At 70.0% G+C, this 108,566-nt stretch carries 94 protein-coding genes, 1 tRNA gene and 2 pseudogenes; 44 read left to right on the forward strand and 53 right to left on the reverse strand.

Annotated features, from left to right (window positions below; translation table 11 throughout):
- The 4 genes from LWF15_RS27255 to galK all read right to left on the reverse strand — a co-directional run.
- Window positions 1-8,059, reverse strand: an 8,059-nt coding sequence (locus LWF15_RS27255) for an IPT/TIG domain-containing protein (protein WP_232813803.1), incomplete at its 3' end; no start/stop codon positions are given.
- Between the two features lie 145 nt (window positions 8,060-8,204).
- Entirely contained in the window at window positions 8,205-9,992 is a 1,788-nt protein-coding gene (locus LWF15_RS27260; RefSeq protein WP_232813804.1) for a flavin-containing monooxygenase, read from the reverse strand.
- A 73-nt stretch (window positions 9,993-10,065) separates the two neighbouring features.
- Window positions 10,066-12,423 carry an AbfB domain-containing protein gene (locus LWF15_RS27265; protein ID WP_232813805.1) on the reverse strand — a complete coding sequence of 786 codons (2,358 nt, stop codon included), beginning with the start codon at window positions 12,421-12,423 and terminating at the stop codon, window positions 10,066-10,068.
- 102 nt (window positions 12,424-12,525) lie between these two features.
- The gene (galK, locus tag LWF15_RS27270) at window positions 12,526-13,692 is read right to left on the reverse strand and encodes a galactokinase (protein ID WP_232813806.1); all 1,167 of its coding nucleotides are present in this window, start codon (window positions 13,690-13,692) and stop codon (window positions 12,526-12,528) included.
- A gap of 175 nt (window positions 13,693-13,867) precedes the next feature.
- On the opposite strand from galK, the pseudogene LWF15_RS27275 reads away from it, so the two are divergent.
- Together LWF15_RS27275 and galT are read left to right on the forward strand one after the other, a co-directional pair.
- Window positions 13,868-14,626: pseudogene (locus tag LWF15_RS27275) on the forward strand (DeoR/GlpR family DNA-binding transcription regulator); the annotation flags it as partial.
- Window positions 14,627-14,842: 216 nt separating this feature from the next.
- The gene (gene galT / locus LWF15_RS27280; protein ID WP_232813808.1) at window positions 14,843-15,844 is read left to right on the forward strand and encodes a galactose-1-phosphate uridylyltransferase; all 1,002 of its coding nucleotides are present in this window, start codon (window positions 14,843-14,845) and stop codon (window positions 15,842-15,844) included.
- 12 nt (window positions 15,845-15,856) lie between these two features.
- Here galT and LWF15_RS27285 read toward each other — a convergent pair whose 3' ends face one another.
- Window positions 15,857-16,018, reverse strand: a complete 162-nt coding sequence (locus LWF15_RS27285; protein ID WP_232813809.1) for a hypothetical protein — start codon at window positions 16,016-16,018, stop codon at window positions 15,857-15,859.
- Between the two features lie 216 nt (window positions 16,019-16,234).
- Between LWF15_RS27285 and LWF15_RS27290 the strand changes: the two genes are divergently transcribed.
- A complete protein-coding gene (locus tag LWF15_RS27290) occupies window positions 16,235-16,876 on the forward strand; it encodes a helix-turn-helix domain-containing protein (protein WP_232813810.1) in 642 nt (213 codons plus the stop codon).
- Window positions 16,877-16,885: 9 nt separating this feature from the next.
- On the opposite strand, the gene map is transcribed toward LWF15_RS27290, so the two are convergent.
- Window positions 16,886-17,656 carry a type I methionyl aminopeptidase gene (gene map / locus LWF15_RS27295; protein ID WP_232813811.1) on the reverse strand — a complete coding sequence of 257 codons (771 nt, stop codon included), beginning with the start codon at window positions 17,654-17,656 and terminating at the stop codon, window positions 16,886-16,888.
- Between the two features lie 67 nt (window positions 17,657-17,723).
- On the opposite strand from map, the gene LWF15_RS27300 reads away from it, so the two are divergent.
- Window positions 17,724-17,990, forward strand: a complete 267-nt coding sequence (locus tag LWF15_RS27300) for a helix-turn-helix domain-containing protein (protein WP_232813812.1) — start codon at window positions 17,724-17,726, stop codon at window positions 17,988-17,990.
- Between the two features lie 6 nt (window positions 17,991-17,996).
- On the opposite strand, the gene LWF15_RS27305 is transcribed toward LWF15_RS27300, so the two are convergent.
- From LWF15_RS27305 to LWF15_RS27335, 7 genes are all read right to left on the reverse strand, one after another.
- Window positions 17,997-20,333 carry a hypothetical protein gene (locus LWF15_RS27305; RefSeq protein WP_232813813.1) on the reverse strand — a complete coding sequence of 779 codons (2,337 nt, stop codon included), beginning with the start codon at window positions 20,331-20,333 and terminating at the stop codon, window positions 17,997-17,999.
- Between the two features lie 166 nt (window positions 20,334-20,499).
- The gene (locus LWF15_RS27310; protein ID WP_232813814.1) at window positions 20,500-21,159 is read right to left on the reverse strand and encodes a GNAT family N-acetyltransferase; all 660 of its coding nucleotides are present in this window, start codon (window positions 21,157-21,159) and stop codon (window positions 20,500-20,502) included.
- Window positions 21,156-21,641, reverse strand: a complete 486-nt coding sequence (locus LWF15_RS27315) for a MogA/MoaB family molybdenum cofactor biosynthesis protein (RefSeq protein WP_232813815.1) — start codon at window positions 21,639-21,641, stop codon at window positions 21,156-21,158. Before LWF15_RS27315 ends, LWF15_RS27310 begins: the two co-directional genes overlap by 4 nt.
- A complete protein-coding gene (gene moaC, locus LWF15_RS27320; protein WP_232813892.1) occupies window positions 21,638-22,072 on the reverse strand; it encodes a cyclic pyranopterin monophosphate synthase MoaC in 435 nt (144 codons plus the stop codon). Before moaC ends, LWF15_RS27315 begins: the two co-directional genes overlap by 4 nt.
- A 67-nt stretch (window positions 22,073-22,139) precedes the next feature.
- Window positions 22,140-23,348, reverse strand: coding sequence for a molybdotransferase-like divisome protein Glp (gene glp / locus LWF15_RS27325; protein ID WP_269810918.1), 1,209 nt, complete (start codon window positions 23,346-23,348; stop codon window positions 22,140-22,142).
- On the reverse strand, window positions 23,348-24,301 hold the full coding sequence (galU, locus tag LWF15_RS27330; protein ID WP_232813817.1) for a UTP--glucose-1-phosphate uridylyltransferase GalU: 954 nt from the start codon (window positions 24,299-24,301) through the stop codon (window positions 23,348-23,350). Before galU ends, glp begins: the two co-directional genes overlap by 1 nt.
- A gap of 9 nt (window positions 24,302-24,310) precedes the next feature.
- Window positions 24,311-26,431, reverse strand: coding sequence for a GGDEF domain-containing protein (locus tag LWF15_RS27335; protein ID WP_232813818.1), 2,121 nt, complete (start codon window positions 26,429-26,431; stop codon window positions 24,311-24,313).
- 162 nt (window positions 26,432-26,593) lie between these two features.
- Here LWF15_RS27335 and LWF15_RS27340 point away from each other — a divergent pair, with 162 nt between their 5' ends.
- Entirely contained in the window at window positions 26,594-27,199 is a 606-nt protein-coding gene (locus LWF15_RS27340; protein WP_232813819.1) for a 5-formyltetrahydrofolate cyclo-ligase, read from the forward strand.
- On the opposite strand, the gene LWF15_RS27345 is transcribed toward LWF15_RS27340, so the two are convergent.
- Window positions 27,183-29,936 carry a penicillin acylase family protein gene (locus LWF15_RS27345; protein WP_232813820.1) on the reverse strand — a complete coding sequence of 918 codons (2,754 nt, stop codon included), beginning with the start codon at window positions 29,934-29,936 and terminating at the stop codon, window positions 27,183-27,185. The two genes, LWF15_RS27340 and LWF15_RS27345, sit on opposite strands and share 17 nt — an antisense overlap.
- A 133-nt stretch (window positions 29,937-30,069) precedes the next feature.
- Between LWF15_RS27345 and LWF15_RS27350 the strand changes: the two genes are divergently transcribed.
- Window positions 30,070-31,728, forward strand: a complete 1,659-nt coding sequence (locus LWF15_RS27350) for a potassium/proton antiporter (protein ID WP_232813821.1) — start codon at window positions 30,070-30,072, stop codon at window positions 31,726-31,728.
- Here the strand turns inward: LWF15_RS27350 and ribD are convergent.
- A complete protein-coding gene (ribD, locus tag LWF15_RS27355; RefSeq protein WP_232813822.1) occupies window positions 31,640-32,746 on the reverse strand; it encodes a bifunctional diaminohydroxyphosphoribosylaminopyrimidine deaminase/5-amino-6-(5-phosphoribosylamino)uracil reductase RibD in 1,107 nt (368 codons plus the stop codon). The two genes, LWF15_RS27350 and ribD, sit on opposite strands and share 89 nt — an antisense overlap.
- Before the next feature lie 219 nt (window positions 32,747-32,965).
- Here ribD and LWF15_RS38260 point away from each other — a divergent pair, with 219 nt between their 5' ends.
- From LWF15_RS38260 to LWF15_RS27385, 6 genes and pseudogenes are all read left to right on the forward strand, one after another.
- Window positions 32,966-33,313, forward strand: a complete 348-nt coding sequence (locus LWF15_RS38260; protein WP_408624118.1) for an FmdB family zinc ribbon protein — start codon at window positions 32,966-32,968, stop codon at window positions 33,311-33,313.
- A 529-nt stretch (window positions 33,314-33,842) separates the two neighbouring features.
- Window positions 33,843-34,043: pseudogene (locus tag LWF15_RS38265) on the forward strand (SAF domain-containing protein); the annotation flags it as partial.
- 35 nt (window positions 34,044-34,078) lie between these two features.
- Window positions 34,079-34,399 carry a hypothetical protein gene (locus tag LWF15_RS27370; RefSeq protein WP_232813823.1) on the forward strand — a complete coding sequence of 107 codons (321 nt, stop codon included), beginning with the start codon at window positions 34,079-34,081 and terminating at the stop codon, window positions 34,397-34,399.
- Between the two features lie 103 nt (window positions 34,400-34,502).
- Window positions 34,503-34,919, forward strand: a complete 417-nt coding sequence (locus LWF15_RS27375) for an RcpC/CpaB family pilus assembly protein (protein WP_232813824.1) — start codon at window positions 34,503-34,505, stop codon at window positions 34,917-34,919.
- A gap of 152 nt (window positions 34,920-35,071) precedes the next feature.
- Window positions 35,072-35,491 (forward strand): large conductance mechanosensitive channel protein MscL, encoded by a 420-nt coding sequence (gene mscL, locus LWF15_RS27380; protein ID WP_269810919.1) that lies wholly within the window; start codon window positions 35,072-35,074, stop codon window positions 35,489-35,491.
- Between the two features lie 410 nt (window positions 35,492-35,901).
- A complete protein-coding gene (locus LWF15_RS27385; RefSeq protein WP_232813826.1) occupies window positions 35,902-36,300 on the forward strand; it encodes an SRPBCC family protein in 399 nt (132 codons plus the stop codon).
- A 1-nt stretch (window position 36,301) separates the two neighbouring features.
- Here LWF15_RS27385 and LWF15_RS27390 read toward each other — a convergent pair whose 3' ends face one another.
- The 6 genes from LWF15_RS27390 to LWF15_RS27415 form a co-directional block, all read right to left on the reverse strand.
- Window positions 36,302-36,886, reverse strand: a complete 585-nt coding sequence (locus LWF15_RS27390) for a hypothetical protein (protein WP_232813827.1) — start codon at window positions 36,884-36,886, stop codon at window positions 36,302-36,304.
- A 175-nt stretch (window positions 36,887-37,061) separates the two neighbouring features.
- On the reverse strand, window positions 37,062-41,267 hold the full coding sequence (locus LWF15_RS37860) for a hypothetical protein (RefSeq protein WP_332879935.1): 4,206 nt from the start codon (window positions 41,265-41,267) through the stop codon (window positions 37,062-37,064).
- A 193-nt stretch (window positions 41,268-41,460) separates the two neighbouring features.
- Entirely contained in the window at window positions 41,461-42,000 is a 540-nt protein-coding gene (locus LWF15_RS27400; protein WP_232813828.1) for a peptidase, read from the reverse strand.
- Between the two features lie 146 nt (window positions 42,001-42,146).
- Complete coding sequence (locus LWF15_RS27405; RefSeq protein WP_232813829.1) at window positions 42,147-42,626, reverse strand: NUDIX hydrolase; 480 nt, start codon at window positions 42,624-42,626, stop codon at window positions 42,147-42,149.
- A gap of 13 nt (window positions 42,627-42,639) precedes the next feature.
- Window positions 42,640-43,347 carry a DUF305 domain-containing protein gene (locus tag LWF15_RS27410; protein ID WP_232813830.1) on the reverse strand — a complete coding sequence of 236 codons (708 nt, stop codon included), beginning with the start codon at window positions 43,345-43,347 and terminating at the stop codon, window positions 42,640-42,642.
- 41 nt (window positions 43,348-43,388) lie between these two features.
- Window positions 43,389-44,024, reverse strand: coding sequence for a DUF3105 domain-containing protein (locus LWF15_RS27415; protein ID WP_232813831.1), 636 nt, complete (start codon window positions 44,022-44,024; stop codon window positions 43,389-43,391).
- Between the two features lie 276 nt (window positions 44,025-44,300).
- Here LWF15_RS27415 and LWF15_RS27420 point away from each other — a divergent pair, with 276 nt between their 5' ends.
- The 4 genes from LWF15_RS27420 to LWF15_RS27435 all read left to right on the forward strand — a co-directional run bounded on the left by LWF15_RS27420 (window position 44,301) and on the right by LWF15_RS27435 (window position 47,872).
- Window positions 44,301-44,603: an urease subunit gamma gene (locus tag LWF15_RS27420; protein WP_232813832.1), complete on the forward strand. Its 303-nt coding sequence runs from the start codon at window positions 44,301-44,303 to the stop codon at window positions 44,601-44,603.
- 9 nt (window positions 44,604-44,612) lie between these two features.
- On the forward strand, window positions 44,613-44,930 hold the full coding sequence (locus LWF15_RS27425; RefSeq protein ID WP_232813833.1) for an urease subunit beta: 318 nt from the start codon (window positions 44,613-44,615) through the stop codon (window positions 44,928-44,930).
- Window positions 44,931-45,026: 96 nt separating this feature from the next.
- A complete protein-coding gene (locus LWF15_RS27430; protein WP_232813834.1) occupies window positions 45,027-46,745 on the forward strand; it encodes an urease subunit alpha in 1,719 nt (572 codons plus the stop codon).
- 56 nt (window positions 46,746-46,801) lie between these two features.
- Complete coding sequence (locus tag LWF15_RS27435; protein ID WP_232813835.1) at window positions 46,802-47,872, forward strand: ABC transporter substrate-binding protein; 1,071 nt, start codon at window positions 46,802-46,804, stop codon at window positions 47,870-47,872.
- 7 nt (window positions 47,873-47,879) lie between these two features.
- On the opposite strand, the gene LWF15_RS27440 is transcribed toward LWF15_RS27435, so the two are convergent.
- Window positions 47,880-48,572: a hypothetical protein gene (locus tag LWF15_RS27440; RefSeq protein WP_232813836.1), complete on the reverse strand. Its 693-nt coding sequence runs from the start codon at window positions 48,570-48,572 to the stop codon at window positions 47,880-47,882.
- Window positions 48,573-48,657: 85 nt separating this feature from the next.
- The gene (locus tag LWF15_RS27445) at window positions 48,658-49,755 is read right to left on the reverse strand and encodes an AbrB family transcriptional regulator (RefSeq protein ID WP_232813837.1); all 1,098 of its coding nucleotides are present in this window, start codon (window positions 49,753-49,755) and stop codon (window positions 48,658-48,660) included.
- Window positions 49,756-49,850: 95 nt separating this feature from the next.
- On the opposite strand from LWF15_RS27445, the gene LWF15_RS27450 reads away from it, so the two are divergent.
- The 3 genes from LWF15_RS27450 (at window position 49,851) to LWF15_RS27460 (ending at window position 52,080) form a co-directional block, all read left to right on the forward strand.
- Complete coding sequence (locus LWF15_RS27450) at window positions 49,851-50,621, forward strand: urease accessory protein UreF (protein WP_232813838.1); 771 nt, start codon at window positions 49,851-49,853, stop codon at window positions 50,619-50,621.
- A 61-nt stretch (window positions 50,622-50,682) separates the two neighbouring features.
- Window positions 50,683-51,366, forward strand: coding sequence for an urease accessory protein UreG (gene ureG / locus LWF15_RS27455; protein ID WP_408624142.1), 684 nt, complete (start codon window positions 50,683-50,685; stop codon window positions 51,364-51,366).
- The gene (locus LWF15_RS27460; protein WP_232813839.1) at window positions 51,367-52,080 is read left to right on the forward strand and encodes an urease accessory protein UreD; all 714 of its coding nucleotides are present in this window, start codon (window positions 51,367-51,369) and stop codon (window positions 52,078-52,080) included.
- Here the strand turns inward: LWF15_RS27460 and LWF15_RS27465 are convergent.
- Window positions 52,074-53,216: a glycoside hydrolase family 16 protein gene (locus tag LWF15_RS27465; RefSeq protein WP_232813840.1), complete on the reverse strand. Its 1,143-nt coding sequence runs from the start codon at window positions 53,214-53,216 to the stop codon at window positions 52,074-52,076. The two genes, LWF15_RS27460 and LWF15_RS27465, sit on opposite strands and share 7 nt — an antisense overlap.
- A 190-nt stretch (window positions 53,217-53,406) precedes the next feature.
- Between LWF15_RS27465 and LWF15_RS27470 the strand changes: the two genes are divergently transcribed.
- Together LWF15_RS27470 and LWF15_RS27475 are read left to right on the forward strand one after the other, a co-directional pair.
- Window positions 53,407-54,243 carry a hypothetical protein gene (locus LWF15_RS27470; protein WP_232813841.1) on the forward strand — a complete coding sequence of 279 codons (837 nt, stop codon included), beginning with the start codon at window positions 53,407-53,409 and terminating at the stop codon, window positions 54,241-54,243.
- 116 nt (window positions 54,244-54,359) lie between these two features.
- Window positions 54,360-54,824: a lamin tail domain-containing protein gene (locus tag LWF15_RS27475; protein ID WP_232813842.1), complete on the forward strand. Its 465-nt coding sequence runs from the start codon at window positions 54,360-54,362 to the stop codon at window positions 54,822-54,824.
- 23 nt (window positions 54,825-54,847) lie between these two features.
- On the opposite strand, the gene LWF15_RS27480 is transcribed toward LWF15_RS27475, so the two are convergent.
- The 4 genes from LWF15_RS27480 to LWF15_RS27495 all read right to left on the reverse strand — a co-directional run bounded on the left by LWF15_RS27480 (window position 54,848) and on the right by LWF15_RS27495 (window position 58,183).
- Window positions 54,848-56,167 carry a hypothetical protein gene (locus LWF15_RS27480; RefSeq protein WP_232813843.1) on the reverse strand — a complete coding sequence of 440 codons (1,320 nt, stop codon included), beginning with the start codon at window positions 56,165-56,167 and terminating at the stop codon, window positions 54,848-54,850.
- Window positions 56,168-56,545: 378 nt separating this feature from the next.
- Window positions 56,546-57,178, reverse strand: a complete 633-nt coding sequence (locus LWF15_RS27485) for a hypothetical protein (RefSeq protein WP_232813844.1) — start codon at window positions 57,176-57,178, stop codon at window positions 56,546-56,548.
- Between the two features lie 235 nt (window positions 57,179-57,413).
- Window positions 57,414-57,794: a hypothetical protein gene (locus tag LWF15_RS27490; RefSeq protein WP_232813845.1), complete on the reverse strand. Its 381-nt coding sequence runs from the start codon at window positions 57,792-57,794 to the stop codon at window positions 57,414-57,416.
- Between the two features lie 35 nt (window positions 57,795-57,829).
- On the reverse strand, window positions 57,830-58,183 hold the full coding sequence (locus tag LWF15_RS27495) for a hypothetical protein (RefSeq protein ID WP_232813846.1): 354 nt from the start codon (window positions 58,181-58,183) through the stop codon (window positions 57,830-57,832).
- 974 nt (window positions 58,184-59,157) lie between these two features.
- Here LWF15_RS27495 and LWF15_RS27500 point away from each other — a divergent pair.
- Window positions 59,158-60,234, forward strand: coding sequence for a helix-turn-helix domain-containing protein (locus LWF15_RS27500; protein ID WP_232813847.1), 1,077 nt, complete (start codon window positions 59,158-59,160; stop codon window positions 60,232-60,234).
- Window positions 60,231-61,517 (forward strand): hypothetical protein, encoded by a 1,287-nt coding sequence (locus tag LWF15_RS27505; protein WP_232813848.1) that lies wholly within the window; start codon window positions 60,231-60,233, stop codon window positions 61,515-61,517. The genes LWF15_RS27500 and LWF15_RS27505 overlap by 4 nt, the downstream gene beginning before the upstream one ends.
- Here the strand turns inward: LWF15_RS27505 and LWF15_RS27510 are convergent.
- Entirely contained in the window at window positions 61,400-62,002 is a 603-nt protein-coding gene (locus LWF15_RS27510) for a GNAT family N-acetyltransferase (protein WP_232813849.1), read from the reverse strand. The genes LWF15_RS27505 and LWF15_RS27510 overlap by 118 nt on opposite strands.
- Before the next feature lie 204 nt (window positions 62,003-62,206).
- Here LWF15_RS27510 and LWF15_RS27515 point away from each other — a divergent pair, with 204 nt between their 5' ends.
- Entirely contained in the window at window positions 62,207-63,256 is a 1,050-nt protein-coding gene (locus LWF15_RS27515; RefSeq protein ID WP_232813850.1) for a helix-turn-helix domain-containing protein, read from the forward strand.
- Window positions 63,257-63,280: 24 nt separating this feature from the next.
- Here LWF15_RS27515 and LWF15_RS27520 read toward each other — a convergent pair whose 3' ends face one another.
- A complete protein-coding gene (locus LWF15_RS27520) occupies window positions 63,281-63,856 on the reverse strand; it encodes a GNAT family N-acetyltransferase (RefSeq protein WP_232813851.1) in 576 nt (191 codons plus the stop codon).
- Between the two features lie 243 nt (window positions 63,857-64,099).
- Entirely contained in the window at window positions 64,100-64,660 is a 561-nt protein-coding gene (locus LWF15_RS27525; RefSeq protein ID WP_232813852.1) for a uridine kinase family protein, read from the reverse strand.
- 109 nt (window positions 64,661-64,769) lie between these two features.
- Here LWF15_RS27525 and LWF15_RS27530 point away from each other — a divergent pair, with 109 nt between their 5' ends.
- Complete coding sequence (locus LWF15_RS27530) at window positions 64,770-65,744, forward strand: asparaginase (RefSeq protein WP_232813853.1); 975 nt, start codon at window positions 64,770-64,772, stop codon at window positions 65,742-65,744.
- Between the two features lie 9 nt (window positions 65,745-65,753).
- Here LWF15_RS27530 and LWF15_RS27535 read toward each other — a convergent pair whose 3' ends face one another.
- The 5 genes from LWF15_RS27535 to LWF15_RS27555 all read right to left on the reverse strand — a co-directional run bounded on the left by LWF15_RS27535 (window position 65,754) and on the right by LWF15_RS27555 (window position 72,548).
- The gene (locus LWF15_RS27535) at window positions 65,754-66,758 is read right to left on the reverse strand and encodes an oligopeptide/dipeptide ABC transporter ATP-binding protein (protein WP_232813854.1); all 1,005 of its coding nucleotides are present in this window, start codon (window positions 66,756-66,758) and stop codon (window positions 65,754-65,756) included.
- Complete coding sequence (locus tag LWF15_RS27540; RefSeq protein ID WP_232813855.1) at window positions 66,755-68,683, reverse strand: dipeptide/oligopeptide/nickel ABC transporter permease/ATP-binding protein; 1,929 nt, start codon at window positions 68,681-68,683, stop codon at window positions 66,755-66,757. Before LWF15_RS27540 ends, LWF15_RS27535 begins: the two co-directional genes overlap by 4 nt.
- Complete coding sequence (locus LWF15_RS27545) at window positions 68,680-69,621, reverse strand: ABC transporter permease (protein ID WP_232813856.1); 942 nt, start codon at window positions 69,619-69,621, stop codon at window positions 68,680-68,682. Before LWF15_RS27545 ends, LWF15_RS27540 begins: the two co-directional genes overlap by 4 nt.
- A gap of 14 nt (window positions 69,622-69,635) precedes the next feature.
- Window positions 69,636-71,231: an ABC transporter substrate-binding protein gene (locus LWF15_RS27550; RefSeq protein ID WP_232813857.1), complete on the reverse strand. Its 1,596-nt coding sequence runs from the start codon at window positions 71,229-71,231 to the stop codon at window positions 69,636-69,638.
- Window positions 71,232-71,354: 123 nt separating this feature from the next.
- Entirely contained in the window at window positions 71,355-72,548 is a 1,194-nt protein-coding gene (locus tag LWF15_RS27555; RefSeq protein ID WP_232813858.1) for a M20 metallopeptidase family protein, read from the reverse strand.
- Window positions 72,549-72,756: 208 nt separating this feature from the next.
- On the opposite strand from LWF15_RS27555, the gene LWF15_RS27560 reads away from it, so the two are divergent.
- Window positions 72,757-73,545 carry an alpha/beta fold hydrolase gene (locus tag LWF15_RS27560; RefSeq protein ID WP_232813859.1) on the forward strand — a complete coding sequence of 263 codons (789 nt, stop codon included), beginning with the start codon at window positions 72,757-72,759 and terminating at the stop codon, window positions 73,543-73,545.
- Here LWF15_RS27560 and LWF15_RS27565 read toward each other — a convergent pair whose 3' ends face one another.
- Complete coding sequence (locus LWF15_RS27565) at window positions 73,546-73,722, reverse strand: hypothetical protein (protein ID WP_232813860.1); 177 nt, start codon at window positions 73,720-73,722, stop codon at window positions 73,546-73,548. It lies immediately after the preceding gene.
- Between the two features lie 106 nt (window positions 73,723-73,828).
- On the opposite strand from LWF15_RS27565, the gene LWF15_RS27570 reads away from it, so the two are divergent.
- Window positions 73,829-73,904, forward strand: a tRNA-Arg gene (locus LWF15_RS27570).
- A gap of 349 nt (window positions 73,905-74,253) precedes the next feature.
- Here LWF15_RS27570 and LWF15_RS27575 read toward each other — a convergent pair.
- The 6 genes from LWF15_RS27575 to LWF15_RS27600 form a co-directional block, all read right to left on the reverse strand.
- Complete coding sequence (locus LWF15_RS27575; RefSeq protein ID WP_232813861.1) at window positions 74,254-74,481, reverse strand: hypothetical protein; 228 nt, start codon at window positions 74,479-74,481, stop codon at window positions 74,254-74,256.
- A 110-nt stretch (window positions 74,482-74,591) separates the two neighbouring features.
- Window positions 74,592-75,209 carry a response regulator gene (locus LWF15_RS37865; protein WP_232813862.1) on the reverse strand — a complete coding sequence of 206 codons (618 nt, stop codon included), beginning with the start codon at window positions 75,207-75,209 and terminating at the stop codon, window positions 74,592-74,594.
- A complete protein-coding gene (locus tag LWF15_RS37870) occupies window positions 75,206-76,363 on the reverse strand; it encodes a sensor histidine kinase (protein WP_232813863.1) in 1,158 nt (385 codons plus the stop codon). The genes LWF15_RS37865 and LWF15_RS37870 overlap by 4 nt, the downstream gene beginning before the upstream one ends.
- Window positions 76,364-76,527: 164 nt before the next feature.
- Window positions 76,528-77,031, reverse strand: coding sequence for a hypothetical protein (locus LWF15_RS27590; protein ID WP_232813864.1), 504 nt, complete (start codon window positions 77,029-77,031; stop codon window positions 76,528-76,530).
- Window positions 77,028-77,612 carry an ATP-binding cassette domain-containing protein gene (locus tag LWF15_RS27595; RefSeq protein ID WP_232813865.1) on the reverse strand — a complete coding sequence of 195 codons (585 nt, stop codon included), beginning with the start codon at window positions 77,610-77,612 and terminating at the stop codon, window positions 77,028-77,030. The genes LWF15_RS27590 and LWF15_RS27595 overlap by 4 nt, the downstream gene beginning before the upstream one ends.
- Before the next feature lie 335 nt (window positions 77,613-77,947).
- Window positions 77,948-80,506, reverse strand: a complete 2,559-nt coding sequence (locus LWF15_RS27600) for a class III lanthionine synthetase LanKC N-terminal domain-containing protein (protein ID WP_232813866.1) — start codon at window positions 80,504-80,506, stop codon at window positions 77,948-77,950.
- Window positions 80,507-80,886: 380 nt separating this feature from the next.
- On the opposite strand from LWF15_RS27600, the gene mpaB reads away from it, so the two are divergent.
- The 12 genes from mpaB (at window position 80,887) to lanKC (ending at window position 91,886) form a co-directional block, all read left to right on the forward strand.
- Window positions 80,887-81,873 carry a daptide biosynthesis RiPP recognition protein gene (gene mpaB / locus LWF15_RS27605; protein ID WP_232813867.1) on the forward strand — a complete coding sequence of 329 codons (987 nt, stop codon included), beginning with the start codon at window positions 80,887-80,889 and terminating at the stop codon, window positions 81,871-81,873.
- The gene (gene mpaM / locus LWF15_RS27610) at window positions 81,870-82,673 is read left to right on the forward strand and encodes a daptide-type RiPP biosynthesis methyltransferase (RefSeq protein ID WP_232813868.1); all 804 of its coding nucleotides are present in this window, start codon (window positions 81,870-81,872) and stop codon (window positions 82,671-82,673) included. Before mpaB ends, mpaM begins: the two co-directional genes overlap by 4 nt.
- Window positions 82,670-83,983, forward strand: coding sequence for a daptide-type RiPP biosynthesis aminotransferase (mpaD, locus tag LWF15_RS27615; RefSeq protein ID WP_232813869.1), 1,314 nt, complete (start codon window positions 82,670-82,672; stop codon window positions 83,981-83,983). The genes mpaM and mpaD overlap by 4 nt, the downstream gene beginning before the upstream one ends.
- Window positions 83,980-85,191 (forward strand): iron-containing alcohol dehydrogenase, encoded by a 1,212-nt coding sequence (locus LWF15_RS27620; protein ID WP_232813870.1) that lies wholly within the window; start codon window positions 83,980-83,982, stop codon window positions 85,189-85,191. Before mpaD ends, LWF15_RS27620 begins: the two co-directional genes overlap by 4 nt.
- 11 nt (window positions 85,192-85,202) lie before the next feature.
- Window positions 85,203-85,382: a hypothetical protein gene (locus LWF15_RS27625; protein ID WP_232813871.1), complete on the forward strand. Its 180-nt coding sequence runs from the start codon at window positions 85,203-85,205 to the stop codon at window positions 85,380-85,382.
- A 75-nt stretch (window positions 85,383-85,457) separates the two neighbouring features.
- The gene (locus tag LWF15_RS27630; RefSeq protein ID WP_232813872.1) at window positions 85,458-85,604 is read left to right on the forward strand and encodes a daptide-type RiPP; all 147 of its coding nucleotides are present in this window, start codon (window positions 85,458-85,460) and stop codon (window positions 85,602-85,604) included.
- A gap of 54 nt (window positions 85,605-85,658) precedes the next feature.
- Window positions 85,659-85,784 (forward strand): daptide-type RiPP, encoded by a 126-nt coding sequence (locus tag LWF15_RS36900; RefSeq protein ID WP_269810923.1) that lies wholly within the window; start codon window positions 85,659-85,661, stop codon window positions 85,782-85,784.
- A gap of 198 nt (window positions 85,785-85,982) precedes the next feature.
- On the forward strand, window positions 85,983-86,186 hold the full coding sequence (locus LWF15_RS27635) for a hypothetical protein (protein ID WP_232813873.1): 204 nt from the start codon (window positions 85,983-85,985) through the stop codon (window positions 86,184-86,186).
- On the forward strand, window positions 86,183-86,908 hold the full coding sequence (locus LWF15_RS27640; RefSeq protein ID WP_232813874.1) for an ABC transporter ATP-binding protein: 726 nt from the start codon (window positions 86,183-86,185) through the stop codon (window positions 86,906-86,908). The genes LWF15_RS27635 and LWF15_RS27640 overlap by 4 nt, the downstream gene beginning before the upstream one ends.
- A complete protein-coding gene (locus tag LWF15_RS27645) occupies window positions 86,901-87,707 on the forward strand; it encodes a hypothetical protein (RefSeq protein ID WP_232813875.1) in 807 nt (268 codons plus the stop codon). The genes LWF15_RS27640 and LWF15_RS27645 overlap by 8 nt, the downstream gene beginning before the upstream one ends.
- Window positions 87,704-89,380: a daptide biosynthesis intramembrane metalloprotease gene (gene mpaP, locus LWF15_RS27650; RefSeq protein ID WP_232813876.1), complete on the forward strand. Its 1,677-nt coding sequence runs from the start codon at window positions 87,704-87,706 to the stop codon at window positions 89,378-89,380. Before LWF15_RS27645 ends, mpaP begins: the two co-directional genes overlap by 4 nt.
- Window positions 89,381-89,399: 19 nt before the next feature.
- Window positions 89,400-91,886: a class III lanthionine synthetase LanKC gene (lanKC, locus tag LWF15_RS27655; RefSeq protein WP_232813877.1), complete on the forward strand. Its 2,487-nt coding sequence runs from the start codon at window positions 89,400-89,402 to the stop codon at window positions 91,884-91,886.
- A gap of 23 nt (window positions 91,887-91,909) precedes the next feature.
- Here the strand turns inward: lanKC and LWF15_RS27660 are convergent, their stop codons facing one another.
- Complete coding sequence (locus LWF15_RS27660) at window positions 91,910-92,884, reverse strand: LLM class flavin-dependent oxidoreductase (RefSeq protein ID WP_232813878.1); 975 nt, start codon at window positions 92,882-92,884, stop codon at window positions 91,910-91,912.
- A 254-nt stretch (window positions 92,885-93,138) separates the two neighbouring features.
- Here LWF15_RS27660 and LWF15_RS27665 point away from each other — a divergent pair, with 254 nt between their 5' ends.
- Window positions 93,139-93,324 (forward strand): hypothetical protein, encoded by a 186-nt coding sequence (locus LWF15_RS27665; RefSeq protein ID WP_232813879.1) that lies wholly within the window; start codon window positions 93,139-93,141, stop codon window positions 93,322-93,324.
- Window positions 93,325-93,328: 4 nt separating this feature from the next.
- Window positions 93,329-94,012 carry a GOLPH3/VPS74 family protein gene (locus LWF15_RS27670; RefSeq protein WP_232813880.1) on the forward strand — a complete coding sequence of 228 codons (684 nt, stop codon included), beginning with the start codon at window positions 93,329-93,331 and terminating at the stop codon, window positions 94,010-94,012.
- 125 nt (window positions 94,013-94,137) lie between these two features.
- On the opposite strand, the gene LWF15_RS27675 is transcribed toward LWF15_RS27670, so the two are convergent.
- Window positions 94,138-94,905 (reverse strand): DeoR/GlpR family DNA-binding transcription regulator, encoded by a 768-nt coding sequence (locus LWF15_RS27675; RefSeq protein ID WP_269810925.1) that lies wholly within the window; start codon window positions 94,903-94,905, stop codon window positions 94,138-94,140.
- A gap of 55 nt (window positions 94,906-94,960) precedes the next feature.
- Between LWF15_RS27675 and LWF15_RS27680 the strand changes: the two genes are divergently transcribed.
- Window positions 94,961-95,335 (forward strand): DUF4406 domain-containing protein, encoded by a 375-nt coding sequence (locus LWF15_RS27680; RefSeq protein WP_232813882.1) that lies wholly within the window; start codon window positions 94,961-94,963, stop codon window positions 95,333-95,335.
- On the opposite strand, the gene LWF15_RS27685 is transcribed toward LWF15_RS27680, so the two are convergent.
- Together LWF15_RS27685 and LWF15_RS27690 are read right to left on the reverse strand one after the other, a co-directional pair.
- Window positions 95,332-96,876, reverse strand: coding sequence for a right-handed parallel beta-helix repeat-containing protein (locus LWF15_RS27685; RefSeq protein ID WP_232813883.1), 1,545 nt, complete (start codon window positions 96,874-96,876; stop codon window positions 95,332-95,334). The two genes, LWF15_RS27680 and LWF15_RS27685, sit on opposite strands and share 4 nt — an antisense overlap.
- A gap of 150 nt (window positions 96,877-97,026) precedes the next feature.
- On the reverse strand, window positions 97,027-99,006 hold the full coding sequence (locus tag LWF15_RS27690) for a methyl-accepting chemotaxis protein (protein ID WP_232813884.1): 1,980 nt from the start codon (window positions 99,004-99,006) through the stop codon (window positions 97,027-97,029).
- Between LWF15_RS27690 and LWF15_RS27695 the strand changes: the two genes are divergently transcribed.
- The gene (locus LWF15_RS27695; protein WP_232813885.1) at window positions 99,005-99,310 is read left to right on the forward strand and encodes a hypothetical protein; all 306 of its coding nucleotides are present in this window, start codon (window positions 99,005-99,007) and stop codon (window positions 99,308-99,310) included. The two genes, LWF15_RS27690 and LWF15_RS27695, sit on opposite strands and share 2 nt — an antisense overlap.
- A gap of 112 nt (window positions 99,311-99,422) precedes the next feature.
- The gene (locus LWF15_RS27700; RefSeq protein WP_232813886.1) at window positions 99,423-100,259 is read left to right on the forward strand and encodes a hypothetical protein; all 837 of its coding nucleotides are present in this window, start codon (window positions 99,423-99,425) and stop codon (window positions 100,257-100,259) included.
- A 65-nt stretch (window positions 100,260-100,324) separates the two neighbouring features.
- Here the strand turns inward: LWF15_RS27700 and LWF15_RS27705 are convergent, their stop codons facing one another.
- The 6 genes from LWF15_RS27705 to LWF15_RS27730 form a co-directional block, all read right to left on the reverse strand.
- Window positions 100,325-102,583, reverse strand: a complete 2,259-nt coding sequence (locus LWF15_RS27705; protein WP_408624144.1) for an esterase-like activity of phytase family protein — start codon at window positions 102,581-102,583, stop codon at window positions 100,325-100,327.
- 175 nt (window positions 102,584-102,758) lie between these two features.
- The gene (locus LWF15_RS27710) at window positions 102,759-104,129 is read right to left on the reverse strand and encodes an alkaline phosphatase family protein (protein WP_232813888.1); all 1,371 of its coding nucleotides are present in this window, start codon (window positions 104,127-104,129) and stop codon (window positions 102,759-102,761) included.
- Window positions 104,126-105,256, reverse strand: a complete 1,131-nt coding sequence (gene eboE, locus LWF15_RS27715) for a metabolite traffic protein EboE (protein WP_232813889.1) — start codon at window positions 105,254-105,256, stop codon at window positions 104,126-104,128. Before eboE ends, LWF15_RS27710 begins: the two co-directional genes overlap by 4 nt.
- The gene (locus tag LWF15_RS27720; protein WP_232813890.1) at window positions 105,256-106,110 is read right to left on the reverse strand and encodes a TatD family hydrolase; all 855 of its coding nucleotides are present in this window, start codon (window positions 106,108-106,110) and stop codon (window positions 105,256-105,258) included. The genes eboE and LWF15_RS27720 overlap by 1 nt, the downstream gene beginning before the upstream one ends.
- Window positions 106,111-106,139: 29 nt before the next feature.
- On the reverse strand, window positions 106,140-106,772 hold the full coding sequence (locus LWF15_RS27725; protein WP_232813891.1) for an EboA domain-containing protein: 633 nt from the start codon (window positions 106,770-106,772) through the stop codon (window positions 106,140-106,142).
- 6 nt (window positions 106,773-106,778) lie between these two features.
- A complete protein-coding gene (locus LWF15_RS27730) occupies window positions 106,779-107,618 on the reverse strand; it encodes a sugar phosphate isomerase/epimerase family protein (RefSeq protein ID WP_232813894.1) in 840 nt (279 codons plus the stop codon).
- Window positions 107,619-108,566 lie beyond the last annotated feature (948 nt).

A 108,566-nucleotide genomic window follows, 5' to 3' on the forward strand; every position in this document is an offset into this window, starting at 1 on the left:
CAGGCGAAACCGCACTGATGCTGGGGAAGGCCGCGTAGCGGAAGCTTCCCGTGTCCGAACCGCCCACCGTCGTTACCCGCACGACGGCAGTGCCCGCTGAACCGGGCGGCGTGACAGCCGTGATGGTCGAGTCGTTGTTCACGGTGAACGACGCGGCTGGTGTGCCGTCGAACGTCACGGCTGAGGCACCGGTCAGGCCCGAGCCGGAGATGGTGACCGAGGTGCCGCCCGCGACGGGTCCCGCACTGGGTGCGACGGCGCTGATCGTGGGGGCGTTCGTGTAGGTGAAGCTCATTGGCGACGATGCGCCGTAGGCGGTGGTGACCACGATGTTCACAGCACCGGCCGTGCCTCGGGAAGGCGACTCGGCCTCCAGGCGGGTGGGGCTCACATAGGTCACCGAGGTTGCCGAGGCTCCGCCGAAGGTCACCGTTGAGGCCGGGGTGAAGTCAGTGCCGGTGATGGTGACGATGGTTCCGCCGCCCAATGGCCCGGCGTCGGGCGTGGCGGTGGTGACCGTGGGCGCGTCGGCGTAGCGGAACTGGACGGGCGCCGAAGTGCCGCCCGGGGTGGTCACCTCGATGGCTGCGTCGCCTTGCGCACCGGCGGGCGTGGTCAGCGTGATCGTGGAGTCGTTGTCGATGGTGAAGGGCACCGAGTTCCCGCGCATGGTGACCGTGCTTGCTCCAGTGAAGCCGGAACCCGATACGGTAAGCGAGGTTCCGCCGATGGTGGGGCCGAAGGTCGGAGACAGCGAACTCACCGCCGGCACGGGCGCGTACCGGTATCGGTCAGCAGGCGAGGTGGCGGAGGTGCCGCCGGGTCCAGTCACGCGCACGTCGACCGTGCCGGTGCCAACGGGAACCGTTGCCGTGATGCGCGTGCTGCTGTCCACGGTGAAGGTGGCCGCCGTTGCTCCGAAACGCACTACGGTGGCGCCGTTGAAGTCGGAGCCGGTGATCGTGACCGTGTTTCCCCCGGCCTCTGGCCCGGAATCGGGTTGAACCTGGCTCACCGTGGGCGCGTCGCGGTAGGTGAAGATCGCCGAGTCGCTTCCGCCTGGCGTGGTCACCCGCACCAGCACCGAACCCGACGATCCGGCCGCGGCGGGGCTGGTGGCCTTCAGTTCGGTGGGGCTGACGTAGTTCACGGCGGTGGCCGGGTCACCGCCGAAGGTCACCGACGAACCGGGGGTGAAGCCGGTGCCGGTGATGGTCACGACGGTTCCGCCGCCCACGGGGCCGGAGTTGGGCTGGACCTGGCCGACGGTGGGGGCGGGCAGGTAGGAGAACTGGTCGGCGCCGGAAGTGGCCGAGGTGCCGCCCGGGGTGGTGACCGTGATGTCGACTGTGCCGGCGGCGCGGGCGGGGGCGGTCGCAGTGATCGAGGTGTCGCTGTTGACGGTGAAGGTGGTGGCTGGGGTCGGGCCGAAGGAAACGGCCGAGGCGTCGGTGAAGCCGGTGCCGGTCAGGGTGACGACGGTGCCGCCGGCCAGCGGACCAGCGGTGGGCTGGACGGCCGTAACGGTCGGAGCGGCTACGTAACGGAAGGCCCCGGAGGCGGAGCCGTAGGGGGTGGTGATGGTGGTGGTCACCAGGCCCGGCGTCACTCGGGCGGGCGTCACCGCGATCAGCCTGGTCGAGTTCACGAACTGCACGGAGGCGGCAGCTGTGCCGCCGAAGGTTACGGTCGATCCGGAGGTGAAGCCGGTGCCGTCGATGGTCACCGAGGTCCCGCCGCCCAGTGGCCCGCGGTCGGGGGTAAGCCCACTCACCGAGGGTGCGTTGGCGTAGGTGAACTGCCGGGGTGCGGTGGTCCCGCCCGGAGTGGTGACGACGATGGGCACGTCACCGGATCCCCCCGGGGTGGTCAGGGTGATGGCCGAATCGTTGACCACCGAGAACGCGACTGGCGCGCCGGCCAGGGTGACCGAAGTAGCACCGGTGAAACCCGATCCCGAGAGCGTGACTACCGTGCCGCCGGCAGTTGGCCCGAATGCCGGGGAAACGCTGGCCAGCACGGGCACGGGGGCGTAGGTGAACTCACCGGCCGGCACGACCGGTGAAGTGCCGCCGGGACCGGTCACCGTCACATCAACCGTGCCGGTACCGGCCGGTGAGGTGGCCGTGATCAGGCCGTCGGTGCTCACTGTGAAGAGCGTGGCCGGCACCGATCCGAACCGGACGGCCGTGGCCCCGTCGAACCCGCTGCCCGTGATGGTCACCGTGGTCGCGCCGCTCTCCGGCCCAACTGCAGGACTCACCGAGGTGAGGGAAGGGGCTGCACGGTAACGGTATCCGTTGTTCAGCGTGTCCTGGCCGTACTGCGTGGCCACCTCCACGTCGACCGGCCCGGCCGCACCGGCCGGCACCACGGCGGTGAGCTGCGTGGCCGACCCGAACTGCACCGAGGACGCAGGCACCGCCCCGAAGGACACGGCCGAGTTCACGGTGAAGCCGGTGCCGCTGATCGTCACCGTGTTTCCCCCAGCCAGTGGCCCGGCGGCAGGCGAGACGCTGGCGACCGTGGGAGCTGCGGCATATGTGAAACGGCTGGCCGCCGAGGTGGCCGACGTGGCGAACTGACCGGTCACGGTCACGTCCACCGTACCGACAGCTCCGGCCGGGCTCACCGCCGTGATCTGGGAGCCGCCGTTTACCGTGAAGGAAGCCGCCGGGGTGGCGCCGAACTTCACGGCCGTGGCCGCGCTGAAGCCGGAACCGCTGATCACGACCACCGTGCCGCCAGGCACCGGCCCCGACGTCGGAGCCAGCCCGGTCACCACCGGATCGGCCACGTAAGTGAAGGTCTGGCCCGGGGCGGAGGTGCCCCCCAAGGCGGTTGTCACTCGTACGTCCACCCCGCCCGCGGCATGGGCAGGGGCCACAGCGGTGATCTCGGTGGGGCTGACAACCGTGAAACCAGCCGCCGTGCCGCCAAAGGTGACCCCGTTGACTCCATAGAACTGCGTACCGGTAATGGTCACCGACGTGCCCCCGGCCACGGGTCCAGTGGCTGGGCTGAGCGAGGTGACCGTCGGCGTGCCCACGTACCGGAAAAGGTCCGTCGCCGTACCCCCGACAGTGGTCACCGTGACGTTCACCAGGCCGCTACCGGCCGGGGCGGTGGCCGTGATCCGAGTGTCCGAGTCGACCACGAACGAGGCCGCGCTGCCGTCGAACCGAACGGAACTGGCCGTGGTCAGACCGGTTCCGTTGATGATTACGCTCGTTCCGCCCGCTTCAGGTCCGGAGGTCGGCGTGATCGAGGTGACTGTGGGCGCAGGGATGAAGGTGAAGATGCTCGACGGGGTGACCGCCGACGTCCCACCGTCTGCCGTGGTCACTGTTACTCCGGCCGTCCCGGCTGCCTTGGCCGGGGTGACGGCGGTGATCTGGGTGTCGCTGTTCACCGTGTACGAGGCCGCGTTGGTCCCGCCGAACTGCACCGCGGCCGCACCGGACGCGGTGGCGAAGCCGGTACCGGTCAGCACCACCGAGGTTCCGCCGACGGTGGGCCCGTTCGCCGGTGACAGACCGGAAATCGTTGGGGTGCCGACATATCGATAGCTGATCGGCGTCGATACCCCACCCGGGGCCGTGACCACCACGTCCACCACACCGGCAGCATGAGCCGGCGCGGCCGCGATGATCTGATTGTCACTGTTGACCGCGATGACGCCGATGGCCGGCGTTCCGTCGAACGTCACCGAGGTGGCACCGCTGAAATTGGCGCCGGTGATGGTGACCAGCGTTCCCCCGGCGATCGGGCCGTGCGTCGGCGTGAGAGCGGTGACCGAGGGAACGGCCTGATAGGTGTACCGGTCCCCCACCACTACCGCCGACGTCCCCCCGACCGTCGTCACCCGGACATCCACCGTGCCCGCCGCCCCTGACGGAGCGACAGCGGTGATCTGAGTAGGCGAATCGACGGTGAACGACGTCGCCGTACTACCCCCGAAGGCAACCGCTGAGGCTCCGGTGAAGCCGGTACCAGTGATGACCACCGTGTTCCCGCCGGCCAGCGGGCCTGCTTGGGGAGCGACGCCCTGGACGACTGGCACCGCGACATAGGTGAACCGGTCACCCGGAACCACCGCCGACGTCCCACCGACGGTCGTTACCCGAACATCCACTGTGCCTGCGGTCCCGGCGGGGGCCAAGGCGGTGATTTGCGTTCCGGAATTGACCGTGAAGGAACTGGCCGCACTCCCCCCGAAAGAAACCGCAGTGGCCGCGCTGAACCCGGTACCGGTGATCGTCACCGACGTGCCCCCGCCGACCGGTCCGGAAGTCGGCGAAACCGAGGTCACTGCGGGCGCCGCCACGTAGGTGAAGGCGTTGTTCAGACTGCCGGTGCCGCCGACCGAGGTGACGGAGACGTTCACCGCTCCGGCAGCATGTGCCGGCGTGAAAGCCGTTATCTGGGTGTCCGAACTGACGGTCAGGCTGGTTGCCGCAACGCCGTCGAAGGCAACACTGGTCGCACCACTGAAGCCGGTGCCGGTGATGGTCACCGCAGTACCGCCGGCTAACGGCCCGGAGGCTGGTGCGACGGAGGAGACGACGGGCGCCGCGACATACGTGTATGGCGGCGGATTCGGGCCGCCGGTGGTCCCGTACGAAGTTGTCACCGACACGGTCACTGCCCCGGCTGAGCCCGCCGGCGCGGTAGCTGTGATCTGCGTGTCGGAATTCACCGTGAAAGTCGCCGTTGCGGAGCCAAATTTCACGTCTGAGGCAGTGCTCAAGCCGGTACCGGTCAGGATCACCGCATTACCCCCGCCCAGCGGACCGCTGCTGGGTGAGACCGCCGTAAGCGTGGGCAGTCCCTGGTAGGTATAGACATCGGCTGGGGTCTGGGCGCTGGTGCCGTAAGGCGTGGTCACCTGGACGTGCACCGGGCCGGTGGCGTGCGGCGGCACTCCGCGTACCTGGATCTGAGTCGACGTCACGCTGAGGATCTGCAGGGTGGGGTAGTTGTCGAAGGTGACCTGGGTAGCGCCGGTGAAGTCGGTACCGGTGATGGTGACGGTCTGGTTCACTCCGCCGGAGATCGGCCCGCTGCTCGGCGTGATTCCGGTGACCGCAGGCGGCGACACGTAGGTGAAGCGGTCCGCCGCTGTTACAGCCGAAACCCCGCCTGGAGCGGTTACCCTCACATCCACGGTTCCCGCGGACTGCATGGGGGCCAACGCGGTGATCTGCGTGTCCGAGCTGACCGTGATCACGCCCGAAGCAGCCACCCCGCCGAACGAGACGGCGGTTGCGCCGGTGAAGCCGGTGCCGGTGATGGTGACCGCGGTTCCACCGGCGATCGGGCCGGCGGTCGGCGAGATCGCGGTGACGGTGGGAGCACCGACGTAGGCGTACTGGTCGGCGCTGCTGACGGCTGACGTGCCGCCGGTGGTGGTGACGGTGACATCGATCGTGCCGAGGCTTCCGGCCGGCGCCACCGCAGTGATCTGGGTAGCGCTGTTCACTGTGAACGACGAGGCGTTCGTTGCGCCGAACTTCACCGCCGACGCGCCGGTCAGGCCGGTCCCGGTGATCACCACCGAGTTCCCGCCGCCCAGGGGCCCACGGGCCGGTGAGACCGCCGAGACCGTGGGCGGTCCGACGTAAGTGAACTGATCAACTGAGGACGTCGGTGAGGTACCTCCCGGTGTGGTCACGGTGACGTCGACAACGCCCACGCTGCCGGAGGGGGCAGTCGCCGTGATCTGGGTGGAGGAGTTCACGGTGAAACTGACTGCCGTGTTCGCCCCGAACTTCACGCCGGTGGCCCCGGCCAGCGCCGTGCCGGTAATGACCACAACCGTGCCCGCCGTCGTGGGGCCGGAGGATGGCGAGACGGCGCTCACTGCAGGCGTGGCGTAGTAGGTGAACCGGTCGGCGCTGGAGGTGGCCGACGTGCCTCCCGGAGCCGTGACCACCACGTCCACCGTGCCTGCACCCTGGGCCGGAGCGGTGACCACCAATTGAGTGTCACTGCTGACGGTTACGGCAGAGGCCGGCACTCCCCCGAAGGTGACGACCGAAGCGTCCGTGAAGTTCGTGCCTGTCACGGTCACACTCGTGCCCCCGGCGATCGGGCCGCCCGACGGGGACACGTTGGAGACGGTTGGCGCGGCGACGTAGGTGAAGCGGTCGGCGCTGGTGGTCGCCGAGGTTCCGCCCGGCGTGGTGACCGTGATGTCGACTGTGCCGGCAGATCCGGCCGGGGCCACGGCCGTGATCTGGGTAGCGCTGTTCACCGTGAACGACGTTGCGTTCGTTGCGTCGAACTTCACCGCCGTCGCGGTCGAGAACCCGGTCCCGGTGATGACCACCGAGGTTCCCCCGGCCAGCGGGCCGCGCTTAGGGGCCACGTTAGTTACGGCGGGAGTCGCCACGTACGTGTACCGATCCGCGGCAGACGTTGCCGAAGTACCGCCGGGTGAGGTCACGGTGACGTCGACCGTGCCGGCCGCACCAGCGGGAGCTACCGCAGTGATCTGGGTGGCGGAGTTGCGGACGAAACTCACGGCCGGATCAGCCCCGAACTTCACCTCGGTCGCGCTGCCGAAATTGGTGCCCGTGATGACCACCGAGGTGCCAGCAGCGGTCGGCCCGGCGCTGGGCGCAACCGCCGTGACGGTCGGAGCCGGCGTGTAGGTGTACTGATCCGCAGCCGTAATCGCCGACGTGCCGCCGACCGCCACCACCGTGATGTCGACCGTGCCCGCCGTACCGGCCGGGGCGACTGCAGTGATCTGGGTGTCGCTGTTCACCGTGTAGCTGACCGCATTGGCGGCGCCGAACTTCACCGCGCTCACCCCACTGGGCCCGATGAAGTTGGTCCCGGTGATGGTCACGGAATTTCCGGACGTCAGGGGCCCGGCACTGGGCGCGACCGCAGTCACCGTGGGTGGGGCGAAGTAGGTGTACTCGTCCGCGGTCACCGCGTTCGACGTGCCGCCCACCGTGGTCACGGTGATGTCGACCGTGACGTTGGTGTTGAGCGGCGTGCGGGCCGGGGCTACCGCAGTGACCGAGGTGTTGCTGTTCACCGTGAGGCTGGTTGCGGCATTCGCCCCGAACTTCACTGCTGTCGCAGTGGCCAGGTTCGTTCCGGTGATGACGACAGACGTCCCCCCGGAAGTCGGCCCTCGCGTTGGCGTTACGGACGTTATGACCGGTTTGGGGATGTAGTTGAAGTCGTCGGCGGCGTTGTCGGCATTGGTGCCGGCCACGTTGGTGATCCGGAGGTCGGCCTTGCCGGTGCCGGCCGGCGCCACTGCCGTCAGGGAGGTCAGGCTGGTCACGGTGAAACTCGTGGCGTTCACCGATCCGAACTTCACACCGGTGACGGCCAGGAAGTTGGTGCCGGTGACGGTGACCGAGGTGGCGCCGGTCTCAGGACCCTGGTTGGGGCTGACCGCACTGACCGTGGGGGTGATCGGGGCGGTGGACCCGCACTCGACGTGGGCCAGTTCGACATTGCCGTTGATCACCCCGGCCGTGGTCTTGCTGACGATGTGGGCAGCCGTGACCGAGATGTAGTACTGGCCCCCGCTGTTGGTGATCGTCTGCTCGTTGTAGGTGATGTAGCCGACGTTCTGACCGAACAGGTTGGTCAGCTGAACCGTGGTGTTGGGCGGGATGTCCCCGGTGGGAACGTTGTTCAGCGGAATGGTCAGGAGAGTCAGCCCTCCGGCCCGCGCCTTGCCGGTCACTCCGGTCGGGCCGGCGGTGCACTCCGCCGTAGCCGTGGCCAAGGAAAGAATCGCCCCCAGGCCGTACCCGTCGGCCTTTGCTGTGGCGGCCGCCGTATCGGCCAGCGGATCGGCGTTGGCCGTGCTGGTCATCGTGCCGCCGGAAGCACTGGCGCTGGTCGAACCGGGATAGGTGGACGCGGCCACCGTGGTGTTGCCGTTGGTGATGTCCCGACTGGCGTAGGCACTGGCGGCCACCGTGCCCGCGAACGCCTGGCCGGGCTGCGCCGTCACCGGCACCAGGATCCAGGCCAGCAGCACCACGATCAGGAGCCTGGCCACCGAGATGCGAGAGATCGCCATCCCGCACCCCCACCCGCACAGACCCCGGCCGCGCACCGGCCGGACCGGGAGCCCTCCCCGGTCCAGTCACTTTCGGTCGCCTGGCCAAGGTTCTGCACGGGTTGAGCGGTGCCATCGGGATCTCACCCACCGGGCCGGAAGGCACTCACCCTGGGTGATGCACGGGCGCCAGCGCGAACACCGGCGTCGGAATGCCCTCCAACCGCGCCTTCAGCTGAAGTGCCAGGTAGAGGCCGTAGTGCCGGGACTGGTGCAGATTGCCGCCGTGGAACCAGAGGTTGGGCTGCTGGGTGGGTTTCCACATGTTCCGCTGCTCCCCCTCCCACGGGCCCGGGTCCTTCGTGGTGTCCGAGCCCAGCCCCCAGACCTTGCCCACCCGGTCGGCCGTCTCCTGGTCCACCACGTCCGCCACCCAGCCGTTCATCGACCCGTAGCCGGTGGCGTAGACCACCAGGTCGGCCGGCAGTTCGGTGCCGTCGGCCAGCACCACCGCGTGCTCGGTCAGGTGGTCGGCCTGGCCCTGGACCAGCTTGATCTCACCGTCGGCGACCAGCTCGGAGGCGCCCACGTCGATGTAGTAGCCGGACCCGCGGCGCAGGTACTTCATGAACAGCCCGGAACCGTCGTCACCCCAGTCGTGCCGGAATCCGGCCTTCTCCAGTCGTTCGTAGAACTCCCGGTCCTCCTCGGCGATCCGTTCGTAGATCGGGATCTGGTACTGCGACATGATCCGGTAGGGCAGTGAGGCGAAGGTCAGGTCGGCCTTCTCGGTGGTGATCCCCCGGGCCACGGCCTTTTCCGAGTAGAGAGAGCCGAGGGCGAACTCCATCAGCGAGGCCGACTTCACCACGTGGGTGGAGGAGCGCTGCACCATCGTCACATCGGCGTCGTTCTCCCACAGCGCGCCGCAGATGTCGTGCGCGGAATTGTTCGATCCGATCACCACGACCTTCTTGCCCCGGTAGGCGTCCGGCCCGGGGTGCTGACTGGAGTGGTGCTGCTCACCGGCGAACAGCTCAGCCCCCGGAAGCTTCGGCACGTTGGGCTTTCCGGACATGCCGGTGGCGAAAACCAGCTGCGTGGGACGCAGCTCGACGCTTTCACCGTCCCGGTCCACGGTGACGCTCCAGGTGCTGGATTCCTCGTCGAAGCTCGCCGAAGTGACGGCTGAGCGCGACCAGTACGGCACCTCCATCACCCGGGTGTACATCTCCAGCCAGTCGGCGATCTTGTCCTTCGGCGCGAACACCGGCCAGTTCTTCGGGAACGGCAGGTAGGGCAGGTGGTCGTACCAGACCGGGTCGTGCAGACAGAGGCTGCGGTAGCGGTTGCGCCACTGGTCGCCCGGCCGGTCGTGCCGGTCGATCACCAGCGCCGGCACGTCGAGCTGGCGCAGCCGGGCGCCCAGGGCGATGCCCGCCTGCCCGCCGCCGATCACCACCACGTAGGGCTGCCGCTCCCGCCCCAGCTCGGCCGCCTCGGCCTCGCGCCTCTCCCGCCAGGTGCGCCGCCCCTTGGCCAGCTCGTGCTCCACGCCCTGGTCGCGACGGGCGCCCTGCCGTTCCTCGAAGCCCTTGAGTTCGTACAGCGTGGTCAGGAGAGTGAAGGCACCCTCCTCGACGAGCCGCAGGTGCCCCTTGCCCCGGCCGACCGCGGTCTCGAACTCGATCCAGGCCTCGGTCGTCCCGTCCGCCTCGGTGGGCGGTTCCGACGTACGGAAGCCGCAGGCTCGCGTCGTCGTCAAACAGGACTCCAGAAGCCCGCGTACCCCCTCAGGCCCCTCGACGGTAGTGATGTTCCAGGTGAACGCGACCAGGTCGCGCCAGAAGCCGCCGGGCGCGAAGAGCGCCGCGGCGGCTTCCGGATCATCTGCGTCGAGAGCGGTTTCGAAGGATCGGAGCCACTCGTCGATGCGCTGCTGGGCGGTGGTCATGGGCGCTCCTTCGGGCCGGGAACTCAAGCACAGCACCCGGAACGCCCCGGCACACCTACCCGATCGGCGAGGGTCAGGGCACCCAGGGCGCCTCCACGGCCCAGGTGGTGTCGGCGGCGTAGGAGGTGTCGTTGTCCCAGGCGTTGTTGCCGCCCGGAGTGGCCAGCCAGAGCTCGGCGTCGTAGTGGCGCAGGTACTGGCCGGGGAAGTTCCAGGCCGTGAACTTCACACCGCCCTCGCCCTCCTCGGCGCACCAGGTGGCGTCGGCGGCGAACAACGGGGTGCCGTCGTTCGCGTTCTGCTTGACCCGGTAGGCCTGGTGCCGCAGATACGTGCCCGGGTAGTTGACCGCCTCGAAGGAGTAGCAGGAGGCGTCGGCCAGGCCGGGCACGATGTTCCAGGTGGCGTCGTTCTTCAGCAGATCGTCGCTGGCCTCGGTGACCACTTCGGTGTACCCCAGAGCCTGCTGGTGCCGCACGTAGCGGTTCTCGAAGCCCTCGGTGACCACCCGCAGCGAATGCCGGCCCTTGGCCACCGCGGGCGCCGGGTTCGAGGTGGGTGCGGCGATCAACTGCTCGTTGGCCTCCTTCAGCCGGGCCACGTCCACCTTGACCACCTGCCGGTCGTAGGTGGCCAGGCCGTTCACCTCGTTCTCCACGTCGGTGGTCTCGGTGTAGACCGACCCGGACAGGCCGGCCGCCACGCCGGAGGTGCGCATCTGCGTCCAGAGCCCGATCAGCCGCCGGTTCAGGCGCTCGGCCGTTCCCTGGTCCTCGTAGCTGAAACCGCCGCCGGGGAACCACTCGTGACCGGGCACCTTCAGCCCCAGACCGCCGAACTCGCCCACCACCGCGGCGCGTTCAGCTGAAGGCCGGGCCACGCCCGGACCGGTGTAGTTGTGGAAGTCGATGATGTCCCCGTTACCGCCGTCCACCGCCCCGCAGCAGTTGATGCCGCTCATGTTGTTCACCAGCCGGGTCGGGTCGTACGCCTTGACCAGGTCGGCCACCCGGGCCTGCTCGTACTGGCCCCAGCCCTCGTTCTGGGCCACCCACATCACCACCGAGGGTGAGCTGCGGTGCTGGTCGATCATCGCCCGGAACTCCTTCTCCCACTGCGCCTTCGCCGGCGCATCGGGCTTGAGGTCGGGGCGCATCGAGGGCATGTCCTGCCAGACCAGCAGGCCGAGCTTGTCGGCGTGGTAGAACCAGCGCTGTGGCTCCACCTTGATGTGCTTGCGCACCATGTTGAAGCCGGTGTCCTTGAGCAGCTGCAGGTCGTACTTCAGGGCCTCGTCGGTGGGCGCGGTGTAGATCCCGTCGGGCCAGTAGCCCTGGTCGAGAGTGCCCGACTGGAAGAGGAACTCGCCGTTCAGCACGATCCGCTGCTTGCCGTCCACCGCCTTCACCGCGATCGAGCGCATCCCGGCGTACGAGCTGATCGTGTCCACAGTCTTCTGACCGGTGCGCAACTCGACCTTCACGTCGTACAGAAAGGGGTCGTCGGGCGTCCACAACCGGGGTTTCGGGATCTTCAGCGAAACCTGCTGCCCGGCGGCACCACTCGCGCTGACCACTTTCTGACCGCCACTGGAGACGGTGACCACGGAAGTCGCGTTCTTCGTGCTGGCGACCTTCACCTTCAGGGTCGACGACTTCAGGTCGGGCACCAGGTCGAGCTTGGTGGCGTGGGTGGCGTTCACCGGCTCGAGCCAGACGGTCTGCCAGATGCCCGAGGCCGAGGTGTAGAAGATGCCGCCGCCGGTCTGCGGCTCCACCGGCTGGGGCTCCTGCTTGCCCACCGCCTGGGTGCCCGCCTGGCCCGGGTCCCAGACCCCGACCACCAGCGTGTTCTGGCCGGTTTCGAGCAGATCGGTGATGTCGTGCGAGAACGCGTCGTAGCCACCGTCGTGGGTGGCCCCGGCCTTGCGGCCGTTCACCCAGACGTCGGTGCGGTAGTCGACCGCGTCGAAATTCAGCTTCACCCGGTCTTTCCAGCCCGCCGGAACGGTGAAAGTACGGCGGTACCAGAGGCGGTCGCCACCGTCTACCGCGCGCATGATGCCGGAGAGCGCGGACTCGGCCACGAACGGCACCCGGATCTTCTCCGAGTAGGTGCTCGGCGGTGTGACCTGGCTGCTCGGCGTGACCTCGAAATCCCAGATGCCGTTGAGGTTCTGCCACTGCGAACGCGCCAACTGAGGACGAGGGTACTCGGGCAACGGGGGATCGGAGACCTGGTCGGTCCACGGGGTGGTCAACGGGGGTGCCTTGGGCTGCCAGTCGGCCGTCACCTCGGCCCGGGCCGGTGAGGCGACCAGAAGGCTCGCGGCCACCGCCGCGAGAACGGTGCCCACGACCGTCTTCAATCGGGTGTCGGCCCTTCGGACCGCGAACCACGCCTGGAACAGGGCAGGCGAGTGCTGGGGCATGGAGGCTCCCTTCGGTGGGGCCGCCAGCTCATCAGCAAAACGGACAAAAGGCACCTGCCCGATCGGCGAGGTGCCTTTTGCCGTGCGTTACGTCCGGGCTGCTCAGCGGTCCCGGGAGGCGCCGCGGGAGGGCAGCATGGTGCGGATCACCGGCTCCTTGAAGCCGCGCTCGGCGAAGGTGGCCAGCACGGCCTCGCTCAGCACGGCCACCTTGTCCTGGCTGACCAGGGCGATCGACGAGCCGCCGAAGCCACCGCCGGTCATCCGGGCGCCGATCGCGCCGTTCTCCAGCGAGATCTCCACCGCCACGTCGATCTCGGTGCAGGTGATCTCGAAGTCGTCGCGCATCGAGGCGTGCGAGGCGGTCATCAGCCGGCCGAACTCGGCCCAGTCGTCGCGGCTCATCGCCTGGCCGGCGGCCACCACCCGGTCGTTCTCGGTGACGATGTGCCGGGCCCGCTTGAGCAGCAGCGGGTCGGTCAGCCGGTCCAGGTCGGCGACCGTGGCCAGGCGCAGCGAGTCGACCCCGAGCGCGGCGGCGGCCGCCTCGCAGGAGGCGCGGCGCTCGCCGTACTCGCCGCCGGCGTGGCTGTGGGTGACCCGGGTGTCGATGACCACCAGGGCCAGACCGGCGCCGTCGAGGTCGAACGGCACCTGCTGGGTGCTGAGGTTGAGCACGTCGAACAGCAGGGCGTGGCCCTCGGTGCAGAGGATCGAGGCGGCCTGGTCCATCAGACCGGTCTTGGCCCCGACGTACTCGTTCTCGGCGAACTGGGCCAGCTGGGCCACGGCCAGGCCGCGCGGCGGCTCGGGCAGTTCGGCCAGCTCGATCAGGGCGACCGCCACGGCGCACTCCAGGGCCGCGCTCGAGGAGAGCCCGGCACCCAGCGGCACCCGGCCGTCGAGGTACAGGTCGGCCCCGGGCACCGTGAAGCCCTTCTGCTGCAGGGCCCAGGCGACCCCGGCGACGTAGGCGCCCCAGCCCTCGACCGAGCCCGGCTCGAGCTTGTCCAGGTCGATCTCGGCCTTCTCGGTCTGCTGGGCCGAGGCGATCCGCAACACCCGGCCGTCGTTGCGGGAGGCCGCCACCGTGACCCGGTCGGGGATCGCCAGCGGCATGACGAAGCCGTTGTTGTAGTCGGTGTGCTCGCCGATCAGGTTGACCCGGCCCGGGGAGGACCAGACGCCGGTGGGGGCGGCCCCGTACAGGCCGGCGAAGGCGGAGACGACGGACTCGGCCGGCTCAGCGGCGTTGGACTGGCTGTTCACGGGAGGGCCTTCGGCGACGGGTGCACGGATCTTCGGGCACGGCGAGCGGTTCGGGTCTACATGGTGACCCACCGGAGCGGGTCGCACCAGATTATGACTGCTCCTTTCGGGTCGCTTGTGATCGGGTAGACGCCCTTTCTGACCATTTCTGATCACGACGTCCTATGCTGGGTGGGTGTTCGCCGACGAGCGTCGCCAGAGGATCCTCGAGCTGGTCCGGGCCAACGGGGCGGTGTCCCTGCGCGAGCTGGCCCGGGTGGTCGACAGCTCCGAGGTCACCGTGCGCCGCGACCTGCGCCTGCTGGAGTCGCAGGGCCTGCTCGACCGCCGGCACGGCGGGGCGGTCTCCACCGGGGGGCTCAGTCACGAGCCGACCTACTCGGAGAAGTCCGGGGTGGCCGCGCGGGAGAAGACCGCGATCGGCGCCCTGGCGGCCGGGCTGGTGGAGGAGGGCGACGCGATCTGCGTCGGGGCCGGCACCACCACCCAGGCCTTCGCCCGCCACCTGCTGAGCTTCCGCGAGCTCACCGTGGTGACCAACTCCGTCCTGGTCGCGCAGGAGCTGGCCCGGTCCCGCACGATCGAGGTGGTGATGACCGGCGGCACGCTGCGCGGGTCGATCTACGCCCTGGTCGGGTCGGTGGCCGAGCAGGCGCTGAGCGGGATGCGGGTGCGGCGTACCTTCATGTCCGGCAACGGCCTGACCCTGGAGCGCGGGCTGTCCACCCCGAACCTGGTGGTGGCCGGCGTGGACCGGGCGCTGGCGGCGGCCGCGGAGGAGATCGTGGTGCTGGCCGACCACACCAAGATCGGGCTGGAGACGATGGCCCAGACCGTGCCCGCCGAGCAGATCGGCCGGCTGGTCACCAGTGACCGCAGCTCCGCCCCGGCGATCGGGCAGTTCCGGGCGGTGGGGGTGGAGGTGCTGGTGGCCGAGTGCACCGACGAGGACGACTGATCGGCTCCTTGTCAGTTTCCGATCGACCGTGCCAGATTATGACCAAGTCTTGACAGACCAGAGCGAGGTTCTCGTGGCAATGATCCGCGACGTTACGACCATGGACGACGGAAGGCGGATCACGTACTACTACAGTGCGCCGGTCTCCGCCTCCACCCCTGAGGTTCCGGAAGAGGACGAGGCGAAGCAGCAGTGAGCGAACGGCGTTTCGACCCCACCACCGGCGAGTGGATCACCTTCGCCACCCACCGGCAGAACCGCACCTTCCTGCCGCCGGCCGACGCGTGCCCGCTGTGCCCGGACCCGAACAACGACTGGGACGGCGAGATCCGGCGCACCGACGTCCAGATCGCGGTGTTCGACAACCGGTTCCCGGCCCTCAGCCCCACCCCGCCGGCGCCGGACGTGGAGAGCGACGAGCTGTACCTGGTCGAGCCGGCCAGTGGCCGCTGCGAGGTCATCTCCTACTCCGCCGACCACAACGCCACCCTGGCCAAGCTCGGCCCGGAGCGGATCGCCCTGCTGGTGAACGCCTGGGCCGACCGCTACCAGGTGCTCGGCTCGGAAGGGCACGCCTACGTGCTGCCCTTCGAGAACCGCGGTGAGGCGATCGGCGTCACCCTGCACCACCCGCACGGCCAGATCTACGCGTACGACGACATCCCGGCCCGCCCGCTGCGCGAGCTGCGCACGGCCGCCGAGTACCGCACCCGCACCGGCCGCTGCGTGAACTGCGACGTGGTCGCCGCCGAGCTCGAGGACGGCCGCCGGGTGGTCGCCGAGAGCGAGCACTTCGTGGCCCACGTGCCGTTCTGGGCCCGTTACCCGTACGAGGTGCGGATCGCCCCCAAGGCGCACACCCCCTCGCTGGTCGCGGTGGCCGACGAGGCCCGCGACGACCTGGCCCACCTGCTGCACCGGGTGTTCACCGGCCTGGACGACCTGTTCGGCTTCCCGCTGCCCTACGTGCTGGGCATCTTCTCCTCGCCGCTGAACGGCGAGGCGTCGGTGGCCGGCTGGGACGGCAGCTGGGACGACATCAGCCACCTGCACCTGCTGATCTCGCCGCCCAACCGCAGCGCGACCAAGCTCAAGTACATCGCCGGCACCGAGCAGATGGGTGGGGCCTACTCCACCGACATCGCGCCCGAGGTGGCCGCGGCCACCCTGCGGGAGAAGATCCCGCAGGCCTGAGTCCCCGGCCGGTCAGCGGCCCCGGGCCAGCACCACCGAGCCGATGCTGACCAACAGAAGTCCCATCCCACCGAGGGCGGCCTGGCCGCCCTCGGTGGTCTCGTTTGCGCCCAGGAAGGCGGCCGAGACCGCCAGGGCCAGGAACACCGCCAGCCCCACCCGGCGCCGAATCACCCGACCATCCGACGAATCTCGCGTCGCACTGCCGTGCATACTGCTTCCCCCGATCGCAGTAAGTTGCTGAATGTGACGGAAGCTACACCCACAGCGCAATCTCCGCCACGACCCGTCCGGGAAAACGCAGTTATCGGGACAGATGTGGCACGATCCGTGTCGTTCCAGCCACACCCTTCCGGTTTTCACTTGTTGCGACGAATGGGAACGACACGCATGGCGGACACGGGGGCACCCGGCACGATCAGATCCCTCTCGCCGGAGGCACCGGCCGTCCCGGTGAGCCGGCCCGCGAACGGCTTCGAGGCCGAGCGCACGATCCGGATGATGGGGGCGCGGGTCCGGCTGCTGCGCAAGCAGCAGAACCTGACCCTGAAGTCGCTGGCCGACCGCACCGGGGTCAGCGTCTCGATGCTCAGCATGGTCGAGCGCGGCCTGGCCAGCGCCTCGGTGGGCACCCTGGTGTCGGTCTCGGCCGCGCTCGGGGTGCACATGTCCGACCTGTTCGGCCCGGGCGAGGAGACCGACCGCTCCCCCGTGACCCGGGTCGACGAGCAGGTGACGGCCACCACCGGGGCGGGCGGGCTGCAGCGCATCGCCTACCGCGACCCGCGGGCGGGCGTGGAGATGGCCGTGCACCAGTACGTCCCGGGCGGGGCCAGCGGGATCAGCGCCGAGCACTCCGAGGGGCGGGAGGTGGGCGTGCTGATCTCCGGCGAGCTCACCGTGGAACTGGACGGCGACGTGCACGTGCTGAGGCCCGGGGACGCGATCGCCTATCTCTCCTCCCGCCCGCACCGCATCGTCAACCGCGGGGCGGAACCGGCTCAGGCGCTCTGGCTCTCGATCGAGGCCTGAGCGCCGGTCTCAGCGCGGCAGGGTGAGGATCTCGGCCCCGTCGTCGGTGATCGCGATGGTGTGCTCGGTGTGCGCGGTGCGGCAGCCGGTGGCGCTGCGCAGCGTCCAGCCGTCTGCGTCGGTGACCAGCTTGGCCGTGTCCTGCATGATCCACGGCTCCAGGGCCAGCAGCAGGCCCGGGCGCACCTTGTAGCCCCGGCCCGGCTTGCCGGTGTTGGCCACGTGCGGGTCCTGGTGCATGGTCGAGCCGATGCCGTGCCCGCCGAACTCGACGTTGATCGGGTAGCCGGCCGCGCTGAGCACCGTGCCGATGGCGTGCGAGATGTCGCCGATCCGGGCCCCCGGCCCGGCCACCGCGATGCCCGCCGCCAGCGCCCGCTCGGTGGTCTCGATCAGCGCCACGCTCTCGGCCGGGCGCGACTCGCCGACGATGAAGCTGATCGCCGCGTCGGCGGCCAGCCCGCGCACCTTCACGGCCAGGTCGAGGGTGAGCAGGTCACCGTCGGCCAGCATGTAGTCGTGCGGCTTGCCGTGCAGCACCGCGTCGTTGACGGCGGTGCAGATGTAGTGGCCGAACGGCCCCCGCCCGAAGGAGGGTTCGTAGTCGACGTAGCAGGACTCCGCCCCGGCGTCGAGAATCATCTTCTCGGTCCACCGGTTGATCTCCAGCAGGTTCGTGCCCACGGTGGTGCGGCTCTTCATCGTCTGCAGAATCTCGGCGACCAGGGCCCCGGCCTCTCGGGCGCGGGGCAGCTGGCTGGGGCTCAGGATCTCGATCATGGGACGCCTTATCTCAGTCAACCAATAACTATCCCGGCCATACTATCCCGGTATTAGAATCGCAGTCATGGTCAGGACGCCGCTCACGCCCGCCGAGATCGAACGCGGACAGCGCCTCGGCGCCCTGCTGCGCCAGGCCCGGGGTGAGCGCTCGATGCTGCAGACCGCCCTGGAGGCCCGGGTCTCACCGGAGACCCTGCGCAAGATCGAGTCCGGCCGGGTGGCCACTCCCGCCTTCCCCACCATCGCCGCCATCGCCGACGTGCTGGGCATCTCGCTCGACGTGCTGTGGGCCGAGATCAACGGCCCGGCTCGTGAGCGGCTGGCTTCGTAGCCGAGATTATTCGTTGACCGCGCGGGGAAGCTCGGTCTCTTCGAGTTCCAGGATGCGCTCGATGTCGGCGGCCCGCCGGGGCATCGAGCCACGAGACACCTGACGCTCCGACGGCTGCGGCTTCTCGGCAGGGGGCTCGAGCGGCGGGGGCGGCGGACGGTGCACGGCGGGCTTGAGCGTGTAGGTAGGCGGGGGCACCGGAATCGGGTCCCAGGTGTCGGCGCTGACCGCCGCGGCCCGGCGAGCCACCCGCTCCGGCGGCGGTGCGGCCGCCTCAGCCTCCACCCGGGCCCGGGTACGCGCTTCGGCCGTACGGCGGCGCTTCTCGGCGTGCTCACGCGCCATCTCCGCGGCGTAGAGGTGCGCCGCCAGCATGGTCAGGGTCTCGCGGCTACGTACGGCTGCGGTGCGCGAGGCCACCGCGTGGGCGGCCAGGAGCAGCGTGGCCGCCAGGGGGACGAACACCGGGATGGAGCCGGCCACGGAGAACACCCAGGCCGCGATGGTCGCGATGAGCAGGACGGCCATGCTCCGGGCCCGGCGACGGGCAGCCACCCGGGCGTTGAGCCGCGCGGAGTCCAGGTCTGCGTGCGTGGTGGTGTATTCGGTGAGGGGGGCTTCCTCGTGCGCCTCGGGCTCCGGGGCTGCGACCTCGGGCGCTCGCCCACCGGGGCGCCCGATCAGCTCCTGGAACGACTCCTGAGCGGCCTCCGCGCTGGCTGAGATGGGCGCCGAGGTGGTTACGGGGACGGTGGTCGAGGCCGCAGGGGGCTGGATTTCGGCGTCGGTTGGGTTTGTGGGGCCTGGGCTTTGAGGCTTACGGACGGGGCGCGAGCCCGGCACATAGTCCGAGGACGTTTGCGTCGGGCCAGTTCGGTGAGTGGGCCGACGGCCGGTGGTGGGCTGCGGGGCCTCGGCGAACGACAGGTCCTCGGACCGAGCGGTGGGGGTGGTCTGCTCGGGGCGGCGGGGGGTGCGTCGGGGCTGGGCTGTCTTGGACTGGGGTTGGTGGGCGTGAGCCTCGTCGGCCTGGGGCTCGTGCGGCTGGGCTGGGTGGGTGTGGGCCTGGTCAGCCTGAGCTGCTTGAGGTCGGGTCTGGCGGGACGGGGCCTCGTTGGGCTGGGCCGCGTTGGGCTGAGCTGCGGCGAACTGGCCGCCGGTGCTGCTCTGGCCCGCGTTGCTCGGGCCGGTGTTGGCCTGGCCCGCCATGACCCGGCCGGTGCTGGCCTCACCGACAGCGGTCCCGGGGGTGGGGGGTGCGGTCAGGCCGAAGCCCGCAAGGAGGCCGGCCTCGAGTTCGGCCATGTCCTCGTCTGCAGAACCCTTTTCCCCGATGCCCGCGCCTGCCGGCTGTGCTGAAGGGGCCTGCACCGACGGCATGGCTTCGGCCTGGGCCACTGGGGCGGGCGATGGAGCAGTGAGACCGAACCCGGCCAGGAGGCCGGCCTCCAGTTCGGCCATGGAGTCTTCGGAGGGAGAGCTCGGAGGCGCTGCGATCGTGGGGGCCGCGGCTGACGTGGGGGTGGCAGGGGTAGCAGGCGCTGAGGCGATGGGGGCAGGGACAGCGGAGTCAGGGGTGGCCGGCGTATCGGAGACTGCCTCGTCGGACTGAATTGCGGTGTCACTCCGACGCTCGGCTCCGCCCCGACGCTCAGCCTCGGCGCGGCGTCCCGCCCCACCCCGGCGCTCAGCCTCACCTCTGCGCTCGGCCTCGTCGCGACGCCCCGCCTCTGCCCGACGCTCGGCCTCGTCCTGACGCCCAGCCTCTGCCCGACGATCAGCCTTGCCCCGACGCCCAGCCTCCGCCCGACGCTCGGCTTCAGCTCGACGCTCGGCCTTCCCTCGGCGGTCAGCCTCGTCCCGGTGCCCGGCTTCGGCGCCGGCCTCGGTCGGATGTCCGGCCCCACTTCGACGGTCGGCCCCGTCCCGACGCCCAACCTCAGCCCGACGGTCGGCCGGAGACCCACGCCTGGCTTCGACCTGGTGCCCGGCTTCTGCCTCGACGGCAGGGGCGTTCTCCGCCTCGGCCGGGTCGGCGGGGGTCGTTGACGCTTCGTGGTCCTGGTCGGTGGAGCCGGCGGGGTCTGGGGTGGCCGGGCCGGGGGTGCCCAGCAGGGTCTCTCCGGGGCGGGCGCTCTGCGGGAGGCTCATCGAGGAGCCTGCGAGCCGCTCGGCCAGGAGGCGGTCGGCCGGGATGTAGAGGAGTTCGCCGTCTGTGTCGACGATCACTCGGGGCGACGTGAGCAGGGGGTCACCGGAGCGGCCGGAGCGGGTGGTGCGCTCGCGGCGCTTGAGCACGCGCAGGCCCCCGGAGAAGCGGTCTCCGGCCCGCGACTGTGACATTTCGTCACGTCGTCTCACCCACTGTGGCACCAGATAGGCAGCCCACACCACGACTATGGCGAGGAGGATCAGGCTGCTGGGCTGCACGCACAAACGGTACGGGGCGGCACCCGAATGATCACGTAATGGCTGCGGTGTGTCGTCACCCTCAGGTAGAGCCTAAGGGTTACGTCTGTTCCGACCAGTGGGTGTGCTGCTCGTGCTCGCGGGCGGCCAGGACGCGCTGCGAACGGCGCCAGCGGGTGAGCATCCCGCCGGGCACGTCTTCCGGGGTCACGGCGAAGGTTGCGTGGTCGCGCCAGGCGCCGTCGATGTGCAGGTAGCGGCGGCGGATGCCCTCGGGGCGGAAGCCCAGCTTCTCCACCACCCGCAGGCTGGCCATGTTCTCCGGGCGGATGTTGACCTCGAGCCGGTGCATACCCAGGCCGAAGAAGCAGTGGTCGACCATCATCGCCACGGCGGTGGGGGTGATGCCCTGCCCCGCGACCGCCCGGTCTACCCAGTAGCCGATCTGGCCGGAGCGCAGCGAGCCCCAGACGATGCCGCTGACGCTGACCTGGCCGACCAGGCGGTCGTGCATCTGCACGGCGAGCGGGATCATCCTCCCCGCCCGGGCCTCGCGGTCGAAGCTGCGCACCATCGCCCCGAAGGTGAGCGGACGGCCCCCGCCCTCGGGGTGCGTGGCCTCCCAGGGGGCGAGCCACTCGGCGTTGGCGGAGCGCACCGCGTTCCACGACTTGGCGTCGCGGCGGCGCAGTGGACGCAGGGTGATGAGGCCGTCGGACAGTTCGATCGGCCAGCCGACGCCCGCTCCGAGTTCGTTCATCGGTGATCGCCGCCGTGGATCTGGTCGACGGCGTGCACCAGGACTCCTTCGAGCACGGCCAGGCCGTCGCGGCAGCCGCCGCTGGAGCCCGGGAGGTTGACGATCAGGGTCTGCCCGGCGACGCCGGCCAGCCCTCGGGAAAGTACCGCACTAGGGACGCCTTTGGCAGCGCCGTGAGTACGGATCGCCTCGGCCAGACCGGGCACCTCGAGATCCAACAGAGGACGGGTGTGCTCGGGGGTGCGGTCGGTGGGGGTAAGGCCGGTGCCCCCGGTGGTGAGAACCACGTCGTACCCCGCCCGGACGGCACTGCGCAGAGCGTCACCGACCGGTTCGCCGTCCGGCACGACCTGGGGGCCGTCGACCGCGAAGCCCAGTTCACGCAGGCCTTCGGCGAGGATCGGGCCGCTCTTGTCGGGGTACACGCCGGCGGCCGCGCGGTTGGACGCGGTGACCACGAGCGCGCGGCGCGACTCAGTCACTGTCCATCACGCTGCCAGTCTCCGGAACGTCCACCACTCTTGGCCACCACCCGGATCCGGCCGATCTCGGCCAGCTTGTCCACCGCCTTGATCATATCGACCAGCGCCAGGCCGGCCACCGCGACGCAGGTCAGGGCCTCCATCTCGATCCCGGTGCGGTCGGCGGTGCGGACCGTGGCGGTGATCTCGACCCCCGCGTCCTGCACGTCCAGGTCGACCTCGACCCCGTGCACGGCGATCGGGTGGGCCAGCGGGATCAGGTCGGGGGTGCGCTTGGCCGCCTGGATGCCGGCGATCCGGGCCACGGCGAGGGCGTCGCCCTTGGGCACGCCCTCACCGCGCAGCAACTCGATCACGGCCGGTGAGCAGGTGACGACCCCCTTGGCCGTGGCCTCGCGGGCGGTGACCGGCTTGGCCGAGACGTCGACCATGCGGGCCGCGCCCGAGGCGTCGACGTGGGTGAGTCGCTGGGACTGGTGTTGCTGGTTCACCGGCACATCATGAGCCAGATTCCAGCACGATGTAGGGCAGTTGGTCACCCTCGCCCACCACGGTGACCTCTTCCGGCACCACGACCAGGCAGTTCGCCCCGGCCAGGTCGGCCACCAGGTGGGAACCCTGGCCACCGACCGGCCGCACCGTCGGCCCGGCCGCGGTCACCGTGAGCAGGCAGCGGGCGAACTGACGGCGCCCGGCCGGCGAGCGCCAGCCCTCCACCACGGTGGCGGTGCGGCGGGCCGGCTCGGCGTCGGGCAGACCGGCCAGCCGGCGCAGGGCCGGCACGATGAAGATCTGGAACGACAGCAGCGAGCTGACCGGGTTGCCGGGCAGGGTGAACAGCGGCGTGCGGTCCGGCCCGATCGTGCCGAAGCCCTGCGGCTTGCCCGGCTGCATGGCCACCGGCACGAACTCCACGGTGCCCAGTTCCTTCAGCACGGCCTTGACCGTGTCGTAGGCCCCGGCGCTGACCCCACCGGTGGTGATGATCAGGTCGGCCTCGGTGGCGGCCTGTTCCAACGCCGCAGCGACGTGTTCCGGGGTGTCGGCCATGATTCCGCCGTGCCGGGCCCGGGCACCAGCCTGGATGGCCGCAGCGACCAGGCCGTAGCCGTTGGAGTCGTGGATCTGTCCGGGCTGCAGCGGCTTTCCGGGCGGAACGAGTTCACTGCCGGAGGGCAGCACCAGAACCCGGGGACGCGGGTGGACTTTCAGCTGCTCGGCGCCGACCGAGGCCGCCAGCGAGATGTGGCGGGCCGTCAGCGCGGTGCCGGCGGTGAGCACGGTCTGCCCCTGCCGCACGTCTTCACCGGAGCGGCGGATGAACTGCCCCGGACTCGAAGCCCGATCGATACGAACGGTTTCCGTGCCCCCGTCGGTGGCCTCGACCTGCACCACCGAGTCGGCCCCGGCGGGCAGCGGGGCACCCGTCATGATCCGCATCGTGGCGCCGGGCGGGAGCTCGAGCGCATCTCCGCGACCGGCCGGGATGTCACCCAGCACCGGCAGGGTGACCGGAGCCCCGGCCACCTCCGCCGCCCGCACCGCGTACCCGTCCATCGAGGAGTTGTCGAAGCGGGGCATGTCGATGCCCGAGACCACGTCCTCGGCCAGCACGCAGCCCACCGCCTCCAGCAGTGGAAGTTCCACTGCCGGAAGCGGTGCGAGGTCGCTCAGGCAGGCGGCGAGATGCTCGTCGACCGACCGCATCACTCTGCGGGGAGTTCGGCGACGAACTCCCGCAGGAACGAACGCAGGTCGGGGCCCAGGTCCTCGCGCTCGGTGGCCAGCCGGACCACGGCCTTGAGGTAGTCGAGCCGGTCGCCGGTGTCGTAACGCCGGCCCTTGAAGATGACGCCGTAGACGCCGCCACCGTCCTGCGCCGGGTCCTGCGCCAGGACCTGCAGGGCGTCGGTCAGCTGGATCTCGTTGCCGCGACCGGGCTTGGTCTCCTTCAGCACGTCGAACACCCGCGGGTGCAGCACGTACCGGCCGATCACGGCCAGGTTGGAGGGCGCGTCCTTCGGGTCGGGCTTCTCGACCATGCCGGTGACCCGGACCACGTCGCCCACCGCGGTGGTCTCCACCGCGGCGCAGCCGTACAGGTGCACCTGGGCCGGGTCGACCTCCATCAGCGCCACCACGCTGCCGCGGGTCTGCCGCTGCACGCCGATCATCCGGGTGAGCAGCTCGTCGCGCTCGTCGATCAGGTCGTCACCGAGCAGCACGGCGAACGGGTCGTCGCCGACGTGGTGGTCGGCGCAGAGCACGGCGTGGCCCAGGCCCCGCGGGTCGCCCTGCCGGGTGTAGTGGATGTCGGCCAGGTAGGCGGACTCGCGGACCTGCTCCAGCCGGTCCTTGTCGCCCTTGGCCTCGAGGGCCGCCTCCAGCTCCCAGGCCCGGTCGAAGTGGTCCTCCAGCGACCGCTTGCCCCGCCCGGTGATCATCAGCACGTCGGACAGGCCGGCCCGGACGGCCTCCTCCACCACGTACTGGATGGCCGGCCGGTCCACGACCGGCAGCATCTCCTTCGGGGTGGCCTTGGTGGCCGGCAGGAAGCGCGTGCCCAGGCCGGCGGCGGGGATCACGGCCTTGACCACGGCGGGCCCGGGGGCGCCGTCGCCCAGGGGTTCGAGGTCAGCGGAAATGCTCGGTTCCGTCATGGGCAAAACCTACCCAGGGAGGGAGGGGATCGGCGCGTTGTGACTCGGTTCGGCGACCCGCCATCGGTTACGACCGTCACGTTTGGCCGCGTAGAGCGCGGAATCGGCGGCCTGGAGCACCTCGTCCGCGGCGCGCCCGTCGCGCGGGTAGGCGGCCACCCCGATCGAGACCGTCACCGCCTGGGAGACCTCGGCCTCCTCGAACGGCCGGGAGCGGGCCGCCTCCAGCACCCGCTCGGCGACCCGGCAGCCGCCGTCCACGTCGGTGTCGCGCAGCAGGACGACGAACTCCTCGCCGCCGTAGCGGGCCACCGTGTCGGCCTCGCGCACGCAGGCCAGCAGCCGGCCGGCGAAGTCGCGCAGCACCACGTCGCCGAAGCCGTGCCCCCAGGTGTCGTTGACCAGCTTGAAGTGGTCGATGTCGAGCATCAGCACGGTGAGCACGCCGTCGCCCCGCCCGGCCGCGGCGATCTCCCGGGACAGCGCGCTGACCAGCTGGGCGCGGTTGCCCAGGCCGGTCAGGGTGTCGGTCATCGAGAGCCGGCGGACCTCGAGGTAGCGGCGGATGTTGGTGATCGCGGTGCCGGTCTGGGCGGCCAGGGCGCGCAGCCGGGTCAGCTGCAGGGCGTCGAACCCGGCGCCGCCCTCGCCGCGGGCGACCACCAGCACCCCGATCAGCCGGCGCCGGCCGGGGTCACGTTCGGCCGGGCTCTCCACCGGCTGCGAGTCCACCCCGATGCCGATCGCGGCGACCGGCCCGGCCCCCGGCAGCTCGAACCTCTGGGGTTCGAAAAGCTGCGCGCTCGAGGGGTTCCCGGTGAGAGCGGCGAATTGCCGCTCGGCGAACCCGGGCAGCACCGCCCGGGCCTCCTCCCCGTGGGCGTCCGGCCGGCCGGCCTCGGCGTGCACGCTGAGCCGGTCGCTCTCGCGCGTGGTCTGGTCGTAGGCCCGCCGCCCGCCCGGTGGGGTCTGGGCCGGCGCCTCCACCTCCTCGGCCACCAGCAGGATCGCGGCGGCGGCGGCCCCGGTGCCGGAAAGTGCCGTACCGGAGACCGTTCCGAGCAGCTCGGTGAGGTCGTGGGTGTGGGCCAGCACCTCGCCGAACCGGTCCAGGCTGTCGGCCAGGGCCAGCCGCTCGGCCTGCAGTTCACCGCCGACCGCGGCCAGTTCGTCGTCGACCGGCCGGGTCAGCCGCACCAGCACGAGCCACAGCGGGAACAGCGCGACCAGGGCCAGCGCGAGCAGGCCCCAGCCGAGCAGCCGCAGGCCGCTGCCGCCCACCTCGCCGGTGGCCAGGATCCGGTAGGGCAGGCCCGGCCCGGCCTCGGTGAGGCGGTAGCCGAGCCCGAACCGGGTGCCCGCGGCCGGGCCCTCGGCCGGCAGCTCCCGCAGCAGCTCGGTGACCTTCTCGGACTCCGGACCGGTCCCGGCCAGGACCACCGGCCGCCCCGCCGCGGCGAGCACACTGAGGCGGCCGGAGGTGCCCAGCCGCTCGCGGAGCGCACTCAGCGCGGGCCGGTCCAGGGGCAGCCACATCACCACGGTGGCCACCTCCACCTCGGTGGTGCTGGCGAACGGGCTGATCAGCACCGGGGAGATCTCGGCCAGGCCGGCTCCGTCGGCGGCGGCATAGGGGCGGCCGGCCGAGCAGGAAGGGCCGGTGGTGAGGTCCTGGGCTCCGATACCGACGGCCACGTCACGGGCGGCAGTGGCACCCGAGGCGGCCAGCAGCGCGGCATCGGCGTCGAAGACCGCGACGGCACTGCCCGGGCGGCGGGCGGCGGCGCGGGCGGCAAGGGTCTGCGCGGCCTCGGGGGTGAGTTCACCACCGGTGCGGGTGGCCAGGGCCGCGACCTCGCCGGCGGCGACCCGGGCACTGGCCCGCACCGCCTCGCAGCGGGTCGAGAGCGCCACCGCGGCGGCGTCGGCGTCCCGGGCCGCGGCGCCGGAGGCGGCCGAGCGGGCATGCGCGGGAGCCGCCCAGACCAGCAGAACGGCCCCGGCCAGCAGCGGGACCACGGCCACGAGGACGAGCGCCACGGCCAGCCGGGAACGCAGTCGCCCGGGTCTGACCGGCTGTTGCACCTTCGGCCCGGCCTCCCGTGCGGACGGGGGAGCCGGCTCGGTCATCGCTGGATCACCCGGTCGCCTCGCCTGGTCATGTGGTCCCATCTAGGTCTGCGAGCGTTACTGGCGTTCCTGTCGGGGCGGTGGTGCAAGGTGGTGCCAGTTGGTGTCAGTCGGACGCTGATGACAACCGCTCGTAAACAGGTACACACCGAGAGTAGCGTGATGGACGGGCCGATCACTTCAGGCGGCGACAAGGGCACCCTGCGCCGGACCGTGCGGCGCAGCCGGGCCGCCCGTAGCCCTCAGGAACGGCAGCAGACCGAGATCGCGGTCGCCGCTGCGGCGCTGGAGGTGGAGGCGGTTCGCACGGCGTCGTGCGTAGCGGTGTACGCCTCGCTGCCGGACGAGCCGGGAACCGGCGAGCTACGCCGTCGGCTGCGTGCACTGGGAGTGCGTGTGCTGCTTCCCGTCGTCCTTGAGACCACTACCCAACCGACGCTCGACTGGGCGGTGGACGCCGGAGGTCTGGCGCCCACAGGCGTCCTCAAGCTGTTGGAACCAACGGGGGAACGGCTGGGGCCGGACGCGGTCACCCAGGCCGATGTGCTCCTGATCCCGGCGCTGGCGGTGGACACCACCGGACTGCGCCTGGGGCGCGGCCGGGGGTACTACGACGCAACGCTTGCGCGGCTGAACCCGCGTACCCCGGTCTTCGCGGTGGTGCATGACGACGAACTCGTTGCCGAGGTACCGGCTGAACCGCACGACCGCCGCGTGCACGGCGTCCTCACTCCGACCCGGACGGTGTTCTTCAGCTCCCCGGCTTGAAAGTCTGCTCCTGGTCGGAGGCCGCCTTCACCGCGTCGGCGGTGAACGGCCAGGCGAAGTCCTCGCCCTTCAGCCAGGCGCCGACCTGGTCGTCGTAGTGCTTGTCCAGCGGGTGCCCGGAGACGCCGCTCTGGTTGACCCAGCGGGAGTTGTCCAGGTTGGACATGTCCACGATCATCCGCATCGACGGCGCCGCGGTCACCGAGAAGTCACCGGCCGAGGCGTCCCAGGAGAACGCGTTCACGATCGACGAGCCGCCGGGCGCCTCGTAGGGCCCCTGGTTGACCAGCTCCCGCAGCAGCGAGGGCAGACCCTCACCACCCAGCGGGGTCTGCTCCAGCGTGACCCGGTGCAGCTTGCCCCAGCGCCACTTGTCCGGGTCCTTACCCAGCCGCTGGGTGAGCTCCAGGCGGGCCTGGGTGAGCGCCCGGCGCAGCACCTCGTCGCGGGACTCGACCACCGCATCGGTACGGCCGTCGTCCCACCACTCGTCCTTCGGGTCGTCCATCAGCATGCTGACGACCTGGAACCAGCGGTCGCCACCGTCGGCCCGGAAGCCCTCGGGGAGCTCGTCGGCGAAGGTCAGGTCGAGCAGCTTGGCCCAGACGGTGTTGAAGTAGGCCGCCGCGGCCGAGTCGGTGGGCTGCATGTAGTCCCACCCCTCGAGCAGCTCCACGCCGCTCTGGGTGAACTCGTCGGTGGTGGTGGCCAGCTCCAGGAGCGTGGGCACGAGCATCTCGGCGATCGCGTTGTAGGTGTCGTTCTGCACCTCACGCATGTCTTCCATGGTGATCGGATGGTCGGCGCGGGCGCCCTCGATCAGCTTCTGGATGCGCTGCGAACGGAAGCCGTAGTCCCAGTCGCTGGTCAGCTGGGCGGTGCCGTCGGGCCCGGTGACCGCCTGGTTCGCGGCGACGATGTAGCCCGAGCGCGGGTTCTCCACCCAGGGCAGGTCGCGCTTCTTGACGAACCCGGTCCAGTCGTAGCGGGAGTCCCAGCCGATCTGCGGCCAGGTGCCGTCGGCGGGCACCTTGGCCTGCGGGTCGCCCTTGCCGCGGAGGGGGACGCGGCCGGGAGCCTGGTAGCCGATGTTGCCGTCGACGTCGGCGTAGATCACGCTCTGCGCCGGGGCGTCGAGCTTCTGCACGGCCTTGCGGAACGACTCGAAGTCCTGAGCCACGTTCAGCCCCAGGATCGCCTCCATCGAGGTGCCCGGCGAGAGGGCGGTCCAGCTCAGCGCCACCGCGTAGGTGCTGCCGCGCAGGATCTTCTCGCCCGGGACCGGGGAGGTCTGGCCCGCCTTGGCCACGTCGGTGAGCACGTCGGAGATGAGCGGGCCGTGCTTGGTCGAACGGACGTTGATGGTCACCGGGTCGCCCCCGGCCACCTTGATCGTCTCCGGCCGGGTCTCGAGGGGCTGGCTGTTGCCGTCGACCAGGTACGACTCGCCGTTGACGTTCTCCAGGAAGAAGTCACTGACGTCGGGGCCCAGGTTGGTCAGGCCCCAGCTGATCCGGGCGTTGTGGCCGATCACCACGCCGGGCAGACCGGCGAAGGTGTAGCCGGAGACGTCGAACGGGCAGGCCTCGGACACCGTGTTGCAGTGCAGGCCGACCTGCGTCCAGATGCCCGGGGCGGAGACGCCCAGGTGCGGGTCGTTGGCCAGCAGCGGCAGACCGCTCTCGGTCAGGTCGCCGGCCACCACCCAGGAGTTGGAGCCGTTGCCCTCGGAGCTGCCGCCGAGCACGTCGGGCAGGCCGTCGAGGGCGTTGGTGGCCGCGCTCAGGGCCTGCTGGGCGGCGTCGCTGCTGAGGACCGTGCTCTGCTGGACGAGGGAGGCGTTCTCCACCGTCGCGCTGCTGCTGGGGGTGCCGGTGGCCGACGGGTCGGGGGTGGGCGTGCCCTCCGGGGAGGTGCCCTGCTCCTCGTCCGGGTTCTCGTTCTGCTCGTTGTTCTGGTTGTTGTTCTTGTTGCCCTTGCCCGGGTTCGCCTGCGCGCCGGAGCCCGCCTGGTTCCCGTCCGCGGCCTCGCCCTCGATGATCGGCGGGTGCTCTTCGTAGGGGTAGTCGGGGAACAGCTGCTCGACCCGCTCGGCGTTGCGCACGGTGTTGATCGCCTGGGCGCGCTGCAGTTCCTCGCCGTAGTTGCTGCGCAGGTCCCAGGCCATCGCCTTGATCCAGGCCAGTGAGTCGACCGGCGTCCACGGCTCGATGTCGGCCAGGTCGTGGCTGCGCTCGAGGATCGTGTAGGTGACGTTGAGCTCGGACTTGGACCGGCCCTCGATGTACTCGTTCACGCCGGCCGCGTAGGCCTCCAGGTAGGCCTTGGTGGACTCGGTCGCCTTCGTGAACTCCTCCTCGGCGACCTGCCGCCAGCCCAGGGTGCGGATCAGCTTGTCGGCGGTCAGCGCGTCCTCGTCCTCGCCGACCAGCTCGCTCAGCCGGCCGGCGGTGATGTGCCGGCGCAGGTCCATCTCGAAGAACCGGTCCTGGGCGCTGACGTAACCCTGCACGCGGAACAGGTCCTCGGCGTTGTCCGCGTAGATCTGCGGCACACCCCGGTCGTCCCGGATCACCCGCGCCTCACCGGACAGGCCCGGCATCGACACCTCGCCGCCGCGGTCGGGCAGCGGACGGCGGATCAGCGTCACCGCCAGTACGGCGACGACGACCACGGCGATCACGGCGACGACTGCGGAGCCGATGGCCGTTACACGGAGGGCACGGCGACGGGTCACGGCAGGAACAATAGCCACTGTTCCGGGGCACGCCGCACCGGCCGTCGGGCTGGACACCGTGGGCGACCGATAGGATCCACAGCGGGCTGAGGGCGGCCTGTGAACCGACTGTGCGCCACGAAAGGCCATAAATTTGACGATTGAGCAGCTCAACCTAGCGCTGCTCGCCGGTCCGGCAGTCCTGCTCGCCGCCGTGGCGGCGGTGCGCCTGTCCGTGGGAACCGGTTTTCCGTCACTGCTTCTCTACCTGGCCCTCGGCCTGATCATCGGCGAGGGCGGGTTCGGCCTGGAGTTCGAGAACGCCGAGCTGACCTCGGTGCTCGGCTACGCCGCGCTGGTGCTGATCCTGGCCGAGGGCGGGCTGACCACCAAGTGGAAGACGATCCGGCCGTCGGTGGCCCCGGCCGCCCTGCTGGCCACCGTGGGCACCACGGTCTCGGTGGCCGTGGCCGGAGCCGCCGCGCACTACATCCTCAGCCTGGAGTGGCCGCTGGCCCTGCTGCTGGGGGCGGCGATCTCCTCGACCGACGCCGCGGCGGTGTTCTCGGTGCTGCGCCGGGTGCCGCTGCCGCCCCGGCTGGTCGGCATGCTGGAGGCCGAGTCCGGTTTCAACGACGCCCCGGTCGTGATCATCGTCATCGCGCTGACCGAGGTGGCGCACGGCGGCGAGTCGCACGGCATCGCGTACCTGCTCTACGAGGCGGTCTTCGAGCTGGTCGTGGGCACCGGGATCGGGCTGGGCATCGGCTGGCTGGCAGCGATCGCGCTGCGCCGGGTGGCGCTGCCCTCCTCCGGCCTCTACCCGATCGCGGTGTTCGCCTTCGCGATCGGCTCCTACGGGGCGGCGGCCACCATCCACGCCTCCGGATTCATCGCCGTGTACCTGTGCTCGCTGGTGATCGGCAACTCCCGGCTGCCGCACGGGGTGGCGGTGCGGGGCTTCGCCGAGGGCCTGGGCTGGATCGCCCAGATCGGCCTGTTCGTCCTGCTCGGGCTGCTGGCCTCGCCGGAGCGGCTGCCCGCCGCGGTCGGCCCGGCCTTCCTGATCGGCCTGGTGCTGCTGCTGGTGGCCCGGCCGCTGTCGGTGGCCGCCTCGGTCAGCTGGTTCCGGGTCTCGCTGCGCGACCAGGCGTTCCTGTCCTGGGCCGGGCTGCGGGGTGCAGTGCCGGTGGTCCTGGCCACGGTGCCGGTGGCCCAGGGGGTGGAGAACGCCAGCCAGCTCTTCGACATCGTCTTCTGCCTGGTGCTGATCTTCACGCTGGTGCAGGCACCCACCCTGCCCTGGGTGGCCCGGCGCCTCGGGCTCAGCGACGACTCCCCCACGGTCGGCCTGGAGGTGGAGTCCGTACCGCTCGGGGCTCAGGGGGCCGACGTGCTGGAGGCCCACGTGGGGCCGGAGTCGCGGCTGCACGGCGTGGAGATCTTCGAGCTCCGCCTGCCGGCCGGCGCCAACGTCACGCTGATCCTGCGCGACGGGGAGGCGATCGTGCCGGACAACCGCACCGCGCTGCGGCACGGCGACGACCTGATCGTGGTCACCCCGGCCTCGGCCCGATCGGCCACGGAGGACCGCCTGAAGGCGATCAGCCTGGGCGGCAAGCTCTCCGGCTGGCACGACAAGAGGGAGGGCGAGGGTCGCACCGCCCGCCCCCGCGTCGCGGCCGGCTCCGTGCGTCCGAGCGTTCCGCCCGAGGTGCCCGGGGTCACCTCGTCCGGGGCCGTGCGAGCACTCGCACATCGTTTCCGACCTGGCGCACGTCGACCAGGTCCAGACGCCAGACGTCGGCAATAGTCGTGATCCCGGCGTCGAGCATGGCGTTCGGCCCGGCGCCGAGCAGGGCCGGGGCCAGGTAGGCGACCACCCGGTCCACCAGCCCCGCCTCGACCATCGCCCCGGCCATCCGGGGGCCGCCCTCGAGCAGCACGTGTCGGCGCTCGCGCGCGTACAGCGCGCGCATCAGGGCGTGCAGGTCCAGCCCGAGGCGACCACCGCCATCGCCCGCCGCATCGGCATCGGTGCCCACGGACGTCCCAACTTCTTCGCCCGTAGCAATCCAGGTCGGTGCGTCGTCGCCGCGGATGCGCGCGTTCGCAGGCGTGCGGTTGTGGGTGTCGGCCACTACCCGCAACGGCTGACGCTCCAGGGGGTTGCCCTCCGCATCCCGCACGGTCAGCAGCGGGTCGTCGGCCAGAACCGTGCCTACCCCCACCAGCATCGTGTCTACCTGGGCGCGCAACCGGTGCACGTCACTGCGGGCCTCGACGCTGGTGATCCACTGACTCGTGCCGTCCTGCGCGGCCACCCGCCCGTCCAGCGTGGCGGCGAACTTCCAGGTCACGAACGGCCGCTGCTTACGGACGGCGGTGAGCCAGACCTCGTTGCCCTCCCCCGGCTCGAGACCGCGTTCGGCCTCATCGGCCAGCACCCCGACCTCGACCTCCAGGCCGGCTCGGCGAAGCCTCTCGGCCCCGCCGGCGGCGGCGTCGGAGGGGTCGGGAACAGCAATAACGACCTTTTGGACGCCCGCGGCCAGCAAAGCCTCGGAACACGGGCCGGTGCGTCCGGTGTGGTTGCACGGCTCCAACGTCACCACCGCGGTAGTGCCCCGGGCGCGCTCCCCTGCGGCCCTCAGAGCCACTACCTCGGCATGCGGTCCGCCGGCCCGCTCGTGCCACCCCTGCGCCACCACGGTTCCGTCGGGGTCCAGCAGCACGCACCCCACCACCGGGTTGGGCAGGGCAGTGGCCAGCCCTCGGGCCGCCAGCCCGATCGCCTGCCGCATCGCCCGGATCTCGGCCTCGCTCGCCATTCGCAGTCCCGTCTCCTCGGTCTGGTCTTTCCCCCGGTTCGATCGGTCCCTTTGCCCCTGCGGCTGAGGCGGGAATGGCAGTCCCCCACGACCCGTTCCACTGCCGACCGGATGATTCTCGCCGATGACCAGGCAGTCGTCCGTCGAAGCGACACCCGCCCGTGCATTACTATTGGCACTCAAGACTAGAGAGTGCCAGCCGTCTATCAGGAGGACGACGTGCCCACGTACGTCTATGCGTGCACCGAGTGCAACCACGGCTTCGAGGCGCAGCAGGCGTTCAGTGATGACGCACTGACCACGTGCCCGGAGTGCTCGGGCAAGCTCCGCAAGGTCTTCAACTCCGTGGGCATCGTGTTCAAGGGCTCGGGCTTCTACCGCAACGACTCGCGCGGTACCTCGACCAGCAGCACCACCACCCCTGCGTCGACGTCCTCGTCCTCCTCGGACTCGGGCAGCTCGTCCAGCTCCACGTCGGGCTCCTCCTCGGGTTCCTCGGGCTCGTCCGAGTCGAAGAGCAGCTCGACCTCGTCGGCCTCCACCGCCTCGAGCGGTAGCGCGGCCTGACGTCTGCTGCCGAACGCCCCGCGCCCTCCGGGCCGCGGGGCGTTCGTGTTTTCTGCTTTCCACAGCAGGCACGACTGCCGGTTTGTCCACAGGCCCGGTCTTATCCCTCTGAGGGCGCGCTCCCTCTGGCTAGCTTTCCTTCATGCCAGCGAATCGACCGGTGGGCGGATGGGTCCCCGACCTCCTCGGGCATGGTGATCGCGGGCCGAGGCGGGCTGCTTCTGAGCGGCCGGACCCTTCCGCCACGCGAGGTGCCGAGCCCATCTTCACCGGTCTCGAGGCTGCACTCTTCGCCGCGCCGGATGCCGATTCCACCTCTCGCCCGCCATGGGAGTCGCTGACACGGGCCGGCGATAACGCTTCTGTGGACGACTTGTTCTCACCCCAGCGTGCGCCGGTCCAGCAGGCGCCCAGACCCGCAACCTCCTCGAAGGAGACGCGAGAGAACCTGTTTCACAAGTGGCAGCGCTCTCGGCCGGTGGAACGCTGGCACGCGCTACGCCATCCTCCCCGCCTGGGAAGCGGCCGGATGCGCACCCTTCGCCTCACGATCGCCCTGCACCGCACCAAGATCGCGGTCGGGCTGCTCCTGGCCGCTGTCTGGTTCACGGTCCGGCTGGGCAGTCCCGAGCCACCGGAGACTGTGGCAGTGCTGGTGGCCACGCAGGATCTTCCGGCCGGGCACCGGCTCACCGAGGCAGATCTGAAATGGGTGCAGTGGCCGGTCGAAGTGGCTCCGGGCGGAGGCGAGGCGGGTGCAGGGTCGTGGGCGGGGGTGGCGCCAGCGGCTTTGGCTGGGCCGGCACCTTTCGCTGGGCCGGCACCTTCCACTGGGTCGGCACCTTCCACTGGGTCGGCACCTTCCACTGGGTCGGCACCTTCTGCGATGTCGGCGGGGTCGGCGGGGTCGGCGGTGTCGGCGGGGTCGGCGGTGTCCGCTTGGCCGGTGGCGTCGGCCGGACCGGCACCCTCCGCTCGATCTGCAGCGTCGGCCGGACCGGCACCCTTCGATCGGTCCGCAGCGTCGGCCGGGCCGACACCCTTCACTCGATCTGCGGCGTGGGCTGGGCCGGCAGCTTCGGTTGAGCCTGCGGCCAGGAGGGCTGGAGCCAAGGCAAGGCCGGCGTCGGGGGTTGGTCCGGGGCGGGTTTTGGCGGGGCCGGTTCAGGAGGGCGAGGCTATCACCGAGGTGCGCCTGCTGGGTCCGGGGCTCCTGCAGGGCCTGCCGGCCGGCACCGTGGCTGTACCGGTGCGGCTGACCGATCCGGCGGGGAGCGCCCTGGTGCGGGCGGGCCAGCGGGTCGACGTCTTGGCCAGCACAGCGTCTACCTGGTCAGCTGAGGAGGGCGGGGGCAGTTCGACGCTGAGCCCGGCAACCACTCGTCGCGCTGCCCGTAATGCTCTGGTTCTCAGCACTTCCGGACAAGGCAATGGAGCTAGAGCCTGGGAAGAGGACGCGGGCGGGACAGGGGGCGGCTGGGCAGCGGGCTCGGACGACGCCGCTGCTCTGGCCGGGGTGCTGGTGCTCGCGGTGCCTGAGTCCGAGGTGACCCAGCTCGTGGGGGCAGTGACCGGGGCCCAGGTGTCGGTGGTGGTGCTTTCGTAGCCGCCGGACGTCACCCGCGGTGGTCTCGGCCGCCGATGCAGAGGGGCGGTGAACTGTGCAGATCGCACCGGTAGCCTCGCCGGAGGGCGGCTTCGGCGAGCCCGCACTAACCTCGCCCTGCCCCTTCCCCCACCCCGGAGGCACAGCAGATCATGATCAAGGGCTTCAAAGATTTCATCATGCGCGGCAACGTGCTGGAGCTCGCCATTGCCGTGGTCATCGGCGCGGCGTTCACCAGCGTGGTCACGTCGGTCACCGACGGGGTGATCAAGCCCCTCCTGGCCGCGATCGGCTCGCCGGAGACCGGTGGCATGAACTTCGAGATCCGACCCTCGGTGGCGGACAAGGCCACCCTGGTCGACCTGAACGGCCTGGTCACCTCGATCCTGAACTTCATGATCGTCGCCGCGGTCGTCTACTTCCTCATCGTCGTGCCGATGAACGCCCTGATGGAGCGTCGTCGCCGCGGTGAAGAGCCGGAGCCCGCGTCCCCGGCGGAGGACATCCTGCTGCTGCAGGAGATCCGCGACCTGCTGCGCGACCGCCCGGCCGAGCAGGGGCCGCAGCGCTGACGCGTACGCGCGATCGCCGGTCCCTGCCGAGGCCGGCGGGCCGAGGCGGAGGGGCCTAACCGGAAACCGGGCCCGTCAGCCGATCCCGGAGCCGTCCCGGAGCCGGATCACCAGGCGGGCCTGAGAGCGTCAGGCCGGGCTGGAAACAAGGCCAGACACACACTGGGCCCGACTCACAGCAGGGCCGGGCCGGAAAACTGGACCGGACGCACACCAAGCCTGGGAGTGTCAGGCCGGACCGGAAGGCAGGACTGGACACGTACCGGGCCCGAATCACAGCAAGGCCGGACCGGAAAACAGGGCCGGATGCACACCGGGCCCGGGAGCGTCAGGGCCGGAAAGCAGGGCCGGAGCCGCTAGATCCGCGGCTCCGGCCCTGCTGCTGTCTCCGGGCTGACACCATGGCCCCCATGGCGATCAGCTCACGGCACATCGATGTCCGGATCAGCCGGCCCGCCCAGCCGGTCTACGACTACGTCAGCGCCCCGTCCAACCTCCCGGCCTGGGCGCCCGGTCTGTGCGACCGGGTGGAGGAGGTCGACGGCGAGTGGGTGGCCTCCTCGCCGATGGGCCGGATCGTCCTGAAGTTCGCTCCCCGCAACGACTTCGGGGTCGCCGACCACGAGGTCACATTGGCCGACGGGCAGTCCTTCTACAACCCTCTGCGGGTGCTCCCCGACGGCGACGAGTGCGAGGTGGTCTTCACCCTGCGCCGGCTCGACGGCGTCACGGACGAGGAGTTCGAGCGTGACGCCGCCGCCGTCGGTTCCGATCTGGCCCGGCTGAAGAGCCTTCTCGAGAAGGCCTAGGTCACTTGGCCTTGACCACCGAGAAGTACGTCATCGAGTCCTTGTCGTCGTTGTACAGGCGCAGGCTGCGCTTCGAGGCCTGCACGTAGCCCCACTTGCCCTCGACCGAGAACAGGTCGCCGCTGTGCGCGAAGTCGAAGAGCTGGTTGGCCTTCTTCTTGTCGCAGGCCGCCAGGTCGATGGCGCCGTTCTTCTTCTGCTGCAGGCAGTACGCCTGGATCTCGTGGCTGTCGTTGCTGCTCATGATCTGGTAGAGCGGGTTCTTCTTGCCCACCTTGCGCAGCACGAACTTGGTGCCCACGTTGGACAGGCCGTTCGAGGCGGTCGGCTTCGAGCGCGACAGGTCGGCCTGGCCTTCGCCGTCGACCGTCAGCAGGCGGGCCTTGCCCTTGTACTTCGGGGCCTTGATCAGCACCGGCTTGCCGCTGATCGGCTCGGCCTTCGAGGTGGCCACGGAAACGTCCGTGCCGCTGGGGGCCTCGGCGGCCTGGGCAGCACCGGCCGTGCTCAGCCAGAGGCCGGCGGCAACGGCGGGCACGCCCACCAGAGCGGTCGCGGTCCGGGTGCGACGGGAGATGCTGAGCATGAGAGTTCCTCCTGTGTGGGCGGTGCGGCCTGCACCACAACCACGTCTGGGACGACACATCGGTTCAGCCGCAGGGTGAAGGGGGCTTCCCTTCCGGCTTCACTGCTTTCGATGCACCGTTCCCGGGAAAAGTTCGGAGGATCCCAAGAATTTTTTCAGGTGGCCGCGACCCGGCTCATTCCCAGTGCGGCGGGCGCTCGCGCTGCAGGTCGTCGTCGCGGCTGCCGGGCCGGTCCTCGCCCCAGCCCTCGTCGCGGTCGTCGTCCGAGCGGTCCGGGAAGGCCGCCTCTTCGTCTTCAGGTCCCACGGGATCAGAGAGTACCGGCGGCTCCGCCACCGCGTCGTCGGTCAGTGCTCCGTTCAGCCGCAGGTCACCGGAACCGGGGGCCCCGGCCGCGAGCACCGCGTCTTCCAGCAGGCCGGCATTGACCGTCTCGACCACGTCGGTGGCCTCCAGCAGCAGGCCACCGGGCAGGGAGTAGACCTCCGGCGGCAGGGGCTGGGCCATCGCCGCCTCCCAGACCTCACGCACCCGGGCGATCTCGCGGTCCGGGTCGGCGGCCAGGTCCATGGCCGAGATCCGGCAGTACGCCCAGCCGGCCCGTTCCCAGCGGGCCGGGCGGTGCCGCTCCCGCTCACGGGTGTTGCGCGAGGCGAACGAGGGCCCGTCCAGATCCACCGCTACGAGCATCCGCCCGGGTACACGGGGGTCGGCCACCGCGACGTCGAGCGGCCAGGCGCCGTCGCCCACCCGGACCCGGACCGGCAGGCCGGCCGCCGTGAGCCGGTCGCGCAGATCGGCGACCAGCGCGTCCGAGTTCTTCGGCATCCGGCCGGCACTGCCGGTTCCCCGGCCCCCCGCGGCCAGGAGGACGTCGCGCAGAAGCCGGGCACCGGCCGTCCTCAATCGGTCGACCAGCAGATCGTCGGCGGTGAAGCAGCAGACCACGGTGGTGCGGTAGCGGGCCCGGCTGACGGCGGTGGTGAGGGCGGCGGCGCCCTTGTCCCCGTCGAGCACGCCGAAGCGGTGCAGCACGCGGCCGTGCGGGGTGCGGGCCAGGCCGATCGAGACGATCGCCGCGTCCCGCTCGATGCCGAGCAGACGCTGCACCGGGCGGATGGTGAAGGGCTCGGCCAGGCCGGTGCGGCGCTGCCGGCTCAGCCACTGGGCCAGCACCGGGCGCTCGGGCAGGCTGATCCGCAGCGACTCCTCGATCCGCTCGGCGTGCCGCTCGCTCAGCGTGATCACGATCAGCGACTGGTCGGGCTGCTGCAGCGCGTGCCGTTCCACCAGGTCGATCACCCGGGCCACCTCGCCGTCGGCGCTGACCGGCAGCTCCTCGCCGGGCGGGGGGATGGCGATGCCGTCGGCCACGGCCTCCAGGAAGAGCGGTGCCTGGACGCCCGTGCCCGGGGTCTGCTGCCAGCCCTCCGGGTAGCGCGGGGCCAGCGGCAGGAGCATGCGGCCGTCGACACTGCGGTGGTCGCGGTCGAGGCGGCAGACCCGGGCGAAGGGAGCCAGCGACTCGACCACCGACTTGCTGCCGTCCGGCGGGGAGAGCCGGCGCCGGTCCCCGGCCACGATCACCTGCCCGCCCCGGGCCAGGGCGGCCACTACCTCGGGCAGGCCGATGTGGCCCGCGTCGTCCACGACCACCGTGTCCACCACCGGGCTGACTCCCGGGTCGGCGGGGGCCAGGCAGGCGGCCACCGTGTCGGGGCTCATCACCCAGACCGGAGTGAGCGCCGAGAGCACGTCTCCGCAGCGCCGCACCAGATCGGCCAGCCGGGGCCGGGAGTCGTCGCGGGTCAGCCAGGTGCGCAGGGTGCGCATCTGCTCGGGCTGGGCGGTCAGCACCTTGGTCGCGCGGTTGGTCACCGCGGTCCGCACCAGCACCGAACCGGCCTCGATCCGGGCCTGCTCGGCGGCCCGCAGCCCGGCCGCCGCGGTACGCAGCGCCCGCGGGTCGTGCCCGGCCAGCCGCGGGTCGGAGCGCACGATCCGGTCGCGCACCGACGACCACCAGGCCAGGTCGAACTCGCCGTCGATGGCGTCCGGGCCGATCCGCCGCTCTTTCAGGTCGTCGACCAGCGCGGCCAGACCGGCCTCGCGCAGGGCCTGCAGCAGCCGGGCCCGGCGGGGCTGGCCGAGGATGCCCTGGGTGTCGGCAGCCAGGTCGGCGATCCGCTCCTGCAGCTCGTCGAGCGGCATCGAGCCCAGCTGCGGCACCGGTGAGCCGGAGAACGTGCCGGCCAGCACGGCGATCGCGCCCATCGACGAGGTGACGCTGGCCGCCGCCTCGGTCAGCCCCACCACCACGCGTGGCGACGACGGAGCCAGGGCGTGCTGGTGCCAGCGGTTGAGCAGATCCTGGGCCGTGCGCAGGGTGCGGTAGAGGTCGGGAACGCTGACTCCGGGCCGGACCAGCGCCTGGGCCTGACGGCGCAACCGGCGCCGCTCCACCCGTCCGGGCCCGGAACCGTCGGTGGGCCGCTCATTGCGCGGGGCCACCGCCACCGCGAGCTCCTCCAGCGATGCGTCGAAGAGCTGGGGCAGCATCGAGTCGAGGACCGTGCGCACCCCGAGCAGCAGGTTGAGCAGCGGCAGCCACTCCTCTGCGGTGGTGGCCGGACGCAGCCCGGCGGCCTCCGTCACCCCGTCCATCGCGGCCCGGGTGCGGTCCAGCCCGGCCCGCAGCACCAGCGCCGCCTCCAGGGCCTTGCGAGCTTCGGCATTGGTCGTGACCTGCGCGTCGTACCAACGGGTGTCGACGCGGGTGAGGCTGAAGGCGCCGGCCGCGGCCGCGGCGTGCAGATGCGCCCGCACACGCTCCCGGGTGACCCCGTCCAGACTGTTCAGCACCTCTTCGCCGAGCCGGACCGAGCCCACCGGAGCCCCGGTGCGACGGGTGAGGTCGGCCAGCGCCACCATCGCGTCGTAGGCGCTGACCCCCCAGGGCTGACGCACCTCGTGCAGTGCCGTGACGTCACCGTCGAGCAGCACCCGGGCCTCGCGGATGACCCGGGCCGAGTCGTCGTCCAGCGCGGCCTTGCCCAGCGGCGGGAGCTGGCCCGTGGGACCGTTGGTGGCGGCGCTCAGGGCCGCGGTGAGCGTGGCGGTGAGCGGAGCGGTGCGGGTGGCCGGCCGGCCCCCCGGGGAGTCGCGCAGGTCGAGCACCAGGTCACCGATGCCGGCCTGGTACAGACGGCTCAGCAGGGTCTCGGTGCTGGCCCGGCGGGGGCTGAGCACCAGCACCCGGCGGCCGGCGGCGACCAGCCCGGCGATCGAGGCGGCCAGGGTGTGGGTGGCGCCGGAGCCGGGTGGGCCCTCGATCACCAGGTTCTCGCCGCGCAGGGCGGCGGCGACCGCGTCGGCCTGGGCCGGGTCGCAGTCCAGGACCAGCAGTTCGTCGGCCGGGTCGGCCTGCGGCGGAGGGCTCACCGGGCGGGCGCCGCGCGGCCCCAGCCGACCCACCACGGCCAGCCGGCGCGACTCGGACTCGCCCACCACCGGCTTCTGGTGCGGGATCAGCGGGGACGAGTCGGCCGGCTCGGAGGTGTCGGGCAGCCGCACCACGACCGGCGCTCCGGCCGCCGCGACCGAGCTGAGCAGCTCGTTCGCCGCGATCGCGGGCACCGCCGCGTCCAGGTCGGCCAGCACCGCCCCGGAACCGGCGGCGAAGGTGGCCAGCACCAGGCTGCGCTCGATGGTGAAGTCGCGCAGCCCGCCGCAGTGCTCCTCGAGCCAGGCGTAGACCGGGCGCGGGTCGAATCCCTTCTCCCCGCTGGCCATCGCGGCCAGCTCGACGCCGTCGGTCTCGATGCCGTAGTCCTCGGCCAGGGCCCGCACCAGCTCCGGGTTGATCAGGACCGAGTCGTCGAGGTCGAGGTCGAAGTCGCTCTCGCCCCCGCGCGGGCGGATCGAGCAGGCCCGCAGCACCACCGGCGCGTTCACCGGGGCCGCGGCCTCGTCCGGGCGCCAGGTGGCGACGCCGATCGACAGGCAACTGGCCTGCACCCCGCGCTGGGCCGAGAGCACGATGGCCGAGCGCCGGATCATCCGGACCTGGTTCCAGGCCACGTCGTGTGCCTCGGGCTCACGGAACAGGCTGGACAGGCGGGTGGGCCGGCCGGCGAAGAGCTGGGCCAGGCCGGAGGGGTGGGCGTGGGTGAGTTCCAGCCAGGAGGCGCGTGCCTCCGGACCGGTGGTCAGCAGGGTGTCGGGCAGACCCGAGCCGGCCAGTGCCCGACGCCAGGCCTCGACCGCGGCCACGACCCGTTCGGGGGTGGCCGCAGGAGCGCCCGCCGACTGCACCGGGCGCTCGACACGGGGCGTCAGGGGTCGCCTCGTCAGCGACCCCCCGGCGGACTGCTCGGGCACCACCCAACGCTAGCCCGCGCTGCACTCTCCGGGCGGAAAGCGCTCTCGGCGTGCCGGAAGCGCGCTCGGCCGGGTACCCGCTCGGAGGACCGCCCCGGCCCACCGCACGGACGAGTAACAAGCCTGGTCAGCGCCGCGACGGGCCGTCCCGGTCGGCGGGCCGGTGTGACCGGGACGACACTCGCCGAACGGATCAGGCAGCCAGCAGCATGGCCAGGACGGCGGTGTCCGGATCCTGTGCCGGGTCCACCCCCACCTTGCTCACCAGCCGGGTGACCGTGCCGTCGCGCTCCGCCTCCACCCACGAGGCCCGGTGCTCCAGCCCCAGGTGCGGGATGCCGGGCAGCAGCACGCAGCCCGACGCCGCTCCCGAGGCCTCGGGGATGGACGGCCGGCTCTCCGACGGCGGATGCAGAAGCAGCAGCGCAGGCGGGGTCTGGCTACCGAACTCGCCCGGGCCGGGGGCACCGTCGCCGAGCACCGGGCCGGCCGACGTGACCAGCCCGACGGCCCCGGGCAGCGGCCCTTCCGGAGTGTCCTCGACGGCCAGGAAGACCGTGGTGGTGGGCACCAGCCCGGGCACGGCGGCGAGCCGGACCGCGAGCATGAGGAACTGCGCCCATTCCCGGGTGGAGGAGGGCCAGCGCCCGCTGACCACGAAGCCGCTCAGTAAGTGGTCGGCACCGCCCTGGTAGGGGGCGATCTCGACGTTCTGGGGGTGGTTGTCCGACATGCCAGCTCCCTCCACTTCGCGGGGGTGGCCGGAACCGGCTCACGTACAGGTGCCGGTCACGGCGCCCCGTCGCACGTGAACACACGGTGCGGCACAAGGGCACTGGCAGACAAGCCCCCCAGAGTGCCAGCGGCCGGTCCGGCTCCTCAGCGGTCGAACAGCGTGCGCCCGGTGACGGCGAACTTCTCACCCTCGGCGATCAGCCGCGGCGTGGCCGGCCCCAGCGGTTCGGGCAGCGCGGAGAGCTCGAACCAGCCCACCGCGAGCGATTCGTCGTCGCCCACCACGGCCTCGCCCCCGGTGGGCCGGCAGGCGAAGAAGTGGTCGACGAAGACCGTGCGGTCGCCGTTGGGGTAGACGATCGGCTCGGTGGTGCTGATCGAGATCAGGTCGGTGACCTCGACCTCGACGCCGGTCTCCTCCAGCACCTCGCGGGCGCAACTGGCGGCCATCGTCTCGCCCGGTTCGGAGATGCCGCTGGGCAGGGCCCAGCGCCCGTTGTCGGCGCGCTGGCCCAGCAGCACCCGGCCGGTCTCGTCGATCACCAGGGCGGTGACGCCGGGCAGCCAGAGCTCGTCGTGCCCGATCTTCTCGCGCAGGGCAAGGATGAATTCAGGGGTCGGCATGGGAAAACCGTACTCAGGCGGGGGCCGCGTCGCGCTTCGCGAGCATGTTCTCCATCAGCGTGATCTCGGCCTCCTGGGCCTTGATGATGGTCTGCGCCAGGTTGACCGCCACCGGCTCGTCGGTGAGCTTCACCGCGGCCCGGGCCATCGCCACCCCACCCTGGTGGTGCTTGATCATCAGCTGCAGGAACAGCACGTCGGCCTCGGCCGTGGGCAGCGTGCGCAGCCGGTTCACGTCGGCCTGGGTGGCCATGCCGGGCATCAGGCCGCTGTCGGCGGCCGGGATGTCCTCGGCGTCGAGCCCGGCCAGCTCGTGCTCGGCCTCGTGCCCCTCCATCCACTGCATCGGCTGCCCGGTGCGCCCGACCGACAGGCCCCAGACGTTCAGCCAGCCCTGCATCTGCCCCATCTGGTTCGACTGGGTGAGCGCCATGTCGGTGGTCAGGTAGCGGATGTCCTGGTCCTGCGTGCGGCGCTGGACGATGGTGGCCATGTCGACCGCCTGGGCGTGGTGGTCGATCATGTCGCGGGCGAACCCGGCGGCGGCGGAGTTGTCCGCCGGCGCGGCCGGGCCCTGCACGTACGAGACCAGCAGCACGGTGGCGACCAGCAGCACCAGGGCGCCGATCGCCATCCGGATCAGGGTGCGCCCGGTGAGCCAGAAGTCGCGCGGCGGAGGGGGGGAGTCCAGCTCGTCCTCGTCCGGTGCGTCTGTGTCCACGACCCCAGCCTGGCCGGGGGCACCCGATCCTGCCATCTTCGTCAGCCCTCCGGCGTGCCCACACCGCCGGTGCACGCGGCACCCGGCTCCGGCGTCTGCGGGCCCTGCTTGTACTCCTTGATGAACTTCTCGATCCGCTGGTCGCTGGCCTTGTCCACCGACATCTGGTGCTCCCAGGCGGAGAGCGTGATCGGGTTCTCCTGCTCCGGGTACGGCGTCATCAGGATGTAGGTCTGGTTGCCCACGATGTCCTTCAGCGCCTCGACCTCGGACTCGGGCACGTCGTCGCGGTAGGTGATCCACACCGCGCCGTGCTCGAGGGCGTGCACCGCGTTCTCGTTCTGCTGGGGCTCGGAGTAGATGCCGCAGTTCAGCCAGACCGGGTTGTGGTCGCCACCGACCGGCGGGGTCTGCTCGTAGGTGACCGCAGTCTCGACGTGGTTGGCGCTCAGGTCCTTGTACTCCTTGAGCCCGGTCAGCGGCGTGGCCTCAAGTTCCTTCTGCTCGTTCTGCGCGGTCAGCACGATCGCCGTGATCCCCCCACCGAGCGCGAGGACGATCGCGGTCGCCCCGGCCACCAGCCCGATCCGGCGCCGCTTCTCGCGGGCCTCCTGTTCGGCGCGCATCTGGGCGGCCTTCTCCGCGGTGGCCTGCCGGGCTTTCCTGGCGTTGGTCATGACGGTGTGGTGCCTCTCGCGTGCAGGGGGGCGTCGACATGGTGCATACGGACGGCGCGAAGCCTGGGTTCCGGGCTGTCGCTGAGGGGAACGTCGCAACGCTACCGCTACACCCCGGACGACCCCAGAACAAGTTCAAGTTTCACATAGTTTCCTGTGGACGCCGGTGGCCGGCGAGCGCGCCCGGATGTCGCCTTCCGATGTGCCTCTGGTTGTAACAACTGCTCGCTATCGTGCCCGGCAGCCCAGGAAGCTGACGATGAACGGATCCGCCCCATGCAGCTCTCCCCGCACGAGCAGGAGCGCCTGATGCTCTCCTACGCCGCCGACCTGGCCTGGCGGCGCAAGGACCGCGGCCTGAAGCTCAACCACCCCGAGGCGGTGGCGATCCTCAGCTCGTTCGTGCTGGAGGGCGCCCGTGACGGCCGGCTGGTCACCGACCTCATGCAGGCCGGCCGTGAGGTGCTCAGCCGCGACGACGTGATGGAGGGGGTGCCCGAGATGCTGGCCGAGGTCCAGGTCGAGGCCACCTTCCCGGACGGCACCAAGCTCGTCACCGTGCACCAGCCGATCGTCTAGGAGGGCCCGATGAACCCTGGTGAGGTCATTCCCGCGGACGGCAGCATCACGCTGAACGAGGGCGCCGAGCGCATCACCGTCCGGGTGGTCAACACCGGCGACCGGCCGGTGCAGGTCGGCTCGCACTTCCACTTCCCCTCGGCCAACCGGGCGCTGGAGTTCGACCGGGACCGGGCGCACGGCCACCGGCTCGACATCGCGGCCGGTACCGCGGTGCGGTTCGAGCCGGGCGTGGACCGCGAGGTCACCCTGGTGCCGATCGCCGGCTCCCGGGTGGTGCCAGGTCTGAGCCTGCCCGCGCCGGGCCCGCTCGACCAGACCGATTAAGAGCAGAAAACCGCATTGAGGACGTTTGTCAGCCTCAGCGACGAAGGTGCCCACGAGCGTCCCTAAGTAGTTCGAAAACCAGGAAGGCTGACCGGCTTGGACCTCTCTCGCGCGCGCTACGCCCAGCTCTACGGTCCCACCGTCGGCGACCGGGTCCGCCTGGCCGACACCGACCTGTTCATCTCCCCCACCGAGGACCGCTGCGGCGGACCGGGCCGGGCCGGCGAGGAAGCGGTGTTCGGCGGCGGCAAGGTGCTGCGCGAGTCGATGGGCCAAGGCCGCGCCACCCGCGCCCAGGGCACCCCCGACCTGATCATCACCGGCGCCCTGGTCCTGGACCACTGGGGCGTGATCAAGGCCGACGTGGGGGTGCGGGACGGCCGCATCGTGGCGCTGGGCAAGGCGGGCAACCCGGAGACGATGGACGGGGTGCACCCCGATCTGGTGGTCGGCCCGAACACCGAGATCCTGGCCGGCAACGGCAAGATCCTCACCGCCGGCGGCATCGACTGCCACGTGCACTTCATCTGCCCGCAGATCGTGCCGGAGGCACTCGGGAACGGCATCACCACGCTGATCGGCGGCGGTACGGGACCGGCCGAGGGCACCAAGGCCACCACCGTCACGCCCGGGTCGTGGTACCTGGCCCGGATGCTCGAGGCGATGGACGGCCAGCCGGTCAACGTGGCCCTGCTGGGCAAGGGCAACACCGTCTCGCACGAGGCGATGTGGGAGCAGTTGCGGGCCGGGGCCTCGGGTTTCAAGCTGCACGAGGACTGGGGCACCACCCCCGCGGCGATCGACGCCTGCCTGACCGTCTGCGACCAGACCGGTGTACAGGCCAGCATCCACACCGACACCCTGAACGAGGCCGGCTACGTGGAGTCCACGCTGGCCGCGATCAACGGCCGGGCGATCCACAGCTACCACACCGAGGGCGCCGGCGGCGGGCACGCGCCGGACATCATCACCGTGGCCGGCTACGGCCACATCCTGCCCTCGAGCACGAACCCGACCCGGCCGCACACCGTCAACACGCTGTCCGAGCACCTGGACATGCTGATGGTCTGCCACCACCTGTCACCGAGCATCCCTGAGGACCTGGCCTTCGCCGAGTCCCGGATCCGGCCCTCGACCATCGCCGCCGAGGACCTGCTGCACGACCTGGGCGCGATCTCGATGATCGGCTCGGACGCCCAGGCGATGGGCCGGATCGGCGAGGTCGTGCTGCGCACCTGGCAGACGGCGCACGTGATGAAGAGCCGTCGGGGTCTGCTCGACGGTGACGTGCACAACGACAACCTGCGGGCCCGGCGCTACATCGCCAAGTACACGATCTGCCCGGCGGTGGCGCACGGCATGGAGAAGGAGATCGGCTCGATCGAGAAGGGCAAGCTGGCCGACCTGGTGCTGTGGGACCCGGCCTTCTTCGGGGTACGCCCGCACGCCGTACTCAAGGGCGGCATGATCGCCTGGGCGCAGATGGGCGATGCGAACGCCTCGATCCCTACCCCGCAGCCGGTTCTGCCCCGCCCCATGTTCGGCGCTGCCCCTGTGGTCGCCGCGGCCACCAGCGTGCATTTCGTGGCCCCGCAGGCGATCGAAGACGGCCTGGAGCGGCGGCTGAACGTGAACCGGCGACTGGTGGCGGTGGAGAACGTGCGTCAGCGCGGTAAGGCCGACATGCCGGAGAACACTGCTACCCCTGACATCCAGGTCGACCCCGACACCTTCACGGTGCGCATCGACGGTGAGGTCTGGGAGGAGCAACCGGCCACCAGCCTGCCGATGGCGCAGCGCTACTTCATGTTCTGAGGCCTTACGCCGCAAAGTTAGGTGAGCCTTACCTGGCTCGTGCTACTTTGCGGCGCATGCCCTCAAGACCCTTTGCCCGCAGTTCGGCCGAGTTCACCCGTCGCTCGGCCCTACTGACCGGCTTTTCGCTGGCCGGCGGCACTCTGCTGGCTGCCTGTGGCTCGGGGTCCGACGAGCGCGTTCCCGGAGACTCGCCGGCCAGTACGGCGCCGGGCAACTTCCCTGCCACCGTCCAGCACCGCTTCGGCGAGACCACGGTCGAGGCCGAGCCGAAGCGGATCGTCGTCGTCGGGCTGTCCGAGCAGGACATCGTGCTCGAACTGGGCTTCACCCCGGTCGCGGTGACGGAGTGGTACGGCGAGCAGCCCTACGCGGTCTGGCCCTGGGCCCAGAAACTGCTCGGCGACGCCGAACCGACCGTGCTCAGCACCGCCGACGGCTTCGAGTACGAGAAGATCGCGTCTCTGCAGCCGGACCTGATCATCGGCACCAACTCGGGCATGAAAGAGTCCGACTACGAGAAGTTCTCGAAGATGGCGCCGACCCTGCCGGGCGTGGTCGGTGGCACCGACTACTTCTCCCCCTGGGAAGACCAGACCCTGCTGATCGCCAAGGCCCTGGGGCAGGAGAAGGTCGGCCAGAACCTCGTTGAGTCGACCAAGGACGCCTACGCCCAGGCCGCGGAGGCCAACCCCGAGTTCGCCGGCAAGGTGGCCACGTTCAGCCAGAACGGCTTCTACGACGGGCTGATCTACGTGTACCCGCCCGGCCTCGGCACCGACTTCCTCTCGATGCTCGGCTTCACCGTCAACCCCGACCTGACCGAGCTGGCCAAACCCGGCGAGCAGGCCGCGATCTCGTCCGAGCGGCTCGACGTGATCGACACCGACGTGCTGGTGATCGCGGCCGAGGAGGCCGAGGACATCGCCACGCTGGAGAAGGTGCCCACCTACGCCGCACTCGGCGTGGTGAAGGAGCAGCGCACCGTCTACACCGATCCGATCCTGTCCGGGGCGATGTACTTCGTCACCCCGGCGAGCCTGAAATACGTTCTCGAGCACCTGACTCCGGCGCTGAAGAAGGCGGTCGCCGGTGAGTCCCCCGCGGAGATCACCGGCGCCGCCTGAAGCAGACCTACAGGTCGTTGAACTCCGTCTCGTCCCGGGCGATGCGTGAGGTCGAGCCCTGGGTGGTGGAGGTGGAGTTGAAGACGGCGCGCCAGGTGCGCTTGCCGATCTTCAGCCGGGTCACGAACACGCCCTTCTTGTTCGTGGTCAGCACCCGGTGGGTGACCCAGCCCTCCTTGGTGTGACGCTGGATCGCCACCCGGGCGCCGGGCAGGATGCTGCGGCCCCCGTCCGGGCCGAGGTTGAACCGCTGCACCGACCCACCCACGAACCGGTACGGGTGCTTGTGCGTGATCAGCAGGGTGACCAGGCTGCCCCGCATCAGCCGGAACGTGCTGGCGCAGCTCTCCTTGCCGCGGACCACCGTGGCCTGGTGAAGTCCGGCGTCGGAGTTCTTGAAGTCCTTGGCGTAGAACGTCTTCACCCGTCGTCCGGGGGCGGCGTCGACCTTGGCGTCGGGGATCCGGACGTTCCAGTCGGCGGCGTCCGGCACGGAGAACTTCAGCGCCTTCGGCCGGCCCTTGAGGGCCACCGAAGTGGGCGTGTACTTGCAGTCGGCCGCCGCGGTGGTGACCGTGGCCTGGGTGACCGTGGTTCCGCCGTCGGCCTGGGTGGGCACGGCGTTCGCGGGCGTGGAGGTCAGAGGGGTGAGGACCAACCCGGCGACGACCACCGGGACTGCCCCGAGTCTTCTCAGCATGCAGGTGACGTTAGGTGCCTACCGTCACGTCCGACACAGGGTTCCCGGGCTTCTGGACCGAACATCTGAGCCCGTAACCAGCTTGTCAGGTCTTCGGACCGGCGATCAGCCGGGCCAGAAGCGGTGCGCACAGGAGCATTACGAACAAGCGGGCGATCTGCACCATGAGCACGAAGGTGACGTCCGCACCGCTGCCCACCGCGGTGGCCAGGACGGCGTAGAGGCCGCCGGGGGTGGTGGCCAGGTAGCCGTCGAGCATGCTCTGACCGGTGGCCCGGGCCAGGATCACGCCGAGCCCGGCACAGGCCACGATCAGGCCGATGATGACCAGGGCGGCCAGCGGCAGCACGGCCGCCACCGACTTCAGGCTGGCCCGGGTGAACCGCAGGCCGACCTGCAGGCCGATCAGGGCGAAGCCGAGGCTCTCCAGCCAGGACGGGAAGTCGGCCTCGATCGCGCCGGTACCGGCCAGCACGGCGGCCACGATCATGGGAAAGATCAGGGCACCGGCCGGGAACCGGATGAACCGGGCCAGAGGCAGGCCGATCAGCAGGGACACCGCCGCGACGGCCAGTCCGGCGAGCACCGACTCAGCCCCGGCCTGCCCGAACGTGGTTGCGGGATCGTAGATCTGCGCGTCGGAGGGACCGGCCGCGTCGAACACCACCTGCGCCACCAACGGCATTCCGAGCAGGATGATCAGCACCCGTAGGTACTGCACCACCGCCACCACCCGGTCGTCCGCGCCCAGATCCCGCGAGACGGCGACGATTCCGGAAGCACCCCCGGCGATCATCGCGAACACGCCGGTGGCGGTAGAGATCTCCCGCCGCAGCCGCAGCACGTAGCCCGCCACCACGCTGAGCAGCAGCGTGCCCAGGCAGGAGACGAGCACCCAGAACCAGTCCTGGCGCAGCGAGACCAGGGTGCTGGGCTCGAGCGAGGCGCCGATCGCCGCCCCGAGCACGGCCTGGGCGAAGGTGAACGTGAAGGTGGGCACCTTGGGCACCCGCGGCGCGGTCAGGGCGAAAATCAGGCCGGCGGCGAGCGATCCGAACAGCGCCGGAGAGGGCAGCCCGGCCAGCCCCAGGAGCAGCGAGAAGATCAGGACCAGGCCGATCAGGATCGCCCAGGCCCAGGGGCTGCGGGTGTGTTCCTGCGGCGGATCGGGGGCATCCGGCACGCAGTCAGCCTATGACCGAACCAATGAGGGACGCCTGTCGGCTCAGTCGGTTCTGGGGAACACTGTTCGTAACAAGAGGCGCCTAGGCTGGGCCCGTGTTCGCCCCCGGAATTGCCTCGCTGCTGGCCCTGGCCGACCAGCGGCTGCCCAGCGGGGGCCACGTGCACTCCGGCGGGATCGAGCAGGCGATCACCGAGGGCCTGGTCACCGGGGTGGCGAGCCTGGAACGGTTCCTGGAACGCCGTCTGCGCACCACCGGCCTGGTCACGGCCGGTCTGGCCGCAGCGGCAACGGTGCTGAGCCACTCGCCGGACGCCCCCGTCCAGCTGGCCCGGCTCGACGCCGAGGCCGACGCCCGCACCCCCTCCCCCGCCCAGCGTCTGGCCGCAAGGGCGCAGGGCCGCGGGCTGCTGCGTACCGCCCGCGCCGCCTGGGCCGCTCCGTCGACCACGCTGAGCTGGAGCGACCTCGGCGCCCGGCCCCACCACCCGATCGTCCTGGGCTGCGCCTGCGCCGCCGGTGGAGTCTCGGCCGAAGGCGCCGCCCTGGCCGCCGCCTACCTCTCGGTGAGTGCGCCCTCCACCGCCGCCCAGCGCCTGCTCGCCCTCGACCCGGTCTCCGTCGCCGCCGTCACCGTCCGGCTCGGCCCCGCCATCGAACAGATCGCCGCCGCCGCCCTTCTCGGCTGGCCCGCGACCACCCCCGTCGACCGGCCCAGCCACCCCGAAGCGCCGCCGCTCCCCACCCGCGGCGGGACAAACGTCCTCAGTATCGATTTTGATCTTCTGCCCGACGACTCAGACCCCCTGCTGGACCTGCTGGCCGAGCGCCACGCCGCCCGAGAGGAGCGCCTCTTTGCGTCCTGACCTTCACCTCACCGACTCCGCCCACGGCGGTGCCCGGCTCGGCGTGCCCCGCCCGGCCGCCCTGCCCCACGACCTGCCGGGCGACGATCCGCACGAGCACCTCTCCGGGCCGGGGCGCCTCTCCGGTGAGCACGGTCCGCTGCGGATCGGCATCGGCGGGCCGGTCGGCTCGGGCAAGACCGCGCTGGTGGCCGCCCTCTGCCGGGTGCTCGGCGAGCGCCTTCAGCTGGGCGTGGTCACCAACGACATCTACACCACCGAAGACGCCGACTTCCTGCGCCGCAACGCGGTTCTGCCGGACGAGCGGATCGTGGCGGTGCAGACCGGGTGCTGCCCGCACACCGCGATCCGCGACGACATCACGGCCAACCTCGACGCGATCGACGACCTGGTGGAGCGCCTGGCCCCGCTCGACCTGGTGCTGGTCGAGTCGGGCGGCGACAACCTGACCGCCTCGTTCAGCAAGGGCCTGGTCGACGTGCAGATCTTCGTGGTCGACGTGGCCGGCGGCGACAAGGTGCCGCGCAAGGGCGGGCCCGGGGTGACCACGGCCGACCTGCTGGTGATCAACAAGACCGACCTGGCCCCGCTGGTCGGCGCCGACCTGGACGTGATGTCCGGCGACGCGCACAAGGTCCGGGGCGAGCAGCCGGTGGTGCTGCAGTCGCTGCGCGAGGACCCGCGGGCGACCGACGTGGTGGCCTGGGTGATGGCCCAGCTCGACCGGACCGCGGTTCGCGCCTAAGTGGATTCACGTCTTGAGATCGTCGCGGTCGCCCGGGGCGCGAACACGGTCGTCCAGAGCATCCGCGGCGGTGGGCATTTCGCCGCCCGGCAGACCGGCGCAGGGGTCGTGCACCTCGTCGGCACCGCCGCCGGTCCGCTGGGTGGCGACCGGGCCGTCGTCGATGTCCAGGTCGGACCGGGAGCGCGGCTGAGCGTGCGCAGCGCGGGCGCCACGATCATTCAGCCCGGGCGGATGCGGCCGGACTCGGTGATGGAGCTGAATCTGCGGGTGGACGACGGGGGTTGGCTCGACCTGGCCCCGGAACCGACCGTGGTATGCCACGGCGCGCAGCACGAGAGCCGGACCACCGTAAGCCTTTCCGGCGACGGCCAGGCCCGCTTGGTGGAACAGGTGCTGCTCGGGCGGGCTTACGAGGGCCCGGGCGAGTGGTCCGGGCGCACGGTGATCACCCGCGACGGCGCTCCGGTGCTGCGGCACACCCTGCGCTCACGAGTGGTGGCGGTCGGCGGCACCCGGGTCATCTCCACCCTGGCCCGCAGCGACCTGGCCGGGGCAGTGCCCGCCACCAGTGGCGACGCAGTGGCCATGCCGCTGACCGGCGGAGGTCTGCTGGTCACGGCCACGGGCGCGGACCTCCTGCCGGTGCAAGCCGATCTCCTGAGCGCGGAGAGCATGGCAAGTGGGCACAGCCAGGCGGTACCGGCTCAGTAGGGCCGGGAGTACTGCTCAGGCTGGGGCGCCGGCGGCTTCTTGCTCTTACGGCGCCCCGGATAGCTGAGGATCGCCACCGCCGAGGCGACCATCACGCTGCCGCCGATCAGCCAGGGCCAGATGCCGCCGGTGAGCGTTCCCCCGCCCGACGCGTCGTCTTCCGAGCCGCCGGCTGCCGCTGCGGCAGACCCGCTCGGCGTGGCCCCGGCCGACGCTCCCGGAGAAGCTGAGGCATCGGGAGCGGCGGAGGCACCGGGCGTGGCACCGGCGATCGTGTCGTCGGCCCCCACGCTCAGAGTCTGCCCCGGCTCGGGCTGGACCTTGGTGTACTCCCAGATCTTCATCGAGTCGATCTCGAAGGTCTTCGGCAGCTTGGAGCTCTTGTCCGGCTTCCCGGTGAGCGAGTCACCGGTGGTGGTGGCCATGCTGAGCCAGCGCGAGCCCTTGTAGGACTTGTCCGACCAGAAGATCTCCTCGCCGTCCAGCCGGACCAGGAGGTGCTTGGGCGCCCACTCGATCGTGTACGTGTGCATCTTCTTGGCCAGGTCCTGCTCCGAGTGGGCCTGCTCGGAACCCTTGCCGTAGCCGTTGCTGACGTAGGCCGTGGCAGTGTCCGGGGCCAGCAGCTCGAGGCTGGTGAACGCGTTGGCGCTGTTGTCCTTGGCCGGTGACAGCGAGATGTAGCTGTTGATCCCCTTGCCCACCGGAACCTTGGCCTTGACCTCGAACTTGCCGTAGGTCTGCGGCCAGTTCCAGCAGCCCATGCCGCCGGTGGTGTACGCCTGCCCGTCGGTCCTCTTCTTCTCGACCTTCAGCGACAGCACCCCCTTCTTCAGGGAGGCGTTGTCCTCGGACCAGGCGCTGTTGCCGGCCGCGTACTCGCCGGAGTACTCCACACAGCCCTCGGGCAGGCTGGAGCCGTTGAAGTTGACCTCGCTGCGCAGCTTCCAGCTCGGCTTCTTCTTGGCCGGCTTCTTGGTCGCCTCCGCACTCGGCGCGGCGCTCGGAGTGGCGCTCGACTCGGTACCGGGGGTCTGGGTGGCGGGAGCAGCCGCGGCAGTGTGTGCCCCGGCCGTCAGGGTGACGGCGGACAGCCCTGCCGCAGCGAGGTAGCGCCGGTAGCGGCTCGCCCTCATGCCTGCCTCTCGTACGGATCCAGCGGTTCGTGCGTCGCTGTACCTTACGCGTCATTCCTGAGACGACGAGAACCGCCGGTCGGGTGACGTCCGCCTGGGTGACAGTTCCGCCGACCCCGCCCAGATGCCCGCGGCGCCTGCCGATGCACCCCCGGCAAGGGTGACGCGACTGGTCGAGGAGGGTGTTCGGGTGGCACGGGCGAAGAACAATGGACGGCCGGTGCGCCCGAGCGGGCCCCTCACCTCCCAGCCCACAAAGGTAAGCCGAACAACCCCGTCGCCCCCATCGTCCACTGTTCGTAGCAAGAAGGACCGCACGACGCTCCTGGCCGCCTCGCTGGGACTCACCGCGATCGCCGGGGGCCTGTTCGCCACCGGGGCGCTCGATCCCGTCGTGCACGACGCCGTCGCGCTGGTCAAGGCCAAGGCTGCGGCGGACAAGGACGAGTCGGCCGAGCGCCTGAACGCGGGCAAGGTCGTGGACTGGATGTACTTCGAGGACGTACCGGAGTGGTCGCAGATCCGTAAGGTGCCCCAGGCGCCACGGGTCACCGAGCGACCGGAGGAACCGGCGCGCCCGGCCATCGCCCCGCCCGAGCACCCCCACCGCGTGCTGTTCTCCGGACCGCCGCCGATGCCGACGGTCAGCCTCCAGCCGCCCGACGCCTGCATGCAGCCGCACAACCCGGTGTCGATCGTGCGCAACTACGTGGTGACGGCAACCGGTGGCGGGGCGGTGTCGGTGCGCTGGTACGACATGGGCGACCCGGACACCCAGTGGTACGAGGTGGTGGCGGTGCCGGAGAACGTGATCCAGTTCGACTACAGCCGACCGGTGCCGCAGCCGCCCAAGAAGTTCACGAAGGTCGCCGCCGCGGACGGGTGCCAGCAGATGAACGCCCAGGTGACCGGCCTGCAACGCGGGGCGAAGTACACCTTCACGCTGATGGGGATCAACAAGTCGCCGCTGAACGGCCGGGTCTACTCGATCACCCGGCAGCGCAGTCAGGTCATCACCATCCGCTGAGGCCCGGTCTCCCCCATTCGTATGACACTGGCTGATGTCGGGAAAGCTGGGCGACAGGTGTCCCTAATCTGGGCGGCACCTTATGTCCCACATAGCCCGAAGGAAGCATCCGACCCATGCTCACCCTTTTCCGCCGCACCGGCATCGCCGCCGCCGTGGCCGCCTCCGCCCTCGCCCTCACCGTCGTCTCCCCGGCCTCTCCGGCCCAGGCGGCGAGCAAGGGGGTACGGATCATCACGGTGCAGTACGACAGCCCGGGGGCCGACCGGCGCTCGAACGAGAGCCTCAACGCCGAGTGGGTCCTGATCAAGAACACCGGCAAGAAGGCCCGCAAGATCGGCGGTTTCACGCTCTCCGACGAGACCGGCTACACCTACACGTTCAAGAAGCGCACGCTCAAGCCGGGCCAGACGATCCGGGTGCGCACCGGCAAGGGTGAGGACGCGAAGGCCAACAAGTACTGGGGCCGGGGCTGGTACGTCTGGAACAACGACGGGGACACGGCCTACCTGCTGAACGCCAAGGGCGGCACGGTGGACACGTGTGAGTGGGACGGCGGGGACACGCAGCAGAGCTGCTGAGGTCACTGTGGGCGGGATCGGCGTCATAGCCGGCGGCGGTCCCGCCCAGTCGCGCGACCTAGTTTTCGGCCTTCTTCAGTCGGTGTAACGGCGCGACCCCGAAGCCGCTGCCGCCAGTTCACCACCAGTAACGCCCCCGGCCCGACGGTCGAGCGAAGCACGACTGCGGCGCCCTCAGAAACGCCTTCCAAGTCAGCGTCTTTCCGAAGCAGGCTTCGGAGCCTGTTGTCGCCAAGCCGCACCAGTTCCTGCAGCTCAGACTTGACAGGCCCACCCACCCAGAGCGGCAGGTCGGGATCCGCAGACTGTTCCCGGCCGAGGCACAGCGCGGAGACGATGCCGTTGAGCCGTTCGGTCAGGGAAAACCTGGTCGGCTGAATCAGGGTGTCGGCGACCAGTTTTCGCCATGACCCGAGAAAGAAGACCGCCTTACGCACCCGCCGCAGAGCCTCACGGTCGTTGCCACTACCGGGTGGGGCACCGGCAGCTTCGTCGTAGACCTCCACCCGCACCGCATCGAGTGGCGACCCCATCAGAGGCAGTTCGCCGGTGAAGGCGCTGGCGCCATCTGCCTCGAACCTTTGTAATGCGGGCCTGTGCAGGACGCCGCACGACACTTCCCGACCATCATGGTCGACCAGACGCATACTCAGCAGCTCGTCGTCGAAGGATCGTTCTCCGGCCGGCCGGAAGGCTTGTACTCGAACGTGCACATGTCCATCACCAGCCGGAACAATCTGAATCTCCGGCGCATCCGGATCGCATCCGAGAGACAGGAGCCGAGCCGGGAACAACCGAGGGTCGAGCAGGTCACGGCCCGCGCCGGCCACCGGATTCATGTCAGCACAGGCGCCCGGCTCGGCGCGACCTTCGCTCCAGGGCCACTCGGAGAACTCGTGCCAGGTCTTCTGCACAGCGGTGAGGGCCGAGTCGAGCTCGCTCAGACCGGTTCGCGGGTCACGCACCTCTTTCGCAAGAGCTCCGTAACCGACGATCAGCGGTCGGATTGCATTTTCCAGAACAGCCGGCGGTCTGGCTCCCCCCGACATAAGACGCTGCAAGTACCGGGTCACCCCCGGAGACGCCAGCCGGGCACGGCCAAGGGCCTGTTCGATCAGGCTCTTTCGATTGACGCTGTCGAGTGGCAGCGTCTCGGCAACAGCCATCTGGACAGTGGCTCGTTCCGCCTCGACCAGCATCTGGTCCAATGAGAGCTGAAGCCAGCGATCGAACGACTCAACCGCTGCATAGCGCAGCCAGGCTTCGCGATCCCCGGTGGGATGCTCAGCGAACGGCGCGGTCAGATGGGTTGTTTCGTCATCATCTTCGGTCAGCCTGTCCATCACCCGGGGCAGTCCTCGGGCCACACCGTCACCAGCCAGTCCCCGTAAGACCGGCGCCGCCTCACTCACCGACGGCCTCTCGAACTGAAGGCTCTGCCACCGGTCCGGCGTCCAGGGCGTCCAGCTCAACTGAACGCTGGCCCCGATCATTACTCGATGAGCAAGATCAGGTACCTCTGCCTCCTGCTCCTGCGGTCTGATCACGAAGGTGGGCCGATCTGTCTCGCGCCCGCCGTCCGGCGACGTATTCACGGTGAAAGTCATCGCGGGCTCGCCTCCAGCACGTGGGCCGACGCTTCGAACTGCCGTCTCCGCGAGTTCAACTGAACTTAATCAATCCTCGTCGGAACAGACGATCGCACTTCCGAATGCTGCTGGCTAGGTTGTGTCTGTCGTCAAGACATCCGCTTGCACCTGCTGCGCGTACTGGTACGCGCAGAGCCGTCCCAGCCGCACCGGCGGCCGTCCGTCTTTCGGCAGGGACCGGGCCAAAGACTCCCCGGCCAGCTTCCTCAATGCCCGGGCTCGTACGCTCCATTCACCTCCCATACGATCCCATGTCTTCGATGCCACGTCGCCTCGTCGTGACTGTCCGAACTGGCGCAGCATTGTTGCCCGGTCGCAGAGGTCGTGCTTGTTCATCAAAGCCGGACGGTTGAAGTGCTGCGTCTGCTCGGGACCGTGCTTGCCGAGAAGGAACGGATCGAACTCGACCCAGGTATAGAACTCGATGCAGGCCAGGACAATCTCGCCGCGTCCTTTCTCGGCATCGACCACCAGTCTCCGCAAGAACTCCAAATCCTTCTGCTCGCGCTCCAGCAACCACCAGACGTTGCGGCCCAGCGCCACCGCCTTGGGCGGGCCGGGCAATTTGAGCAGGTGCAGGCGCCCAGGGCCGCCCACTGCCAGATCGTGCGCCTTGCCGAGCGCCCGGTCCGCCTCAATCAGGCGCCCCTGCGTCTGCAGGCACATGCTCTGAGCCACGAGGTGCGCGATCCGGAGGTTGAGCACGCCCAGGGCGGAAGCACCGGTCGCGGGAACACCTCCGGGCAGGAAGGCCAGCTCGAAACCAGTCCCCCCGGGCCAGCCTTCGCACAGCTCTGATCAGGTCATCGATGCTCTGGTCCGATGCGGTCATGAGTGCTTCTCCTGACGCCCGCTCACCGAGGACACTGCGCTTCATCCGGGTCTCGGTGAGGCATCTATAGTGCTTCACGACCCGGCCCGCATTCCAGTCCCCGGCGGATCAGCGGCTTAGCTTGATCAGCAGTCCGACGAAGCTTCCGCCGAGAACGACGAGCAGGACCACGCAGGCCAGACCCGCCGTGGCGATCACGGTCGCAACGGCGGCGACGGCGAACAGGAGCCGGGCCGGCGCGGAGACACGACCGATGTCTTCGACGGTGGCGGCCAGCGCGGCCAGGATCACGAAGCTCGCAGTGGCCAGCACCGTGACCAGGTCGGGGTGGCCGCCGAGGGTGAACACGGCGAGCAGGCCGTGTTCACCGAGCCGGTCTCCGACCGCCGTCATCCAGGCCACGGTCACCACGTTCAGGAGCAGTAGCGCCGGCAGCGACCGGCCGATCAGTCCGTCCGTTCGCGCTCGGGATCCTAAGGTCCGGCCCATCGTCACGACCTCCTCTGGTCAACGGTCTTTCGGGATCAGCGGGTCAGGTCCCCGTGGGTCGCACCCGCCATGACGCTGACAATCGCGATCCCAGCGACAACGACCAGGGAAAGCACAAGAGCCGACATCAGCAGCACACCGACGGCGGCGACCAGCCCGACGACCGTCAGAACGGCCAGGAGCACCGCGGTCAGCGCGCCGACCCGGGTCAGCCCCCCGGTGAACGGAGCAATACCGACCAGCACCGCGGCAACGATCAGGGAGATCACCCCGGCGGCCTGCGCATGCCCGTTCAAAGTGGTTACCTCGCAAAGTCGCCCGGCACAAGGCATCTTCTGCGCCTCGATGAGCAACAGAGTGGCCCCGGAGAGCAGGTCGATCCCGGCCACACCCCAGAGGAGCCGGGTCAGTCGGCGAGGCAACCCCACCGCGTCGAACGACCGGGAACTCGGGAGCAACGCCGGCTCGGCGGTCTCCGGCTCTGACGAGCCTTCCGATTCGACCGGGGGCCGCGTGGGCAGAGCCTCTTGTGCGGGTACGGAACGGGTCTTGCGGTGCTGGAGTGGGATCTTGACGGAAGTTCTTCTGAGCGTGTCCATGGCTTGAGCGTGCGGCGACGGGACAACGCGCAAACGCTCGAAGCGGGTTTACAAGGACGACTTGTCCTCTAGGTAAGTTGGCAGAGTCGGCGACTCGTCACCAGCACAGCAACACGGCCGGCGGACGCCGCCCGATGTAGACCTTGTCATCCCCGCCGGGGGCGACTTTGGCCAGTTCGAGAAGGACTCTTCGTCAAGCCCTCCCAGGCTCGAAAAATATTTCTGGGCAACAGACCTCATATCCGCAGTTAAACATTGCGGATTATCTTTGCTCGTGTGGGCGCTATCTCGGATCAACACTCGGCGAAGAGAAACCGCTGCCTCGGCGTTGCACTCTCCCAATCTCATCCTCGGGAAGACTTGACCCAAGCTTCTGTTGAAGGATCCGCGCGATGAGCGGATGCAGGGATTGTCCTCCTTTCCACTCCGAGGCCCCCCCTTTCTTCTGACGGCGGCCGGAGCCCATCGCCGGGTCTCTCCCTCGCCCTACCGAAGATGCCTGCCGAGCAGGGCAAAGCCCTACCGAACTTGACCGGCCCGGACCGCGGTCGGCGCGAGCCACGCCTCCGGTTGCGCAGGTCGGCCGGAAAGTTCGGCAACACCTCCCGATGCCGACTTCCGCCTAACCGACAGAAAAGTTGCCCTACCCATACCCAACCCCGGGTTAACCTCGCCAAGGGCGTAGGTAAGACCTTAAACTCCGGTTGGCGAGCAAAGCACCATTCGGCCCGCTTTCGGCGCTGCTGACCTGGAGGGGGTTGGGCATGCCCGCAGCATCCGGCAACGCACGGCGTCTGGCGCACCGGCTGAAGGAGCTTCGGGAGAACCGCCCCGGACTCACCCAGACTTTGCTGGCTTCCGCCCTGGGCACCGACAAGCCGGTCGCATCCGCCACCCTGAGTTCCTGGGAGTCGGTCAACAATCCGAAGGCCCCGACCGCTGCCCGCCTCGAGGCCTACGCGCGCTTCTTCGCCACTACGGCTTCCTTCGACGGCCGCAAGGCACGCCTTCCCTCGGCCTCCGAGCTGAGGGCCGTCCCGGACGTCTGGACCGAGTACGAGCGCCTGCACGCAGAACTGGTCGAACTGCTGCAGGCCGACGAGCCGGAACCGGAAGAAGAGGGCCCCCGTCAGCGGATTCTGCTCGACTACGACGACGGTGACATTGTCATTGTCTGCCCCGACGCCCCCGCGGACGCCCGTGGCCCCCTGGCCGCCGACGACTCGCCGAACTACACCCTTCTCCATCAGTTCGCCGATACCGACGCTCTGATCGAGGTGTTCGGCCACATCCGGGCCCTGAACCCGAGCCGGAAGGTCTTCTACCGTACGTCCGACAGCGTCAGCCGCAGCGAGATCCAGAACCATCTGGTCCTGCTCGGGGGCATCGGCTGGAGCCGCACGACCCGGCGACTGCTGTCGATGCTCGATCTCCCGGTCGAGCAAATCGAGCATCCCGACCTCACCACCGGTGAGGTGTTCCGGCTGGCCAAGTCGGTCACGTCCGACGAGAAGGTGTTCTTCCCGGTCGCCGACGAGCAGACGAACGAGCTGATCGAGGACGTCGCTCTGATCGCCCGGGTCGCCAACCCGTTTAACAGCAACCGCACGCTGACCATCCTCAACGGCATACACAGCCGAGGCGTGCTGGGCGCCGCGCTGGCCGTCACCGACGAGACCATCCGCGCCGGCAATCAGGAGTACCTTGCGGAGCGGTTCCCCGAAGGCAACTTCGCCCTTCTTATGCGGGTACCGGTGATTCAGGGAAAAGTCATCGCGCCCGACTTCAAGAACGACCGGGCCAGGTTGTTCGCATGGTCCCAAGAAGAGAGTGAGCAGTGACGCCGGCCGAGGTGCAGCAGCGGCCGTCCCATGTGAAGCTGCTCGACCCCGGCCCCACCCACATCGACTTCGATTGGCCCGAAACGGCCTCAGCCCCGCTGAACGCGATCATCGTGCCGGCCTCTCGAGGGGCCCTTGCACTCCGCAGCGCCATCCGGCTCTCGGCCCACCTCGACGTCCAGCTCGTGGTGTTGTGCAGTCTCGGTACGCACGCTGACGAAGTAGTCGCCCTCGCCACCCGGTTCGCAGCCGGTCACGTGGTCGCCGTCGACATTCCGACCGGCTACCAGCATCCGCTCCTGCCGCGGCGAACCGGCGTTCAGCGTTTCCGCCTGGCCAGCGCAGGCCGTAGCAGCGATCTCAGTCTCAAGCGCAACGTGGGGCTTCTGCTGGCCCGGCTACGCGGTTGGAGCAAGGTCCTTTTCCTGGACGACGACATCGATCCGCTCTCGGACATGTCCGGCCTGGACCCGGCCGTCGTCGGGCGGATCGCCACGGAACTGGACACCCGGCAGGTGGCCGGTCTGGTCTGCAAGTCGTTCCCGGACAATTCCGTGGTCTGTCACGCCCGCCGTCTGGCCGGCCGGGCCCAGGACAACTTCGTCACCGGGGGCGCGCTCGGGGTCAACTGCTCGGACCAGCCGCTTCCGTTCTTCCCCGACATCTACAACGAGGACTGGTTCTTCTTCGCCCAGCAGGCGGCCAACCGGGAGCTCGGCGTCGTCGGCGAGGCGGGCCAGGCCCCCTACCACCCGTACGCGGACCCGCACCGGGCCCGCACCGAGGAGTTCGGGGACCTCCTGGCCGAAGGGCTCTACGCCCTGTTCGAGACCCAGGGCAGCGAACTCGCGTTCGTTGACCGGCTCGCTGCGGCCGATGCCCGGTACTGGAAGCAGTTCATCCGGGCTCGGCGTCAGGACCTGGACGAGACCGCTGTCCAACTCACCGATTGTGCCGACCCCGACCGGGACGCGGCTCTGATCTCCCTGCATGCCTCCGCCGACCAGCTGGCCCGTCTGCATCCAAGGCTGTGCGTCGACTTCATCAAGGCTTGGCGGAAAGATCTGCACTACTGGGCGCAACGTACGCAGCGCCTGGACGAAGAGCGCACCCTCACCGCTGCCCTGCAGCTTCTCGGACTACGGGCGACTCAGCCCGCGGTGTCTCAGACCAGGCACTTGCCCATGCGCCGCTCGACACGCCAGGTCGAGCCGACTTTGATCGGGCTGGTGTCTCCCTCGGGATCCCAGTCCTTGGTCGGCGTGAACTCGAGCGCCGCATAGACGTCCCGAGCGTGCTCATTCTCCTCGAACACCCACAGCAGCAGTTTCTGGATGTCCTGCTCGCGGGCGAGCTTCTCCACCTGTTCCATCAGCAGCCGCACCGCTCCTGAGCCACGACCACGAATGCCCCGGTCGACCCAGACCCCCTCTACGTAGCGGACCTCGCTGCTGGGATCGACGCCGACGTGATCGGGCGACTCGCCCCGAAGACAGGCGATGCCCACCGGCTTCCCGGTCTTGACCATCCGGACCTCGACCCAGGTCGATTCGGTCAGCAGCCGACGCCAGCGCTTCGGGCGGTACCTGCGTTCCTGCTGCAAACTGTGTGCAAACCCGTGTGGTGAGTCTTTCAGCGCGCGCAGCCGCAACTTCCGCAGATCCCGCCAGTCGCTCGGCCCCAGAATTCGCGGTTCCAAGGACGGCCGGGGCTCATCCTTCGTAGCGGCGCAGCCATAGAGCGAATGCTGCCGCTCACCTGTAGTCATCTCGCGCGCCGTCCCCAAGCTGCACTGTGCCTCTGCGGTGTCTGCATGGCTGCTGGCGCCAGATTACCCCCGGTCGTTGCGGGACGCTGACAGACACGTTTCTTCCGGAATCAAGGTGGCGGACATGCCCCGATCACCCACAATGACGAGTGAGGCACCCACGACGGTCCTCCACCTGCCCAGCACCCCGAAGGCGGACGCCAGATGACTGAGGCATTCCAGTTCCAGCCAAGCGCCCTTGCTCGCCGGTTGAGCGATCTGCGGGCAAGTCGGCCCGGGCTCACGCAAGAAGCTCTGGCCAGGGCTTTCACCACGGAACGCAAGGTATCGGCCCCGACCCTGAGTCACTGGGAGTCGGACCGCAAGACTCCGACCGCCGAACGACTTGACGCGTACGCCCGTTTGTTCGCCACTGACCGAGCTTTCATTGGCCCTGTCCTCAGGCCTCTGAGCCAGGCCGAACTGGCGGAAGATGCCGATGACCTTGATCGATATCGGACGCTGCACGACGAATTGCTCAATCTTCTGCAGGCCGGCGAAGACGATTCACCATTACAGCGAACCCTGCTGCAGTTCGACGAGGGCGACATTGTCATCGTCTGCCCCGAGGCCCCCGGCGAAGTCCAGGGAGCACTAGCCGACCCAGCCTCACCCAACTACGCCCGACTGCACCGGTACGCCGATCCGGACGCCCTGATCGAGACTTTCGGTCACCTGCGCGCCCTGAACCCGGACCGCAAGGTGTTCTACCGAGTCCCGGGCAACTTCGCTCGAGGAGACCTGCAGAACCACCTGATCCTCATCGGCGGTATTGGCTGGAGTAAGACCACCCGCCAGATCTACTCCAAGATCAATAATTTCCCGGTTTCCCAGATCGAGCACGAGGACGTGAAGACCGGGGCCGTGTTCCGGGTCAACGATCAGGACAAGATCTTCTTTCCCCAGTTCGACGAGGAGTCCGGAGAGGTCATCGAGGACGTCGCGATGATCGCCCGCGTACGCAACCCGTTCAATTCCAACCGGACCTTGACGATGCTCAACGGCATCCACAGCCGGGGGGTCTTGGCGGCCGCATTGGCCGTGACCGACGAGACCATCCGGGCCGGCAACGAGGAGTTCCTTGCGCAAAGGTTTCCTTCGGGCGACTTTTGCCTGCTCATGCGCGTAGACATCGTCGCCCGCTACCCTCTCGCCCCGGATTTCCGGAACGAGAGCGCGCGACTTTTCGAATGGTCTCCGGGCGACGTCGGATGAGCCTGCACGACTCCGGGCGGACGCTCAGAGCAGGCTCTTCATCAACCGGTTCTCCACGTCCCACCGCCGCCGCACACTGATCGGCTGGGCAATGCCGGTGTGCCGGTAGCCCAGCCGCCGGTACACCTCGGCCGCCACCGTGTTCGACTCCAGCACCCAGAGCACGAACACCCCGACCCCCTGGCGCAGGGCGTTCTCCTCCACCGAGGCCAGCAGGTGCTTCAGCACCCCGTAGCCGCGGTAGTCGGGGTGCACCCACACCGACTCGATGCAGCGGGTGCCGAACGGCGCGTCCGGCCCGCCGACCGGATCGGGCTCGTGCAGCATCCCGGCCAGGCCCACGATCTGCCCGTCGGCCCTGGCCACCGTCCAGGTGCCGGTGCGCAGGCGGCGGCGCCAGACCCGGCGGCGCACCAGCCGCTCGGTGGCGTAGTTGCCGCAGAAGGCATCGGGCGACGACCGCAGGGCCGCCAGCCGGGCCTCGCGCAAGGTCAGCCAGTCGGGCTCGTGCAACTGCACCACCTCGACCGTGCGCCCGGGCGCCCCGGGAGATGTGAAACCCTGCCTCGATCCGATGAACTCGACATCCTGAATCAGCACCGCCGCACCCCGTAAGACAGAAGCCAATGTCACGGAGCCGCGTTTCGCCGATGTTCCCGCCGCTCCGTACGCCTCAGCGCTCTCAAGATTTTCACGCGCCGGAGGGCCGCTGGCAACGGACGACCGGGCTGCGGTGCAGCGCTCATGCGCTTTCCGCAGCGCGCGAAAGCGGCCCAGTATCAAGTAACTTCAGTGCCATCAGGTGCATCCAGTGGTGCTCGCCGATGTTCAGCTGACGTCAGCTCAGGTGCGGAGAACCGCATCGAATCCATTCCTGGTCACCACCCGGCCGAAGTAGTACCGTTCCGCCTCGTCCCAGCGGGTGAACCAGGCGTCGTGCCAGTCGGCACCGTCCCGGGCCCGCAGCCGTTGTCGCCGAACGGTCAGGTCGGCCTCGACCAGCACCCGCAGGTCCACCAGGTCGGCCAGTTCCGGCCGAGCGCTGTAGGCCCCTTCCAGGATCACCACCCGCGCCGGTTCCAGGACCGTCGGATCCAGCCGCAACCGTCCGTCGAAGGCGTCCCAGTCGTAGCCGAACCATTCCGCGCGTTCCCCGGCCCGCAGCGTCCTCAGCACCGCCTGCTGGCGCGACCAGTCGATGACCTGGGCAACCTTCTCGGCCGGGGTGCGCTGGTCCCACTCTTCCTGGGCGCCGCCGGCGTAGAAGTCGTCGCCGTCGATGACCAGGCAGTCTTCGAGCAACTCGGCCACCGCACCGGCGAGCGTCGACTTCCCGGCTCCCGAACGTCCATCGATCGCCACAACGAACGAACGTTCGCCGACCGACTCGAGCCGAGCTCTCACCAACCCCGCCAGCCTCTGCGCCTCTCCCGCCATCACCCCAGCGTGCAGCAATCTCAGCGCAGCGTGTTCAATTCGACGCGGCCCACCTCCACGCGCCACATTGCCGCCCATGACCAAAGTCCTGCTGATCACCCTGGGCGGCACGATCAGCTCATCCGGCGAGGGCGGGACGCCCGGTGTGATTCCCCGCAGCGGCGCCGACGAGCTGGCCGGGCAGCTCGCCCCCTACCTGCCCCACGTGCAGGTGATCCCGCACGAGCTGCGGCTGCTGCCCTCGCCCTCGCTGGGCTTCGCCGACCTGTTCGCCCTGCTGGAGCGCATTGCCGAGGCCCGCGACGTGGCCGGGATCGTAGTCTCGCAGGGCACCGACACGCTGGAGGAGACGGCCTTCTTCCTCGATGTGCTGGGAGCCGGTGAGCAGCGCCCGGTGGTGGTCACCGGGGCGATGCGCGACCGGGACACCCCCGGGGCCGACGGCGCGGCGAACCTGATCGCCGCGGTCAACGTCGCCTCGTCGCCGCTGGCCTCCGGAGTGCTGGTGGTGTTCGCCGACCGGATCTTCAGCGGGCGCACCGTGCGTAAGGACAGCGCGGTGCACGCCGACGCCTTCACCGCCTCGCCGTGGGGCGCGCTCGGTCTGGTTCGCGAGGGCGATGTGCACCTGCAGTTGTCGGCGGGCCGGGCGCCGACCCTCAAAGTGCCTTTGGACGTCGATGCCCCCCAAGTAGCTCTCATCAGTACGGGGGTGGACGACGATCTTCGGCTGCTGCCTGAACTGGCCAGATTCGGTTACGCCGGGGTCGTTCTGGAGGGGATGGGCGGCGGGCACGTGGCCGCGCGGGCGATTCCGGCGGTAGAGGCCTGCCCTCTGCCCGTGGTGCTGTGCAGCCGCGCCGGAGCCGGACCGACGCTGCGCCGTACCTATGGCTACCGCGGCGGTGAGATCGACCTGCTTGGCCGGGGCCTGATCTGGGGCGGGCACCTGACCGGGGTGAAGGCGCGCATCCTGCTCATCCTCTGTCTGATGCACGGCCTGAGCGGCGATGCTCTGCAGGAACGGTTCGAGCAGATAGCCAACAGCTGATCGAAGCGCTCACCCCTTTTCGCTCTGAACCAGATCCGAGGCCTCCCGAATCGGATGGATACAGCGGTACCGCACCTCCCCCGTCCTCAATTCTTCTACGGACAGCGCGGGAAGCTGAGCCGCGCACTCATCGGTGGCCCGCCAGCAGCGGGTGCGGAAGTTGCAGCCCGACGGGGGATTCGTGGCCGAGGGGACGCGTCCGGTCAACGGAATCGGGCGGGCGCCGGTGAGCAGGCGGGGAGTCGCAGAGAAGAGCGCGTGCGTGTAGGGGTGGCGGGCGACCTCTTCCACTGCTCCGGCCGGCGCCTCCTCGGCGATCCGGCCGAGGTACATGGTGATGATTCGGTCGGACATCCGGCGCACGGTCTGGATGTCGTGGGAGACGAAGACCATGGCCAGGCCCAGTTCGGACTGCAGGCGCATGAGCAGGTTCAGGATCTGCGCCCGCACCGACACGTCCAGCGCCGAGGTCGGCTCGTCGGCCACCAGAAGATCCGGTTCCAGCGCCAGCGCCCGCGCGATCGCCACGCGCTGCCGCTGACCGCCGGAGAGCTGTGCGGGCACGGCGTCGGCCACGGCTGCCGGTAGTCCGACCAGATCCATCAATTGACGGACGCGGGTGGCGCGGGTGGCGCGGTCACCGCGGCGGTGCACGACGAGCGGGTCGGCGATGATGCGCTGCACGCTGAGCCGGCGGTTCAGCGCGGTGGACGGATCCTGGAAGACGGTGCCGATGCGGGCTCCGAACGTCTTACGCCGGCCGGCGGCCGACATCGACCACAGCGACTGCCCCTGAAAGCTGACCTCGCCGCTGGTGGGTTTCTGCAGACCGACCAGGACCCGGGCCAGAGTTGTCTTGCCACAACCGGATTCACCCACCACACCGACCGTCTCGCCGGAGCGGATGGTGAGACTGGCCTCGGTGAGCGCGTACACCGCAGCACTGCCGAGGAGGCCGCGCCCACGGATCCGGTGAATCACCGAGACATCCTGCAGTTGCATCAGTTCGGTCATGACCGCGCCCCCACCGGGTAGTGACAGGCGACCAGATGATCGTCGTCGCCCTCGACCGGGGGCAGACGCAGCGGGCAGACGTCGTCGTGCGCCGCCGGGCAACGGTCGGCGAAGCGACAGCCCTGGTTGAAGTGCGCCGGGGCCGGCACCACACCCTTGATCTGGGCCAGTACCTGTTCCTGCTGCTCGATCGAGACCACGCTGGCCAGGAGGCCGCGGGTGTAGTGGTGCCGCGACGAGGCGATCAGCTCGGCGGTGCGCCCGGTCTCGGCCACCTGCCCGGCGTACATCACCACCACGCGATCGGTGAGCTCGGCGATCAGGGCCAGGTCGTGCGAGACCAGCACCAGCGCGAACCCGAGTTCCGCCTGCAGGGTGAGCAGCAGCTCCATCACCTGGGCCTGGACCGTGACGTCGAGGGCGGTGGTGGGCTCGTCGGCGATGATCAGCTTGGGGTCGCGGGCGAGGGCCAGGGCGATGAGCACCCGCTGGCGCTGCCCGCCGGACAGTTCGTGCGGGTACGAGCGCAGGGTGCGCCCGGGATCGAGACCGACCAGCTGCAGCAGTTCTTCCGGAGTGCGCCGGCCGCCGCGCCGGGTGACCTGCTTGAGCTGGCTCTTCACGGTCAGCGCGGGGTTCAGGGACGACAGCGCGTCCTGGTAGATCATCGCGATCTGACTGCCCATCAGCTGCCGGCGCTGCTTGGCCGACATGCCGAGCAGGTCGCGGCCCTCGAACTCGACCTCTCCGCCGAGCACCGCGCCGGGCGGCTGCAGACCCATCACGGCCAGCGCGGTGAGCGACTTGCCGCAACCGGACTCGCCGATCAGCCCGAGCACCTCACCGGCCCGCACCGAGAACGAGATGTCCTGCACCACTGCGTTTCCCCGATGACGCTGGGGAAAGCTGACCGAGAGGTGCCGCACGTCGAGCACCACCGGGGCCCCTTCGAGGTCACGGCGGCGCTCGTTCAGCCGGGCCCCGACCTCGCGCAACTGCGCCTCGGGAAGCACCGGCGGCTGGTTCTCCGAGGCGGCCCGGGCCAGTTCGCGCGCGGCCGCCTGCTGGGCCTGCGGTTTGGCCGAGGGCGCCGCCCAGGCGTCGGACACCCCTTCGGCCAGCACGTTCAGCGCCAGCACGGTGATCAGGATGAGCAGGCCCGGGAAGAAGGTGGCCCACCAGCCGCCGATCAGCACCAGGTCTTTTCCGTCGGCCAGCACCGAACCCCAGGACGGGTCGGGCGGCTGGATGCCCGCACCGATGAACGACAGCGAGCTCTCGAACACGATCGCATCGGCCACCAGGATCGTGCAGAACACCAGCACCGGCGCTGCGCAGTTCACCGCCACGTGCCGGGTGAGCGTGTAGAAACGCCTTGCCCCGATGGTCTTCTCGGCCGCCACGTAGTCTTCCGCGTACTGCGCCAGCACATTCGCTCGCACCACCCGCGTCACCTGCGGCACGTAGAGGAAGCCGATGGCCAGGATCAGCACCGGGATGTCCCGGCCGAACACCGCCACCAGCACGGCGGCGAGCGCGATCCCCGGAAAGGCCATGACCACGTCGAGCACCCGCATGACCAGCTCGTCGACCCGTTTGCCGGCGGTGGCCGTGAAGGCGCCCAGCACCGCCCCGCAGAGCAGGGCGAAGGCGGTGGCGAGCAGCCCGATGGCCAGCGACCAGCGGGTACCGTAGAGCAGCCGGGTGAACACGTCGCGGCCGTTGTCGTCGACCCCGAGCCAGTGCTCCGACGAGGGGCCGCCGGTGTCGGAGCTGATCGCGTTCGGCTCGTGCGGGGCGATCAGCGGGGCCAGCAGCGCGACCAGGGCCAGGGTGACGATCACCCCCAGGGCCAGGTAGGAAGCCCAGTTCAGGCGCTGGAAGCGGATGCCCGGCCGGGCCAGGTCGAGCAGTTTCGGCCTCATGACGCCGTCCGCAGGCGGGGATTGGCGATCAGGTAGAGCACGTCGACCACCAGATTGACCACCAGGAAACCGATCGCGATGGTCAGCACGAAGCCCTGGACCTTGGCGATGTCACCGTCGCCGACCGCCTGGATCATGTTCTGCCCCATGCCCGGCAGGGCGAACATGGTCTCGATCACCACCGCACCGCCGAGCATGTAGCCGATCCGCAGACCCAGCACGGTCAGCGGGTTCACCAGGGCGTTGCGCAGCACGTTGCGCCCGACCACGACCAGCGGAGGCAGCCCCAGACCCCGCGCGGTGCGCACGTAGTCCTTGTCCAGTTCCTCCACCACCGACGTGCGGATGATCCTCGTCATCTGCGCCGCTACCGGCAGGGCCAGCGAGAAGGCGGGCAGGGCCAGGGAATTGAGCCAGGGCCCGACGCCTTCCGACGGATTCACGTAGCCCCCGGTGGGAAAGATGCCGCGCCCCACCGCGAGCCACTGGATCAGCAGCAACGCCACCCAGAACGGCGGGGCGGCCACCCCGATCAGGCTGACCAGCCGGATCAGCTGGTCGGGCCAGCGGTCGCGGAACACCGCGGCGGTGACCCCGAGCAGGGTGGCCACGGTGAGCGCGATCGCAATGCCGAGCGCGGTGAGCTGCACGGTCAGCGGCAGCGCGGTGCGGATCGTGTCGAGCACCGGCTGCCGGGTGATCAGCGAGGTGCCAAAGTCGCCCTGGGCCAGGTCGGCCACGAACCGCACGTATCGCACCGGCAGGGGGTCGTTCAGACCGTTCGCCTCACGGAACGCCTCGAGCTGGGCGGACGTGGCGCTGCCGCCCTCGAACGCGGCCAAGGCCGGATCGGTGGGGGCGAAGCGCATCACCACGAAGACGAACAGCACCACGCCGAGCACGAGCGGGACGAAGAGCAGCAGACGCCTCAGCAGCATCCGCGCCACCACGGTCACTGCTGGTCGACCCGCTGCGCGCGTATCACGTTGATGCCCGGGTAGCCCTGCGGCTGGATGCCTTCCAGCCGGTCGGGCACCCAGGCGGTGACCAGCCGGGTGAACACCACCGGGAAGAGCACGGCCTGGTCGGCGATCGCGTCGAGCACCTTCTTGTTCTCGGTCTTGGCGGTGGCCGCGTCGGGGGCGTAGGCCGCCTTGTCCATCTGCTCGTAGAGCGCGTCGGCCTCGGGCCCGGAGAACTTGGCGTAGGTGGACGACCAGAGCGACTCGGGGCTGTAGTAGAAGCGCTGCACCAGGTCGGGGTCGTTGCCGAACTGCTGGGGATTGCCCGAGGCGGCCACCACCTGGTAGTCCTCACCGCCGTCGAGCTTGGAGAACAGGGCCTTGGTGTCCTGCGGGTTCAGCGTGGTGTTCACGCCGATCGCGTCCCAGCCCTCCTTGATCACGTTGATCGTGTCGGCCACCAGAGAGGTGTTGGTGGAGCCCAGGGTGATGCTGAGGTTGCTGACCCCGGCCTCCTGCAGCAGCTGCTTGGCCTTGTCAGGGTCGTAGGCGAAGTCGGTGGCGGCCTTCTGGTAGGCCTCGAGCTCGGGGTTGAGATAGCTGTCGGCGCCCACCCCCTCGCCCTTCAGGGCGACCTGGACCACCTTCTCCTTGTCGATCGCGTAGTGCAGGGCCTGCCGGACCCGCTTGTCGTCGAACGGCTTCTTGGTGGTGTTGAACATCAGGAAGACGTTGTTCTGCCCCTGCACCGCCTCGACCTCACGGCCGTCTTTGCGCAGCTGCTCGATGTTCGCCGGCGGAATGTTGTCGGCGATCTGCGCCTGCGGCCGGGCGCCGGAGATGGCGGCCACCCGCGGCGCCGCGTCGACGATGGATCGCCAGACCATGGTGTCGTACTGGGCCGGGTGTTCACCGTTGTACTGGTCGTTCTTGACGAAGGTGGTGTGGTCGAGGGCGGCCTGCTCGGTGATCTTGTAGGGCCCGGAGCCGAGCGTCTTGCCGCCGGCCGCGTCTTCCCACTTCCCGTCGAAGACGTGCTTGGGCACGATCATCGCGGTCTGCACCCGGTCGAGGGCGTACTGGAAGGGCTGCTTGAGCTGGAACTCGACGGCGTTGTCGCCGCTGGCCACCACCTTCTCGAGCCAGCCGGAGAAGAAGGCCCGCAACTGCACGTTCTCTTCCGGGTCGAGGATGCGGTCGTAGGTGAACACCACGTCCTCGGCCGTCACCGGTTGCCCGTCGGACCATTTCGCGCCTTCGCGCAGTTCGAAGGTGATCGTCTCGCCGTCGACCTCGGTGGGCACGGCGGCCAGGCCGGCCTGCGGTTCCCGGGTGATCGGGTCACCACTGACCAGCGGCTCGTAGACGTTGGTGAAGGCGGCCATCGAGAACGCCGAGGCGGTCTGGGTCGGGTCCCAGCTCTGGTTGTTGCCGTAGCCGATCACGGCGGTGAGGGTGCCGGTGTCGGCGCTGCTGTCGGACGAGGCCGGGCCGCCGCAGGCCGCCAGGGCCACCCCGACCGCGGTGGCGACGGCGAGCAGGGCCAGGCGCGACCGGGGTCGCCGGGGGAATGTCGAGCGCTGCATCTGGTGACTCCTTCGTCTGCCCAGCCGGCGGACCACGGGACCTTGCGCACTCAAAGCGTAGGTAGACAGCGGAAATTCTGGCAAACCGGTCTTCCTGCTGCACTCCCCCTTGACCTTTCCGCTCTAGACGGGGTGCGATGCCTTGCGCAGGCGACGCCAGGCCAGCTCGGCCAGCGTCGCGGCCTGCTGCCCGAGCAGCGAGTCGTCGAACACGGCAGTGGCCGAATGCATTGCGGGCGGCTCGTTTACAGACGTTTGTGGCGGCCGGACTCCGAGGAAGACCATCGCTCCGGGAACCTTTTCGAGCACGTACGAGAAGTCCTCCGAGGCCATGCCCGGTGTGTCGAGCAGCTCCACCTGACCGGGGCCGTGCAGGTCGCCCAGCCACTCGAGCACCTGAGCCGTCTCGGCCGGATCGTTGACGGTGACCGGGTAGTTGCCCACGAACTCGGCCTCCAGCGAGCAGCGGTGCACGGCCGCCAGCGCGGTGAGCATGGCCGGCAGCTCGGTGCGCACGTAGGACAGCGTCTGCGGGGAGAGCGTCCGAATGTTGAGGTCGATCTCGATCTCCCCCGGAATGACATTGCGTGCCAACGAATTGCTGGCCAGCCTGGTCACCGAGATCACCGCCGGATCCTGCACGGGGATCCGCCGGGTGACGAAAGCCTGGATGGCCAGGATCATCTCGGCCGCCACCGGCACCGGGTCGACCCCGCCGTGCGGCATGGCCGCGTGCCCTCCGGTGCCGCTCAGCCTCAGGTACATCACGCTGGAGCTCGCCATCAGCGGGCCGGGCCGGGTACTCCAGACACCCAGTGCCTCGCCGCAGTCGACGTGCACCGCATAGGCGGCCACCGGCTGCTCCTCCAGCAAGCCCTCTTCCAGCATGATCCGCGCCCCGCCGGCCCCTTCCTCACCGGGCTGGAACATGAACACCACGCTGCCCGGCAACTCTTCGCGCCGCTCGTGCAGCAGCCGCGCCGCCCCGACCAGACCGGCCGTGTGCAGGTCGTGCCCGCAAGCATGCATGCGGCCGTTGGTAGCGGCGAACTCCAGACCGTTCGCCTCCCGGATCGGCAGAGCATCCATGTCGCCGCGCAACAGCACCGCCGGCCCCGGCCGACCACCCCGCAGCACCGCCACCACCGAGCTGAGTCCCCGGCCGGTGGTGATCTCCAGGTCCAGGCCCTCCAGGGCAGTCAGCACGGTGGCCTGGGTCCTGGGCAGGTCCAGCATCAGCTCGGGCTCGGCGTGCAGGGTGCGGCGCAGCGCGATCAGCTCCGGCGCGATCCGCTCGGCCTGATTCAGAAAGGTCATGGCAAGTCTCCGGGCGGTGTGGGCGACGACGGCGGCCAGGCCCACCGGCTGGGCGACTTCGCTGTCTCACTCGGGACCTTCGCTCCCGGCACCATACCGCCCGACCCTCGCCACCCGTCCATAGGTGTGACCGTAAATCACGGCAGCGGGCCGGTTTCGGAAGCGTGGGCTAAGTTGGTGCGCCCCGGCGAACCGAGAGGACCACCGCATGCCGCTGTTCACCAACGCCGACGTGACCATGGAATACGAACGGCACGGCGATCCGGAGGGCAGGCCGGTCTTCGTGCATCACGGAATGCTCGGCTCAGCGGGGATTGCGCCGCAGTGGGGCGAACTGGCCACCGACGCCGGGGTTTCACTCATCACCGTCGCCCGGCCCGGCTACGGCCAGTCCACCCCCGTGGCCATGCAATCGATCGCCGACTGGGCCGCCCTGCTCGCGCCCCTAGCGGACAATCTCGGCCTACCCCGGTTCAGCGCCCTGGGTATCTCCAGCGGCGCCCCTTACTGCTACGCCCTCGCCGCCGCCCTACCTGACCGCCTGGATCGGGTGGCCGTCCTGGCCGGGGTGGGCATGGTGAACGAACCCGAGACCCGCGCCCACTATCCCGAAGAGGCCCAACGCACCTTCGAGACCTATGCGCAAATGCCCGAGACCGACGTCCGTAAGCAGTGGTTCGAAAACCTGACCGTAGGTCTGGCCCAGATGCCCCCCGAACACCCGCTGCGCCGTCCTTTGACGGATTCGATCGCCCACGAGGCCGCCGGCCCCGCCCGCGAGTGGGTGCTGCAGCAACGCGACTGGGGCTTCGACCTCCGGACCCTGAGCACCCCAGTCACCCTCTGGCACTCCCTCGCCGACGACCAGGTGCCCTTCGCCGCCGCGGAGATCGTCGCGGCCCACATCCCCGGCGCAGTGCTGCACGAACAGGCCGAGCCCGGGCACTTCCCCTCCGAGCCCACCGTGCGCGCCGCCCTCAGCCTCCTGGGCCAGTAGCTACCCCGCGTGCTGGATGCTCAGCAGCCGCGCCACCTGGTTGTCGTACTCACTGATGGCCGGCTCGGCATGGGTGGCGACCTGCTCGGCCACCTGCTGCTCGAGCGGCACATGGGCGGAGCTCTCCAGCTCGGCCAGGCTCACCGCGTACTTGGAACGTTCCCCGGACGTTGGCATACACCGATTGTGCTCCAGAACCTGACCTGGGGAAACAGCTGTCACCAGGCCGCCGCCACCCGGACGGCGGATGGGGCCGCGGGGCTGCGATAGGCTACTGCGGCCCGCCCCCGTAGCTCAGAGGATAGAGCAGAGGTTTCCTAAACCTTGTGTCGGAGGTTCGAATCCTCTCGGGGGCACCACCGGTCAGAGCCAGTCACGCCAGAAGGGGACCACCTCTGACGGCTCCTGGAACTCCCGCACCACGTAGTCCTCCAGGTCAATCCCGTACACGACGGTGTCGGACAGCCAGTGAACCGACAGGACAGAGTGCCCGCTCGTGCCTGATCCGGCGGGCAGGTATCGATGGGCATACACAGGCACTAACGTCGGTACCTCTGCCAGTAGTCGCTCTGCCTTCGCCACCCTCGAATCTTCGCTCTTCGGGCGCTTACCCCACCCACTGGGCCAGTTCCCCTCAGCGAGGTGTCGGCGAATGCTGTCTTTCGGCCAGTTGATTTGCCTGTGCAGCGTCTTTGACCCGAGATCGCGTCAGGCGGGCCACCCCCAGCTCGCCTGACTCGTACGCTCATCGAGCCCCTCCCGGACCGGCAGGCCCGCGGCCAGGAAGGAGCGGTGGTCATCGGCGAACTTGAAGCCAAAGTGTCGCTCTATACGCGCGAACTCGGCATCGGTCAGCCCATCCTGTATTTCTGCCGCCCCTGATTGCACCAAACGCTTGGCAGCCGCTTCGCCAATATTGCGGCTCCAGGCATTCATGCTCCGACGCTACGGGAGTAGGCAAGCAGCTTGTCCGCGCCGGGCTGGTACCGGGCGAATCATCGGAACAGCCCGTGTCGCAACGAGCGCCCATGTCACGAGCGCGTAGCTCAGAACCAGCCGCGGTGCCGGGCGGTGCGCACCGCCTCGACCCGCGACGAGGCGTCGAGCTTGGTCATGGTGGAGGAGAGGTAGTTGCGGACTGTTCCGTGGGAGAGGAACAGCTTGGCCGCGATCGTGCGGGTGTTCAGGCCCTGGTCGACGTAGCGCAGGATCTCCTGCTCCCGCTCGGAGAGCGGGTTGGGCCCGCTGCGCAGGGCGTCGGCCGCCAGCTGGGGGTCGATGACCGTGCCCCCGACCGCGACGGTCTTGACCGCGTCGATGAGCCGGGCCCCGGTGGTCGCCTTGACCAGGTAGCCCGAGGTTCCGGCGGCCAGGGCCTGGTGCAGGTGGCCGCTGCCGGGCAGGGCCGTCAGCAGGATGACCTTGCAGTCCGGGAACTGGGCGGTCACCAGCCGGGTGGCCTCGATCCCGGTGGCGCCGGGCATGTCCACGTCGAGCAGGGCGATGTCCGGCCGGTACTTCTCGACCGCGGCCAGCACGTGGTCACCGCGGCCGACCCGGGCGACGACCTCGAAGGCCGGCTCGGTGCTGAGCAGGGCCTCGAAGGCCTCGGCGACGAGCTCGACGTCTTCCGCGATGAGAAGTCTGAGGGTTTCCTGGGTCACGAGGCTGCCGTCTCCGGGCTGTTGGTGAGTTCTAGGGCCGCGTCGCCGTCCGGCGTGAGCGCGGGAACACGGGGAACCCGTGCGATGACGCGGAACTGGCCGCCGGGCACCGGCCCGGCGGTCAGCACACCGCCCAGCGACTCGACCCGGGCGCGGATGTCGTCGAGACCGGTGTGGGCACCGCCGTCCTGGGCGGTGCTGGTGACCCCGTCGTTGACCACGCTGACCACGATGGCCAGCGACTCGTGCCGGACCCCGATGCGGCACCAGGTGGGCTGCCCGTGCTTGAGGGTGTTGGTCACCGCCTCGCGCACGACCGCCGCCAGGGTCTGGTCGATGGCCGGGTCGTCGACCACCACCGCGTCGACCTCGGCCCGCAGCCCGAGGCGCTCGAACAGCTCACGGGCACTGGCCAGCTCGTCGTTGAGGCCGATCAGGGTCGGCCCGCTGGTCAGGGCCCGGAGCCGGGCCTGGCCGTCGATGATCGACGACCGGAGCGCGGTGAGCTGGTCGCGGCAGCGCTCGATGTCGTGGTCGAGCAGCCGCAGAGCGGCCTCGTTGCGCAGCGAGGCCGAGACCAGGGTGCGGCCGAGCAGGTCGTGCAGGTCCCGGGAGATCCGCAGCCTTTCCTCGTCCACCCGGACCCGGGCGATCTGCTCCCGGGTGCGGCGCAGCTCGTCGAGCACCACGTAGAGCCGGGTCATCGAGTAGAGGGTGAAGGCGATGACGACGGTGGTGACGCAGATGACCAGGATGGACTCGTTGCTGGTGCCGTCGTGCCGCCCCAGCATCACGGCCACGTCCAGTGCACCGAGCCCGGCCACCAGCAGGAACCGCTGCGGCCAGGCCGTCAGCAGCAACACCGTGGTGAGGGCCAGGGCCAGCGTCATCCAGGCGCCCCCGAGCGCCAGGACCAATAGCGAGGCCACCACCTGGGCCCCGGCCAGGGTCCGCAGCTGCCGCCCCGGCCTCCCCCTGACCAGCAGCGACTGCATCCGCAGGAAGCAGGCGACGACGACCAGGCTGAGCAGGCCACAGAAGATCTTGACCAGGAGGGTCGAGTCCTCCTGGGCGACGACCTGGCCGATACTGACGAACAGGATGAGCGTGGCTGCAGACCACGCCCCGACCACCCCCGAAGAACTCCCCCGCACCATAAGACGATCCCCTTGAGCCCATTGCAGTCGGCAAATAGCACCGCACGGCACATCACTGGTTCGGCGCGCGTGACTGCACGCCTCGAAGTGCCCCCCTTACAGTGACACTCTATTCTGTCACTTTTGCTACCTGTGGGGTAGTAGATGGCATTCGGGGGAAGTCAGGCGGATGGACGGTGCCGCAGCAGGAGTGCGGTGGACATGCCGACCGCGGTCACGCCGACCAGGTCGCCGAAGGCGCCTCCGAGCAGGCGGGGGGTCACCGCCGAGCCCATCAGGGCGGCGACCACGGACACTGCGACCAGCACCGTCGGCAACGACAGGACCAGGGCCCAGATGCTCGACTCGAGCAGCCAGCGGACGTGGTAATCGGTCTGCTCGGGGCGCGTGGCCTGCGCGGCGGTGAGAGCGCTGCGGTCTCGGCGCACCCCGGCCACCACCAGGCGCCGCCACGGAAGCACCACGTTCATGACGGCGACGACAGCCACGCCCCACCCCAGGACGACCGGGACGGCAAGGACCGGCGACACCCCGCTGTCGGTGTGCCGGCCCAGGCCGATGAGCAACAGGGGGGCGGTCAGTCCGACGACGATCCCGGCGACGACAGCCGCGATCAGATGCGGTCTCGCCGGAGCGGCACGACGCCCCCAGGGCGCCGCCGTCATGCGTTCGTTCCGATCGGCCGGCCGTCGAGCAGGGTGAGGACCTGGTCGGCGCCGGCCTGGACGATCGGGGTGGCCAAACTGGTGACGATGGTGCGCCCCTCGAGTCGGACCAGGTCGACGAGCGTCCGGGAGAGCTGGTCGAGTCCGGCCGACCCCGGGTCGGCCGCGACCACGAGCAGGTCCGGGTCGTACGCCAGCGCCATCGCGATGGCCACCCGTTGCTGCTCGGCCGGGTCCAGCTCGGCCGGCCAGCAGTCCTTGACCGCGTCCAGGCCGACCGAGCGGCAGAGCTTGCCGATCTCCTCGCGGGGGTGCCGTTTCCCGCTCCACCGCACCGGCAACCCGATGTTGCCGGCCACGCTGAGGTGCCCGAACAGGACCGGCCGGGCATCCACGAACCCGACCCGACGCCGCCACGGCTCCGGAGAGCGGACGGCGTCGGTCCCGCGGCGGGAGACCGGGGAGCCGGCGATCTCGAGCGATCCACCGGCCAGGGCGACGCGTCCGGCCAGGGTGAGCAGCAGGGTGTGGACCTCGTTCGCCGATCTCCCCTGCACCGCCACCAGGGTCCCGGACGTCACACTGAGGTCCCGGACCTGAAGAGCGGAAAGACCGGCGGTGGAGTCCGTTTCGACCTGGACGCCACGCAGTCGGACCGCAGTGGTCAACCGATGGAGGCGGTTCGCTGACATGGCAAGTTCCTACCGGCAGGGTGATCGGTCGGGCACGATCGGTGGCGGAGCCACCGAGATCGTCAGCACCAGAAGTACGAGAACGTACTCATTGCTTCCAGAAAAGCTGCGCTGTCGTCTTTTTCGATTTCCAGGGAGTGCAACTGGTCGAGCGACATGGCTACCTCGTTCCGTGCGGACCATCTCCGATTCCGTTGGCTCAATTCTGGTCCAGCGGTGGTCGCTCACCTAGTGGACGGCGTCACGCACGCATCCTGACGTTTGTCATCTCGAGATGCAGACCAGCTGGTGAGGGCCGGAGTGAGGCTCTGGTGGCGGGGTAGCCGCAGAACGGCGTGCAAGGCGTCCTGGGCCAGCGGCGCGAGGGCGACCAGCGCCCCAGCACTGCCGGTGGCCAGATCGGTGGAGAGCCGGTAGCCCGCGTGGCCGAGCAGGACGGTCGCCGGCTGATCCCCGCCGGGCAGCGGCATGACGTTCCATCCGACCCGGCCCTCGTGCAGCGCCACCCCGGCATCGTCGTCCCCCGCCAGCCTGCGCAGGGTGGCGAGCAGGCCACAGCGCCCGAGACCGAGGCCAGGTCCGGGCGCAGCCGGGGTTCGGCAGGTCTGCCGCACTCCCGCAACGAGCGGCTCGAGCCGGGCGATCTCGGCGGTACCGAGCCCCGCGGCCTCGGGCCGGCTGAGCAGGGCGGCGGCGGCCAGGCCAAGAGCAGCGCTCCCCTGGGCCAGGTCGGGCAGGAGCCGCCCGGTGCCCTGGATCAGTACCGCGGGCCCGACCGTGACGGCGTTCTCGGCTTCCCTGAGCACGGCCTGGTGCGCGGCGCGCAGACAGACCTGAGCCCGGTCGTCGCCGGAGATGTCGGCGATCGCGATCAGCGCGAGCGCGACTCCCGCCCAGCCGTCCAGCAGGCCGCTGCCCGGGCGAGGGCCACTCGCGCTCACGGACAAGGTGGTTGCGGCCAGGTGATGCTGGGCAGGCTCGTCGAACTCGGGCCCCAGCAGACCGGCCAGCTCGGTGAAGGCCAGGGCCCGCCCGGCGTGCCCGTACTCCCAGGACGGGGGCAGCGGACTGCGGGGGTTGGCGGCGGCCCGACGAGCCACCGTGCGGGCCTGCTCGGGGCGGCCGAGCAGGGCGAGAGCCAGGGCCACCCCTTCCAGACCGTGCCCCAACCCCCCGACCGGCCGTTCCCGCCCGGCAGCGGCCACGATCCAGTCGAGCCACGGTTCCGGGACCAGGGCACCGGTCGCCTGCAGGGCCAGGCACACCCCGGTCGCCCCGTGCAGCAGGCCGAGACCTCCACCCGGGGTGGTGAACTGGGCGATGTCCCCAGGCAGGAGCCGGTCGGTGCGGTGCACGGTGGCAGCCGCGGTCAGACCGCGCACCAGCGCCGCGCGGTCGGGAGCCGGTCCGACCACGGCCGGGCCGGGCCCCAGGTCGGCCAGAGCGGCCTGCTCGAGTTCCTGCTCCAGCTCCGGCCGCCAGTTGAGGACGTCGAGGTGCGGGGCGAGGAGAGTCAGCCGGATCAGCTCCACCGCCCGCAGATCGCTGCCGAGCGTGGGGATCGCGTCGCCCGGGATGTTGAGCGCGGTGATACCGGTGGAGACCGCCCGGCCGTCCAGACTCGCCGATTCCAGATCCACGAGCACCAGTCGTTCGTCGCCTTCCAGGACGTTGCCCGGATGCAGGTCCCCGTGGGCAACTCCGTGATCGGCCAGGACCTGCGCCATCACCCGCAGCCGGGCGGCCGTCCGCTCCACCCACCCCAGGTAGGCGGCTTCCTCCGATGCCGTCGCATCCGGCCGGATCGCGGGGTTCGTGGTCAGGCCGGCACTGAGGGTCTGGCCGGGGATGTACTCCAGGACCAGGAAGTCGCTGTCCCGCAGGCTGATCAGGTCGAGCACCTCGGGTACCAGCCCGGTCCCCGCCAGCCGGGTCAGCACCGCGTGCTCGTGCCGCAGCCGGGCGGTGGCGTCGACCCCGGCCACGTCCAGCCCGGCGTGTCTGCGGGCCTCCTTGAGCACGACGGTCGAGCGCCCCCGCCAGCGGGCCCGGTAGACCCCGCCGCCGGTGGACCGGTGAAGCACGACCACTTCGTCGATCTCCAGCTTGGGCTCCAGGTCGGCCGCCCGGAAGCGCTGCAGCGGTTCGGGCAACGGCGGGGCTCCCAGCGCCCCGGCCGGCCCACGCCGGTCGAGCACCGCGCGCCCGGCCCGCGTCCATCCCGGGCGTAGCCGACCGTCGGCGCCGGTGCACCAGCTCTCACCGAAACCGCCGTACCGCAGATAGATCGGCGCACCAGCGACCGGGACCTCACCCACGATCCGGGGTCCCGGCTCATCGGCCAGACCGGCCACCAGGCGCTCGAGCAGCAGTTCGGCGAGTGCCGGGGTGGCCGGGTAGGCCGTCACCACCTTGCCGCTGCTCTCCGGGGCGGCGTACTTGAGCTGGGTCGCCAGGACCGTTCGTTCGGTGCGCAGGGTCTTGACCGGGACACCGAGGTCCCAGCAGGCCCGCACCGCGATGTCGGCCACCCGCCGGGCGTTGCCCGGCAGAGCGGCGACGTGAACCTTCCAGCCCTGCTCGGGCAGGGAGTAGACGGGTGGGACGAAGACCGTCCACGGCCCGTACTCCACCCGTTGCCAGCCGGCCGGCGGCATCTCCGGCATCAGCAGAGGGCTGCTGTCGACGGCCTCCGAGGAGCCCAGGACGTCGTAGAAAAGGCTGTGGGCCATGGTGAACGGGATGTAGGCGGACTTCAGACGCTGGTTCAGGGACGACTTCACAGGACCCCCCCGGGTCGGATCGGCACCGTTGATGTGCACCCCCCGGTGCACGTGGCACTGATCCTGCGGCCCCTCCTGTCACATCCGCGAGTGTTCGATGTCAGGACGATGGGATGACAACTGTCAGGACACCCCCTCCGGGACGCCCGGACACCCGTCTCCGGAGCCCGCCTGGCCTCGGCGGCTGACAGTTGTCACCCGGACAACCTGTAGTCGTTCACCCCGCCCCAGTGACAGCCGCCCCTAGGCGCCCGTCCCGGCCGCTACGTACTGTTCTGCCATGCCCCACCGAAACCGCAAGTCGGGAAGGCAGTCTCGAAAGTTTCGAAAGCCCACCGGTGCCGCGAGGCGCCCGAGCAGGACGAAGGAGTGATGACGCGGTGCCCGACCCGACCAGCCTGACCCACCTCGCTGAGGTCACGACCGGCACGACCCGGTCCCGCGAGGGACGCGGCCGGCTGAGCGTCTTCCTCGAGGACGCCGGCCACCTGCAGACGCTGACCCGTCGCGGCATCGTCGGCCCCGAATCCGTGGTCTTCCTGCCGGATTCCGCCCCGTCGGCCGCACCGACGCTGGTGAATTACCAGGGCGGCCTCGGGACGCCGGGCGACCAGCTGTGGCTCGACGACTCCTTCGTGATGGAGGTCCAGTCGTACGCAGTGAGCGGCTTCCTCGCCGTGCACGGCCCGACCCTGCTGCGGATCTGCGGCCCGGAAGACCTCCTCGCGCTCGGCGCTGACGCGGTCGCCGCCCGGGACCTCGGCCGCCTGCCGCGAGTGGCCACCAGTCCGCTGGTGTACCTGGCCGACGGCCCGGCCCTGGGCCGGCCCGGAGCGCGCAACCGCAGCCACCGCATCCACGTACGAGCAGACGGCACGGTGACGGTGTCGCCCACGGGGTCGCCGGTGGCCACCCTCGACACCCTCTCGGCCGACACCCTCACCCACCTCGCCGAGTCCGGGGCAGGGGCCGAGACGGCCCTGCGAGCGGTCGTCGACGACGCGGACCTCGAGCAGATCCACCGCGACATCCCCTACCTGACGCGCTATCTCGCCGTGGTCACGGCCGTGCGAGCGGCCCGGGCCTGCGGCGCCGAGGTCGAAGCAGTGTCCGGTTTCGGCCTTCGCCTCGACCCCCGGATCCCCCTCGACGACGGCACCGCGACCGCACAGCGGCCGGTGATCGTCCGGACCGCCGACGGCGCCCTGGTCGTCGACCCGGTCCAGGGCCGGATCGTGCCTCTGGACCTGGCCTCGGCCACCGCTCTGGAACGCCAGCTCGACGGCTCCGGCGACCCCGACGGGGCCCGGCTCGTCACCGCTCTCGGCGCCCGGGGGTTCGGCACCGGAATGGAGCTGGCGGCATGAGCACCACCGTCCACGTCGGCGCCGCCGTCGCTGCTCTCGGCGAGAACGTCCAGCACTGCGATCTTTACGACGAGATCGGCTCGGCGATGTACCACGACATCACTCTCGGGGACGACAGTGAGCTGCGCGAGATCCTGGCCCTGCTGCGATCGGCACCGCCGGGCCCGGTCCTGGAGCTCGCGGCGGGAGCCGGCCGGATGTCCCTGCCGATCGCCGCGAGTGGACGCCCGGTGGTGGCCCTGGACATGTCCCCGAGCCTGCTGCACCTGCTCTCGGAACGTGCGGACACCACGCTCGTCCGGCCCGCCCGTGACCGGGTCGAGCCGGTGGCCGGCGACATGGCCGACTTCCACCTCGGCCGCCGGTTCGCCGTGATCGCCCTCGGCAGCACCTCGATCACCCTGCTCTCGGCCGAGCAGCGGCAGGGCCTGTACCGCTGTGTCCGTGAGCATCTCGAGCCCGGTGGGATCTTCCTGGTCACCGTGCCGGTCCCCTCGCACGAGGCGGCCGAGGTGACCGACATCCACCGCATCGTCACCGGCTGGTCCGGCCGCGAGTACGACATGTACGACGCCATCGTGCCCGGCGAGGACCACCGGACGGTCACCGTGATCCTGCGCTCACCCCCGGACGAGGGGCAGCGGGTGCCGGTGGCGGTGTCCCGGCCCCGGCTGTTCGACGGCCGGGTGATCGGCACCGAACTGGCCGAGCACGGATTCAGCCATCGCACCGACGCGGCGATCGGCGACTGCACCGAGCGACTCGACGTACTGGTCCAGACCTGGGAGATGACGGCATGAGCCCGACCGCGCGACCGCCGGCCCTGTGGCCGGCCCTGATCCCCCGCGCCGACCACCTCCGGGAAGACCTCTGCCTGGTGGGTGCCAAGGGACACCGGGTGCGCTTCGCCGACGGCCGGGAGGCCCTGTGCGGCACGAGCGGCCTGTGGAACGTCAACCTCGGCTACGGCAACGAGGCGGTGGCCGAGGCCTCGGCCCAGGCCCTGCGGGACGCGTCCTATCTCAGCGTCTTCCGCTACAGCAACAGCTACGCCCGGGCCGCCGCCGAGACGGTCGTCGGTCTCGCCGGCCCGGACCGCTTCGCCCGGGTCCTGTTCTCCACGTCCGGCGGGGCCGCCAACGATGCGGTGCTCAAGCTCGTCCGGCACGTACATGCGATCGAAGGACATTCGGCGCGCCGGATCGTCATCGGCCTGCGCGGCTCGTACCACGGCCTCACCTACGGCGGTTTCTCGCTGACCGGTGAGAACCTGGGCCAGCAGCTCTACGGTGTCGACCCACGGTTCGTACGCCACGTGAACCCCAACGCCGTGGACGAACTCACCGAGGTCCTGGCCGAACTGGGCGACCGGGTGGCCGCCGTGGTGGTCGAGCCGGTCCTGGGCTCGGGCACCATCGCTCTGGACGACGACTACGTGGCCGCCCTGCTCGCCCTGCGGTCCCAGCACGGTTTCCTTCTCGTCGCCGACGAGGTCGCCACCGGGTACGGCCGCACCGGGCCGATGTTCGCCTCCTCGGCGTGGCCGGCCGCCCCCGACGTCCTGATCACCTCGAAGGGCCTGACCAACGGGGCCGCGGCCGCCGCGGCGGTCCTGGTGAGCCATCGGATCGCTCAGGCCTTCGAAGGCTCCGACCAGGTGCTGGTGCACGCCGAGACCCAGGCCGGCACCCCGGCCAGCTGCGCCGTGATCAGTGCGGTGGCCGAGGAGTTCGCCCGCCTGGACGCCCTCGGGAACGGGCAGCGCCTCGCCGCCGCCCTAGACGCCGGACTGACCTCGCTGGCAGACCGTCTACCGGTGCCCACCAGCACTGCGGGCCGCGGACTCTTCCGCACCCTGCACGCCCACACCGCCGACGGAGCACCGGTCGGACCGGCCGTGGTCGCCCAGCTGATCACCGCCGTCCGGGAGGCCGGCGCGGTGGTTCACCCGGGACCCGGCGGTATCCAGCTGATCCCGGCCCTCACCTACTCCGAGGCCGAGGTCACCGAGCTGCTCGGCTGCGTGGAGCTGGGCTTCGCCCGGGTCGCCGCGAGCGGTGGCTTCGGCCGGCCGGAGTCACCGGCACCGGCCCTGGAGCGGGCGTCATGAGGGCCACCTGGCTGAGCGCCGCCCATGCCGTCGAGTCGGCCTTCGTCCGCTCGGGCCGCACCACCGTGCGACTCGTGGTCGACGCCGGGGTCGAGGGTGCTCCCGTCCACGGGCGGGTCCTCTCCTGGCTGGGCGTCCTGGGCGCCCGTCCCGCGGGGATCGAGACCCTGGTGGTTCCCAGCAGCAGTCCCGACCTGACCGGCCCGCTGCTGCCCCCCGGGGACGCGGACGTGACGGTTGTCGTCGGGGGCGGCGCGGTCCTGGACCGGGTCAAGCTCGCCACCCTCGACCACGACTACGCCGGCTGGACCCGCACCCGCAGCGGACTCGTCGCACTGCGGCCCGGGCCGGGCCGGAAGGCCCCCCTGGTCGCCGTCCCCACCACCCTCGGCACCGGGGCAGAAGCCAGTGCCGTGGCCCTGGGGCACCTGGGAGAGCGCCGGCTGCTGGTGATGGACCGCAGTCTCCGACCCACGGCGTACGCCCACGACCCGACGGCCTACCTGACCCTGCCCGGAGCGCTGCTGCGCGAGGGACTCGCCGAGATCCTTTCCCGGCTGGTCGGACCCGTCGTCGGGGACGCCGTCGGGGAGCCGCTCACCGACACGGTGTGCCTGGCGCTCATCGCCCGGCTGGTCGAGCGTGCCGACGAGGTGGTCACGGCGCTCGACGCCGGCCACGAACCGGGCCTGGCCGCGCTGGGTGAGGCCGCCCGGATCGGGGTCCTCGGCCACAGCGACCACGTGCAGCGTCCCCACCAGCCCTGGGCGGTCAAGCTCTGGGCCCTGGCCAACGAGGTGGCCGGCCTGACCGGTGGGGCGAAGATACCGACGACCGTGCGACTGTGGCCCGCCTTCTGGGCCGCGATCGACGCGGGCGCCGAGACCCTGGGCAGTCCGGCCCAGCTCCGCACCGTGTGGGACACCGTCCGCACGGCGCACCACAAGCCCTTGCCGGCCGAGCCCGGCGACGGGATCCGCGTGCTACTCACGCACTGGGGCGTCCAGGCCGACTCGTCGTGCGACGCCTTGCCCATCCCGCTCGTCACCGAGCGGGTGCTCCGGGCCTGGGGGGCGGGGCTTCCCCCGTACCAGGGCGTCCGGGCGGGGGACATCGGGCAGCTGCTCGAGCGAACCCGCACCATCACACCGGTCGGCACGTTCACCGACATCACCCCGCCGCGCACCGGCGCGGTGCTGACACGCTGAAAGGACGCGAGATGCCGGAGACCAGAGGCGCTTTCGAGCCCTATCCGGAGGGCCCCCAAAAACGACCCGCCATCCACCTCGACATCCAGGAACTCGAGCCGTTCGAGTCCCCGGACTGGGTGACCATGGGCAGCCTGGCTGCCGGCGGGGTCATCTTCCTGAGTGCGGTCGCGTTCGCGGTGGCCACCTGAGCCCTCAGGCGGCCACCTGACCACGGTCAGGCGGAACAGCACAACCGAAAATCACCGAGAGAAAAGGAAAACGCCATGAGCGAGAACAACACCCCGAAGCAGGCCGGCGCCGAGCCGGCCGAGCTGGAGCTGCAGGAGCTGGAGTCGATGGAGGCTCCCGGCTGGTGGACCGCGGGCGGCGTCGCCGTCGGCATCTCGATCACCGTGATCGCCGCCACCTGATCTGCCCGTCCCGCAGGAAAATCCGAGAAAACCCTTACCCGAAGGAGCATGACCATGCCGAACGCCGACCAGAACAACGAACTCGAACTGCAGGAGCTCGAGGAGATGAGCGCCCCCGGTTTCTGGGAGGGCGTCAGCGTCGGGGTGACGATCGTCAGCACGATCATCGCCGCGACCTGAGAGCCGCAGCACCCCTGAGAACGTCTGCCGAACCACCTGCTCGGGTCTAGACCACCCGATCACTGCACCAGCGCACCACTTCATCACCGGCCGGGACCTGTATCTGTTGGCGCAGTGCAGGTCCTGGCTGGTGATGCTACCCGCTGACCGCCGTCAGCGCGAGACCGCAAGCCCATCCGGATCGAAAAGGACATCACCATGCCCACGCTGTCTGTCCCCGCCGCCCTGACCACCGTGCCCCCCATCACCAAGCCGATCCTGCTGGCGTTCGGCGGCATCGTCGCGGTCCTGCCCGTGCTGCCCCTCTCGCCCGCCGCCCGCACGGCCAGCGCCATCGCCCTGGCGGGCCTGCTCACCGGCGCGCTCGGCCACGACGTGGCCACGAAGCGGCTGTCCCGATGACGACCCCCGTCATCCGGGTGGAGAACCTCACCAAGCAGTTCCGGGGGGTGCGCGCGGTCGACGACGTGACCTTCGAGGCCGCGCCCGGCCGCGTCGTGGGGCTGCTCGGCCCCAACGGCGCGGGCAAGACCACCCTGATCCGCATGGTGCTGGGACTGGCCGCACCCACGGCCGGGCGGGCCCTGCTGTGGGGCAAGCCCTACTCGCAACTGTCCGACGCCGGCCGCCGGGTCGGCGTCATGCTCGACGGGATGGCCCCGATCGCCGGGGCCAGTGCCCGCGACGAGCTGAAGATCTGGGCCTGTGCCCTCGGCCTGGCACCGGGCCGGGTCGAGGAGGTGCTGGCCCTCGTCGGCCTCACCGACGCCGCCGACCGGAAGGCCTCGGCCTACTCGACGGGTATGAAGCAGCGTCTCTCCCTGGCCGTCGCCATGCTCGGCGACCCCGAGCTGCTCATCCTCGACGAGCCGACCAACGGCCTGGACCCGGAGGGCATCACCTGGCTGCGCGGCCTGGTCCGGGGCCTGGCCGCCGAGGGCCGCACGGTGCTGGTCTGCAGCCACCTCCTGGCCGAGATCGAGCGCACCGTCGACGACGTGGTGGTGCTCGACAAGAAGATCCTCTTCACCGGCTCCGCCCCGTCCCTGGTCTCCCAGGCGGGCGGCCTGGAGGAGAGCTTCCTCGCCCTGCTCCGATCCCAGAAGGAGGAGAACCATGTCTAACACCACCTCCACACCGGTGACGCTCGACGCCACCCCGGCCGGTTCCGACCGGGGCCGGTTCGACCGGGTCGTGCGGTCCGAGCTGTGGCGGGCGTTGCAGGGCCGACAGCTTTTGAGCCTGTCGATCGGCGCCGTCGTGCTGTGCCTGCTCACCTCGTACGCGCTGGCCGCCCAGGTGCAGTCGGGCTCCTCCACGCAGGGCCCGGCCGAGCTCACCGAGGGCCAGGTGCGGTCCTGGATGATGACCTTCCTGCTGGCCGGCATCTTCGGCTCGATGCTGTTCACCCGGGACGCCCGGACCGGGGCGCTGACCCGGAGCATCCTGATGAGCAGCCGGAGCACCGTGTTCGCGGCCAAGATCGTGGTGAGCGCGGTGGCCGGCCTCGGTTTCGGCGCCCTCGCCGCGGTGATGGCGACGACCACCACCTACGGCATCAACACCGGCCTGGGCGTGCCGTTCTCGTGGACCGCGGAGGCCACCTGGATCACCCTCGGCATCGTGGCCTGCTGCGTGCTCGCCTCCGTCTTCGGTTTCTTCGTCGGGGTTCTCGCCCGCAGCGGCACGATCGCGCTGCTCGTCCTGCTCCTGCAGACCCTCCTGGTCGACCCGGGTCTGCAGCGCATCTGGCCCGACTTCGCCAAGTACCTGTTCACCATCGCGCTCAGCTCGGTCTACCGGGACGTGCTGCCGGACCTCCTGCCGCTCGCCGCCGGCGCCGCCGTCGCCGTGGCCTGGGTCGCAGTCCTCGGAGCGATCGCCTGGACCAGCTTCAGCAGAAAGGACGTCACGACCTCATGAACAGCAGCGGAGCCGTCAGCGGCACCCCGGGGCTCCGCAGCGCGGGTGGGCCGCAGGTCCTGGAGCGGGTCGGTCCGGACCCCCAGAGGCCGCGCCTGGCCGCCGGTGTCACGGTCGTCGAGCCCCTCGCCCCCGAGGCGCCGTGGATCATCCAGGACGGGCCCGACCGGTACTTCCGGGTCTCCCCCGACTTCGCCTCGGTCGCCAACTCCCTGGACGGTTCCACGCCGCTCGACGAACTGGCCTCCCAGCTCGGCGATCCCTGGACCTCCGACGACGTCTGGCGGACCTGGGAGCAACTGGTCGCCAAAGACCTGGTGGGAGACCGGGAACCGCGGCCGACCACCACGTCCGCCTTCAAGTACGTCCCTCCGCTGACCTTCCAGCTCACCGTGCTGGACCCGGCGAAGGTACTGACGCCGTTCACCCGGCTGATCCGGATGGTCACCGGCCACCGGGGTTTCACCCTGCAGATCCTGTTCGCCCTGGCCGGGATCATCTCGCTGGTCCTGCGTCCGTCGATGGTCTGGTCGGCGGCCACCACGCCGCTGAGCCTGACCTCCTACGGCGCCGTCGCCCTCAGCTTCGTGGTCGCCACCGCGATCCACGAGTTCGGCCACGGCGCAGTACTGGTCAACCACGGAGGCCGGCCGAGCCGGATGGGGGTCATGCTCTTCTACCTGGCGCCGGCCTTCTTCTGCGACGTCAGCGACGGGTGGCGACTGCCGGACCGCCGGCAGCGGGTACAGATCGCCTGCTCGGGCATCACCACCCAGGCGGTCGTCGGCGCGGTGGCCGCTTTCGCCTCGCTGCTGCCGGTCACCGCGCCGATCCGGCACGAACTGGTCCTGTTCGCGGCCGGTACCTATCTCGGCGGGATCCTCAACCTCATCCCGTTCGTGAAGTTCGACGGCTACCTCGCCCTGATGAGCCACCTGGACATCCCGAACCTGCGGGAGAAGGCGATGGGCGACGCCCGTCAGTTCGGGGCCTGGGTGCTCTTCGGAGCCCGCCGGGACCCGGAACTGCCGCAGTACCGCTGGGCGGTGGCGTACGGATTCGCCTGCATCGGCTTCCCTTTCGTGATCGTCCTGCAAGCCGTCTCGCTGTGGTCGAGGGCCCTGTCGCAGATCGGGATCGTCGGGCTGGTCGGCATGATCGTCGGAATCCTGGGCTGCGCCCTGGTGGTCGTCCGGGGCTGGCGGCGGATGATCACGTTCGCGGTGCAGACCGGAGCCCCCCGGCTCCGGATCGCGCTGGTCACCGGTGCGGCCGCCGCCGCCGTCCTGGCCGGCTCGGTCCTGCTCCAGGTGCCCCGCACGGTCCAGGGCGGGTACTTCACCGGGGCCGACGGTGCCGTCCACTTCATCATGCCGGCCGGCGCCCACGACGAACTGGCCCGGGGCGACCGGATCGAGCTGTACCGCAGCGGTGTCCTCGGCCGCCAGCTCGTCGCCGAGGCCCGGGTCGCCGACCCGACCTCGACCGCCCAGGTCGGGCCGATCAGCGCGGTGGCCCCGGTGGTCACCACGATGACCACGAAGTACCCGGACACCGTGCGCCTGGCCGTCGCTGCCGCACCGGAGGCGGCGAGCGGGATCGCCATCTGGCAGGGGCCGCAGATCCCGCTGTGGCGCTTCGCTCTCGACTCCTACATCAAGCCCCTCGTCTAGCGCCCGGAAGAGGCCCGCCATGGACTTCGGCATCATCGACTACTGCTTACAGAGGTCACCGTTCTTCGACGTGCCCTCGGTGACCGAGGCCGGCGACTTCGCCAAGACCGGCGAGCCTCTCCCGGACGGCTGGCTGCGCACGGCGGACGAGATCTGGTGCTACCAGCACCCGGCCGCCCAGGAGAGCCGTGAGCAGGGCTGGAAGGTGCACGTGTCGACCACGCCGGACGACGCCGAGAAGGTGCTCGACGTGGTCTGGTCCTACTGCCTGAAGCAGCTGGTCCCGTTCAAGTTCCTGCGCTCGCCGCAGCAGGTGCTGGCCCGCAACAGCAAGTACGCCGACCGCACCACCAGCGGCAAGTTCATCGCGATCTACCCCCGCACCGAAGGCGACCTGGCCGGCGTCCTCAATGATCTCGACCTGCTCCTGGCCGGTTTCGAGGGGCCGGCGATCCTCACCGACCTGCGCTACCGCACGGCGCCCGTCTACGTCCGGTACGGCGCGTTCGTCGAGCTCGTCGGAGCGGATGCGCACGGTCTGCCGGTTCCTTCGGTCCGTCGGCCCGACGGGGTGCTGGTGCCCGACGTCCGGCGGCCTTCGTTCTACGTCCCGGACTGGGTCACCCCTCCCGAGTGCGTGCTGGAGGCCCTGGAGCGGCGACGGGCCGGATCCAGCCCTCTGCCGTTCAAGGTGCAACGGGCGCTGCACTTCTCGAACGGCGGGGGCGTGTACGACGCCGTCGAACGGGCCACCGGGGCCCGGGTGCTGGTCAAGGAGGCCCGGCCGATGGCCGGGCTGGACGAGCAGGGCCGGGACGCCGTGCACCGGCTGGAACAGGAGCGCTGGGCCCTCGAGGAACTGGCCGGGGCGCCGTACGTGCCCCGGCTGGTCAGCTACCTGCGCGGTGACCGGCACTACTACCTGGCCCGGGACTTCGTGGACGGCGACTCGCTGCTCACCCTGGTCCAGCGTCACCATCCGGATCTGCAGGGCGAGCGGGACCTCGACCGGGCGGCCTACGCCGACTGGGCGCTGACCGTCGGAGACCGGGTCGCTGCGGCTCTGCACGACATGCACGGGCGTGGGGTCGCCTTCGGCGACGTCCATCCGAACAACGTCCTCGTCGGGGCCACCGGCGAACCCATGTTCATCGACCTGGAGACGGCGAGCCGGACGGTCGACGACCAGCCACAACGCATCGGGGCTCCGGGTTTCCGGGCCCCTGACCACCTGCGCGGCACGGCCGCCGACCGGTACGGCCTGGCCTGTCTGAGGCTGGCCCTCCTCCTGCCGGCCACCATCACGCTGAGCTGGGGCCCGGAGAAGGTCTTCGACCTGCTCGAGGAGATCCACGCCCGCTTCGACGGCGCAGTTCCCCGCACCTTCGACGAGCAGGTCCTGGCCGATCTCGGCATCGACACCGCCCGGCCGGCCCGGGTAGAGGTGTCCGCCGACGACGTCACCGCGTTCACCCTGGCGAACGCCACCCCACGCCGCGACGACCGCCTCTACCCCAGCGCCGCGAACCTCTTCCGCACTCCCGGGGGCAGCCTTACCCCGGCCTACGGGGCCAGCGGCGTGCTGTGGGCGCTGCGCCGGCGCGGGAACGAGACCCCCGCCGAACACCTTGAATGGCTCGAAACCCGGCTTCCCCGGCTCGACTGCGGGCCAGGTCTGTTCGAGGGCTGGGCCGGGCTGGGCCTGACCCTGGCCGATCTCGGGCTCGAGGACTCGGCCCGCCAGGCCCTAGACCGTGCCCTCGAGCAGGCCGCCGACGACACAAGGGCCGACCATTCGCTGACCCGGGGCCGGTCCGGTGCCGGTGTCGCCGCCCTCCAGGCCGAGGCCCTCGTTCCCGGTGCGGCCGAGGCGGCCCTGGCGATCGGTGAGCACCTGATGGCCACCGAGGCATGGACCCGGATGGGCACCCGCCGCGGCACCCCCGCCTGGGGTCTGCTCGACGGTCCGGCCGGGCCGGCCCTGCTCTTCGTCCGGTTGCACGAACGGTTCGGATCGCCCGAACTGCTGACTGCCGCCCGCGCCGCGCTCAAGACCGAGCTCGACCTGCTCTTCCCGGGCGGAGGCGGGGCCGAGGCGCCCGTCGCACCCGGCCCCTGGCGCCGGCCCACGATCCACCGTGGCAGTGCCGGTACCGCAATGGTTCTCGCCGACTACCTGGCCCGGACCGAGGACACGGAGCTGGAACGCGCCCTGGCCCGGCTCGGCACGGCCCACGACCTGTGGCACCACGAACAGCCGGGCCTGTTCACCGGACGGGCGGGCATGATCGCTGCGCTACGCCACGTGGGCGCCCGCTGGCCCGGCCACGAACAGCAGATCGCCCGGCAGACCGAGCTCCTCGCCCTGCATCGGGTCACCGACCAGGGCGTGGCCGGATACCTGGGAGATCACGGGCTGAAGATGTCGTGCGACCTCGGCACCGGTTCGACCGGCATCGTCTGGGTGACCGAGGGCGGCACTGTCCCGTTCTGCTTCCCCGAGTGAAACCGTTCCCCCACCGCTGGAACTCAGGCGACCTTCGTGGCCCCGGCGGTGGGGCAGAGCGCCTCGAGGAGCTCCGCCGCCTCGTCGTACGCGGCATCCGGCCCCTCGAGAGCGTGAACGCCAGAGAGGTTGAGGACGACCTCGTCCACCCCGGCCTCGACGTAGGCACCGAGCCGCTCACCGAGCCCGTCCACGTCGTCATGAAGGAAGGCGCCACCGTCGAGGACGGCCTTGGCGGCCGGCCCCGGCCGGTCGATGTCGAACTGGATACCCGCCTTGGCCAGCATGTCCTGGTAGTGCGGGCCCTGGAGATGGCCGTAGTTGCTGGCCAGGACCGTGCGGTAGGGGTTACGACCGGGGCGGCGCAGCGCGACCGGGACCACGCTGCTGATCAGCGGCCGGGTCACTCCCGCTGACTCGGCGCCCTCACGCAGGGCGGGCTCGACCACCGATCCGACGTAGTCGGCGGGAGCGAGCCAGGTGACCGCGACGTCCGCGATCTCGCCGGCGAGCCGGGCCATCGCGGGCCGTAGAACCCCCAGTCCGAGCCGAACCTCGGGACTTTCCAGGCGGTGCAAAGGCATGCTCGAGGTAACCGTTTCGCCGGGCTCTGAAGTGTCTCCCGCGAGCAGGTCCCGAACGGCGGTGACGTACTCACGCACCGCCCTGAGCTGGCTGGCCGGCCGGGCACCGAGCAACTCTTGGAAGACGACCGGCCCGGGGCCCAGCCCGTAGACGACGGGGTGCCCGGTGATCTGCGCCAGCGAGCGTGCCTCCATCGCCGCCTGGAACGGGTGCTTCAGCGGCATCAGGGTCACCGACAAGCCCACCGGCACTCGGTGACCGGCTCCGGCGACATAGGCGAACGACTGCAGCGGGTCGAGGGTGACGGCCTGCCCCTGCCACAACCGTCCGGGTGACGGTTCGAGGAGAGCGGCCCACCGCACCAGCTCGCGGGGATCCTTGGGCATGAACGGCACCAGGAGCGACAGTTTCACTCGAGGCCCCCTTTTCGTGGTCATGGGCCCCGAGCGAGGCCGGATCGCTCGATCCTGACGCGCATCCGGGTGCGGATGAAGCGCGGGCGCCGGATTCGTGAGTCATGGCGGAGCGGTCGATGACAGGTGTCATGCCGAGGTCCTGACCACTGGCTCTGACGCGACGGCCCGCCGCTTCCTAGGCTGGTTGACGTACCGGTTGATCTTCGGGCCGACCGCCAGGCCCCCCGGAGGGGCGGAGAGTGAGGAGCAGCATGTCCAGCATCATCACCACCAAGAGCCCGGTCTTCTGGGTCATCGTCTGCGCGGGCGTGGTCCTGCCCGCGCTCAGCCTGGAGGGGCCCGCCCGGATCGCGGTGACGTTGTTCGTCGTCGCGTTCGTGGTCATCGGCTTCGTGCGGGCCCGGCGGCAGGGGCGCGGCGTTGCCGCGCGGAACTGACCCGGTGTCCGCCACCGAGGGCCGGACCGGCCTGCTGATCTGCGAAGAGGTCTTCCTGCTGCTGACCACCGACGCCGGCGTGCGGGAGGGCTTTGGGACCCAGCGCGGGATCGGTCTGACCGCCGCCGTCATCGCCGACCTCGCCGCCCTGGGCCGGGTCACGGCCGAGGAGGACAAGGAGCACCGGGTCCACGTCACCGACCCCACCCCGACCGGCGACGCCCTCCTCGACGAGACGCTCGCCCGGCTCGGGCAGCGCGACGGGGACAAGTTCGCCCAGCTCGTGCGCGACCGGAAGCTCAACCCGGAAGCGGCGGTGGGCAAGCGGCTGGCCGAGGCGGGGATCCTCGGTCTGCAGGACGCCCGCCTCGGTGGGCTGGTGCCCGCCAAGCACCCCACCCTCGACCCCGCGCCCGAGCAGGATCTGCGGGCCCGGCTGCGCACGGCCCTGACCGGCGGGGCGGCGACCGACCGGGACCTGTCGATCCTGTCCATCCTGGTCGGCCTGGGCGTGCACAAGACGGTGCTGGGGCCGGACCTGCCCGAGGTGTCCGCCCGCGAACTGCGAGACCGGATCAGCGAACTCGGCGCCGCCTCCCCCGCCGGGGATGCCGTGGCCTCGGCCATCCGCACCATCTCCGTGGCTGTCGCAGCGGCCGGGGCCATGGGCGCGATCGGCTCGAACTGAAACAGCCCTGAAGAACACCGACCCCGGCCACGTCCGCGGCCTGTCAGCCACGCGGACGTGGCCGGACCCCTGTCGAGCACAGCAGCATTGAGGACGCTCGCCAGGGGCTTGGCAGCCCCACTCACCTACCGCTCGGCACCAGTTCCCGACAGCACCGGAATTCCCTGCGCCGTGAGCTCATCCGCGGTGTCACTGGCGGCTCCGTCCGTCACCACGCCGGCAACCTCCGAAAGCGCCACCACGCCGTAACGCGAAGCGGTACCGAGTTTCTCGGCACTGGCCAGGACGTAGGTCTCCGCCGCCCGACGTGAGAGAGCGCGCTTCATGGCCGCCTCGTCGGCATCGCCTGTGGTCAGCCCGTGTACGGGATGCACGCCGGTGACCCCCAGCAGGAAAATGTCGGCCGAGATGCCGGCAGCGGCCTCGACGGCAGCAGCGCCACAGGTCACCGCCGAGTGCTTGAACAGGCGCCCACCGAGCATGATGACCTCGACCGCCGGGTGGTTCAGCAACTCGACGGCAATGGTCGGACTGTGGGTGACAACCGTGCACTCAAGATCCAGGGGCAGCGCTCGGACAACTTCGAGAGTGGTTGTCCCGCCGTCGAGAATGACCACACTGGAAGGCCGCACGAGAGTCACGGCGTGGGCCGCGACAGCGTGCTTGCTGTCGGGGGCGACGGTGGTACGCCCGTTGTAGTCGGCCAGAGCCGGAGAAACAGGAACGGCTCCCCCGTAAACCTTTTGACACAACCCAGCAGCGGCCAGCTCTCGCAGGTCGCGACGGATGCTGTCTTCGGACAGCCCGAGTTCGGCCGCCAGGTCCTTGGCCACGATCTTGCCGTCGGTGCGCAACCGGGTCAGGAGGAGGTCTCGTCGTTCCGCCGCCAGCATTCGCACTCCTTCACGTTCTTGCACGTTTGTTCACGATGCTTCTATCGTAGCGGTCATGACGAACAAGCCCATGATGATCCTGATCGCCGGCCCCTACCGTTCCGGCACCGGTGACGACCCGGAGAAGATTGCCGCGAACCTGGCCCGTCTCGAGGCCGCCGCCTGGCCGGTCTTCGAAGCCGGTCACGTGCCGATGATCGGCGAGTGGGTGGCCCTGCCGGTGCTGCGCTCGGCCGGGGCCGACCCCTTCGACCCGAACCACCCGCTGAGCGAGAAGGTCATGTACCCGACCGCGGAGCGCCTGCTCGAGCACTGTGACGCCGTGCTGCGCCTGCCGGGAGAGTCGAAGGGGGCCGACCAGGACGTGGCGATCGCGCACCGGCGAGGCCTGCCCGTGTACCACCGCGCCGAAGAGATCCCCGCACGCTAGTTCAGCAGCAGGTCGAACTTCTCCGCCTCGGCCCGTGCGGTGGTGTCGGAGACCAGCTTGGAACCGTTGTCCTGCACCCGCACGTACTCGTGGTCGACATCGGCCTGCAGCGTGACCGACCCGTCGTCGTTGCGCAGCACCCGGAACTTCTCCCACGGCCCGAGTGCGGTGCGGTTGGCGATCAGCGGCTCGGCGCCGGAGTTCTCAGCGGTGACCAAGGTGCTGTTCGCCTGGGCGCGCAGAGCGACCAGGCCCTCACCGGCGTCTTCGATCTCGAACTTCTCCCACGGCCCGGCCGAGGCGATGGTGGCGTTCAGCGGGGACTTCCCGTTCGGGTCGGCCTGCACCCACTTGCCGGTGGTGCGCGAGCGCAGGGCGATCGTGTCACCGTCGGCGGGCAGCGGTGACGAGGCGGTCTGGTGGCTGATCCCGAGCAGGAAGTTCAGTTTCGCCGGGGTGAAGTCGCTCTGCAGTCGGCCGCCCTGGGCCACGTCGGACAGGAATCCGGCCGGCTTCGGGTTGACCCCGTCGCAACTGCCGTTCGGGATGCCGATGTGCACCGAATTGTCTTTGTTACCAGTGATGGTGAAGTCTTTCACGCCGTTCACCGCGTAGCCGTAGCCCATGGTCGAACCCTCGAGCGTGTTGCCGGTGACCGTGCCTCCGGTGACCACGGTGTCGGTGCACGACCAGACCCCCGGGCCCATCGCCAGGCCGATCTTGATCAGCGCCCCGTCGGCCCGGACGGTGTTGTCCGAGACCACGGTGCCCTCGTAGTTCCCGTCCATCGGGCCGTAGTCGACCATGTTGATACCGCCCAGCAGCGTGCGGTTCTGGGCAATGATCGTGTTGTTGCTGACCGTGGACCCGGGGGCACCGAAGACCACGATGGCGCCGTCGGTGGCGTCGGTGATGGTGTTGTTCTTGACGGTGCTGGTGCCGCAGGCCAGGGAGATGCCGTCGGCCCAGCCGTCCGGCGTGCCGGAAGGCCCGATCTGGTTGCCGGTGACGCTCGCTCCCTGACAGCCGGGCACACCCTGCCGGACCACCCCTTCGGCCAGATGCAGGGCCGACCAGCCGCGCGGCTCGAGGAATCGGCTGTTCTCGACCACGAGACCGGTGACGTCGCCGCCGATCTCGACCAGGCCGCTGCCGCCCGCGATCCGCCCGAGGGCCGGCCGCCGGCCGTCGACCTGGATGCTGCGCAGCTTGATGCCGCTCTTGCCGCCGCCTTCGATCGCGGTGGCCTGCTCGGCACCGGTCACCCGCAGCGTGGCCCGGGTGTCGCCGCCGGGCCGGCCCTCGGTCTCGATGGACTGGTTGGCCGCAGAGAACTTGACGGGCTGGGAAAGGTCGAAGGTGGCCCCCGCGCACAGCGTAGCCACCGCACCCTCGCCCGACAGCGCATTCTGAATGTCCTGGCCGGTGCCGGACTCCAGGCAGCCGGCCGGGTTGGCCGCGGTAGCGACGGTGGTGCCGATCACTGCCAGGAGGCCGGCGGTGCCGACCGCAGCGGCTGCGAGGGTGCGTGGTCTGAGCACGGAAATTCCTTAACTGAGGACGTTTGTGGTGCGAAACGGCTCTCAGGCTAAGTATTCGTGCACAAAGGATCGGCAAACCGATCGATAAGGCGGATCTTCGTTCTTCTTGACCTGCCGGAGTGGTGCCCGCCACAGTTGTGAGGCAAGGCTTTACACCCGGAAACTACCCACCAGACCCTGCAGATGAGCGGCCAGCTGTTCCAGCCGAGCGGCGGCGTCCTGAGCCGTCTGGGCATCGTTGGTGGTCCGTGCGGCCACGGCCGAGACGCTCTCCACGGTGGTGTGGATCTCCTGGGCGCTGCGGGCGGCCTCGGAACTGTTGCGGCTCATCTCCTGGGTGGTGGCGCTCTGCTCCTCGACCGCCCCGGCGATGCTGGCACTCACCTCGTCGATCTGCCCCACCACGCCCTGGATCTGACCGATCGAGGAGGCTGCCGACTCCGTGCTGGAGCGGATCGCGTCCACCCGGTTGGAGATCTCCTCGGTGGCCCGCGCGGTCTGCAGGGCCAGTTCCTTGACCTCGGTGGCGACCACGGCGAAACCCTTGCCCGCCGCACCGGCCCGGGCTGCCTCGATCGTCGCGTTCAGAGCGAGCAGATTGGTCTGTTCGGCGATCGCGGTGATCAGCTGCACGGCCACCCCGACCTCGGCCGCCGTCGACTCCAGTTGCACCACTTCACTCTTCGCCGCCCCGGCCACCTCCACCGCCTCGGCCACCACGCTCGCGGCCCGGCCGGCGTTGCGGGCGATCTCACCGATCGCCGCGTTCAGTTCCTCACTGCCGGTGGCCAGTCCGTGGATGCCTTGCGTCACCACACCCGTGGCGGTAGAGGCTTCGCCGGCGCGAAGCGCGGTTTCGTCGGCAGCGCTGCGCAACCGGCCGGCCACCGCGGTCAGCTCGCCGGCCGATCCCGAGAGCGAACCCGAGGCGTCGTTGATGGACGAGATGGCCCGGGCCACCTTGGTGCAGAAACGGTTGAACGCGGCGCCCAGCTGACCGGCCTCGTCGTCCCGAGACTCGTCCAGCCGAGCCGTGAGATCCCCGTCCCCGTCAGCGATCTGGGCCATCCGGTCGCGAGCCCGCTCGAACGGGCGCAGCACCCATCGACTGATCAGGAACGTGACGATCCCCGCGGCGGCCAGGGCGAGCAGGGCCATCAGGACGGTCATGGTGCGCAGCCCGTGGGCGTTCGCCAGGACCGAGGAGGCGGGCACGGTGACCAGCAGCGACCACTTGTCCCCCGGCCCCAGGTTCAGCCCGTTCGCCACCACCAGCTCGTCGGTGCCGTCGAGTTCCAGCCACTGAGAGGTGCTCTCACCGGGCGCCAGGTCGCTCACGATGGCCGAGAGGGCCGCCGAGCTGTCGTTCAGTGCAGAGGTGGCCTCGAACCCGGCACCGCTCGCCACCACGGCGCCGGCCGTGCTCACCAGGGTGGCACGACCGGTGCCGTAGGGAGTGATCTTGGAGACCAGCTCCTGCTGGCTGTCCAGCAGGATGTCCACCCCCGCGACCCCCACCGTCCGGTCGCCGATGATGATCGGGACGGAGACCGAGGTCATCAGGACGTCCACCCCGTCGATGGCGTACGCGTACGGCTCGACGACCTTTTCCTCCCCGCTCTCGAGCGGGACGGTGTAGTAGTCGCTGCTCCCGTCGGTCGCGTCGTAACTGGTCAGCGCCTGCGACTTGTAGGAGCCGTCCGCCAGGTCGGTGTAGACGTAGGTGATGTAGCGGCCGCTGTCGTCGCTGTGGGGCGTGTTCACATAACGGGCGTCCTTGCCGTCGAAAGCGTTCGGCTCCCAGCCCGCCCAGGCTCCGTACAGATCAGGGTGCTCCTTGAGCGTGCCCAGCAGGGTCGCGTCCCCGATCGCCCGGCCGTTCGCCGCCGCGCGCTCGGCCACCATGGCGCTGGCCAGCCCCCGGGCGACCGTCAGCCCGTTGAGCAGTTGCGCCGCGGCACTGTCGGCACCCCGGCCGGCCAGTTCACCGGCATAGAGTTCGGCGTCCTCCTTGGCCCGCTTCTGCACCTGCAGCGTGACCACCAGAGTCAGCCCGCCCAGCGCGACGACGAGGGTGGCCACCACTCCGACCACAAGTCGCGCCTTGAGCGTCGACAGGAACTTGGGCATGGATGAGTCCGTTCTTTCCGTGGTGCAGGGCTCCTCGACGCCCAGGGCCCTGATCTTGAGCGCGGGCCGTCAGGGGTTCAAGAACCCTGGGGTACGGTCCGACTCCCCCAACATGAGCGAGAAGATCGCCCCCGACGAGCACGTCTGCCCCGGCGAGACGGAGCCCGATCCCCAGGGCCGCACCGAACTGATCAACCCGACCAACAAGCGTCCGGACGGATACACCAAGACCTGCAGCACCTGCGGGGTGCGGATCGCGGTACGGCGCGTCGATCAGAGACTGCCCTACTGGGCCATGGCCTGAGGAAGTCAGACCTGGGTCGTAGACGGACAAGACTCAGGTCTGACGCCCCGCGCCTCTCGTTTCAGCAGGATGGGTGACTGTCGCAACACCCGTCCGAGCGAGAGGCAGTGCAATGAAGAGGAAGACCACGGCCGGAGTGCTGGTTCTGGGCGGGGCGCTGATCGGCGGTGCGCTGCTGGCCCCCGCGGCCCAGGCCGCCACCGGCTCTTCGTTCGTGGCCGCCGACCTGCCCAAGGCCGGGAACCAGACCGCCTACGTGCAGCGTGCCGACACGGTGACGGTCTACCGCAACGGCAAGGTGCAGGCCGAGCTCACCGTCGAGTCCGCCGCCCACCCCCGGGGCAAGGGCAAGCTGGTGATGACCGTCGAGGCCAAGAAGGACTTCTCGCTGCGCGCCGGCCAGTTCCTCTGGGAGGACGAGGGCGGTGCCGACAACGAGGCGGTCAACCCCGAGCGCAAGATCAGCGTGCCCGCCGACACCACCAAGACCGTCACCATCGCCTTCGACGGGGTGGGCGACGGCGACGCGATCTGGGTACCGAACGAGACCACCGTGGCCGGGGCCTGGCTGATCAAGGGCCGCGAGGTGGAGGGTGCCGCCAACCTGCTGCCCGCCAGCTACGTGCAGCGCGGCAGCACGGTCACCGTGTACAAGTCCGGCAAGACCGTGGCCCGGCTGACTCCCCAGGACGCCGTGCTCGAGGACGGCAAGGGCACCCTGACCGTGAAGGTCGAGGCGCTGAAGAAGTTCAAGGTCAACCCGGGCGCGTTCGTCTGGGAAGACGCCGACGGTGAGGACCACGCCGCCGCCAAGGGCCAGAAGAAGGTCACAGTCAAGGCCAGGAGCACCAAGACGATCACCGTGAAGTACGCCGACGTCTCCGAGGCCGGCGGGGTCTTCTGGGCCCCGCGCGAAGACCTCGTGGCCGGTGCTTGGAAGGTCGGCTGACCTCCCCGAACGCGCGCGAGGGGCCGCGGTGTCACCGCGGCCCCTCGCCGGACATCACCTGAGCATCACTTGAAGAGCTTGCGAGCCTTCCCGAGCTTCAGGAACACCGTCTCGCCGGTGGCGTCGTCGAGAGCATCGTTGTCGGTCGAGACGTAGACCTCGCCGTCACCGCCGATCGTCAGGCCCTCGAGCTTCTCCTGGGTCCAGCCGTTGGTGGCCTGCAGGTGAGGCAGCACGTCCACGGCCAGCTTCTTGGGCAGGACGGGCAGGGTGCCGGCGGCCGGGTCGGTCTTCGGCAGCTCGACCGTGTAGATCCGCTTGATCTTGGCGTTCGGGCCGTTGAGCTTGTCCCGCTCGATCACGGCCAGACGGCCGTCACCGACCGCGGTGATCTCGGACAGGCCGATCCAGTCGCCCGCAGTGGTGGTGGTCTCGAGCTGGTAGCCGAACCACGTCCACGTGCCGGTCTTCACGTCGTAGCGGCCGATCCGGGCCACGCCCTTGGGGTCGGTCGAGACCTCGCGCTGCAGAACGGCGTAGACGTGCTCGCCGGACTTGTCGCTGACCGCCGTGACTCCCTCGAAGCCCTGCGACTTCAGGCCCGCGGCGACCTCGGCCGGAAGCGCCACGGTCTTCTCGACCACGCCCTTGCGATCGAGGAGGACGAGCTTGTTCTCGGCCCCGGTGGCGCCCTCGACCGCGAGCCAGTAGCCACCCTGCGGGCGGGCGAAGATGCCCTCGGCGTCCAGGCCGACCGGCTTGCCGTCGGCGTCCTTGACCTCGAGGCGGTCCTTGACCAGGGCCGGGGTCCGGCCGGTGTCGATGGTCAGGATCGCGGTCGGGCTGTAGGCCGCGTCGGTCACGCTGACCAGCGTGTCGGACTTGCCGGGCACGGCGGACAGGGCGCCCAGGGTGCCCCAGCCGATCGGCCGGCCCTTCTTCTCCTTGGACTCGATCTGCGGGAACGCCGGGGCCTTCGAGCCGATCTTGAACAGGGTCACGGCCGAACGCACGCCGTTCTCGGCCTCGTCGGTCTCGCTGGAGACCGCCAGCAGACCGCGCGAGGGGATCGGCAGGATGCCCTCGGGCCCGTTGGTGGTGGGCAGCACCTGCACGAACTTCGGGTTCTGGGGCTTGTCCACGTCGTACACGGCGACGAAGTTGCTGCGCTCGGAGCCGACGAAGGCGTACTTGGTGCCGTCGAACTCGGCGGTGGCCAGGCCCTCGGGCTCGACCCCCTTGTTGTCGGCGCGGTTCTCGGAGTGCAGGCCGACCTGGATCGCCAGCTTCTCGAGTTCGTTGCCGGAGTCGTAGCTGACCTTGCCGGTGCGGCTGTCGAACACTGTCCAGCCGCGCGTGCCGCCCTTCCAGTCACCCTCGTTCGCGGTGGCCAGGTAGCGGTCGTCCAGCCAGGCCACGGCGTCGGGCTCGCGCGGCAGGTCGACGATGCGGCCGCTCTGGTCGATCTTGCCGTCGTCCTTCACGTCGATGTCCTCGACGGTGGCCTTCCCCGCGCTGAACACCTTGGTGATCTTCTTGGCGGCCGCGTCGATCAGGACGATGCCGTTGTTCTCCTGCAGCGTGACCGCGAGGTCGCCGCGCTCGTTGAACGAGACGTACTCCGGCTCCGGGTCGACCGGGGTGTCCAGGCCGGCGGCCACGAACGACTTCAGGGCCGAGCCGTCCGGGTTCACCAGGTCCACCCGCGACGCCGTCCAGGTGGCCGGGTCGGAGGCCCTCTTCAGGTCGATGACCTGGACGAAACCGGCCGGGAGCTGCGGAAGATCGCCCTCCTCGCCGCCCGCCGGGGTGGCCTCCTCGTCACGCTGGTTCTCCATCGCGATGGCCACCCGACGGCCCTGCTTGTCCACGGCGATCGAGTCCGGCTGGCCACCGAGGTCGATGCTGCGCACCCGGGTACGGTCGGAGATCCGGACGATGTCGACCCGGCCGGAGGCCTCGGTGAAGCTCTTGCTGGTGTCCACCACGACCAGCACGTAGCCGCCGACCACGGTGACCGAGGTGGGCTGGTCGTCGGCAACGCCGAGTTCCTTCAGCGAGAGCGTGCCCAGACCCTTGACCCGGCCCGGGTCGGAGATGTCGAGGAAGCCGATGCGCTTGCCCGCCGCATCGGTGTAGATCATCGTCCGGCCGTCCTCGGTGACGGTAGAGATCTCGGCCACCGTCTCGTCGCCGATCGCGTCGCCCGCGGGCCGGTTCTGGAAGACCGGGTAGGTGTCGGTGCGGTTGAAGAACTGCTCACGTGAGCCGGCACTGGCCGACTGGGCCGCGGCGACGAACGCCGAACCCGCCAGGGCCGTCATCGTCAGGACCGCTACCCCGCGGCGGGCCCGGGCCCCGAACTGCTTCTTTCCCACGTCACTCCTCGTATCGTCCCCGGTCGCGACCACCGGGCAGCGCGGCCGGAGCCTGCCACGCAGGGGTGATCCACGCTCGTCCAGCGGATGAACGGGAGTCGACGAACAGCGTGCGGTGGCCTCAGATCAGGACTTCCAGGATCAGGTCGCGTACGGCGGTAGCCTCGAATGTGGCTGCGGAGACGGACGAGTCGGAGCACAGCAGGACCGGGCCGTCCGCCGGGTCGGCCGCTGTCCGGCCGTGGCTTCCCCGCACCAGAGCCCCGTCGAGCGGCACCACCTTCATTGCGTACCTCAGTCCGCTGAACTTCTTGGCCAGGGTCAGCGCGGCCCGGGCCTTCACGAAGCGGTCCTGCGGGTCCATGAACAGTTCGGCCGGGTCGTAGCCGGGCTTGCGGTGAATCTCCACCCCCTTCGCGAAGTCCGGCGCCCGCGCATCGTCGAGCCAGTAGTAGTAGGTGAACCAGGAACGCGGCGCCGCCACTGCGACCAGTTCACCGCTGCGCGGATGGTCCAGCCCGTGTTCCTTCTTGCCGTCCGCATCGAGCACCAGGTCCACCCCGGGCAGCTGGGCCAGCAGGTCGCGGACGCGAGGAACGTCGCGTGGATCATTCACGTAGACGTGGGCCAACTGATGGTCGGCCACCGCAAAGGCCCGCGAGACCCAGGGGTCGAGATACTCCATCCCGGCCTGGGTGTAGACCTCCAGCAGCCCTTCCCGGCGCAGCATCCGGTTGATGTCCACCGGCGCGTCGACCGCGGTGATGCCGTATTCCGACAGCACGACCACGGTGTAACCGCTCTCCCGGGCATATTCGACGAGTTCGCCGGCCACCGCATCGATCTCCTTGGCCGCGGCGATCGCCTCGGCGCCGTCGGGACCGTAGCGCTGCAGGTCGTAGTCGAGATGTGGAAGGTAGCAGAGCGCCAGATCCGGTCTCTGGGTCCCGATCAGCCGGCGGGTCGCCTGGGCGATCCAGGCCGAACTGCTTATGGACGCTGTTGGGCCCCAGTACGTGAACAGCGGGAAGGTGCCCAGTTCGTTTGTCAGTTCGTCGCGCAGCGCCGGCGGACGGGTGTAGCAGTCGGCGTCCTTCTTGCCGTCGGCGTGATAGATCGGCCGAGGCGTGACGGTGAAGTCGGTGCTCGCACCCATCGCATACCACCAGCACACGTTGGCCGCGGTGAGGTCGGGCCGATGACGACGTGCCGTCTCCCAGACCTTTTCGGCCTCGATGAGCCGGTTGTGCTGGCGCCACAGATAGACCTCACCCTGATCCCGGAAGTACCAGCCGTTGCCCACGATTCCGTGCTCGGTGGGAAGCTTGCCGGTCAGATACGTGGCCTGCGCACTGCAGGTGACAGCCGGAAGGATCGTGCCCAGGCCGGCCTGGAACCCCGCATGGGCTACGCTCGCCACCCGGGGCATGTGGGCCAGCAGACGCGGCGTGAGCCCGACGATGTTCAGCACCAGCACGGGATTCTTGCTCATCGCAGCGGCTCCAGTCCGAGTTCGGTGAGGCGGTCGGCGGTCCAGTCGAGCTCCCCGGCGATGCCTTTGGTGAGGGCCTGCGCCGATTGAGGACGATCGGCGCCAGGAAGCACGGACCACGTGTAGGTCTCGACATCGAGATGGTGGGTGCGCGCGCTCGGCCCGCCGACCAGGGCGCACAGGGTGTTGCGCAGTTCGGGCTGAGTGGTGCGCTCGGTCTGGTCGAGCGGAAGGTGATAGTGCACCCGCCACTCCTGCTGCGGATCGAGCGAATCGCCGATGCGCTCGGTGAGGTCGTCCTCGCCGTACCCGTCCCGCTGCCGGATCTGGTGCATGAACCGGGGTTCGGCGAACTCCCTCAGCCAATCACGATCAGATTCGTTCACCCGCAGGGCATTCGAGACCTGAGCCTTGAACACGGAGACCTTCTCGGCGTCGCACAGATCCAGCACACCTTCGTCCTCGAACTGAGTGGCGAGGTGACAGGCGTCCAAACACATCCCGATCCACTCGGGAACCGCGAGCCGAGAGACTGCCCGGACACCGGCGTCCATGGTTTCGACCACACACCCAGGTTCCGGCTCTACGGCCAGCCGCACCGGACGTCCAAAATCTTCTGCCATGGACCGAAGCTCGTCGGCCACCTGGCGCATCGGCTCGTCCACCGAAGCCGTTCCTTCCGGGAAGCGCGTGCGCCAGCCGAACGGGAGGGTGGAGATGCTGCCTTCGACGGCATCTGCGGGAAGAAGCTGATGCAGCACCCGGGCGAGATCTACGGTGTACTCGAGGCGTTCGGGTTCGAGCCAGTCCGGGCGGTAGACCGCGCCTTTCACCACCTCGGCCTGGAACGCTCGATAAGGGAAGCCGTTGAGGGTGACAACCTCCAACTGCTCCTCCCGCAGCGCGCTCCTGAGCAGGCCCAGAGCTCGAGCGTCCGAGGCCAGCAGTCGCGCGACCGGTGCGGGCAGCCACAGGCCGACGCCCAGCAGCGGCCAGCCGAGCAGACGCCGCACCGGCCCGGCATACGCGTGCAGCTGGGCAATGATGCCGACCAGGTCTTCGGCCGGATGCATGTTGGTGCAGTACGAAAGGTGCACCGTGCTGCCGTCCGGGTGCCGGAACCTCATCAGGGCCGCTCCCCGCGCAGGATCGAGTTGCCCTGAGAGAGTTCGTCGTTCTTCACCGCATCGAGATCGAGTCGCCCGCTCTGCGCGAAGAACGTGACCGGGTTGTCCCAGACCACGCGGGCCACCTCATCCTCGGGAAAACCGCCGTCCAGCATGGCCTGCGCCGTCTTGGCCACTTTCAGCGGATCGCTGCGCCCCCAGTCTGCGGCCGAGTTCACCACCAGCCGCTGCGTGCCCAGTTCGCGGGCGAGCAGGACCATCCGGCGCTCGTCCATCTTGGTGTCCGGATAGATCGAGAAGCCCGCCCAGACCCCGGCGTCGAGAACGACCTTGGCCGTGAGCTCGTTGTTGTGGTCGACCAGCACCCGCTCGGGCGCGATCCCGGACTCCTTCACCACGTCGAGGGTGCGCCGGGTCCCGGCCAGCTTGTCCCGATGCGGCGTGTGCACCAGCACCGGCAGCTCGAACTCGACGGCCAGCGCGAGATGGGCGGCCAGCAGTTCGTCCTCCGCCGGGGTGATCGAGTCGTACCCGGTCTCCCCCACCCCGACCACGCCGTCCTTGGCCAGGTAGCGAGGCAGGATGTCCATCACCTCGGCGCGGAAACCGGGATCGTTGGCCTCTTTCGGGTTGAGGGCGATGGTGCAGTGGTGGGCGATACCGAACTGGGCCGCCCGGTACCGTTCCCAGCCGATCAGCGCATTGAAGTAGTCGACGAACGAACCGGCGCTGGAGCGCGGTTGCCCGAGCCAGAAGGCCGGCTCGACCAGCGCGGTCACGCCGGCCGCGGCCATCGCCTCGTAGTCGTCGGTGGTGCGGGAGGTCATGTGGATGTGAGGTTCGAAGATGCGCATGGCCAGGCTCCTCGGGATCGGCAGGTGGCTCAGTGACGGGGCCGGCTCTGCAGCGCTGCGGCCGCGGCCCTCCGGCGTTCCGGGTCGCTCGACTCCAGCTCGCTCTCGATGCGCTTGATCTCATCTTCGGTCTCGGCCGGGTACCGGTCGATGACCGTCCAGACGTCCGGGGCCACATCCCGGCCCGCGCAGACCCGTTCGAGCACGAAACCCGCCACCATGCGGGCGGTCCGGGGAGTGGCCCGACGGGTGATGGCCGGAATCCGCTCCAGCGGCACCTCCATGAAGACGCACTTCATCAGCACCTGGCCGACCTCGTCGTCGTCGAGCCTCTGCACGATGGAGGGCTGGGCGCAGGCCGTGACCAGACGGGGATCGTTGCTGCGGAACGCATCCCGGGCCAGGGCGACCAGCGCATCATCGGCGTTGAGCTGCTCGGCCGAGTGGAGAATGGCCAGACGCTCGTTCACATCGCCGTAGCGGTACAGGCCGGGTATCTCGGTGCGGTCGGGCAGCGCCGCCAGCAGCCGGATGCGCGCCTGCTCGTGCCCCGCCCCCACCTTGCGGGTGACCATCGGGAAGAGCCGGCGGATGGTGGCCGGTTGCAGCGTGACCTGCCGCAGGGCTTCGTCGAGCCAGACCTCGGCATCGGTGGCGATCATGCACCCTCACTTCGTCGTGGTGGCGTTCTCGGCTGCCTTCAGGAACTCGATCGAGCGGGGAACAGTGGTGTGCGCAGTGTGCGAGTGCCGCGAAAGTTCCACGGCTACAAGTCCTTCGAAGCCCTTCAAGGCATCCAGCGCGGGCGGGAAGTCGACATCGCCCTCACCGAAGTCCAGGTGCTCGTGAACACCCCGGGGCATGTCGTCGATCTGCACGTAGAACAGCTCGTCCCGAACGTCTTTGACGACCTCGGGAATCGGCTGCGGCTCGGTCACCAGGCAGTGCCCGACGTCGAGAGTGAGCCCGAACAGGGGGTGGCCCAAGGTGTCCCGCAGCCGGCGCCAGTCGTCCACCGAGGCCACCAGCATGCCCGGCTCCGGCTCGAAAGCCAGCTTGACCTGTAGGGGCTCGGCCGTGAGCAGCACCGCCTCACACCCCTCAACCAGCCGCTGCCAGGCCGTTTCGGCGCTCACCCCCGGCCGCCGCACCCCCGACCAGAACGAGACGGCCTCGGCTCCCAGATCGGCCGCAACCCGCGTCGCAATCCGCAGGAACTCCACCCGCCGCTCCCGGCCCTCGTCACTGAGCAGCGTGGGCTCGTGCTTGCGCCGGGCGTCCAGCACGAACCGGGCCCCGGTCTCCACCACCACCGCCAGCCCCAGATCGCGAAGTCTGTCGGCGGTGACGGCTACTCTTCGAGGCAGATCAGGACCGAAAGGATCCAGGTGATGATGATCCAGACTCAGCCCCACCCCGCTGTAGCCGTGGTCGGCCAGCATCCGCAGGGCATGGTCCAACCGATGGTCCCCCAGCCCGTTCGTGACGTAGGCGTAGCGCAACCCCATCACGTCACCCGCCTACGCCGCGCCAGCATCCGGCCCGCCCGCCACACCACCAGCAAACCCGCGCTCGTCCCCGGCCTTCCCGCCGCCGCCGTGAGCGCACTCTGCAGCGGGATCATCCCCATCACCCCGGTACCCACGATGCGCTGAACGTTTTGGGGCGAAGGATCCTGAGCCGCGGCCCATGAGGCCCGTAGCGAAGGGACGGCATAGACGGCGGTGGCCAACACCGCGAGCCCCAGCGAAGCCACCCGCCCAAATGGGCTGGGAGCCAGCTCCACCGGCGGAGCGCCACTCATGTTCAACTCAGCCCCCACCCGCAGAGCCTCACTCCCACGCGAAGCCTCACTCCCACGCGAGACCCCTCCTACTTGCGTAGCCTTACCCGCTTGCTTGGCCTTACCCGCTTGCTTGGCGACATCCGCTTGCTTGGCGACATCCGCTCGCGCGGCCCCACCCGCATGTGTGGCCCTACCCGGTCGCGCGGCCCCACCCGCTTGCGCGGCCCCACCCGCTTGCGTGGCCCCACCCGCTCGCGCCGCTTTACCGAAGCCCAAGGTCCCACCCACACGGGAAGCCCACCCCGCAGGCGAACTTCTCCTCGCAGGGGCGACGTCACTCCCTTGTGCGGCCCTGCCCATGACCGAGGCCCCACCCACCCAGGAAGACCCACCCACTCGCGCAGCCCTACCCACGGCCGAGGCCCCACCCACCCAGGAAGACCCACCCGCCCGCGCAGCCCTACCCACGGCCGAAGCCCCACCCACCCAGGAAGACCCACCCATTTGTGGGGCGCTGCCCGCGGCCAAGACCTCGCCCGGAGCCCCACCTGTACGCGAGCCGCTACCCGTTGGCGAGACCTCACCTACATGCGAGGCCCTACCCGCAGACGAGACCTCGTGCACATCCGAAGCCCCGCCCACTTGTGCGGCCCTGCCCACGGCCGAGTGA

Origin of the sequence: Kineosporia rhizophila (genome assembly GCF_021277265.1) — a bacterium.
Lineage (GTDB): Bacteria > Actinomycetota > Actinomycetes > Actinomycetales > Kineosporiaceae > Kineosporia > Kineosporia rhizophila.

Coding starts and splice junctions, on each gene's coding strand:
- LWF15_RS27260 (WP_232813804.1), bottom strand. CDS start 9,992: ATGACCACCGCCCAGCAGCGCATCGACGAGTGGCTCCGATCCTTCGAA.
- LWF15_RS27265 (WP_232813805.1), bottom strand. CDS start 12,423: ATGCCCCAGCACTCGCCTGCCCTGTTCCAGGCGTGGTTCGCGGTCCGA.
- LWF15_RS27290 (WP_232813810.1), top strand. CDS start 16,235: ATGGCGGACACGGGGGCACCCGGCACGATCAGATCCCTCTCGCCGGAG.
- map (WP_232813811.1), bottom strand. CDS start 17,656: ATGATCGAGATCCTGAGCCCCAGCCAGCTGCCCCGCGCCCGAGAGGCC.
- LWF15_RS27300 (WP_232813812.1), top strand. CDS start 17,724: ATGGTCAGGACGCCGCTCACGCCCGCCGAGATCGAACGCGGACAGCGC.
- LWF15_RS27305 (WP_232813813.1), bottom strand. CDS start 20,333: ATGTCACAGTCGCGGGCCGGAGACCGCTTCTCCGGGGGCCTGCGCGTG.
- LWF15_RS27310 (WP_232813814.1), bottom strand. CDS start 21,159: ATGAACGAACTCGGAGCGGGCGTCGGCTGGCCGATCGAACTGTCCGAC.
- moaC (WP_232813892.1), bottom strand. CDS start 22,072: ATGGTCGACGTCTCGGCCAAGCCGGTCACCGCCCGCGAGGCCACGGCC.
- glp (WP_269810918.1), bottom strand. CDS start 23,348: ATGCGGTCGGTCGACGAGCATCTCGCCGCCTGCCTGAGCGACCTCGCA.
- galU (WP_232813817.1), bottom strand. CDS start 24,301: ATGACGGAACCGAGCATTTCCGCTGACCTCGAACCCCTGGGCGACGGC.
- LWF15_RS27335 (WP_232813818.1), bottom strand. CDS start 26,431: ATGACCGAGCCGGCTCCCCCGTCCGCACGGGAGGCCGGGCCGAAGGTG.
- LWF15_RS27340 (WP_232813819.1), top strand. CDS start 26,594: ATGGACGGGCCGATCACTTCAGGCGGCGACAAGGGCACCCTGCGCCGG.
- ribD (WP_232813822.1), bottom strand. CDS start 32,746: ATGGCGAGCGAGGCCGAGATCCGGGCGATGCGGCAGGCGATCGGGCTG.
- mscL (WP_269810919.1), top strand. CDS start 35,072: ATGATCAAGGGCTTCAAAGATTTCATCATGCGCGGCAACGTGCTGGAG.
- LWF15_RS27385 (WP_232813826.1), top strand. CDS start 35,902: ATGGCGATCAGCTCACGGCACATCGATGTCCGGATCAGCCGGCCCGCC.
- LWF15_RS27390 (WP_232813827.1), bottom strand. CDS start 36,886: ATGCTCAGCATCTCCCGTCGCACCCGGACCGCGACCGCTCTGGTGGGC.
- LWF15_RS27400 (WP_232813828.1), bottom strand. CDS start 42,000: ATGTCGGACAACCACCCCCAGAACGTCGAGATCGCCCCCTACCAGGGC.
- LWF15_RS27405 (WP_232813829.1), bottom strand. CDS start 42,626: ATGCCGACCCCTGAATTCATCCTTGCCCTGCGCGAGAAGATCGGGCAC.
- LWF15_RS27415 (WP_232813831.1), bottom strand. CDS start 44,024: ATGACCAACGCCAGGAAAGCCCGGCAGGCCACCGCGGAGAAGGCCGCC.
- LWF15_RS27420 (WP_232813832.1), top strand. CDS start 44,301: ATGCAGCTCTCCCCGCACGAGCAGGAGCGCCTGATGCTCTCCTACGCC.
- LWF15_RS27425 (WP_232813833.1), top strand. CDS start 44,613: ATGAACCCTGGTGAGGTCATTCCCGCGGACGGCAGCATCACGCTGAAC.
- LWF15_RS27435 (WP_232813835.1), top strand. CDS start 46,802: ATGCCCTCAAGACCCTTTGCCCGCAGTTCGGCCGAGTTCACCCGTCGC.
- LWF15_RS27440 (WP_232813836.1), bottom strand. CDS start 48,572: ATGCTGAGAAGACTCGGGGCAGTCCCGGTGGTCGTCGCCGGGTTGGTC.
- LWF15_RS27465 (WP_232813840.1), bottom strand. CDS start 53,216: ATGAGGGCGAGCCGCTACCGGCGCTACCTCGCTGCGGCAGGGCTGTCC.
- LWF15_RS27475 (WP_232813842.1), top strand. CDS start 54,360: ATGCTCACCCTTTTCCGCCGCACCGGCATCGCCGCCGCCGTGGCCGCC.
- LWF15_RS27480 (WP_232813843.1), bottom strand. CDS start 56,167: ATGGACAGGCTGACCGAAGATGATGACGAAACAACCCATCTGACCGCG.
- LWF15_RS27490 (WP_232813845.1), bottom strand. CDS start 57,794: ATGGGCCGGACCTTAGGATCCCGAGCGCGAACGGACGGACTGATCGGC.
- LWF15_RS27500 (WP_232813847.1), top strand. CDS start 59,158: ATGCCCGCAGCATCCGGCAACGCACGGCGTCTGGCGCACCGGCTGAAG.
- LWF15_RS27510 (WP_232813849.1), bottom strand. CDS start 62,002: ATGACTACAGGTGAGCGGCAGCATTCGCTCTATGGCTGCGCCGCTACG.
- LWF15_RS27515 (WP_232813850.1), top strand. CDS start 62,207: ATGACTGAGGCATTCCAGTTCCAGCCAAGCGCCCTTGCTCGCCGGTTG.
- LWF15_RS27530 (WP_232813853.1), top strand. CDS start 64,770: ATGACCAAAGTCCTGCTGATCACCCTGGGCGGCACGATCAGCTCATCC.
- LWF15_RS27535 (WP_232813854.1), bottom strand. CDS start 66,758: ATGACCGAACTGATGCAACTGCAGGATGTCTCGGTGATTCACCGGATC.
- LWF15_RS27540 (WP_232813855.1), bottom strand. CDS start 68,683: ATGAGGCCGAAACTGCTCGACCTGGCCCGGCCGGGCATCCGCTTCCAG.
- LWF15_RS27545 (WP_232813856.1), bottom strand. CDS start 69,621: ATGCTGCTGAGGCGTCTGCTGCTCTTCGTCCCGCTCGTGCTCGGCGTG.
- LWF15_RS27550 (WP_232813857.1), bottom strand. CDS start 71,231: ATGCAGCGCTCGACATTCCCCCGGCGACCCCGGTCGCGCCTGGCCCTG.
- LWF15_RS27555 (WP_232813858.1), bottom strand. CDS start 72,548: ATGACCTTTCTGAATCAGGCCGAGCGGATCGCGCCGGAGCTGATCGCG.
- LWF15_RS27560 (WP_232813859.1), top strand. CDS start 72,757: ATGCCGCTGTTCACCAACGCCGACGTGACCATGGAATACGAACGGCAC.
- LWF15_RS27565 (WP_232813860.1), bottom strand. CDS start 73,722: ATGCCAACGTCCGGGGAACGTTCCAAGTACGCGGTGAGCCTGGCCGAG.
- LWF15_RS27575 (WP_232813861.1), bottom strand. CDS start 74,481: ATGAATGCCTGGAGCCGCAATATTGGCGAAGCGGCTGCCAAGCGTTTG.
- LWF15_RS27590 (WP_232813864.1), bottom strand. CDS start 77,031: ATGACGGCGGCGCCCTGGGGGCGTCGTGCCGCTCCGGCGAGACCGCAT.
- mpaM (WP_232813868.1), top strand. CDS start 81,870: ATGAGCACCACCGTCCACGTCGGCGCCGCCGTCGCTGCTCTCGGCGAG.
- mpaD (WP_232813869.1), top strand. CDS start 82,670: ATGAGCCCGACCGCGCGACCGCCGGCCCTGTGGCCGGCCCTGATCCCC.
- LWF15_RS27620 (WP_232813870.1), top strand. CDS start 83,980: ATGAGGGCCACCTGGCTGAGCGCCGCCCATGCCGTCGAGTCGGCCTTC.
- LWF15_RS27625 (WP_232813871.1), top strand. CDS start 85,203: ATGCCGGAGACCAGAGGCGCTTTCGAGCCCTATCCGGAGGGCCCCCAA.
- LWF15_RS27630 (WP_232813872.1), top strand. CDS start 85,458: ATGAGCGAGAACAACACCCCGAAGCAGGCCGGCGCCGAGCCGGCCGAG.
- LWF15_RS36900 (WP_269810923.1), top strand. CDS start 85,659: ATGCCGAACGCCGACCAGAACAACGAACTCGAACTGCAGGAGCTCGAG.
- LWF15_RS27635 (WP_232813873.1), top strand. CDS start 85,983: ATGCCCACGCTGTCTGTCCCCGCCGCCCTGACCACCGTGCCCCCCATC.
- LWF15_RS27640 (WP_232813874.1), top strand. CDS start 86,183: ATGACGACCCCCGTCATCCGGGTGGAGAACCTCACCAAGCAGTTCCGG.
- LWF15_RS27645 (WP_232813875.1), top strand. CDS start 86,901: ATGTCTAACACCACCTCCACACCGGTGACGCTCGACGCCACCCCGGCC.
- mpaP (WP_232813876.1), top strand. CDS start 87,704: ATGAACAGCAGCGGAGCCGTCAGCGGCACCCCGGGGCTCCGCAGCGCG.
- lanKC (WP_232813877.1), top strand. CDS start 89,400: ATGGACTTCGGCATCATCGACTACTGCTTACAGAGGTCACCGTTCTTC.
- LWF15_RS27665 (WP_232813879.1), top strand. CDS start 93,139: ATGTCCAGCATCATCACCACCAAGAGCCCGGTCTTCTGGGTCATCGTC.
- LWF15_RS27675 (WP_269810925.1), bottom strand. CDS start 94,905: ATGCTGGCGGCGGAACGACGAGACCTCCTCCTGACCCGGTTGCGCACC.
- LWF15_RS27680 (WP_232813882.1), top strand. CDS start 94,961: ATGACGAACAAGCCCATGATGATCCTGATCGCCGGCCCCTACCGTTCC.
- LWF15_RS27695 (WP_232813885.1), top strand. CDS start 99,005: ATGGATGAGTCCGTTCTTTCCGTGGTGCAGGGCTCCTCGACGCCCAGG.
- LWF15_RS27690 (WP_232813884.1), bottom strand. CDS start 99,006: ATGCCCAAGTTCCTGTCGACGCTCAAGGCGCGACTTGTGGTCGGAGTG.
- LWF15_RS27700 (WP_232813886.1), top strand. CDS start 99,423: ATGAAGAGGAAGACCACGGCCGGAGTGCTGGTTCTGGGCGGGGCGCTG.
- LWF15_RS27705 (WP_408624144.1), bottom strand. CDS start 102,583: ATGACGGCCCTGGCGGGTTCGGCGTTCGTCGCCGCGGCCCAGTCGGCC.
- LWF15_RS27710 (WP_232813888.1), bottom strand. CDS start 104,129: ATGAGCAAGAATCCCGTGCTGGTGCTGAACATCGTCGGGCTCACGCCG.
- eboE (WP_232813889.1), bottom strand. CDS start 105,256: ATGAGGTTCCGGCACCCGGACGGCAGCACGGTGCACCTTTCGTACTGC.
- LWF15_RS27720 (WP_232813890.1), bottom strand. CDS start 106,110: ATGCGCATCTTCGAACCTCACATCCACATGACCTCCCGCACCACCGAC.
- LWF15_RS27725 (WP_232813891.1), bottom strand. CDS start 106,772: ATGATCGCCACCGATGCCGAGGTCTGGCTCGACGAAGCCCTGCGGCAG.
- LWF15_RS27730 (WP_232813894.1), bottom strand. CDS start 107,618: ATGGGGTTGCGCTACGCCTACGTCACGAACGGGCTGGGGGACCATCGG.